Annotated in this window: 94 protein-coding genes and 1 riboswitch (1 of these 95 running past the window's edge); of the genes, 54 read left to right on the top strand and 40 right to left on the bottom strand. The window is 44.3% G+C overall.

The features are described from left to right. Positions 1–212: 212 nt before the first annotated feature. The 6 genes from ACESR9_RS06380 to pflB all read right to left on the bottom strand — a co-directional run bounded on the left by ACESR9_RS06380 (position 213) and on the right by pflB (position 7,135). The gene (locus ACESR9_RS06380; protein WP_373106114.1) at positions 213–1,475 is read right to left on the bottom strand and encodes a hydroxymethylglutaryl-CoA reductase, degradative; all 1,263 of its coding nucleotides are present in this window, start codon (positions 1,473–1,475) and stop codon (positions 213–215) included. Continuing rightward, entirely contained in the window at positions 1,475–2,647 is a 1,173-nt protein-coding gene (locus tag ACESR9_RS06385) for a hydroxymethylglutaryl-CoA synthase (protein WP_373106116.1), read from the bottom strand. The genes ACESR9_RS06380 and ACESR9_RS06385 overlap by 1 nt, the downstream gene beginning before the upstream one ends. 186 nt (positions 2,648–2,833) lie before the next feature. Continuing rightward, entirely contained in the window at positions 2,834–3,064 is a 231-nt protein-coding gene (locus ACESR9_RS06390) for a hypothetical protein (protein WP_373106118.1), read from the bottom strand. A 106-nt stretch (positions 3,065–3,170) separates the two neighbouring features. Then, complete coding sequence (locus ACESR9_RS06395; RefSeq protein ID WP_003005049.1) at positions 3,171–3,638, bottom strand: threonine/serine exporter family protein; 468 nt, start codon at positions 3,636–3,638, stop codon at positions 3,171–3,173. A gap of 4 nt (positions 3,639–3,642) precedes the next feature. Next, positions 3,643–4,401 carry a threonine/serine exporter family protein gene (locus ACESR9_RS06400; protein ID WP_373106120.1) on the bottom strand — a complete coding sequence of 253 codons (759 nt, stop codon included), beginning with the start codon at positions 4,399–4,401 and terminating at the stop codon, positions 3,643–3,645. Positions 4,402–4,819: 418 nt separating this feature from the next. After that, positions 4,820–7,135 carry a formate C-acetyltransferase gene (gene pflB / locus ACESR9_RS06405; RefSeq protein WP_003005386.1) on the bottom strand — a complete coding sequence of 772 codons (2,316 nt, stop codon included), beginning with the start codon at positions 7,133–7,135 and terminating at the stop codon, positions 4,820–4,822. A 260-nt stretch (positions 7,136–7,395) separates the two neighbouring features. On the opposite strand from pflB, the gene dinB reads away from it, so the two are divergent. Next, positions 7,396–8,502 carry a DNA polymerase IV gene (gene dinB / locus ACESR9_RS06410; protein WP_003005006.1) on the top strand — a complete coding sequence of 369 codons (1,107 nt, stop codon included), beginning with the start codon at positions 7,396–7,398 and terminating at the stop codon, positions 8,500–8,502. Between the two features lie 233 nt (positions 8,503–8,735). On the opposite strand, the gene recD2 is transcribed toward dinB, so the two are convergent. From recD2 to rnhC, 3 genes are all read right to left on the bottom strand, one after another. Beyond that, the gene (gene recD2 / locus ACESR9_RS06415; protein ID WP_373106170.1) at positions 8,736–11,168 is read right to left on the bottom strand and encodes an SF1B family DNA helicase RecD2; all 2,433 of its coding nucleotides are present in this window, start codon (positions 11,166–11,168) and stop codon (positions 8,736–8,738) included. Positions 11,169–11,235: 67 nt separating this feature from the next. Next, positions 11,236–11,886, bottom strand: coding sequence for a signal peptidase I (lepB, locus tag ACESR9_RS06420; RefSeq protein WP_003008799.1), 651 nt, complete (start codon positions 11,884–11,886; stop codon positions 11,236–11,238). 3 nt (positions 11,887–11,889) lie between these two features. Beyond that, positions 11,890–12,789, bottom strand: a complete 900-nt coding sequence (rnhC, locus tag ACESR9_RS06425; protein ID WP_373106123.1) for a ribonuclease HIII — start codon at positions 12,787–12,789, stop codon at positions 11,890–11,892. Between the two features lie 136 nt (positions 12,790–12,925). On the opposite strand from rnhC, the gene ACESR9_RS06430 reads away from it, so the two are divergent. The 5 genes from ACESR9_RS06430 to ACESR9_RS06450 all read left to right on the top strand — a co-directional run bounded on the left by ACESR9_RS06430 (position 12,926) and on the right by ACESR9_RS06450 (position 19,429). Continuing rightward, the gene (locus ACESR9_RS06430; RefSeq protein ID WP_003005477.1) at positions 12,926–13,216 is read left to right on the top strand and encodes a hypothetical protein; all 291 of its coding nucleotides are present in this window, start codon (positions 12,926–12,928) and stop codon (positions 13,214–13,216) included. Between the two features lie 10 nt (positions 13,217–13,226). Next, positions 13,227–13,781 (top strand): CvpA family protein, encoded by a 555-nt coding sequence (locus ACESR9_RS06435; protein WP_373106124.1) that lies wholly within the window; start codon positions 13,227–13,229, stop codon positions 13,779–13,781. A gap of 73 nt (positions 13,782–13,854) precedes the next feature. After that, a complete protein-coding gene (locus ACESR9_RS06440; RefSeq protein WP_373106126.1) occupies positions 13,855–16,194 on the top strand; it encodes an endonuclease MutS2 in 2,340 nt (779 codons plus the stop codon). A 159-nt stretch (positions 16,195–16,353) separates the two neighbouring features. Further along, a complete protein-coding gene (locus tag ACESR9_RS06445) occupies positions 16,354–17,772 on the top strand; it encodes a C69 family dipeptidase (protein WP_373106128.1) in 1,419 nt (472 codons plus the stop codon). A gap of 129 nt (positions 17,773–17,901) precedes the next feature. Beyond that, positions 17,902–17,996: riboswitch (glycine riboswitch) on the top strand. A gap of 101 nt (positions 17,997–18,097) precedes the next feature. After that, positions 18,098–19,429 carry an alanine/glycine:cation symporter family protein gene (locus ACESR9_RS06450; RefSeq protein ID WP_373106129.1) on the top strand — a complete coding sequence of 444 codons (1,332 nt, stop codon included), beginning with the start codon at positions 18,098–18,100 and terminating at the stop codon, positions 19,427–19,429. Between the two features lie 53 nt (positions 19,430–19,482). On the opposite strand, the gene sstT is transcribed toward ACESR9_RS06450, so the two are convergent. Beyond that, positions 19,483–20,700 carry a serine/threonine transporter SstT gene (gene sstT, locus ACESR9_RS06455; protein ID WP_223141596.1) on the bottom strand — a complete coding sequence of 406 codons (1,218 nt, stop codon included), beginning with the start codon at positions 20,698–20,700 and terminating at the stop codon, positions 19,483–19,485. Positions 20,701–20,837: 137 nt separating this feature from the next. Here sstT and ACESR9_RS06460 point away from each other — a divergent pair, with 137 nt between their 5' ends. Continuing rightward, positions 20,838–21,686, top strand: coding sequence for a mechanosensitive ion channel family protein (locus ACESR9_RS06460; protein WP_342977579.1), 849 nt, complete (start codon positions 20,838–20,840; stop codon positions 21,684–21,686). Positions 21,687–21,868: 182 nt separating this feature from the next. Here the strand turns inward: ACESR9_RS06460 and ACESR9_RS06465 are convergent, their stop codons facing one another. Both ACESR9_RS06465 and gdhA read right to left on the bottom strand, forming a co-directional pair. Then, a complete protein-coding gene (locus ACESR9_RS06465; RefSeq protein ID WP_373106130.1) occupies positions 21,869–22,186 on the bottom strand; it encodes a hypothetical protein in 318 nt (105 codons plus the stop codon). Positions 22,187–22,464: 278 nt separating this feature from the next. After that, positions 22,465–23,811 (bottom strand): NADP-specific glutamate dehydrogenase, encoded by a 1,347-nt coding sequence (gene gdhA, locus ACESR9_RS06470; RefSeq protein WP_003004977.1) that lies wholly within the window; start codon positions 23,809–23,811, stop codon positions 22,465–22,467. Between the two features lie 299 nt (positions 23,812–24,110). Between gdhA and ACESR9_RS06475 the strand changes: the two genes are divergently transcribed. The 15 genes from ACESR9_RS06475 (at position 24,111) to ACESR9_RS06545 (ending at position 40,954) form a co-directional block, all read left to right on the top strand. Beyond that, positions 24,111–25,046: a dihydroorotate oxidase gene (locus ACESR9_RS06475; RefSeq protein WP_049474144.1), complete on the top strand. Its 936-nt coding sequence runs from the start codon at positions 24,111–24,113 to the stop codon at positions 25,044–25,046. A 278-nt stretch (positions 25,047–25,324) separates the two neighbouring features. Further along, a complete protein-coding gene (locus tag ACESR9_RS06480) occupies positions 25,325–25,681 on the top strand; it encodes a helicase BlpT (RefSeq protein ID WP_070466577.1) in 357 nt (118 codons plus the stop codon). 274 nt (positions 25,682–25,955) lie between these two features. After that, complete coding sequence (gene msrB, locus ACESR9_RS06485; RefSeq protein WP_070466575.1) at positions 25,956–26,891, top strand: peptide-methionine (R)-S-oxide reductase MsrB; 936 nt, start codon at positions 25,956–25,958, stop codon at positions 26,889–26,891. A 431-nt stretch (positions 26,892–27,322) separates the two neighbouring features. After that, complete coding sequence (locus tag ACESR9_RS06490; protein ID WP_373106131.1) at positions 27,323–28,666, top strand: CapA family protein; 1,344 nt, start codon at positions 27,323–27,325, stop codon at positions 28,664–28,666. Positions 28,667–28,669: 3 nt separating this feature from the next. Then, positions 28,670–30,334, top strand: a complete 1,665-nt coding sequence (locus ACESR9_RS06495; RefSeq protein ID WP_373106132.1) for a MutS-related protein — start codon at positions 28,670–28,672, stop codon at positions 30,332–30,334. A gap of 23 nt (positions 30,335–30,357) precedes the next feature. Continuing rightward, on the top strand, positions 30,358–31,074 hold the full coding sequence (locus tag ACESR9_RS06500) for a DUF554 domain-containing protein (protein ID WP_373106133.1): 717 nt from the start codon (positions 30,358–30,360) through the stop codon (positions 31,072–31,074). Between the two features lie 185 nt (positions 31,075–31,259). Then, positions 31,260–31,838: an HD domain-containing protein gene (locus ACESR9_RS06505; protein WP_373106171.1), complete on the top strand. Its 579-nt coding sequence runs from the start codon at positions 31,260–31,262 to the stop codon at positions 31,836–31,838. Between the two features lie 136 nt (positions 31,839–31,974). Beyond that, positions 31,975–32,823, top strand: coding sequence for an HAD family hydrolase (locus tag ACESR9_RS06510; protein WP_373106134.1), 849 nt, complete (start codon positions 31,975–31,977; stop codon positions 32,821–32,823). Next, a complete protein-coding gene (locus ACESR9_RS06515) occupies positions 32,824–33,456 on the top strand; it encodes an SGNH/GDSL hydrolase family protein (RefSeq protein ID WP_373106135.1) in 633 nt (210 codons plus the stop codon). 147 nt (positions 33,457–33,603) lie between these two features. Further along, on the top strand, positions 33,604–33,999 hold the full coding sequence (locus ACESR9_RS06520) for a CopY/TcrY family copper transport repressor (RefSeq protein ID WP_373106136.1): 396 nt from the start codon (positions 33,604–33,606) through the stop codon (positions 33,997–33,999). Positions 34,000–34,017: 18 nt separating this feature from the next. Further along, positions 34,018–34,389 (top strand): cupredoxin domain-containing protein, encoded by a 372-nt coding sequence (locus tag ACESR9_RS06525; protein ID WP_373106137.1) that lies wholly within the window; start codon positions 34,018–34,020, stop codon positions 34,387–34,389. Positions 34,390–34,399: 10 nt separating this feature from the next. Then, on the top strand, positions 34,400–36,622 hold the full coding sequence (locus tag ACESR9_RS06530) for a heavy metal translocating P-type ATPase (protein WP_373106138.1): 2,223 nt from the start codon (positions 34,400–34,402) through the stop codon (positions 36,620–36,622). Positions 36,623–37,124: 502 nt separating this feature from the next. Beyond that, positions 37,125–38,900, top strand: coding sequence for a pyruvate oxidase (gene spxB / locus ACESR9_RS06535; protein ID WP_373106139.1), 1,776 nt, complete (start codon positions 37,125–37,127; stop codon positions 38,898–38,900). Positions 38,901–38,958: 58 nt separating this feature from the next. Beyond that, positions 38,959–39,306, top strand: a complete 348-nt coding sequence (locus tag ACESR9_RS06540; RefSeq protein ID WP_373106140.1) for a VOC family protein — start codon at positions 38,959–38,961, stop codon at positions 39,304–39,306. Positions 39,307–39,514: 208 nt separating this feature from the next. Next, positions 39,515–40,954 carry a 6-phospho-beta-glucosidase gene (locus ACESR9_RS06545; RefSeq protein ID WP_373106141.1) on the top strand — a complete coding sequence of 480 codons (1,440 nt, stop codon included), beginning with the start codon at positions 39,515–39,517 and terminating at the stop codon, positions 40,952–40,954. A gap of 126 nt (positions 40,955–41,080) precedes the next feature. Here ACESR9_RS06545 and ACESR9_RS06550 read toward each other — a convergent pair whose 3' ends face one another. Further along, the gene (locus ACESR9_RS06550) at positions 41,081–41,614 is read right to left on the bottom strand and encodes a hypothetical protein (RefSeq protein ID WP_373106142.1); all 534 of its coding nucleotides are present in this window, start codon (positions 41,612–41,614) and stop codon (positions 41,081–41,083) included. Positions 41,615–41,817: 203 nt separating this feature from the next. On the opposite strand from ACESR9_RS06550, the gene ACESR9_RS06555 reads away from it, so the two are divergent. Both ACESR9_RS06555 and ACESR9_RS06560 read left to right on the top strand, forming a co-directional pair. Beyond that, positions 41,818–42,507 (top strand): response regulator transcription factor, encoded by a 690-nt coding sequence (locus tag ACESR9_RS06555; RefSeq protein ID WP_373106143.1) that lies wholly within the window; start codon positions 41,818–41,820, stop codon positions 42,505–42,507. Further along, a complete protein-coding gene (locus tag ACESR9_RS06560; protein WP_373106144.1) occupies positions 42,507–43,388 on the top strand; it encodes a sensor histidine kinase in 882 nt (293 codons plus the stop codon). Before ACESR9_RS06555 ends, ACESR9_RS06560 begins: the two co-directional genes overlap by 1 nt. A 178-nt stretch (positions 43,389–43,566) precedes the next feature. Here the strand turns inward: ACESR9_RS06560 and ACESR9_RS06565 are convergent, their stop codons facing one another. From ACESR9_RS06565 to pabB, 4 genes are all read right to left on the bottom strand, one after another. Next, the gene (locus ACESR9_RS06565) at positions 43,567–44,319 is read right to left on the bottom strand and encodes an ABC transporter permease (protein WP_003008731.1); all 753 of its coding nucleotides are present in this window, start codon (positions 44,317–44,319) and stop codon (positions 43,567–43,569) included. Positions 44,320–44,373: 54 nt separating this feature from the next. Further along, positions 44,374–45,282, bottom strand: coding sequence for an ABC transporter ATP-binding protein (locus ACESR9_RS06570; protein ID WP_373106145.1), 909 nt, complete (start codon positions 45,280–45,282; stop codon positions 44,374–44,376). A 419-nt stretch (positions 45,283–45,701) separates the two neighbouring features. Then, on the bottom strand, positions 45,702–46,316 hold the full coding sequence (locus ACESR9_RS06575; RefSeq protein ID WP_373106146.1) for an alpha/beta fold hydrolase: 615 nt from the start codon (positions 46,314–46,316) through the stop codon (positions 45,702–45,704). Further along, on the bottom strand, positions 46,316–48,043 hold the full coding sequence (gene pabB, locus ACESR9_RS06580; protein ID WP_373106147.1) for an aminodeoxychorismate synthase component I: 1,728 nt from the start codon (positions 48,041–48,043) through the stop codon (positions 46,316–46,318). Before pabB ends, ACESR9_RS06575 begins: the two co-directional genes overlap by 1 nt. Before the next feature lie 118 nt (positions 48,044–48,161). Between pabB and ACESR9_RS06585 the strand changes: the two genes are divergently transcribed. From ACESR9_RS06585 to ACESR9_RS06610, 6 genes are all read left to right on the top strand, one after another. After that, positions 48,162–49,217: an acyltransferase family protein gene (locus tag ACESR9_RS06585; protein ID WP_373106148.1), complete on the top strand. Its 1,056-nt coding sequence runs from the start codon at positions 48,162–48,164 to the stop codon at positions 49,215–49,217. A gap of 302 nt (positions 49,218–49,519) precedes the next feature. Continuing rightward, entirely contained in the window at positions 49,520–54,352 is a 4,833-nt protein-coding gene (locus tag ACESR9_RS06590; RefSeq protein ID WP_373106149.1) for a Cna B-type domain-containing protein, read from the top strand. A 344-nt stretch (positions 54,353–54,696) separates the two neighbouring features. Then, positions 54,697–55,299 carry a hypothetical protein gene (locus tag ACESR9_RS06595; protein WP_021153833.1) on the top strand — a complete coding sequence of 201 codons (603 nt, stop codon included), beginning with the start codon at positions 54,697–54,699 and terminating at the stop codon, positions 55,297–55,299. After that, positions 55,299–56,090 (top strand): energy-coupling factor transporter transmembrane component T, encoded by a 792-nt coding sequence (locus ACESR9_RS06600; protein ID WP_175062049.1) that lies wholly within the window; start codon positions 55,299–55,301, stop codon positions 56,088–56,090. The genes ACESR9_RS06595 and ACESR9_RS06600 overlap by 1 nt, the downstream gene beginning before the upstream one ends. Then, positions 56,066–56,902, top strand: a complete 837-nt coding sequence (locus ACESR9_RS06605; RefSeq protein ID WP_201037305.1) for an ABC transporter ATP-binding protein — start codon at positions 56,066–56,068, stop codon at positions 56,900–56,902. The genes ACESR9_RS06600 and ACESR9_RS06605 overlap by 25 nt, the downstream gene beginning before the upstream one ends. Then, positions 56,889–57,689: an energy-coupling factor ABC transporter ATP-binding protein gene (locus tag ACESR9_RS06610; RefSeq protein WP_373106150.1), complete on the top strand. Its 801-nt coding sequence runs from the start codon at positions 56,889–56,891 to the stop codon at positions 57,687–57,689. The genes ACESR9_RS06605 and ACESR9_RS06610 overlap by 14 nt, the downstream gene beginning before the upstream one ends. 224 nt (positions 57,690–57,913) lie before the next feature. On the opposite strand, the gene ACESR9_RS06615 is transcribed toward ACESR9_RS06610, so the two are convergent. After that, positions 57,914–58,075 carry a hypothetical protein gene (locus ACESR9_RS06615; protein WP_173018768.1) on the bottom strand — a complete coding sequence of 54 codons (162 nt, stop codon included), beginning with the start codon at positions 58,073–58,075 and terminating at the stop codon, positions 57,914–57,916. A 224-nt stretch (positions 58,076–58,299) separates the two neighbouring features. Here ACESR9_RS06615 and ACESR9_RS06620 point away from each other — a divergent pair, with 224 nt between their 5' ends. Then, on the top strand, positions 58,300–59,238 hold the full coding sequence (locus ACESR9_RS06620) for an AEC family transporter (protein ID WP_049497945.1): 939 nt from the start codon (positions 58,300–58,302) through the stop codon (positions 59,236–59,238). A 48-nt stretch (positions 59,239–59,286) separates the two neighbouring features. Here the strand turns inward: ACESR9_RS06620 and ACESR9_RS06625 are convergent, their stop codons facing one another. Genes ACESR9_RS06625 through ACESR9_RS06635 form a run of 3 tightly spaced genes read right to left on the bottom strand, consistent with a single transcriptional unit; the run spans position 59,287 to position 60,679 of the window. Further along, positions 59,287–59,619 carry a hypothetical protein gene (locus ACESR9_RS06625; RefSeq protein ID WP_049497946.1) on the bottom strand — a complete coding sequence of 111 codons (333 nt, stop codon included), beginning with the start codon at positions 59,617–59,619 and terminating at the stop codon, positions 59,287–59,289. A gap of 34 nt (positions 59,620–59,653) precedes the next feature. Beyond that, positions 59,654–60,124, bottom strand: a complete 471-nt coding sequence (locus ACESR9_RS06630; protein WP_049497947.1) for an HXXEE domain-containing protein — start codon at positions 60,122–60,124, stop codon at positions 59,654–59,656. A 15-nt stretch (positions 60,125–60,139) separates the two neighbouring features. Then, positions 60,140–60,679 carry a TetR/AcrR family transcriptional regulator gene (locus ACESR9_RS06635; RefSeq protein ID WP_373106172.1) on the bottom strand — a complete coding sequence of 180 codons (540 nt, stop codon included), beginning with the start codon at positions 60,677–60,679 and terminating at the stop codon, positions 60,140–60,142. Between the two features lie 287 nt (positions 60,680–60,966). Between ACESR9_RS06635 and ACESR9_RS06640 the strand changes: the two genes are divergently transcribed. After that, positions 60,967–61,872 carry a cation diffusion facilitator family transporter gene (locus ACESR9_RS06640; RefSeq protein ID WP_070665585.1) on the top strand — a complete coding sequence of 302 codons (906 nt, stop codon included), beginning with the start codon at positions 60,967–60,969 and terminating at the stop codon, positions 61,870–61,872. A 78-nt stretch (positions 61,873–61,950) separates the two neighbouring features. After that, a complete protein-coding gene (locus tag ACESR9_RS06645; protein WP_373106151.1) occupies positions 61,951–62,988 on the top strand; it encodes a zinc-binding dehydrogenase in 1,038 nt (345 codons plus the stop codon). 54 nt (positions 62,989–63,042) lie between these two features. On the opposite strand, the gene ACESR9_RS06650 is transcribed toward ACESR9_RS06645, so the two are convergent. The 4 genes from ACESR9_RS06650 to ACESR9_RS06665 all read right to left on the bottom strand — a co-directional run bounded on the left by ACESR9_RS06650 (position 63,043) and on the right by ACESR9_RS06665 (position 68,964). Beyond that, a complete protein-coding gene (locus ACESR9_RS06650) occupies positions 63,043–65,757 on the bottom strand; it encodes a DEAD/DEAH box helicase family protein (RefSeq protein ID WP_070665579.1) in 2,715 nt (904 codons plus the stop codon). A 149-nt stretch (positions 65,758–65,906) separates the two neighbouring features. Beyond that, positions 65,907–67,325 carry a VWA domain-containing protein gene (locus tag ACESR9_RS06655; protein WP_269795748.1) on the bottom strand — a complete coding sequence of 473 codons (1,419 nt, stop codon included), beginning with the start codon at positions 67,323–67,325 and terminating at the stop codon, positions 65,907–65,909. A 301-nt stretch (positions 67,326–67,626) separates the two neighbouring features. Further along, a complete protein-coding gene (locus ACESR9_RS06660; protein WP_269795747.1) occupies positions 67,627–68,502 on the bottom strand; it encodes a LysR family transcriptional regulator in 876 nt (291 codons plus the stop codon). A gap of 111 nt (positions 68,503–68,613) precedes the next feature. Further along, positions 68,614–68,964: a helix-turn-helix domain-containing protein gene (locus tag ACESR9_RS06665; RefSeq protein ID WP_003008684.1), complete on the bottom strand. Its 351-nt coding sequence runs from the start codon at positions 68,962–68,964 to the stop codon at positions 68,614–68,616. Positions 68,965–69,355: 391 nt separating this feature from the next. On the opposite strand from ACESR9_RS06665, the gene ACESR9_RS06670 reads away from it, so the two are divergent. Both ACESR9_RS06670 and ACESR9_RS06675 read left to right on the top strand, forming a co-directional pair. Beyond that, positions 69,356–70,981: a malolactic enzyme gene (locus ACESR9_RS06670; RefSeq protein ID WP_049490433.1), complete on the top strand. Its 1,626-nt coding sequence runs from the start codon at positions 69,356–69,358 to the stop codon at positions 70,979–70,981. A gap of 83 nt (positions 70,982–71,064) precedes the next feature. After that, the gene (locus ACESR9_RS06675; RefSeq protein ID WP_023919058.1) at positions 71,065–72,012 is read left to right on the top strand and encodes an AEC family transporter; all 948 of its coding nucleotides are present in this window, start codon (positions 71,065–71,067) and stop codon (positions 72,010–72,012) included. Between the two features lie 90 nt (positions 72,013–72,102). Here the strand turns inward: ACESR9_RS06675 and ACESR9_RS06680 are convergent, their stop codons facing one another. Both ACESR9_RS06680 and ACESR9_RS06685 read right to left on the bottom strand, forming a co-directional pair. Next, positions 72,103–72,912 carry a Cof-type HAD-IIB family hydrolase gene (locus tag ACESR9_RS06680; protein WP_070586910.1) on the bottom strand — a complete coding sequence of 270 codons (810 nt, stop codon included), beginning with the start codon at positions 72,910–72,912 and terminating at the stop codon, positions 72,103–72,105. An 11-nt stretch (positions 72,913–72,923) separates the two neighbouring features. Then, positions 72,924–73,667, bottom strand: a complete 744-nt coding sequence (locus ACESR9_RS06685; protein ID WP_373106152.1) for a DeoR/GlpR family DNA-binding transcription regulator — start codon at positions 73,665–73,667, stop codon at positions 72,924–72,926. A 177-nt stretch (positions 73,668–73,844) separates the two neighbouring features. Between ACESR9_RS06685 and ACESR9_RS06690 the strand changes: the two genes are divergently transcribed. From ACESR9_RS06690 to ACESR9_RS06735, 10 genes are all read left to right on the top strand, one after another. After that, positions 73,845–74,414, top strand: coding sequence for a sugar O-acetyltransferase (locus ACESR9_RS06690; protein ID WP_024055061.1), 570 nt, complete (start codon positions 73,845–73,847; stop codon positions 74,412–74,414). Then, positions 74,411–75,175: a nucleoside phosphorylase gene (locus tag ACESR9_RS06695; RefSeq protein WP_373106153.1), complete on the top strand. Its 765-nt coding sequence runs from the start codon at positions 74,411–74,413 to the stop codon at positions 75,173–75,175. Before ACESR9_RS06690 ends, ACESR9_RS06695 begins: the two co-directional genes overlap by 4 nt. A 31-nt stretch (positions 75,176–75,206) precedes the next feature. Next, complete coding sequence (locus tag ACESR9_RS06700; RefSeq protein ID WP_373106154.1) at positions 75,207–76,589, top strand: TrkH family potassium uptake protein; 1,383 nt, start codon at positions 75,207–75,209, stop codon at positions 76,587–76,589. A 9-nt stretch (positions 76,590–76,598) separates the two neighbouring features. Next, complete coding sequence (locus ACESR9_RS06705; protein ID WP_003008667.1) at positions 76,599–77,264, top strand: potassium channel family protein; 666 nt, start codon at positions 76,599–76,601, stop codon at positions 77,262–77,264. 122 nt (positions 77,265–77,386) lie between these two features. Continuing rightward, entirely contained in the window at positions 77,387–78,145 is a 759-nt protein-coding gene (locus tag ACESR9_RS06710; protein ID WP_013904123.1) for a CPBP family intramembrane glutamic endopeptidase, read from the top strand. Between the two features lie 147 nt (positions 78,146–78,292). Beyond that, on the top strand, positions 78,293–80,524 hold the full coding sequence (locus tag ACESR9_RS06715) for a glycoside hydrolase family 31 protein (RefSeq protein ID WP_373106155.1): 2,232 nt from the start codon (positions 78,293–78,295) through the stop codon (positions 80,522–80,524). A 68-nt stretch (positions 80,525–80,592) separates the two neighbouring features. After that, positions 80,593–82,200: an alpha-glucosidase gene (locus tag ACESR9_RS06720; RefSeq protein WP_373106156.1), complete on the top strand. Its 1,608-nt coding sequence runs from the start codon at positions 80,593–80,595 to the stop codon at positions 82,198–82,200. A 453-nt stretch (positions 82,201–82,653) separates the two neighbouring features. Beyond that, entirely contained in the window at positions 82,654–84,903 is a 2,250-nt protein-coding gene (gene metE / locus ACESR9_RS06725) for a 5-methyltetrahydropteroyltriglutamate--homocysteine S-methyltransferase (protein WP_373106157.1), read from the top strand. A 113-nt stretch (positions 84,904–85,016) separates the two neighbouring features. Next, a complete protein-coding gene (gene metF, locus ACESR9_RS06730) occupies positions 85,017–85,892 on the top strand; it encodes a methylenetetrahydrofolate reductase [NAD(P)H] (RefSeq protein ID WP_049490369.1) in 876 nt (291 codons plus the stop codon). A 132-nt stretch (positions 85,893–86,024) separates the two neighbouring features. Further along, entirely contained in the window at positions 86,025–88,961 is a 2,937-nt protein-coding gene (locus tag ACESR9_RS06735) for an ATP-binding protein (protein WP_373106158.1), read from the top strand. A 143-nt stretch (positions 88,962–89,104) separates the two neighbouring features. Here the strand turns inward: ACESR9_RS06735 and hutG are convergent, their stop codons facing one another. From hutG to hutU, 8 genes are all read right to left on the bottom strand, one after another. Continuing rightward, a complete protein-coding gene (hutG, locus tag ACESR9_RS06740; protein WP_373106159.1) occupies positions 89,105–90,097 on the bottom strand; it encodes a formimidoylglutamase in 993 nt (330 codons plus the stop codon). Positions 90,098–90,179: 82 nt separating this feature from the next. Further along, complete coding sequence (gene hutH / locus ACESR9_RS06745; protein ID WP_070675281.1) at positions 90,180–91,721, bottom strand: histidine ammonia-lyase; 1,542 nt, start codon at positions 91,719–91,721, stop codon at positions 90,180–90,182. 217 nt (positions 91,722–91,938) lie between these two features. Then, on the bottom strand, positions 91,939–93,282 hold the full coding sequence (locus ACESR9_RS06750) for an APC family permease (RefSeq protein WP_373106160.1): 1,344 nt from the start codon (positions 93,280–93,282) through the stop codon (positions 91,939–91,941). Positions 93,283–93,303: 21 nt separating this feature from the next. After that, a complete protein-coding gene (locus tag ACESR9_RS06755; RefSeq protein ID WP_373106161.1) occupies positions 93,304–93,882 on the bottom strand; it encodes a HutD/Ves family protein in 579 nt (192 codons plus the stop codon). A 15-nt stretch (positions 93,883–93,897) separates the two neighbouring features. After that, a complete protein-coding gene (locus ACESR9_RS06760) occupies positions 93,898–95,571 on the bottom strand; it encodes a formate--tetrahydrofolate ligase (RefSeq protein WP_373106162.1) in 1,674 nt (557 codons plus the stop codon). 31 nt (positions 95,572–95,602) lie between these two features. Further along, positions 95,603–96,232: a cyclodeaminase/cyclohydrolase family protein gene (locus tag ACESR9_RS06765; protein WP_373106163.1), complete on the bottom strand. Its 630-nt coding sequence runs from the start codon at positions 96,230–96,232 to the stop codon at positions 95,603–95,605. 11 nt (positions 96,233–96,243) lie between these two features. After that, positions 96,244–97,143 carry a glutamate formimidoyltransferase gene (gene ftcD, locus ACESR9_RS06770; protein WP_049515960.1) on the bottom strand — a complete coding sequence of 300 codons (900 nt, stop codon included), beginning with the start codon at positions 97,141–97,143 and terminating at the stop codon, positions 96,244–96,246. An 82-nt stretch (positions 97,144–97,225) separates the two neighbouring features. After that, positions 97,226–99,256 (bottom strand): urocanate hydratase, encoded by a 2,031-nt coding sequence (gene hutU / locus ACESR9_RS06775; RefSeq protein ID WP_342977404.1) that lies wholly within the window; start codon positions 99,254–99,256, stop codon positions 97,226–97,228. Between the two features lie 199 nt (positions 99,257–99,455). Between hutU and hutI the strand changes: the two genes are divergently transcribed. The 3 genes from hutI (at position 99,456) to ACESR9_RS06790 (ending at position 105,882) form a co-directional block, all read left to right on the top strand. Then, positions 99,456–100,703 (top strand): imidazolonepropionase, encoded by a 1,248-nt coding sequence (gene hutI, locus ACESR9_RS06780; protein WP_371496183.1) that lies wholly within the window; start codon positions 99,456–99,458, stop codon positions 100,701–100,703. A 291-nt stretch (positions 100,704–100,994) separates the two neighbouring features. Then, entirely contained in the window at positions 100,995–103,379 is a 2,385-nt protein-coding gene (locus tag ACESR9_RS06785; protein WP_371496180.1) for a phosphoketolase family protein, read from the top strand. 388 nt (positions 103,380–103,767) lie between these two features. Next, on the top strand, positions 103,768–105,882 hold the full coding sequence (locus tag ACESR9_RS06790; protein ID WP_371495571.1) for a surface-anchored 5'-nucleotidase: 2,115 nt from the start codon (positions 103,768–103,770) through the stop codon (positions 105,880–105,882). A 65-nt stretch (positions 105,883–105,947) separates the two neighbouring features. Here ACESR9_RS06790 and ACESR9_RS06795 read toward each other — a convergent pair whose 3' ends face one another. The 3 genes from ACESR9_RS06795 to ACESR9_RS06805 are packed head-to-tail and all read right to left on the bottom strand — an operon-like array spanning position 105,948 to position 108,277. Continuing rightward, positions 105,948–106,355 (bottom strand): hypothetical protein, encoded by a 408-nt coding sequence (locus ACESR9_RS06795; RefSeq protein ID WP_371495576.1) that lies wholly within the window; start codon positions 106,353–106,355, stop codon positions 105,948–105,950. After that, positions 106,336–107,238 carry a phosphodiester glycosidase family protein gene (locus ACESR9_RS06800; protein WP_373106164.1) on the bottom strand — a complete coding sequence of 301 codons (903 nt, stop codon included), beginning with the start codon at positions 107,236–107,238 and terminating at the stop codon, positions 106,336–106,338. Before ACESR9_RS06800 ends, ACESR9_RS06795 begins: the two co-directional genes overlap by 20 nt. Next, on the bottom strand, positions 107,225–108,277 hold the full coding sequence (locus ACESR9_RS06805) for a GtrA family protein (protein WP_373106165.1): 1,053 nt from the start codon (positions 108,275–108,277) through the stop codon (positions 107,225–107,227). The genes ACESR9_RS06800 and ACESR9_RS06805 overlap by 14 nt, the downstream gene beginning before the upstream one ends. A 302-nt stretch (positions 108,278–108,579) precedes the next feature. Between ACESR9_RS06805 and rpsF the strand changes: the two genes are divergently transcribed. The 4 genes from rpsF to ACESR9_RS06825 all read left to right on the top strand — a co-directional run bounded on the left by rpsF (position 108,580) and on the right by ACESR9_RS06825 (position 110,348). After that, positions 108,580–108,870, top strand: coding sequence for a 30S ribosomal protein S6 (rpsF, locus tag ACESR9_RS06810; protein ID WP_003005040.1), 291 nt, complete (start codon positions 108,580–108,582; stop codon positions 108,868–108,870). A 20-nt stretch (positions 108,871–108,890) separates the two neighbouring features. Next, complete coding sequence (locus ACESR9_RS06815) at positions 108,891–109,388, top strand: single-stranded DNA-binding protein (protein ID WP_049515946.1); 498 nt, start codon at positions 108,891–108,893, stop codon at positions 109,386–109,388. A 41-nt stretch (positions 109,389–109,429) separates the two neighbouring features. Next, complete coding sequence (gene rpsR / locus ACESR9_RS06820; RefSeq protein ID WP_000068664.1) at positions 109,430–109,669, top strand: 30S ribosomal protein S18; 240 nt, start codon at positions 109,430–109,432, stop codon at positions 109,667–109,669. 157 nt (positions 109,670–109,826) lie between these two features. Then, complete coding sequence (locus ACESR9_RS06825) at positions 109,827–110,348, top strand: GNAT family N-acetyltransferase (protein ID WP_373106166.1); 522 nt, start codon at positions 109,827–109,829, stop codon at positions 110,346–110,348. Between the two features lie 35 nt (positions 110,349–110,383). Here ACESR9_RS06825 and ACESR9_RS06830 read toward each other — a convergent pair whose 3' ends face one another. Continuing rightward, entirely contained in the window at positions 110,384–111,061 is a 678-nt protein-coding gene (locus ACESR9_RS06830) for a DUF1129 domain-containing protein (protein WP_031576885.1), read from the bottom strand. A gap of 28 nt (positions 111,062–111,089) precedes the next feature. Next, positions 111,090–112,034, bottom strand: a complete 945-nt coding sequence (locus ACESR9_RS06835; protein WP_031576884.1) for a magnesium transporter CorA family protein — start codon at positions 112,032–112,034, stop codon at positions 111,090–111,092. 121 nt (positions 112,035–112,155) lie between these two features. Between ACESR9_RS06835 and uvrA the strand changes: the two genes are divergently transcribed. Together uvrA and ACESR9_RS06845 are read left to right on the top strand one after the other, a co-directional pair. Next, entirely contained in the window at positions 112,156–114,981 is a 2,826-nt protein-coding gene (uvrA, locus tag ACESR9_RS06840) for an excinuclease ABC subunit UvrA (protein ID WP_373106167.1), read from the top strand. Further along, positions 114,978–115,343, top strand: partial view of a M24 family metallopeptidase gene (locus ACESR9_RS06845; protein WP_342987019.1) — the 5' portion only. It continues 702 nt past the right edge of the window; 366 of the gene's 1,068 nt are visible here — the first part of the coding sequence; its start codon is at positions 114,978–114,980; its stop codon lies beyond the right edge, outside the window. Before uvrA ends, ACESR9_RS06845 begins: the two co-directional genes overlap by 4 nt.

Raw genomic sequence — 115,343 nt, forward strand, 5'->3', positions numbered from 1 at the left:
AGCCCACTCAACCACTGCGTCTTGCTCGACAATCCAAAAATAATTGAGAGGCTAGGACTTTTGTCCCAGCCTCTTTTAGAATGTAAATAAACTGTTTTTTTACATAAAACAAGCTAAGTGATGCAGAATAATTAAAACTGATACATACCAATAGGCTCATTCAAAAATGACTTTGTCTTCAATCTGAAAACGAAAACCTTGTCTCAGTTCTTTCATTTTCTCAATTCTTGTAAGAGTGTTTGTGCCTTTTCTAAGTTAAAGGGTTTATTTTCAAGGAGTTGGCTGACCAATCGTGGAACTTCCTCTTCCTTAGCTCCTGCTAGAAGGGCTAGGGAGCGTGCTTGGAGTTTCATATGTCCTGCTTGAATCCCTGTGGTGACAAGGGCTTTGAGGGCTGCGAAATTCTGCGCCAAACCGAGCGAAGCGATGATACCTGCTAATTCAATAGCAGAAGGTTCTCCTAGCAAACGGTGGCTGACTTGAACCGTTGGGTTGAGGCCGATAGAGCCCCCTTTTGTCGCAACCGGCATTGGCAGGGTGATCTCTCCATAGAGTTTTTTCTCTTTCGGCTGACTTGTCCAGTGGCTCAAGCCCTTGTATGAACCACTTTGTGCAGCATAGGCATGGGCTCCTGCTTCGATGGCCCGCCAGTCATTGCCTGTTGCAAGGACCAGGGCATCAATCCCGTTAAAAATTCCCTTGTTATGAGTGGCTGCACGGTAAGGATCCACTTGAGCCAGTTGGCTAGCTAGCTCCATCCGGTGGGCAATTTCAATAGCTTCCTCAGGATTTCGACTCAGTGCTTTAAAATCGATGGCACACCGTGCACTCACTAAAGAGCGAGTAGCCAAGTTAGATAAAATTGCCATCAAGGCCTGACCACCAGAGAGTTCCTGGATGCGATCGGTCAGAGCTTCCAGCATCGTGTTGAGCATATTGGCCCCCATGGCTTCTTTGGGATCGACAGCCAAGTAGACAATAAGAAAGTCCCCCTTGTTTTCGACCCAAAGATCCCTCGCTCCACCTCCACGATTAACGATAGAAGGATAGGCTTCATTAGCGAGCTGAAGAAGGGTTTCCTTGTCTTCGAGGATGCGCCTGCTAGCAACTTCTATGTCTTCAACATCCGTCAGAGCAATCTCACCGATCATTTGGCGCTGGTGCACCTGGGTGGTGAAGCCGCCCGAACGTTGGATGAGCTTGGCTGCAAAGCTGGCAGCCGCGACCACGGATGGCTCTTCTGTGACCATGGGAAGGACATAGTCACGACCATTGATCAGGAAATAAGGAGCAAGGCTAAAAGGCAAGTCAAAAGTCGACAAGACATTTTCTGTCAATTGATCTGCAATAGAAAGGGGAAGTCCCTTTTGTTCTTTTAAGATCTGTGCTTCATCCCAAGTTAAGAGGCCTTCCTTCAGTAAGGCCTCTATGCGTTCTGTGGGAGAAAGTTTTGCAAAACCTGGTAATCGTGCCATTATTTTTCTACTTTCTGGTAAGTGCGTTGGTGTTCCTTGATCTCTGTCAAAGCAAAAGTTTGATTCGTAGCAGGCTCAAACACTTGATTGCCATTAGGATCTAGATCTACTTCCTCATAAAAGAGTCGTTCGTAGTCAGCAACACTAAGAACTGTACGTTGGTCCAATTTTTCCATGCGTTTGTGATCTAAGAGTTGCTCAAAACCAGGAACAAGGTTAGCACTAAAGATCTCAGAAACCGCTCCACTTCCATAGCTAAAGAGGGCGATTCGGTCTCCAGCTTTGAGTTGGGGGTCATTTTCCAGTAGTGACAGCAATCCTAGGAAAAGAGATCCAGTGTAGATATTTCCCACGCGTTGGCTGTATAGAATCGATTGATCAAAGTTGTATTGTAATTGATCTTTTTTCTCTTCTGATAATGACTTATCCAAAATTTTTTTCAAGCCCTTGAGAGCTAATTTCGGATAAGGCAAGTGGAAGCAGACGGCCGCAAAGTCTGTTAAGGCAAGGCCAGTCCGTTTCTGGTATTCCGCCCAGGTTGTTTTCAGAGAATCTAGATATTGTTGCGTTGAATAAATCCCATTCACAAAGGGAGTTGTCGCGTAATTTGGACGCCAAAAATCCATGACATCGCGTGTTTGGGCAACATTATCATCGTTAAAAGATAGAATACGAGGATTTTGGCTGATTAGCATGGCAACCGCTCCAGCCCCCTGTGTTGGTTCACCAGGAGTCCCAATTCCGTATTTAGCAATGTCACTGGCAATGACCAAAACCTTACTCTGTGGGAATTTTTCAACATGGAGTTTAGCATAATCCAAAGCAGCAGTTGCAGCATAGCAGGCTTCTTTCATCTCAAAAGAGCGGGCGAAAGGCTGGATATCTAGTAAGCCATGGACAAACACAGCAGCAGCCTTACTCTGGTCAATTCCAGATTCTGTCGCAAGAATCACCATGTCGATCGCTTCTTTATCTTCGTCTGTTAAAATATCATCTGCTGCAGTAGCAGCCAATGTGACGATGTCTTCTGTGATCGGTGCCACGCTTTGTTCTTTTAAGAGAAGACCCTTGCTCAGTTTTTCGGGATCGGTATCACGAGCAGCGGCCAAATCTTCTAAACGCAAGACATAAGGGCTCGTCGCAAAACCAATCTTATCAATCCCAATTGTCATTCTTAACCTCTTTTTTATTTGATATCTACTAGTATATTTCGTTACTATTTTACCATATTTAAGGGTAAAACTCCTTTGAAAAAGCTAGATCAGCAAGGAAATCATTCTCGGGACCGATTTTGCAATGTTTCAAAGAAAAAATAGAGAAACTACAAAAAAAGCCATCCTTAGATGGCTTTTCAACTCTTATCCTTGCTTATCTTTCTTAGGGTTACTCATAACCCGTATGAAGAGTTCTTTGCATTTGTCTCTTAGAACTTTTTCGTAGAAGACGAGTATAGCGATGTACACAATTAGAAAGTTCAAGGTCAGATAGAACAAGTCAAATGAATTACGGGCATAGTAAGTCGCTGATTGATAGGAGGGGAAGGCTCCTAGGATCATCCAAGGAAGATACTTGATATACTTGTTTACCATCATACAGCACCTCGCATCCTTTAAAGGATTTGTTATTTCACTATTATTGTACTCCTTTTAAACAAAAACGCAAGCGATTACATAGATAAGTTTTGAAAAACCAATGCTAGTTAGCATTGGTCATTTTTCTTTTTTGATGGCGTTGGTAAGAATGGTAGAGTTTCAAGACAACAGAGCCACTAGCCATCCCGATGGAGATCACCAAGGCCAGAATAACCACCAGGGTCACGCTGGTCACTGCCTGACGATATTGGCCACTGACAAAGAAGGAAGTGGTCCGATAGGAAATATATCCAGGAACCAAGGGTGCGAGAATGGACAACATAAAGACCACGACAGGCGTCTTGAGAATGATACTTAAAATCTGACTGATACAGGAGCCGACAATGGCTGCGATAAAGGTTGCTACGATGACATTGGTAGGCCCTTTCAGGATATAGTAAAGTAGCCAGATGCCCATCCCTAAGATTCCTCCAGGAATCAGCATGGAGCGCTGCACATTGAGGACGATTAAAAAGGTGATGATGGCAATCAAACTGGCCACCGCTTGGATTAAAAATTCAGTTAGGTTCATCATTTTATTTCATAAGGACGAGGGCGACCGTTGTACCGGCACCAAGTGCAAGAGTAATGAGAAGAGTCTCAAAGAGTTTGCTCATCCCAGAGTTGAGGTGGTAATTCATCAGATCTCGGACGGCATTGGTCATGGCGATTCCAGGAACGAAGGGCATGACACAGCCTGCGATAATGAGATCGGTATTAGAAGGAAAACCACTATAGCGCGTCCAGATATGGGCCAAAAAACCAAAGACAAAGGCGGCTGCAAAGGCAGTGGCAAAAGGAATGCGAACGTATTTCTCAACGACAAGAGAAAAAGCAAAGGCAAAGACAGTCGCAATACCTGCTCCAATCGCATCATAGAAATTTCCTCCAAACATGATGGAGAAGAAAGGCGCACTGAGGGTTGCCGCAATGGTCAACTGGAGATTGGTATAAGGGACGCGCTTCATTTTCAACTCGCTCAGGGCCTGGTAGGCTTGCTCGAGGTTGATCTCTCCAGAGACGAGTTGACGAGAGATCTGATTGACATCACAGACCTTTTCAATATTGTAATTGGTCCGCAAGATCCGTTTCATGCGCGTGACATTGGCATTCTCAATTGAAAAGAAAATAGCGACTGGCATCGCTAAAACATTACAATCGACGATTCCCTGTGAATGGGCGATCCGGATCATGGTATCTTCGACCCGGTGAATCTCAGAACCGCTCTCTATCAGGAGGGTTCCAGCTAACATCAGGACGTCGATCACTTGGTTGATCTGTTTTGACTCTTCCATAATTTCCTTCTTACTAAATAATCTGTTTCTATTATAGCAAAAAAGGACGAGAGACAGAACTAAAATCTGACAATTCTAGTTTGTTTCTTATCCTTTCTGAATTCGTTTAGAATAGCTATTGTTTAGGCTTATCATTCGCTAACTCGGGTGGTGGTGCTGCACGGTGCTGTCCTGGACGAGAAGGGTTGCTAAAAAGATCAGTGCAATCAGGATAAAGAGCCAAATAATAGCGAAAATAAATGTTAAAAACATAGGATCACCCCTTCTATATTATTTACAGCTCTACTATAACACTTGGAGAAAGCGCTGTCAAACTCTATATAGTAGGCTCTTAAACTCTTTCAAAATTCAGAATACTCTTGCGATGGGGATGAAAAAACCAGCCGTTTCCGACTGGTTTTTAAGACCTATTTGAATCTTAGTTCAAGGCATCATCCATTGAAAGAACTTCGTGGAAGACACGTTGTGTCAATTCAGTTTTTTGTTCTGGAGTGAGGTATTTAGTGTTTACGCAGTATCCAGAGATACGAACGATAACGTCTTCACCTGACATAATCTTTTCGTAAACATCGTTCAAGTCCATAACGTTCAAGTTACAGTGTTGTCCACCGTTTTCGAAGTATCCATCAAGGATGGTTACCAAGTTATCAACTTGTTCGTCACGAGTTTTACCAAGAGCACGTGGTGATACTTGAGTAGTGAGTGAGATACCATCAGCTGCGTAACCAAAGTCAAGGCTAGCAAGTGAGTTCAAGTTTTGCAACCATCCACCTTTAGCTTTGTTAGATGGGTTAGCACCTGGTGAGAAGAATTCCAATTTAGACAAGTTCACAGAACCATCTTCGTTGAGGTATACCCCTTTGTGGACTGGTGAGTTACCAGTTTGTTTAGAGTAAGCAACGTTAGAAGTGATGGTAAGAAGTGAAACAGTTGCTTCAGCGTTCTTGTAAAGTTTGTGGCTGCGAAGACGAGTAGTGTAAGCTTCGATCAACCATTCTGCCAATTCGTTAGAACGTGGGTCATCTTCACCCCAACGTGGGTATTCACCGATTGTTTCGTAATCGTAGATGTAGCCATCTTCGTCACGGATTGGTTTAACAGTAGCGTATTTGATTGCTGACAAAGTATCAACAGTGTTAGCGAATCCACAGATACCGAATCCCATGTTAGCGCGTTGGTGAGTTGGCAAGAAGGCCATTTGAACAGCTTCGTAGTTGTACTTATCAGTCATGTAGTGGATGATGTTCAAAGCATCTACGTAAGTGTCTGTCAACCAGTCAAGAGATTTTTCGAAGTTTGCTTTAACAGATTCGAATTCAAGAACTTCGTCACGGATTGGATCGATGTCAAATACTTTATAGTCTTTATGAACATCGTCGTAACCACCGTTCAAACCAGTAAGAAGAGCTTTAAGAACGTTAACACGAGCACCGAAGTATTGGATGTTGTGGCGTTGTTCTTCGTTTTCTGGGTCAAGTGGAGATACACAACATGAGATACAGCTCATTTCACCGTATCCGTCTTTCGCCATTGTTGTTACACCTTCGTATTGGATAGAAGAGTGTTTATGGCTCATATGCATACAGTAGCGACGGAAGTTGTATGGCAATTTGTCAGTCCAAAGAACTGTCAAGTTTGGTTCTGGAGAGTTACCGATGTTGTCCAAAGTGTTCAAGAAACGGTAGTCCATCTTCGTAACACGGTGACGACCGTCGTTACCCATACCAGCCATTGATGTTGTGATGAAGGTTGGGTCACCTGAGTACAATTCGTCGTAAGCTTTTGTACGAGCAAATTTAACAGTACGCAATTTCATAACGAAATCATCAACGAATTCTTGGATTTCTGATTCAGTGTAAGTACCACGAGCTAAGTCACGTTCAGCGTAGATATCCAAAACGATTGGCACACGTCCAAGAGAAGTAGCAGCACCGTTGATCACACGGCAGACAGCCATGAAGGCGATGTTTGTCCATTGGATCGCTTCTTTTGTATCGAAGGCAGGACGACGTACGTCTACACCATAAAGGTCACCCAATTTAACAACTTCTTGAAGTGCTTGATATTGAAGGTTTACTTCTTCACGAAGACGGATTGATTCTTCATCGATTTCAGTAATAGAGTTCCAGTCGTTTGCTTTTTCAGCCATCAAGTAGTCAGCACCGTAAAGAGCCAAACGAGCATAAACCCCGATGATACGTCCACGAGAGTAAGCGTCTGGAAGACCAGTTACAGTGTGAGCGTGACGAGCACGACGGATGTTAGAAGTGTAAGCGCGGAAGATACCGTCGTTTACAGTTGTAACGTATTTTGTGAAGATTTCATGAACTGCAGGATCTGGTTCGTATCCATTTTCTTTCAAAGTAGTTTCCGCCATACGGATACCACCACGAGGCATGAAGTTCAATTTGAACAATTCATCATTTTGGATACCGAAGATGACTTCGTTTTCTTTGTCGATATATCCAGCTGCGATATCAGCGATAGATGTTGGACGGTTATCGTATGGGAAACGAGTTTCTTCGTAATGAGCTTTTGTTTCTTCAACAATCTTCTTGATGTGAAGAGAACGTTCAGTTGGACCAGCTAGGAAGCTTTCATCTCCATCATAAGGTGTGTAGTTAGCTTGAACGAAGCGAGAAACGCTTGCTTTTTCTTTCCAATCTTCACCTTTGAAGCCTTCCCAGGCTTTGTCAAAAATATCTTGTGCTTCAACGACTGTTTTAACAACCATTTTTATTTTCCTCTATTGTCTTTCTAGCAACTATATCTGTTGCACTTACAATAGTAGTATACCATACAGAAACCGGTTACACAAAGACAAATTGCGAAAAATAGCAGATTCTTTTATAATACAGTTTCAACTCTTCTGCTATACTGTACTACATTTTTGAAAATGAACACGAATTTCCATCAATTTTCATGTTTTTAGGAGGGGCCGATTTTTGCAATTCTAAAATTTTCTTCTTATAATAGAAAAAAGGAGGGTGAAAAATGCTGATATTTCCATTGGTGAATGATACGAGTCGCAAGATTATTCATATTGATATGGATGCATTTTTTGCTGCGGTCGAAGAAAGAGACAACCCTAGTTTAAAGGGGAAGCCTGTCGTAATTGGCCAGGACCCTCGTCAATCAGGAGGGAGAGGTGTGGTCTCGACCTGTAACTATGAAGCAAGGAAATATGGCATTCATTCGGCGATGAGTTCTAAAGAAGCACTAGATCTTTGTCCCCAAGCGATCTTTATCTCTGGAAATTATGAAAAATACCGAGAAGTGGGCGAGCAGGTTCGTGAGATTTTTAAGCGCTATACAGATCTGATCGAGCCTATGAGTATTGATGAAGCCTATCTAGATGTGACGGAAAATAAAATCCAGAGCAAATCAGCTGTCAAGATTGCTCGCTTGATTCAGCATGCAATCTGGGAAGAGCTGCATCTCACAGCTTCAGCAGGTGTCTCTTATAATAAGTTTTTGGCAAAGATGGCAAGTGACTACCAAAAACCCCGTGGCCTAACGGTGGTCTTGCCGGAGGATGCCGAGGATTTCCTGAGCCAGATGGACATTGCCAAATTTCACGGGGTAGGAAAGAAGACAGTGGAGCGACTGCATGAGATGGGTGTCTATACTGGCGCGGATCTTTTAGCTATCCCGGAGATGACCTTGATCGATCGATTTGGGCGCTTTGGCTATGATCTCTTTCGTAAGGCGCGAGGGATTCACAATAGCCCTGTCAAGAGCCATCGCATTCGCAAGTCGATCGGAAAAGAGCGGACCTACCGCAAGCTCCTTTATGCTGAAGATGATATTGTAGAAGAAATTGTAAATCTATCCAGTAAGGTGGCCCAATCGCTGGAAAAACACGGCAAGCAAGGAAAGACCTTGGTCTTAAAAGTGCGCTTTGGAGACTTCACCACCCTGACCAAGCGGGTCACACTAACAGAGCCAACACGAGATGCTGAGCGGATCAATCGTTCCGCTCGCCATATTTTTCAAGAAATCGAATCGACAAATACTGGAATCCGCCTCTTGGGTGTCACCATGACCAATTTCGTCGATCATACTGAGTTACCTTTGGTGGAAGAAAAAGAAAACGACTAGTTTGTTTACTAGTCGCCCTAAGATTGATGACAAAGTTATCTTAGAAACTTTCCTTAGGTGAGTACGGACGTCAGCGAACTTCTACGAAGTTCCATAACTTAGTTTTGAACCTAAAGTTTCAAAACTCCCGAGTGCTAGAAACCATAGTGTTTCTAGCACTTTTCTCACGGCGGAAAGTTTCAGCTGTATTTGAATGAGCCTTAAAAAAATATATTATTTTAATTTTTGGGGTATCAATTAGGTTGTTTGACATCAAAAAAGGCTGCAATCTCTTCTTCAGTCAGTCCGATCATAGGAGAGATGGTGTGGAGATTGTCTTCTGTCAGTCGATAGACAGTCGGTTCATCAGACTCAGCCTTCCTTTCAACAGTCCCTTTCGTGCTTCGTGCGGATTCGACTGTAGCAGAAGCGGTGGCAACGGATGAAGAAGAGGATTTGGTCGCCTCGCCTCCGTCCAGGTCCTTGAAGCGCTCCACCAAGTAGGTCTTGCGCGCAGTACCGGTATTTTTAGTAGCGTAATCAAAGGCGCTGTATTCTCCTAAGAGGATCAGTTTGCTCTTAGAGCGCGTGATGGCAGTATAGATCAAATTGCGCTGCAACATCCGGTGGCTTTGATTGGTAATGGGTAAAATCACTACCTGAAACTCGCTTCCTTGCGATTTGTGAATACTCATCGCATAGGCTAAGCGAATCTTGTACCATTCATTGCGCGGGTAGACGATTTCATTGCCATCAAATTGGATGGTCAATTCATCTTGCTTGGATTCCGTATATTTTCCCGGGAGAAGATCGGTAATGTAGCCAATATCTCCGTTAAAGACATTGCTTTCTGCATCATTGACCAGATGGATGACCTTGTCTCCATCGCGGTATTGGCAGTCTGGTGAGTCGAAGACGACCTGGTCTTTGACAGCTGGATTGAGAAGGTCTTGCATGAGTGTATTGATGTTGTCAATGCCGGCCTGGCCCTTGTACATAGGTGCCAAGACTTGGATGTCTCGTGCAGGGATCTGACTGCGAAGGGCAGCAGAAGTGATTTGTTCGATCATCTTAGGGATGTGTTCGCTTCCGGCTTCGAAATAAGAGCGGTCGGCTTTTCGTTCTGTGAAATCTTGAGGAAGCTTGCCCTGGCGAATATCTCCTGCTAGTGAGACAATGGTCGAGTCCTCACTCTGACGGAAAATATGTTCGAGTTTGGTCTGAGGGATGCTTGGGATCTGCAAGAGATCGGCTAAGACTTGACCAGGGCTGACAGAAGGTAATTGGTCTGCATCTCCCACAATTAAGAGTTTGGTATCCGTTGCGATGTTGCTAAGTAATTGATTAGCCAGCCAGGTATCGACCATAGAAAACTCGTCCACAATGATAAAGTCTGCGTCTAGATAGTCCTCTAAGTGGCTGGTGTCATCATCTCCTGTCATCCCCAAATGACGGTGGATAGTGGCACTCGGAAGTCCTGTCAGCTCATTCATGCGCCTAGCTGCTCGTCCCGTTGGGGCAGCCAAGAGGATCGGCAGGTCTTGTTTCTTACGAAGATCCAGCTGGTGGAGTTGGGCATAGACACTGATCATCCCATTGATAACAGTGGTCTTTCCTGTCCCAGGACCCCCTGTGAGGATAAAGACCTTGTTTTGGATAGCTTGGTGAATCGCCTCTTTTTGAATGGCATCGTAGCGAATCCCCAAATCTTTTTCAACCTCCTCAATCGCCTGGTTGATTTTCTCAGGGTCAAATGAAGTTGACTTTCCTTTTTCTAGGAGACGACCGATATGACTGCGAATCCCTTCCTCCGCAAAGAAGAGGCTGTTGTCAAAGATCTTGGTGTCCACGTTTTGGACCTTGTCTTCCTCGATGAGGCGTCCTAATTCTTGGGCGACAGTGGAAGGATCCAATTCTACTGGACGAGCGGATTCCAACAGGTCAATGGTATAGCGCAGGAGGTCCTTGGCTTCGATAAAGGTATTTCCAGTCTCAATAGAGTAGCTAAAAAGGCTATGGATCAGACCCGCGCGGAAACGCTCAGGGGCGTCACTTGCAATGCCCAATTCTTCGGCTAGTTGGTCCGCAATTTTAAAGCCCATGCCTTGGATATCTTCCACCAATCGGTAGGGCTGTTGCTCCACGATCTGGAGGGTTTCTTCTTTATAAAAGTCTTGGATCTGAAAGGCCAATTTATTGGGAATGCCATAGTTGGCTAGTTGGGCGAGAATGCGCTCCGTTCCGTAATTCTGACGGAGTTTTTCCACAAAAGCCAGGCGGTTTTTCTTGGAGAGACCTGTGATTTCTTCTAATTTTTCAGGGGCCTCCAAAATTTTGTCAATGGTATCGTCCCCATAGAGGTCCACGATTTTTTGGGCTGTTTTTAGACCAATTCCTTTGAAGTGATCGCTGGAAAAATATTTCACCAAGCCTTTGCTAGAGGGTTTGGCACGTTCATACCGACTGATTTTGAGTTGTTCTCCGTATTTAGGATGATGGACCAGCTCCCCCCAGAAGGTGTAGTCTTCGCCTTCCATGATATCTGCCATGGTTCCTGTCACAATAATCTCAAAATCATCAAAATCTTCGGCATCGGTATCGCTGATGTCGAGCAAGAGGATTCGAAAAAAACTGCTAGGATTTTCAAAAATAATGCGCTCAATAGTACCAGAAAAATAATATTCCATCATTTCTTTCCTTTTTATAAAGCGAGGCTGGGACATACTTGTCTCAGCCTCAGTCTGTTAATCTATACTAATAAGTTTTGAAAGGGTAGATAGGCCATAGTCTAAAGACGGCTTGCCCTTTGATTTGTTCTTTCTTGAAAGCTCCGACTTGACGGCTATCTTTTGAAACGATCCGGTCATCTCCAAGTAGGAGGTATTCATCGTCGAGCAACTTCAAGGTAAATTTAGGATTGCCATCCTTGTCTACTGTAAAAGCTTGGGCTGTATTGGCCAATTGGCGGAAGAGTTCTCCATTTTCTTCGAACCCTTTTCCAGTGTATGTTGATTGCAATTTATCTTTTTTGAAACGAGCGATGTAGTCTTTCAAATAGGGCTCATTGGTCTTTTTCCCATTGATGTAGAGGGTATCGTTGTCGTACTGAATGGTATCTCCAGGAAGACCGATGACCCGCTTGACAATGTCCTTGGTTTTGCCGTCGTCGTCTTTTTCATTGGCAACGACAATGTCGAAACGATCAATTGAGAGGTGGTTGACCACAAGGAGATACTCGCTATCTGCTAGGGTTGGATCCATCGAATGGCCGTCCACCTTGACCGGAGCCCAGAGGTAGATGCGAGAGGCGATAATGAGACCAACAATAATACTGAAGAGGCCCCATTCTTTAAGGAATCTCACCACTGGTGAGCTAGATGACTGTTTTGAACTTCTTTTTGACATAACTTATCTTTCTAGTAATTTCTTTGCTTTTTCTGTGTTTTTAAAATGGAGTTTGGCACAATAACCCAGAGCCTTCATCCCGTAGGTCTGAAGCAATTTAGCAGCGACTTGGTCTGACTTCGCTCCTGCTCCACTAGGGAGATTAAAGCCCAGTTCCTTGCCCAGATCTTCTAGATTTTGAAGGAAGAGATTGCGGGCGATGATGGAACTAACTGCAACCGCTAAATATTTGCTTTCTGCTTTTTCTTCCAACTCAATGGCTTGGGTGACCTGATTTTTTTCAGCTTTCACGTATTTTTGGTAGTTTTTAGCCGTCGTAAAGGCATCGATCACAATTCGTTCTGCTTGGATTCCTTTATTCAATAGAAGATAGATAGCCTGATTGTGCAGGGCCACTTTGACCGAAACAGCATTGTAGCCAGAAGCAATGACTTCATTGTACTTCTTTGGAGACAATAAGAGTGCTTGGTGCTGGATGTTTTCCTCAAGGAGAGGAGCCAATTGCTGAATTTTTCGATCATCCAAGGTCTTTGAATCCCCCACACCGAGCTTTTTGAGCCAGTCGTGCTGGTCAGGTGTGACAAAGGATGCAACAACGGTAAGTCCACCAAAATAAGAGCCGTTTCCGACCTCGTCGGTTCCGATCATGGCTAAATCTTGTCCTGCAGATGAAGTGGTAGAACCTTTAGGGTTCCCAGCATCTTGCCCGAAAAAGGTCAGGTAAGGAGTAAGGTCAGTGCCCTGAAGCAAGACTTTTCCAGACTTGTAGATCGAAACGGTCGCTCCCTCTAGTCGAAAGAAATAATCCATATGAGGATTCTTGCTTTGAGTGAGAGAACTGCGATAGGTATGGATAAAATCAAGGATTTGCTCCTGTGTTGGAGTGAGTGTCATACTTTCCATAACCACTATTGTACCACAAATTCAGGGAGAGAGGGAGCAAAAAGAAAGAAAGAATCCACTGGAAAATCCCTGTGAAGAGGGGCTTTGCTACTGACAAAGCTAGCCTTTTTTGGTATAATACCGTGAGGTGATTTTTATGGCGAGCTTAAATAGATATAAATTTACATTTGGAAACAAAGCGCTCACTTTAACAACCAACCATGATAATTTGTTTATGGAAGAAGTCGAACGTGTTGCGAAAGAAAAATACCAAGCAATTAAGGAACAAATGCCAGAGGCAGATGATGAAACCATCGCGATCTTATTGGCAGTAAACAGTTTGTCCATGCAGCTGAATCGCGAGATTGAGTTTGATGACAAAGAAAAAGAATTAGATGATTTTCGTCGCAAGGCTTTAGACGACTTAAAGGATAAATCATCCAAATAAGAGGAGATACATGTTAACTTTCTTAATCTTATTGATTTTGGCATGGAGCTTTTATATTGGCTATGCAAGAGGGATTATCCTCCAGTCCTATTACTTTCTAGTGACCTTAGTGGCCCTCTTGATTGCAGGTGGTAGCTACAAGGGACTGGCCAAGGTGTTGTCTCTATGGGTGCCTTTTTCGAGTCCCACCCAGCAATCGGTGAATTATTTTTATGCCAACCGCTACCTATTTCAATTAGATGACATCTTTTATGCAGGTTTGGCATATGTATTGATTTTTGCGATGATCTACCTGATTGGTCGTGTGATTGGGATCTTTATGCACTTGGTACCCCAGCCAGAAAAACTGGAGGATCGCAAGTATCAAATTGGAGCGGGTGTGATCGCCGTCGTGATAACACTCTTGGTCATCCAGATGGACTTGACTGTCCTCTCAACGGTTCCCATGGCTTCCATCCAAAATAGACTAAATGCAAGTGGATTGATCCGCTTTATCATCCTTCATACCCCGATTAGTTCCAGTCTGTTCCACAACTTGTGGGTGACTGCGATTATCGGAGCTTAAGGAGCAAAAATGAAGAAAGGAGTGAGACAAGTCCGATTCAAGGAAGGACGCTCACTTTTTTTGTAGGAGAAACATGAATAAAAAAATCTTAGATATTCTGGAGTTTGACAAGGTCAAGCAACTCTTTGAACCCTATCTACAGACAGAACAAGGGGAGATGGAGCTAGCAGCCCTTACTCCAACTGATAAAAAAGAAAGCATCGAAACGGCCTTTATGGAGCTAGAAGATATGGAGCAGATCCTCTTGGAAGAGCCTCGCTTTGCCGTATCGACCATTCAAGATGTCCGTTCAGTGGCCAAGCGTTTGGAGATGGAGGCATCCCTCAATATCGATGAATTACTAGCGCTAAAAGCTGTTCTTCGGGTGACACATGAGCTCAAGGATTTCTACGACAACTTGGAAAATGTCCGTCTGGAAAGGCTCAATCGCCTCTTTGACAACTTGGTGGATTTACCTCGCCTACAAGGTGGGCTTCAAGCTATCAACGAAGGAGGCTTTGTCGAGTCTTTTGCTAGCGAAAAATTGGCCAAAATCCGCCGTCGAATCCAGGAAAATGAACACCAAGTTAGAGAGATCCTACAAGACCTGCTGAAAAGCAAGGCCGATATGTTAGTGGATGCTGTGATTGCTAGTCGGAATGGCCGCAATGTTCTACCAGTAAAAAACACCTATCGCAACCGGATTGCAGGGGTGGTCCACGATATCTCAGCCAGCGGGAATACCGTTTATATCGAGCCCCGGTCAGTCGTCAATCTTAATGAAGAAATCGCCAACCATCGAGCCGATGAACGGTATGAAATCATTCAGATTCTGGAGGAATTGTCTGACACCCTGCGCCCTCACGCAGCAGAGATTGCAAATAACGCTTGGATTATCGGTCACTTAGACTTGATCAAGGCCAAGTATCGGTTTATGCGCGATTGTAAGGCAGTGGTACCAGAGGTTAGTAGCAATCGCTCTATTCAGTTCTTGCAACTACGTCATCCCTTGATTGAAAATGCCGTCGCGAATGACCTGCATTTTACCGAAGACTTGACAGAAATCGTGATTACCGGTCCCAATACAGGGGGGAAAACCATCATGCTAAAAACGCTGGGACTAGCGCAAATTATGGCCCAGTCTGGTCTTCCCATCCTAGCGGATCCAGGTAGTCGTGTGGGCATCTTCTCACAGGTCTTTGCAGATATTGGAGATGAACAATCGATCGAGCAGAGCTTGTCGACCTTCTCCAGTCATATGACCAATATCGTATCTATCTTGAATCAAGTGGATACCGCCTCCTTGATCCTTCTGGATGAGTTAGGAGCTGGAACCGATCCTCAAGAGGGGGCTGGCCTTGCTATTGCTATCCTAGAAGACCTGCGTTTACGCGGGATTAAGACCATGGCGACAACCCACTATCCAGAGCTCAAGGCCTACGGAATTGAGACTGCAGGAGTGCAAAATGCCAGTATGGAATTTGACACAGCGAGTCTGCGTCCGACCTATCGCTTCATGCAAGGAGTTCCTGGACGCTCCAATGCCTTTGAAATTGCCCGCCGTTTGGGCTTGTCTGAGACCATTATCCAGGATGCCATGAAGATGACCAATACGGATAACGATGTCAATCAGATTATTGAAAAATTGGAGGCGCAGACCTTAGAAAGTCGCAAGCGCTTAGATACCATTCAAGAGGTCGAACAAGAAAATCTCAAATTCAACCGTGCTCTTCGAAAACTCTATAACGAATTGACCCGAGAGAGAGAAACAGAGCTCAATAAGGCGAGAGAAGAGGCCAAGGAAATTGTGGACATGGCCCTCTCAGAGAGTGACCGTATCCTTCAAGGCCTTCACGCCAAATCCCAGTTGAAACCACATGAGATCATTGAAGCCAAGGCTCAGTTGAAAAAACTAGCTCCTGAGACCGTCGACCTTTCTAAAAACAAGGTCTTGAAAAAAGCCAAAAAGGCGCGTGCTCCTAAGGTAGGAGATGAAATCTTGGTTATCAGCTATGGGCAACGTGGAACCCTGGTCAAGCAACTCAAAGATGGTCGCTGGGAGGCGCAAGTCGGCTTGATCAAGATGACCTTGGAAGAAAAAGAATTCAACCTCATCAAGGCTGAAAAAGAAGCGGCTCAACCTAAGAAACGTCAGGTGAATGTCGTCAAACGATCGAATACGAGTGGGCCAAGAGCGCGTCTGGATCTCCGTGGAAAACGCTATGAAGAGGCCATGCAAGAGCTAGATGGCTTTATCGATCAAGCCCTGCTCAACAACATGGCCCAAGTCGATATCATCCACGGGATTGGAACGGGAGTTATCCGTGAAGGGGTGACCAAGTACCTCCGACGCAACAAACATGTCAAAAGTTTTGAATATGCCCCCCAAAATGCGGGTGGAAGTGGCGCAACCATTGTCACGTTTAAAGGCTAATCGAATCCTAGCTGTTTATCAGCTAGTTTTTTTAAAATTTTACATAATGAAAATATTTGAAAGTTGTTGAAAAGGATTCGCTTTTAAATCTGATTTTCAGTAGGTCCTCCTTTTTAAAAGTGCTATAATAGAGGCAATGAATGATTTGGGAGGATACGCATGCGTAAACGTGAAAGTGCAGATTCGTGTACAACGATTTTAGTCGGAAAAAATGCTAGCTATGATGGTTCGACCATTGTAGCACGAACAGAGGATTCTCAAAATGGCGTTTTTACGCCCAAGAAATTGATCGTGGTCAAACCGGAAGATCAACCGCGTCATTACAAGTCGGTTTTATCAACTTTTGAAATCGAATTACCAGATAATCCAGTTCGCTATACAGCGGTTCCAGATGCCATTCCTAAAGACGGGATCTGGGGAGAAGCTGGGATCAATGTCTATAATGTAGCCATGAGTGAGACAGAGACCATTACGACCAATAGCCGTGTGCTAGGGGCAGATCCTCTTGTAGAGAGTGGCATCGGTGAGGAAGATATGCTGACCTTGGTCTTGCCTTATGTCAAGACAGCCCGCGAAGGGGTCTTGCGTCTCGGAAAGATTTTGGAAGAGTACGGAACTTATGAGTCTAACGGGATTGCCATTTCAGATGTCCATGAAATCTGGTGGTTGGAAACCATCGGAGGTCACCACTGGATGGCGCGCCGTGTTCCAGATGATGCCTATGTGACCAACCCGAACCAACTGGGAAGTGATTATTTTGAATTTGGCAATTCAGATGAGTTTCTTTGTGATCCGGATCTTGAACGTTTTGTCACAGAGCACCATTTGATTTTGGATCAAGAAGGGAAAGGCTTTAATCCACGCTATGCCTTTGGTAGCCAAAAAGACAAGGACCGTCACTACAATACACCGCGGGCTTGGGCCATTCAGAGTTTCCTCAATCCTGAAATCGAGCAGGATCCACGGAGTTTTGAGATTCCTTGGTGTCAAAAACCTTATCGTAAGGTAACGATTGAAGATGTCAAATATGTCTTGAGCAACCACTACCAAGACACTATCTACGATCCTTATGGTCCTGAAGGAGATCACGTGAGTCAGCGGACCTTCCGGACGATCGGGATCAACCGGACCAGCCAGACAGCGATTCTGCAATTGCGTCCAAATAAACCACAAGAAACGACAGGCATCCAATGGATTTCTTATGGCTCCATGCCTTACAATACAGCTGTTCCTTTCTTTACCCAAGTGGATACAACACCAGACTACTTTGCCAATACGACGGCTAAGGTAACAACGGATTCCTTCTACTGGGCCAACCGGATTATTGCGGGACTGGCAGATCCTCACTATGCTCACCATGTTGGTGATTTGGACGATTACCAAGAAACGACAATGGCCTGGGGACATGCGCGCATCAATAAAGTCGATCGTGCACTTGCAGCAGGTGAAACCGTTGATTTTGAGGCGGAAAACCAAGCTATGAGTGATCAAATCCAGGAAGCGACAGATCAACTCTTGGACAAGATTTTGCTCGATGCTAGCAACCTCATGACCAATCACTTCTCCTTGAGTGATTAAAAAGCGTAAATTTTCAGGTGGTTTGCAAGATATTTTCAGAAACGATTGACAAACTTTTGAAAATCAATTAAAATAGAGAAAATTACATACGACCGAATGAAGTTTGCAGGAGCGCGAGTGACTGTGAATGGACGGAACTCTGGAGAGACCAGAAATGGCACCGAAGGGGCAAGGTAGAGGATATATCTACTCAAACTCTCAGGTAAAAGGACAGAGCGAAAGATAGGGGAAGCCCCTATTTTAAGCAGGACCAGAGTACATGTTTAACATGTGCTCTTTCTTTTTCTCTTTTCTGTCGAGCGGTCGATGAAAAAGGAGACAGAAAATGGATCATGTATTGCAGTTTTTTCAGCAGCTCGATAATCTAGTGTGGGGCGCCCCGCTGTTGGTGCTCTTGGTAGGAACAGGGATCTACCTGACCCTTCGTTTGGGTTTGCTTCAGATACGCTACCTTCCAAAAGCTTTTCGCTTGATTTTTACAGAAGATGAGGGACACGGGGATATCTCGAGTTTCGGAGCCCTTGCGACAGCTCTAGCGGCTACTGTAGGGACGGGGAATATTGTAGGGGTGGCTACAGCGATTCAGACAGGTGGCCCAGGTGCCCTCTTTTGGATGTGGATGGCAGCCTTCTTTGGAATGGCGACCAAGTATGCAGAAGGACTCTTAGCCATTCGTTATCGGACCAAGGATGACAACGGTCATATCTCAGGTGGTCCGATGTACTACATTCTTCACGGGATGGGAGAGAAGTGGCGACCACTGGCTATTTTCTTTGCGGTTGCAGGAGTGCTGGTGGCCCTCTTTGGGATCGGAACCATGACCCAGGTTAATTCCATTACGGGATCCCTTCAAGCCAGTTTTGGAACAGCTCCAGAAGTGGCTAGTGTAGTAATTGCGCTAGTGGTTTCAACCATCATCTTTGGAGGGATTCACTGGATTTCCAAAGTCTCTGAAAAAGTGGTTCCTTTTATGGCGGCTGCCTATATCTTTGCGACTGTCACGATCATTGCCTTGCATCTGGACCAATTGCTTCCAGCCTTGAAATCGGTCTTTTCGGGTGCTTTTACAGGGACTGTAGCCATGGGAGGTTTCGCAGGAGCAACGGTCAAAATGGCTATCCAAAAAGGGGTGGCGCGTGGAGTTTTCTCTAATGAATCTGGTCTCGGATCTGCCCCAATTGCAGCAGCCGCAGCGAAGACCAATGAGCCAGTCGAGCAGGGCTTGATCTCCATGACAGGAACCTTTATTGATACCATTATCATCTGTAGTTTGACAGGACTTTCGTTATTGGTTTCAGGTGAGTGGATGGCTAGGGGCAGCACGAGTACCCTGACTCAGGATACGTTTACAGGCGTCTTTGGCCCAGTCGGAGGCATCATTCTGACCCTATGCTTGGTGCTTTTTGCGACCACGACTATTCTTGGATGGTCTTATTACGGAGAGCGGTGTTTCGAATTCCTTTTTGGTGTCAAACATATCAACCTCTATCGGACCTTCTTTGTCTTTATGGTTGGACTGGGAGGCTTCCTTAAGCTGGACCTGGTCTGGGTGATCGCGGATATTGTGAATGGGCTGATGGCTTTGCCTAACCTAATTGCCCTTTTAGCTCTCTCCCCTGTCATCATCAAAGAAAGCAAACAATACTTTAAGAAATAAGAAAACCCAGATCGATGGATCTGGGTTTTCTTGTCTATGTGAGATAGGCTCATTTAATAGCGTTTTTCTTTTGGCCAGCTACTCATTTCGGCGATGGCGGTGAAGAGCACATCTGTCGAAGAGTTGAGGGCTGTTTCGCAAGAGTCTTGGATGACCCCGATGATAAAGCCGACGCTGACGACTTGCATGGCCAAATCATTGGTGATACCAAAGAGGCTACAAGCAACAGGGATGAGAAGGAGAGATCCTCCCGCAACTCCAGATGCTCCACAAGCAGAGATAGCCGCTACGACACTCAGGATGAGCGCCGTTCCAAAGTCAACTTGAATGTGCAAGGTATTGGCAGCAGCTAGCGTCAAAATATTGATCGTCACAGCTGCACCTGCCATGTTTACAGTTGAACCAAGTGGAATGGAGACAGAATAGGTGTCTGGATTCAGCCCCAATTCTTCACAGAGACGCATATTGACAGGAATATTGGCTGCAGAACTTCGAGTGAAGAAGGCTGTTACCCCACTGACACGGAGGCATTTAAAAACAAGGGGATAGGGGTTCTTGCGGATCATGAAAAAGACGATCAATGGATTGATGACCAGGGCTACAAATGCCATGGTACCAACCAAAACAAGTAAGAGAATCCCGTAGTTACTAAGGGCACTGAGTCCTTGGCCAGCGATGGTCGTGAAGACCAAGCCTAAGATCCCAAATGGAGCTAGGTTGATAATCCACTCAACAATTTTTGAAGTGATGTCTGCTAGAGTTTGGAGGAGGTCTTTACTATGTTCACTCGCCTCTCTCATGGCAATCCCAAAGACAGTTGCCCAAGAAAGGATCCCAATGTAGTTGGCTTGCTGCAAGGCGTTGACCGGGTTGTCGACGATCTTGAGCAAGAGGTTACTAATCACTTCGCCAATCCCGTTTGGAGAGGATCCTTCAGCGGCCTTTCCAGTCAGGGTAATGGTGATTGGGAAGATGTAATTGACCAAAACAGCGACGAAGGCAGCTGCAAAGGTTCCTAGGAGATAGAGGACGATGACCTTTTTCATATTGGTCTCTGTCCCTTTTTGGTGTTGGGAGAGAGCGTTTGCGACAAGCGCAAAGACCAGAAGGGGTGCGATCGCACGGAGCCCTCCAACAAAGAACTGACCTAAGAGTCCAATGCCAGATGCTTTCGGGAAGAGAAGGGCTAGGATGACACCAAGTACAATCCCGATTGCGATCCTTTTCATAAGGTTGGTTTTATTCCAAGTGGTAATCAGTCGATGAATCATGTCAGGCCTCCTTAAAAAATAATTAAGGAATATTATACGATAGTGAGGGGGGAAAAGCAATGAAATTTTTAAAAAATAGCCTTATTTCCGAATATTTGATATAATCATACTATTCTTTCTTAGAAAGGCCCGAATAAATGAGTCAAGCTTTCCAACGTTATTTCAGTAAAATAGACTGGACGAAGATTTTTGATGATCTGATATCAAAATGCATCTCTCTGATTTTTGTCTTTCTCTTATTTTTTATCGCGAAAAAGGTCATCCATAGCCTGGTCAAGCGGATATTAACCCCTTCCTTTAAGTATACGGTGCAGGATGAAGCCCGTAAAAATACGATTCTCCGTTTGGTTGAGAGCCTCTTAAACTATTGTTTGTATTTCATCTTGATCTACTGGATTTTGTCGATTCTGGGTCTTCCAGTCTCTAGTCTCTTGGCTGGTGCTGGGATTGCTGGGGTGGCTATTGGGATGGGAGCCCAGGGCTTTCTTTCCGATTTGGTCAATGGTTTCTTTATCCTTTTAGAACGCCAGCTGGATGTGGGAGACAATGTTCGTCTCACGAATGGGTCTATTAATATTGCCGGCATCGTCAGCAGTGTCGGGATTCGGACGACCCAGGTGCGGGACTTTGATGGGACTCTCCACTTTGTTCCGAATCGCAACATCACCGTCGTCAGCAATCTCTCACGTGGTGATATGCGCGTGCTGATCGATATTCCGCTAGATGCAAATACCGATCTCGACAAGATCTATCAGGTGATTGCTAAGGTCAATCAGTCTGAACAAGACAAACACCCAGAGGTGTTGACAGGTCCTACGATTTTAGGCCCACAGATCGAAAAAAATGGTCGTTATTCCTTCCGCATCGCGATGACTGCCCAAAATGGAACCCAGACGACTGTCTATCATACCTACTATAAACTCTACCATGATGCCTTGATGGAAGCAGGGATTAGCCTACCGACAGGAAAGAACGGGATCATGTAACACAAAAAGAGGCTGGGACAAAAGTCCTAGCCTCTCAATTATTTTTGTATTGTCGAGCAAGACGCAGTGGTTGAGTGGGCTCTACTGCGCTGATTTCATCAGCTTTTACAGCCCTACTCAACTGTGCGGAGGTGGGACGACGAAATCGAATTCTAACGAATTACCGATTTCTGTCCCACTCTCTATTTTAAGTAGCAGTATTTGAAATCCAGCTTTTTAATCTGGTCCCAATTTTTTCGAGCCTCTGGTGGCAAGACGATGAGTTGCTGGCGCAACATCGTCGTGATTTCGAGATTTAAGGATTCGATGGGGAGGGCAATGGCTACGGAACTTTTTGCCCTTTGGATCTTGTCCATGCAATATTCAATATGATGGCAAGCTGCACTGGTCTGTGATTGACGGCTAGCTGCGATTTCTTGTCGCATATTGGAGAGTAATTGGACCAATTCAGACTTAAGGAATTCGATCGTATCTGATTTTTCTTGAGCTAAAAGAAACATAAGCACACCTCCTTTTGCTATAGTTTAATACTAATTTATTAAAAATGCAAGGGGGTAAAGTAAAAAAAATAAAATTTTTTTAGAAAAAGATACAGAAAAAGAGAGGGCTCACATCTCCCCACTAGAGACAGTCGAGTCCCTTATCTAAAAAATGGCTTTTCTCCCTTGGTCGGGTTGACTTGACAGAGGTCTGTAGCTATAAAAAAACTCCTGAAACATACTGGTTTCAGGAGTTGAGAGGCTTTGACCCGAAGGTCTTAAAGAAAAATATCGATTGATTATACAAGACCTTGTGCAATCATCGCGTTTGCAACATTTTCAAAGGCAGCGATGTTGGCACCTGCAAGGTAATCTTTACCAAGTCCGTAAGTTTCTGCAGTTGTTTTAGCAGTGTTGAAGATGTTGGTCATGATGTCTTTCAAACGTCCGTCCACTTCTTCGCGTGTCCATGAAAGACGTTGGCTGTTTTGGCTCATTTCAAGAGCAGATACAGCAACCCCACCAGCATTGGCTGCTTTAGCAGGTCCGTAAAGAATACCATTTTCTTTGTATACGTTGATGGCATCGATGTTACTTGGCATGTTTGCTCCTTCAGAGACAACTTTCACACCTTGAGCGACTAAACGTTTTGCAGCATCGCCATCGATTTCATTTTGAGTTGCACATGGAAGAGCGATGTCATAGTTACCAGCATAAGTCCATACAGAACCTTCGTAGTAAGTAGCAGTTGGTTTTTCAGCAGCGTATTCAGTCAAACGTGCACGACGTTTTTCTTTGACGTCTGTAAGAAGGTCGAAGTCAATACCGTTTTCGTCGATCACGTAACCGTTTGAGTCAGATACAGAGATAACAGTTGCACCAAGTTCAGTTGCTTTTTGAAGAGCATATTGAGCAACGTTACCAGAACCTGAGATTACGACTTTCTTACCAGCAAAGCTGTCGCCGTTGGCCTTGAGCATTTCTTCAGTGTAGTAAACCAAACCGTAACCAGTTGCTTCTGGACGGATCAAGCTACCACCGAAACCAAGAGGTTTACCAGTCAAGACACCAGCATCAAATTGGCGAAGGCGTTTGTATTGACCGTAAAGGTATCCGATTTCACGTCCACCAACCCCGATATCACCAGCTGGGACATCAAGAGAAGGACCGATGTGTTTTTGCAATTCAGTCATGAAGCTTTGACAGAAACGCATCACTTCAGCGTCTGTTTTTCCTTTAGGATCGAAGTCAGATCCACCTTTACCACCACCGATAGGAAGACCAGTCAAGACGTTTTTGAAGATTTGTTCGAAACCGAGGAATTTCAAGATCCCTTGGTTAACAGTTGGGTGGAAACGAAGACCACCTTTGTAAGGACCTACAGCAGAGTTGAATTGAACACGGTAACCACGGTTTACTTGGATGTTTCCTTCACGGTCAACCCAAGGAACACGGAAAGAAATTACGCGTTCAGGTTCTGTAATACGAGCCAAGATGTTTTCTTCGATGTATTCAGGATGTTTTTCAAAAACAGGTTCCAAAGTGCTGAGGAACTCTTCAACAGCTTGAAGGAATTCAGCTTCATGGCCGTTACGAGCTTTTACAGTTTCGAAAGTGCTCTGGATATATTCTTTAGCAGTTGTCATGTTAATTCTCCTTTGTGAATGAAACGAAAACCAGCAAACCCGCTAGGGGAGTGGTTTTGAGACAGTTGACAAACAATGTCATGTTTTATTACATGGATCATTATAGCAGACTTTTTTTGGCTTGTAAAGAAAAAAGTTGAATTTTCTGAAAATTTTATCGCGACTAGGAAAGTCCGAATGTTTGGAAGAATTTTTAGCTTTGTTTGTCCGGAAGCTTCCAAGTGATGGTATAATGAAAGAAGAAAATAGAGAGCATCCCGAACGATTCTGTAGGTGGTGTTTCAAAAAAGGAGTACAAGATGGTATCGACAAAAACGCAAATTGCTGGTTTTGAATTTGACAACTGCTTGATGAATGCGGCAGGTGTAGCCTGTATGACCACTGAGGAATTAGAAGAAGTGAAGAACTCAGCTGCGGGGACCTTTGTGACCAAGACAGCGACCTTAGAATTCCGTGCTGGTAATCCAGAGCCACGCTACCAAGATGTGCCGCTTGGTTCGATCAATTCGATGGGGCTGCCTAACCAAGGGTTGGACTATTATTTGAATTACTTATTGGAGTTGCAAGAAACGGATCCTGACCGGACCTTCTTCTTATCTCTCGTCGGCATGTCTCCTGAAGAAACTCATACCATCTTGAAAAAGGTGCAAGACAGTGACTTTAAAGGCTTGACAGAGTTGAACCTATCTTGTCCCAATGTCCCTGGAAAACCTCAGATTGCCTATGATTTTGATACGACAGATCGGATCTTGTCCGAGGTCTTTGCCTATTTCACCAAACCTCTAGGGATCAAGTTGCCACCTTATTTTGATATCGTTCATTTTGATCAAGCAGCAGCGATCTTTAACAAATACCCGCTCAAGTTTGTCAACTGCGTCAACTCGATTGGAAATGGCCTCTACATTGAGGATGAATCCGTGGTGATTCGTCCTAAGAACGGCTTTGGTGGGATTGGCGGAGAATACATCAAACCAACGGCTCTCGCCAATGTCCATGCCTTTTACCAACGTCTGAATCCAGAAATTCAGATTGTGGGGACAGGAGGTGTCTTGACCGGTCGCGATGCCTTTGAACATATCCTTTGTGGGGCTAGTATGGTGCAAATCGGCACGACGCTTCATAAAGAAGGAGTAGGAGCATTTGAACGCATCACTGCGGAGCTCAAAGCCATCATGGAAGAAAAAGGATACCAAAGCCTGGAAGACTTCCGTGGGAAATTGCACTACATTGACTAATCTTTCGAAAAGAACTTCCTCAAGTGGAAACTTGGGGAAGTTTTTTATGAGAGTGGGACAGAAATCGGTAATTCGTTAGAATTCAATTTCGTCGTCCCACCTCCGCACAGTTGAGTAGGGCTGTAAAAGCTGATGAAATCAGCGTAGTAGAGCCCACTCAACCACTGCGTCTTGCTCGACAATCCAAAAATAATTGAGAGGCTAGGACTTTTGACCCAACCTCATTCTGTTCCTAGTTTTAGGAATTTTCCATTTTTATAGAGAGAAAAAGGTGTACAATGGAGGTGAAAAGGAAGGTGATTTCTATGGAAGAAAGGGATGTGATTCAAGAGGCAAGAACGACGATCACCCTTCTTCAAACAGCCTTTTCTAAGGGATTCACCCCCAGTTTAGATGCCCTTCGATTTCGAGAAAATCTAGATCAGATATTGAAAGGCTTACGAAAGGCTAGGCGGGTAGACAATCGTCTGTTGATTGAGTTGGAAAAGTTTTACCAGACCGCCAGTCTATTGATTGGTCTGGGTGGGCTAGCATTGAACGAAGAAGCCTTTCAAGCTTGGCGAGCTTATGATCACTGGCATTATGAGGTAGTGAAGCCTCAGTTACAGGTTTATGGACCGACTGTGGTTTTGTAGTTGAATCTAGCTTTGTGTTTGTCCACAGATATTCAGAGGAGGTGTTGGTCATGGTAGTTCTTCATGATTTTCTACATCAGTTAACCCTATCGTTTTGGAACTTCTATTACTCGCTCTTTTTCTTATTTGAAAAATAAGAAGGATTGAATCCCTTTTACATATAGTAGAAGGGATTTTTGATGCAGAATCCTTGAAAATCTGAGGCTCTTGGATTATGATGGAGCTAATAGTAAGAAGCGTTCCTTGTGGGGAATGCAGGAAGCGAGGAAAAAAGATGGCAGAGATTTATTTAGCAGGTGGCTGTTTTTGGGGCTTAGAGGAATATTTTTCACGTATCCCTGGTGTAGAACAGACGACGGTGGGCTATGCCAATGGCCAGGTAGAAACGACCAACTACCAACTGATCAAGGAAACGGATCACGCAGAGACTGTAGAAGTCATCTACGATCCAGATAAAATCACCCTACGGGCGATTCTGCTCTACTATTTCCGGGTGATCGATCCCTTGTCCATTAACAAACAGGGAAATGATCGCGGACGCCAATATCGAACCGGTGTCTATTATACAGACGAGGCAGATCGTGAAGTGATCGCCCAAGTGTTTGCGGAAGAAGAGAAGCAACTGGGCAGTAAAATAGCGGTTGAGTTGGAACCTTTGCGCCACTACATCCTAGCTGAGGACTACCACCAAGACTACCTCAAGAAGAATCCTGGAGGTTATTGCCATATTGATGTGACGGATGCTGAGCAGCCCTTGATTGATCCGGCAGCCTATCAGAAGCCAGATCAAGAAACCTTAAAGGCAAAATTGACAGCAGAGCAGTATCAAGTCACCCAAGAAAGTGCGACGGAACGTCCTTTCCACAATGCCTATGATCAGACCTTTGAAGAGGGGATCTATGTGGATATTACGACTGGGGAGCCACTCTTTTTTGCCAAGGATAAGTTTGTGTCTGGTTGTGGATGGCCAAGTTTCTCCCGTCCCATTGCCAAAGATGTTGTCCACTATTACCAGGACCATAGCCACGGGATGGAGCGGATCGAAGTTCGTTCCCGATCTGGCAATGCCCATCTCGGACATGTCTTTACCGATGGACCAAAAGACCAAGGTGGCCTACGCTATTGTATCAATTCGGCCTCTCTGCGCTTTATTCCAAAAGAGGAAATGGAGCAAGAAGGTTATGGGTATTTGTTAAAGGCTTTGAAATAAGAGGGTCTTTCTAGTAGATCGAAAAACGGAGTTAATGATGAAAAAAAGAAATTTGTGGCTAACAATTTTTGCGCTTTCGGCTATGGTGACTCTGATTGGGTTAGGATTTACTGCCTATAATCATTTTGTATTCCATCAACCTTTTATGAATCGGACGACAAAAGGGTTGTTTTCGGCCTTTTTCCTAAGTCTTGTCATGGTTGCAATCAGCTTGTCCAAATCAAACAATAAGAAGTGATGATCGATCATTTACATGAATCCATCAACTGTGCAGGAGCAGGACAAAGAAGCGTTTCTAAACAATAGCGCTTCTGTCCTGCTCTCTTTTTTCTCTTCTTAAAAATTGTGATACAATGAAGAGAAAGTATTTCAATGACAGCTCAATTTGTTGGCGGATCATTGGAGAAACTAGGTACGAAGAAGAGGTAGGAATGTTAGAGAAGTGGGAGAGTGTGAAAGGAACCATCAAAACGATGGGAAAAGAGCTATCGGCGGCCTTTGACTGGGCTTTTGATCGTCTCTTTTCAAGGATTCAGCTGACCAATGAACAGTTTGTCTATGTGCTCTTGTCTGTCGTTTTTATCGTGGCTAATGCCATCTTGTGGGTACAAAAGTTTCAAGGCTTTCCGATCACCGCAACGGAACGGCCAGAGGTTGTGTACAAGGCAAAAACACCGGCTGATCAGATTCCTCATACAGCGCGGATCATGGCTAATGGAGATCAGCTCTATCATGATCTGGTCTATATGAGTGCACAAAAAGAAGATGGGACCTATGATTTTCATGAAAATTATGAGTATGTCAAACCCTGGCTACAAAAGGCGGATCTGGCCTTGGGTGATTTTGAGGGAACCATTGACCCGAATTACTATTTGTCAGGTTATCCCCTCTTTAATGCGCCAAGCGAAGTCGTACCAGCCATCAAGGATGCTGGTTATGATGTCATGGATTTGGGACACAACCACATCCTGGATTCAGGCCTAGAAGGGGTCTATTCGACAGCCAAGGCCTTTGAAGATGCAGGCATCACCCCTGTCGGTGTTTACACGCATGAAAAGAGAGGCCAGGCCCCCTTAGTGATCAAGGAAGTGAATGGCATCAAGATTGCTATTCTAGCCTACGCTTACGGCTTTAATGGAATGGAAACGACCCTTACTCCAGAAGAGCAGGCGAATGTTTTGTCTGACCTAGACGAAGAACGGATGAAGGCAGAGATCCAAAAGGCGGAGCAAGAGGCTGATATCACCATTGTTATGCCCCAGATGGGAGTTGAGTACCAGTTAGAGCCGACAGAAGAGCAAAAAGAGCTCTATCATAAAATGATTTCTTGGGGCGCTGATATCGTTTTTGGCGGGCATCCCCATGTTGTAGAGCCTGCTGAAGTGGTCAATAAAGATGGTCAAAACAAGCTCATCATCTACTCAATGGGGAATTTCTTGTCCAATCAGCGTCTGGAAACCATGGGGGATGTGGAGACTGCCCAATGGACAGAGCGAGGGGTATTGATGGATGTGACCATCGAAAAGGTTGGTCGCAAGACACGGATTAAGACGGCTACTGCTCATCCAACCTGGGTCAGTCGGACTCCGAAGGGCACCTATTCTCCTGAAGGCTATGACTTGTACAAGTACCAGACCTATATCTTGGAAGATTTTATCCAGGGGGGCAAATACCGCGACAAGCTAGATGAGGAGACCAAGGAGAGAGTGGACACGGCTTACCGAGAAATGAAGGAACATGTTCACTTGGACTGGCCTCAGAATGGAAAGGAATAGAGCATGGAAGGAAATGTGAACTGGATTCCGCTTGGGATTCTAGGATTGATGGTGGTGATTTGGGCAACCAAATTTCTGACGGCCATCCGCCTCAAGCAAAAGCTGAAAAAAGCTTGGGATGGAGCGCCTTTCTTTCGCAAGAAAGACACGGAAGAAAGTTTGATTGACAGTCTGGCTTATCCAGCTAAGGGAAAGACGATCGATAGCCAAGTGGATGATCAGACCTGGCATGACTTGGCTTTGGACGCAGTCTTTGATCAGCTCAATTACACCCAATCGAGCCTTGGAGCAGAAGCTCTCTATCAAAAAATGCGCCTGCTGGAATTCCAGCCTCAGGATCAGCTTCATGACTTAGAAGCCTTCTTTGAAGAGCATCCCGATTTGCGGCTCAAGATCCAAGTCATTTTTAACCAACTGGGCAAGAAGAACCACAACATGGCGCGTAGCATTGTCGCAAATCCTGGCAAGCATTATGCAGGTTTGCCCCTCTATATAGCCTTGGCCTGTCTTCCAATCCTCTGTCTCTTTGCCATCCCCTTTGAGCCGGTTGGGGCCATTACCCTCTTGGTGATCAGTGTGGTCTTTAATATCGTTTTTTCAAGTTTGCGCAATTGGTCCAATAAAATCCGTCTGGACAATGTTAGTTATCTGGTCCGCATCTTTGCTTCGGCAGAACGCTTGAGCCATCTAGCCTTGCCACAACAAGAAGAACTCAAGCAGGCGGTCAAACCCTTTAAAAAAACGCGGATCCTTGCCAATGTCTTGCAGAGTCCAACGGGGACTTCTGAGATGGAAATTATTCTCCTCTACCTCAACGTCCTCTTTTTACTCCCGCAGATCGCTCAGGTTTATATTTACAATCAGGTGAAGGCTCATCAAAAAGAGGCCCAGAAGCTTCTGGATCTGCTAGGGGAGATGGAAGTCGCTATTAGTCTCTTGCGCCACAAACGGGACCTAGAAGTGGTCTGCCATCCAGTCTTTACGGAAACGGGCGGAATTGAAGGCGAGACGCTCTATCATCCCTTGCTGTCTAATCCGATTGCCAATGATGTGCATTTTCAAAAAAATATGGTCATCAGTGGGGACAATGCGTCTGGGAAATCAACCTATTTGAAGACCGTCGCCATCAATGCCATTCTGGCCCAAGGGCTGGGCTTTGTCTATGGAGAAACATTGGCCCTTCCTTACGGTCATGTCCTAACGGCTATGGATGTGAGCGATGATATTGAAGTTGGAGATAGCTACTTTATCACTGAGAGTAAAGCTATTTTGCGTATGATTCAGCATCTGAAAAAGCCTGGTTTTCACTACTTCTTTATTGACGAGCTCTTTAAGGGGACCAATACCATCGAGCGGATCGGATCAGGCCTTGGGATTGTCCGCTGGTTGGCTGCCCAAAACTGCCTCTACATGATTTCCAGCCATGATATTGAGCTGGTCGCAGCCTCTGGTGAGGTCAATGATAATTACCATTTTGACAGTCGCTATGTGGATGGCAAGATCGTCTTTGACTACCAGATCAAGCCAGGGTCAGCTGTGACTAAAAATGCGGTAAATACCCTAGAAAGCCTGCATTATCCAGAGGAGATTACGCAAACAGCCAAGGACTTGATTGACCAGTATGAAGAGACGGGGTACTGGTCTTTGAAAGAAATTGAAAAAGAATGAAAAATGAACGAAGGAGTTTGTAAATGATCGGTTTAGGGACCTTTTATAATGCCTTAGGAGTTGTATTTGGTGGGCTTTTAGGACTGCTCATCGGTCAACGTTTATCAGAAGATTTTCATGAGACCCTTCTGAAAGTGACAGGAGTTGCTGTTTTTGTCTTGGGTATTGCAGGGACCTTGGAAAAGATGCTGGTGGTGCATGGAAGTCATGTGGAGAGTCACGGCAGTATGATGTTGATTCTGAGTCTAGTAATCGGGACCGTTATCGGGGAACTCTTGAAGATTGAGGAGGGTTTTGAGCGACTGGGAACCTGGCTGAAGGAAAAGACGGGCAACCAAGGCGATTCCAGCTTTGTCGATGCCTTTATGACGACGGCCTTGACCATTTGTATCGGGGCTATGGCGGTAGTCGGAGCTGTCCAGGATGGCTTGACAGGTGACACCTCGACCTTGTTGGCTAAGGCTATTCTGGATATGGTCATCGTTTTGGTTTTGACTGTTTCGAAAGGAAAGGGTGCCATCTTTGCGGTGGTCCCACTCGTGATCTTTCAGGGGGCGATTACGCTGTTGTCCCATTTGATCGCACCGATCATGACCCCACAAGCGCTGTCTAATCTCTCACTGGTTGGCTCCAGCCTCATTCTCTGTGTTGGGATCAACCTCATCTGGGGCAAACGAATCAAGGTCGCCAATCTCCTTCCGGCAGTGCTGATTGCCATTATTTGGGCCTTTGTTGGGTGAAAAATAGAAGCTAACCGGTAAAGACTGGTTAGTTTTTTTGCTTGCCCTTGTAGTCTTGTTAGAAAAATGAAGGTGCTCCGAAAAAGGGGGGGGGCATTTTCTTTTGCAAATACGGGAATTCATTTATGGAAAACCTGATTTTTGGTATGATAGTCGTAATTTCGAATAGGGAGGTTGGTGTCGCCATGAGTGATTTGAATCAGACAGTTGAATTTATTAAAGAAATCGAGAAATTAAAGTCAGTAACAAGGTTTAATAGAACCCTTGATGGACGGTTTGAAAATAGTGCCGAGCATTCTTGGCAGGGTACGATAGCTGCGATGGTTCTGCAAGATTATTATCCTGAAAAATTGAATATGGAAAAGGTGATTTCTATGTTACTGATCCATGATTTAGGTGAGATTTATGCTGGAGATACTTGGGTATTTGATGATGAAAAAAAGCTTCATGCTCATGATAGAGAGCTAGCATCTATAGAAAAAACAATGAGTCTCCTTCCAGAAGCAACATATTTGAATATGAAAAAATCGTGGTTGGAGTTTGAAAAAGGGCAGAGTCCTGAGGCAAGATATGCAAGAGTGATTGACGCATTGGTACCACTGATCAATCACTTAGAAGTGTCAGAAGTCAATTATAATCCCGATCATATCCGTTCAGAGATGGTATTAGAAAAGAAAAAGTTCATAAAAAGTGAATCGGAAGAATTATGGAAACTGACAGAAGAGTTAATTCAGGAAAGTGTGGAAAAGGGCTTATATTCATAAGATCCCCTGGCCATCAGTAGGAACCTTCAACCCAAGAGGAAGCCACCTGTTTTCACGGGTGGTTTTGACTTGCTTGATCTGTGGTATAATGGAACCAGATAATTTACACCCTTTGAAAGGGAAAAGGTTAGATTGTATGATTAAGTTAATTGCAACAGATATGGATGGAACCTTATTAGATGAGCGAGGAGAGGTGGATCTTCCGCGCCTGGAAAGGCTATTGGACCACTTGGATCAAAAAGGGATTCGCTTTGTCATTGCGACGGGAAATGAAATCCATCGCATGCGCCATCTCTTGGGTCCTTTGGTCAAGCGGGTGACTCTAGTCGTAGCCAACGGAGCTCGGATTTTTGAGGATGACCAGATGATTCTAGGAAAATTCTGGGATCGAGAACTAGTAGAGGCGGTGCTTGCTTATTTTAAGGGGCGGGAAATTTCAGACCAGCTGGTTGTGTCAGCTGTCAATGGTGGCTTTGTCAAGGAAGGAATGGTCTTTACAGAAGTTGAGAAATTCATGCAGGCAGAAGTGATTGAAGCCTTGTACAAGCGGATGAAGTTTGTTCCGGAATTGACAGCAGATCTATTTGATCAGGTGCTTAAAATGAGCTTGGTGGTTGGCTTGGATCGTCTCGATCAAGTGAGCCAAGAAGTCCAGCGGGCTTTTGGAGATCAGCTCATGGCGGTTTCGAGCGGTTTTGGCAGCATGGATCTCTTACAAGCCGGCATTCACAAGGCTTGGGGATTGGCTCAATTAATGGAGATGTGGCAACTTAATGCTAGCCAGGTCATGGCCTTTGGGGATAGCGGAAACGACATCGAAATGCTTGAAATGGCTGCTCACTCCTATGCTGTGGCCAATGCAGAAGAAGCTGTCAAGGCTGTTGCCAAACACTTAGCACCGAGCCATCAGGAAGGTGGTGTCTACCAGGTGATCGAAGAGTATTTAGGATTGACCCCCTGGGAACAAGTGAAAGGAAAGAATTAGATGGCGGTACAACTGTTAGAAGACTGGCTCTTAAAGGAGCAGGAGAAAATCATAACAACCTATCGGGAACTCAATCAAGCCCCTCTGAAAGAGCCTGGTTTGATCTTTATCGGAGACTCCATCGTAGAGTATTTCCCCATTTATGAACTATTACAAAGTCCCAAACACATGGTCAATCGAGGAGTACGAGGCTATAAGACGGATCTCCTTCGTAAACATCTAGATGCTCATGTCTTTGGAACGGCGGTGGATCAGATCTTTCTCTTGATCGGGACCAATGATATCGGAAAAGAAATCCCTCAAAAGGAAACCTTAGACAATGTAGAAGCGGTCTTACAAGCGATCATGCGGGACTTTCCGCTGACCCACATCAACCTGATCTCGGTTCTACCGGTGAGTCAAGAAGAACGCTACAAGCAAAAGGTCTATGTGCGGACCAATGAAAAAATTCAAGCCCTCAATCAAGCCTATCGCGAATTGGCTCAGGCCTACCACCAGGTTAGCTATGTCGATGTGTATTCGTCTTTGTTGGATGAAGAGGGGCAGTTGGCGGAAGCCTATACGACAGATGGCCTCCATTTAAATGTAGCCGGTTACCGCATCCTAGCCCAAGCTCTGCAGGAGACGTTATAGAGATAAAAATAGGGAGTGAAAAAAGCCCAATCAGACAAATCTTCAAAGGAAGATTTGTTTTTTTAAAACTTTTTGTTGACAAATGTAAATCTTAGGTGTAAAATAGCATCATAAGATTTACAAATGTAGATTTAGAAAGGAGAAGCCATGCAAATTTCCAATGCGGAATGGCGCATCATGAAGATTATCTGGATGGAAGGCAAGCAGACCAGCAGGGATTTGATCGCCGTCTTGTCCGAGCGCTTTGACTGGTCGAAGTCGACCATCAAGACCCTCTTGACGCGCTTGGTGGAGAAAGGCTGTCTGACCAGAGAAAAATCTGGCAAAGCCTTTGTCTACTCGGCTTTGTTGAAGCAGGACCAGAGTTTAGACTTGGTGGTTGAGGAGGTGAAAGACAAGGTTTGCTCAAAAAGAATTGTCCAGGTGCTTGAAAACTTGATTCAGGCGAGTGACTTTACGCTGGCAGATCTTAATCAGCTGCAGCAGGTCCTGGAAGAAAAGAAAGCAGAGGCTGTTGAAACAGTCCCTTGCAATTGTATGTAATAGAAAGAAGGAAATTCCATGTTTGGATTGTTGATTAGTATTGTTTGTTTACTTATGGTTGCTTTTATTGCTTGGTGGTTCTTTGCAGAGCATGAAAAGGTAAGCGGCCACGCTCGTCAGAAATCAGGTTATCAAGAAATTGAAGTCGAAGTCATGGGGGGCTATTCGCCTGAAACCATTGTCCTGAAAAAGAATATTCCAGCCCGGATCATCTTTAATCGCAAGGATCCATCTTCATGTCTGGCTCAAGTGATCTTTCCAGATTTTGGCGTTCATGAAGATTTGCCTTTAGGTGAAAAACATGTCATTGAAATTACGCCAGAAAAAGCGGGCGAATATGGGTATTCATGTGGAATGAACATGATGCATGGTCAAATGATTGTGGAATAAAGGAGTAGGTATGGTAGAAAAACAAAAAGCAGTTGTGGAAAACGGAGTGCAAAAGATCCATATTACAGCAGAAAAGGGCTATAGTCCAAAGGAATTTCAACTTCAAAAAGGGATCCCTGCTGAAATCACCTTCCATCGGGTCAATCCTTCCGGCTGTTACAAGGAAATTTTATTTGAAGATCAGGGGATTTTAGAGCCTTTGGAAGTCGGTGTGGATAAGGTGATATCCTTTACCCCGACAGAAACAGGGGACTTCGAGTTCTCATGTGGAATGAAGATGCAAAAGGGTTCCTACACGGTTGTGGAAAAACGCCGTCGTGTCTTAAGTTTACGGGGTCGCTTTTGGATTACTAGTATCTTTACCCTTCCTTTATTGATCTTGATGATTGGGATGTGGGCAGGATTTGTCTCCCATCCAGTCAGTCGCTGGGGGACTTTTCTAGCGACAACGCCGATCATGTTGGTAGCAGGAGTACCTTTTATCAAGAGTGCCTGGGCCTCATTTAAGAAGCACCATTCCAATATGGATACCTTGGTAGCTCTTGGAACCCTGGTAGCCTATGTCTATAGTGTATTTGCCCTTTTTACTGGTCAGCCAGTATACTTTGAGGCTGCGGGTTTTATCATCTTCTTTATCCTCTTAGGGCAAATCTTTGAAGAACGGATGCGTAACAATGCCTCCGAGGCTGTGGAAAAGTTGTTGGATTTGCAGGCAAAAACGGCTCAAGTTCTCCGTGATGGGAACTATGTCGAGGTGGCGGCGGAAGATATCCAAATTGGTGACTTGATTCGGGTCCGTCCTGGGGAAAAGATCGCGGTTGATGGGACGATTGTAGAAGGAAGTACGACCATTGATGAGTCGATGGTGACAGGTGAAAGCTTGCCTGTGGAAAAATCAGTTGGTGATGCAGTGATCGGCTCCACTATCAACAGCAATGGGACCATTCTCTTTAAGGCTGAAAAAGTCGGTAGTGAGACCCTCTTATCTCAAATTGTGGACTTTGTCAAAATGGCCCAATCCAGTCGTGCTCCTATTCAAGATTTGACGGATAAGATTTCAGGTATCTTTGTTCCAGTGGTGACGATTTTGGCCATTGCGACTTTCTGGGTTTGGTCCGTGCTTCTGGGCGCGTCGCTTCAAGAGGCCATGCTCTATGCAGTCTCTGTCCTCATTATTGCCTGTCCTTGTGCCCTTGGTTTAGCAACCCCAACAGCCCTGATGGTCGGAACCGGCCGTAGTGCCAAGATGGGGGTTCTGATTAAAAATGGAACAGTTCTTCAAGAAGTGCAAAAGATTCAAACCGTTGTGTTTGATAAGACAGGGACTATTACTATTGGTCAACCACTTGTAACCGATGTTGTAGGAGATGAAGCGCGTGTCTTGACACTGGCTGCTAGTCTTGAAACTTTTTCAGAACATCCACTAGCCCAAGCGGTGTTATCCCAAGCAGAAGAAAAAGGTTTGGTGTTATCCCCTGTGGAAAACTTCCAAGCGATTGAAGGAAAAGGGGTCCAAGGTCAGATCGACCAGCAGTTGGTGACCTTGGGAAATGGTAAACTTCATGACGGGACAGCGATGGATCCGGAGCTTGAAAAACGGATGGTAGAGTTGCAAGAGCAGGCCAAAACAGTGATCAGTTTGTCTGTGGATGGGCAAGTGATTGGCTTGATTGCCATTCAAGATGCTCCGAAGGCCAGCTCAAAAGAAGCGATCAAAAAGCTCAAAGAACGGGGCTTGAAAACGGTCATGTTAACGGGGGATAATGAACGGGTGGCCCAAGCTATTGCTAAGCAAGTGGGAATTGACACCGTCATTGCTGATGTCCTTCCTCAAGAAAAAGCTAGCGCCATCCAAAAACTGCAAGAAACTAGCAAGGTCGCCTTTGTTGGAGATGGGATCAATGATGCTCCAGCTCTCTCGATCGCGGATGTGGGGATCGCTATGGGATCTGGAACGGATATTGCGATCGAGTCCGGTGGCATCGTGCTCACGCAAAATGATTTGCTTGGCGTTGTGCGCGCCTTTGACATGAGTCAAAAGACCTTCCGCAGGATTTTACTCAATCTCTTCTGGGCCTCTATCTACAATCTCCTTGGGCTTCCAATTGCTGCTGGAGTCTTTGTAGGACTGGGATTGACCCTCAATCCAGAACTAGCAGGTCTTGCCATGGCCCTTAGTTCTTTGTCTGTTTTGATTAGCTCTCTGCTTCTCAATGTTGCGAAAATTGATTAAATGAAACAAAAAGAGAGTGGGACAGAAATCGGTAATTCGTTAGAATTCGATTTCGTCGTCTCACCTCCGCACAGTTGAGTAGGGCTGTAAAAGCTAATGAAATTAGCGTAGTAGAGCCTACTCAACCACTGCGTCTTGCTCGACAATCCAAAAACAGTTAAGAGGCTAGGACTTTTGTCCCAGCCTCTTTTTGTTCGATTTCCTACAGCTACAAGCCTTAGAGGTGCATGCAAATTATAATAAAATATCCTATTCTACTATAGTTTGTGAAATTTTCTCAAAATCAGCATCTGTTATGTAATAGGGATTGAGCATCTCTGAGCAGATTCTTATACATGTGACTCTCTTTGTGATAAATTAATACTGTAATCGTTTTGTAAATCGTTTTCATGAGAAATGTCAGAAAAAACTCATTTTCAAAACGAAACCTGATCGCAAAGATGGAGTAGAAGCGCTATGCTACATTTTTAAAGGATCAAAATAGATTTAAAGGAGAGTTAGAATGACTCAAGGGAAAATTACTGCATCTGCAGCAATGCTCAACGTATTGAAAACATGGGGCGTAGACACGATCTACGGGATCCCATCAGGAACACTTAGCTCATTGATGGACGCTTTGGCTGAAGACAAGGATATCCGTTTCTTGCAAGTTCGCCACGAAGAAACAGGTGCTCTTGCAGCGGTTATGCAAGCTAAATTTGGCGGTTCTATCGGTGTTGCAGTTGGTTCAGGTGGACCTGGTGCGACTCACTTGATCAACGGTGTTTACGATGCAGCTATGGATAACACTCCATTCCTTGCTATCCTTGGATCACGTCCAGTTAACGAATTGAACATGGATGCCTTCCAAGAATTGAACCAAAACCCAATGTACAATGGTATCGCTGTTTACAACAAACGTGTAGCTTACGCAGAACAATTGCCAAAAGTCATTGACGAAGCTTGCCGTGCTGCCGTTTCTAAAAAAGGTCCAGCTGTCGTTGAAATTCCAGTAAACTTTGGTTTCCAAGAAATCGACGAAAACTCATACTACGGTTCAGGTTCATACGAGCGTTCATTCATCGCTCCTGCTTTGAACGAAGTTGAAATCGACAAAGCTGTTGAAATTTTGAACAACGCTGAACGCCCAGTGATCTACGCTGGTTTCGGTGGTGTTGGTGCTGGTGATGTGATCACTGAATTGTCTCGTAAGATTAAAGCACCAATCATTACAACTGGTAAAAACTTCGAGGCCTTCGAATGGAACTACGAAGGTTTGACAGGTTCTGCATACCGTGTTGGTTGGAAACCAGCCAACGAAGTGGTCTTTGAAGCAGACACTGTTCTTTTCCTTGGTTCAAACTTCCCATTTGCTGAAGTTTACGAAGCATTCAAGAACACTGAAAAATTCATCCAAGTGGATATTGACCCTTACAAACTTGGTAAACGTCACGCCCTTGACGCTTCAATCCTTGGTGACGCAGGTCAAGCAGCGAAAGCAATCCTTGACAAAGTGAACCCAGTTGAGTCTACTCCATGGTGGCGTGCAAACGTTAAGAACAACCAAAACTGGCGTGATTACATGAACAAACTCGAAGGTAAAACTGAGGGTGAATTGCAATTGTATCAAGTTTACAATGCAATCAACAAACATGCTGATAAAGACGCTATCTACTCAATCGACGTAGGTGACACTACTCAAACATCTACTCGTCACCTTCACATGACACCTAAGAACATGTGGCGTACATCTCCACTCTTTGCGACAATGGGGATCGCCCTTCCTGGTGGTATCGCTGCTAAGAAAGACAATCCAGATCGCCAAGTATGGAACATCATGGGTGACGGTGCATTCAACATGTGCTACCCAGACGTTATCACAAACGTTCAATACGACCTTCCAGTTATCAACGTTGTCTTCTCAAATGGTAAATATGCCTTCATCAAGGACAAATACGAAGACACAAACAAACACTTGTTTGGTTGTGACTTCCCTAATGCTGACTATGCGAAAATCGCTGAAGCTCAAGGAGCTATTGGATTTACAGTTGACCGTATCGAAGACATCGACGCAGTCGTTGCTGAAGCTGTTAAATTGAACAAAGAAGGTAAGACAGTTGTGATCGATGCCCGCATCACTCCACATCGTCCACTTCCAGTAGAAGTTCTTGAGTTGGATCCAAAACTTTACTCAGAAGAAGCAATCAAAGCCTTCAAGGAAAAATACGAAGCTGAAGAGCTTGTACCATTCCGCCTCTTCTTGGAAGAAGAAGGATTGCAATCACGCGCAATCAAATAATTCCTCTCATGGAAATTAAAAAGATTGGAGTAATCCGGTCTTTTTATGGAGATAGTAAATGAATTTAAATCAAATAGATATCATCGTTTCAAATGTTCCCCAAGTCTGTGCTGACTTGGAGCATATCTTGGATAAAAAGGCAGATTATGCTGATGATAGTTTTGCTCAGTTCACGATTGGCAGTCACTGTCTCATGTTATCCCAAAATCATTTGATTCCTTTGGAAAATTTTCAGTCAGGAATCATTCTACATATCGAGGTTGAGGATCTAAATCAGAATTACCAACGGTTGAAAGATCTTGGTATCCAGGTTTTAAACAGACCAGCTGTAACAGATTGGGGAACAGAAAGTCTGCTAGTTGAAGGCCCTGCCGGTCTAGTCATTGATTTTTATCGTATGAAATAGGATGCTTAGTCATTTGAAGTTAACCATAATGATTCTTAAAACAGAATATGAGAATATGAACTATTAAAAGATCGGAGTCATCCGGTCTTTTTGTGTTGCATGAAAGCGATAGTTGCCTTAGAATAGGTTCGGTTTTTCCTAGGATCTTGTAAGACTTTTGGGTTAGAGAGGGGTATAATAGAACTATCAAATCAAGTGAGGTAGAGAGATGACCGACAAACTTCAATTTCCAGATGGTTTCCTTTGGGGTGGAGCGACGGCTGCTAACCAGTGTGAGGGAGCTTATAATGAAGATGGCCGTGGCTTGGCCAATGTGGATGTGGTACCGATTGGGCCTGATCGTCATGCGATTATTACGGGTCAGAAAAAGATGTTCGACTTTGAAGAGGGCTATTTTTATCCGGCTAAAGAAGGGATTGATATGTACCATCGCTACAAGGAAGACATTGCTCTCTTTGGGGAAATGGGCTTTAAAACTTATCGCTTGTCCATTGCCTGGTCTCGGATTTTCCCGAAGGGGGATGAGCTTGAGCCAAATGAAGCAGGTCTCCAGTTCTATGAGGACCTCTTTAAGGAATGTCACAAGTATGGCATTGAACCCTTGGTGACCATTACCCACTTTGACTGTCCTATGCATTTGATCACGGAGTATGGTGGCTGGCGTAGTCGCAAGATGTTGGAATACTACGAACGCCTCTGCCGAACCCTCTTCACTCGCTACAAGGGTTTGGTAAACTACTGGCTGACCTTTAATGAAATCAATATGATCCTCCATGCACCTTTTATGGGAGCGGGTCTCTGCTTTGAAGAAGGAGAGAATGAGGAGCAAGTCAAATACCAGGCGGCTCACCATGAGTTGGTCGCTTCAGCCATTGCCACTAAGCTGGCCCATGAGATTGATCCGAACAACAAGGTTGGCTGTATGCTGGCAGCAGGGCCAAACTATCCCCATACCTGTGCTCCGCGAGATGTCTGGGCTGGTCTAGAAGAAGACCGTAAGAACTATTTCTTCATCGATGTGCAGGCGCGTGGGGAATACCCAAACTATGCTAAGAAAGAGTGGGAGCGTCAGGGAATCACGGTTGAGATGACCGAGCAGGACCTTCAATTATTGAAAGAGCATACAGTGGACTTTATTTCCTTCTCCTACTATGCCAGTCGGGTCGCTTCAGGTGATCCAGCTGAAAGGGAGAAAACAGCGGGCAATATCTTTGCCTCTCTGAAGAACCCCTACCTAGAAAGCTCGGAATGGGGTTGGCAGATTGACCCTCTTGGTCTCCGCATTACCCTCAATACCATCTGGGATCGGTATCAAAAGCCCATGTTTATCGTGGAAAATGGGCTTGGAGCAGTCGATATGCCTAATGAAACCGGGGAGATCGAGGATGATTACCGGATTGACTACCTGGCTGCCCATGTCAAGGCCATGCGAGACGCCATCAACGAAGACGGTGTCGTTCTATGGGGCTATACGACTTGGGGCTGTATTGATCTGGTCTCTGCCGGGACTGGAGAAATGAAGAAGAGCTACGGCTTTATCTATGTGGATCGGGACAATGAAGGGAAAGGAACCCTAGCCCGTTCGCGCAAGAAATCCTTCTATTGGTACAAAGAAGTCATTGCGACCAATGGAGCTTCTGTTAAATAAAAGTCTGCGCTAGAGCTAAACCATCTTCTGGATGACTCTCTGGTAGCAAACTAAAAAGCTTAGAATCCCAATCACAAACTGGGATCCTAAGCTTTTTGTATGTCGCTTAGCCGAGTCCTTACTGATTTACTGGTCGTAGTCTAAGACATTGTTTTCGATGACAAACTTAGATTCAGCGGAAATGTTGGCTTCTCCTAGTTGCAACTGCGAACTTCCGTCTGGTTTCATGATGTGCCACTGACCGTCCTTGTGGGCAAAGATAGCCTGAAATGTGACGTTATCACTCTTGTCTCGAATAGGTAGAACAAATGCTTGATCAGTATTCTCTAAGAGAATCTCTTCTTTTTTTTCAAAGTTATAGATATAAAATTGCCCAGTTCTTTGTCCCAAACCATGAAGTTCATCGACTTTTTGCCAATTCTCAAACTTATTCTGAACAAGGGATTCATTATAAATCTTGTTGAAGGTTTTGTTCCGTTTCTTCGTTTCTTCCTCGTCTAGTGTTTTCTGAAACTCTGCAACCTTTTTAGTCGTTTGGATGGTTTGTCTGCTTTGCTCCCTGATTTGCTGGCGGTGGATGACTCGCATCATTCTTGCAGCAACGCCCAGGATGACGAGGATGGATACAAGGCTGATTTTAGTTTTAGCATTATTTTTCATAAACTGGTCTCCCTATTGTGTCATTTGTCCTATTATACCTTTTGAAAGAAAGGATAGTCAAGCTCATCTTGTGATGACCTAACATGCAGATTTGCAGGGCTACTATAGGATTTTATCAGATTTTCATTGACGAAGCTCCCTTTATTTGATAGGCTAGAGAAATAGAAATGATTTGGAATTCAAAGGAAAAAGGAGTGAGGCAAGTGGCACGGATTTTATTAATTGAGGATAATAGTGATATCCAAGAAATTTTGTATAGTCTCTTAAGTGAAGACCATGAGGTCCTTCAGGCTTTTTCAGGTACAGAAGGGCTGCGGCTCTTCCAGCAAGAAAACATTGATTTGGTCCTTCTCGATATCATGCTTCCTGGGAAAAATGGCGATCAGGTCCTGGAGGAGATCCGTTTGCAGAGTCAAGTACCGGTCATCATGATGACCGCTCTTGGAGATAAACACCTCATTAGCCAGTATCTCCTTGCAGGTGCCAATGATTATATTGTCAAGCCCTTTAATCTGGATGAAGTGGCGGCTCGGGTGACGGTGCAGTTGCGTAATCACGTCTCTCAAGCACAGGAACCTCAAGCGTCGAAAAAGCTGACCTTTAAAAATCTGGTCCTGAATCCAGAAAGCTTTGAACTGGAGTCTGGAGCAAAAACGCTTCGCTTGGGCAAAAAAGAATTTCAAATTTTTGAGACCTTACTGGCGCATCCAAAGAAGATTTTTACTAAGGAAGAATTGTATGAAGCGGTCTGGGAAGAAGTCTATCTGCCTGGAGATAATACGCTCAATGCCCAGTTGAGCAACCTCCGAAAGAAAATTGCTCAGCTCGATCCTAATGAGGACTATATTGAAACCGTCTGGGGCTTGGGAGTTCGCTTGAAAGGAGACCAGTAATGTGGGGATTGCTTCTAGTTCTAGTTGTCCTTGTCCTTCTCTTGGGACTGGGCTATGTTCGCTTGCTTTCTGCCTTAAAAGATTTGCAGGAGCAAATTCAAAAGAAGCTCCAAAATGGGAGTGGGGTACGGTTAACCTCTCAGGTCTCAAAAAAAGAATTGGTCGCCTTGACCAAGCAGGTCAGTGATCTCTTTGACCAAATCGAGCGGACCAATCGGATTGCCTTTCAAGAGAAGAAAACCTTGGATATGGCCATCAGTAATATTGCTCACGATATTCGGACGCCTTTGACCATTGCGTCGGGCTATACCCAACAAATCATCAAAGGAGGGACGCAAGAAGAGGAAAAGCTGAAGAAAATTGCTTCCAATCTTCAAGTCGTCTCAAAACGCTTGGAGTCTCTCTTGGAATATAGACGCTTGATGGAGGGAGCCATCCAGCCTCGGCTTTCAGACGTCAATCTTAGTCAAGTCTTGACCCAGCAGTTGTTCCAGTATTACGATAGCTTGTCTGAGGCGGGGATTGCCTTAGAAGTGGAGATAGTGGAGCACCTTCATTATGCTACTGATCCAGAGCTTTGGGAGCGCCTCTTGCAAAATATGCTCAGCAATGTTCTCAAGCATGGAAAGGATCAGGCGCGGTTGATCCTGACTTCTGATGAGGAGAAGATTCGGGTCGAGCTGCGCAATATTGTGCAACAACCGATTCAGCATTTAGACCAACTGGCTAGTCGATTCTACTCAGAAAATCTATCGGATACAGAAGAGTCTTCTGGTTTGGGGCTCTACATCATTCAAAATTTTGTAGAGATCTTAGGGGGAGACTTGCAACTGGCGACAGAGGCAGACTGGTTTATCTTAACCATTACATTAAAAAAATAAGGCTGGGCAAAAACTGTCCAGCCTTCGATGTTTGATAGAAATAACAGTATGACGCAGTGGTTGAGTGGGCTCTACTACGCTGATTTCATCAGCTTTTACAGCCCTACTCAACTGTGCGGAGGTGGGACGACGAAATCGAATTCTAACGAATGACCGATTTCTGTCCCACTCTCTTTTCTTATAAATCTTTGTGTTTAAAAGTAGCGAGTCCTAGGAAGCCGAAAACAAGGATGAATCCAAGGGCGATCGAGAGGGTGTTGGTTGTTGCTGTGGTGCTCTGTACCAAGGAATATTGGAATTCCAAGTTTAGATAGTGGAGAATATCAATATCTTTAAAGAAGAGCGCAGGAAGGCTTAAGAGGATATTTCCAATGAAGTAGCCAACGAAGGCCAAGGTGATGGATTGGCTAGCGTAAAGAAGGAAGGAAATGATGCTGACCCAAGCCAAGGTGGAAAGGAACTGAATCAGCACGGTCAGTCCAAAATGAGCCAAGAAGTGCTCTGGCATGGTGCCAAGTCCATTGTAGAGAGTCGCGATCAAGAAGACGAGACCATAAGAAACAAGAAATTGAAAGAGAGCAATGGTCAGGACAACGGCGCTTTTGGCAAAGTAGTAGCTGGTACGCGAAACACCATAGGCCAGGCTATTCTTGTATAAGTTTTGCGTTAAGTCTGTTCCCAGGACCAAGGTGATGACAATAATGGTAAAGAGGATAGTCACACTGATGCTGGAAGAGTAGTTGGTCAAGGCTTTAAAGCCCGTCCAAACTTCGGTTGCTTGGGGTAATTTGGATTCCGTATTGACGCCGACGTGGCCGGTAGCTCCAAAGATGACTCCAGACAGGATGTTGAGAACGAGAATGGCTTCTGTAATCCAAAAACCTTTAGAGCGAAAAAGTCTGTAAAAATCTGCTTGAATGGTATGCAACATGATAAATCTCCTAAATGAAATATGTGGGATAAGTAATGCAAGACGGTGGGTTGACTAGTCTACCAAGTCCGTAAAGAATTTTTCCAGATCTTGGCGGGCATAGTAGATTTCGTCCACGTCAATATCGGCTTTAACCAAGGCTTTGACAATGACTTTAATATCGTGAGTCTGTCCGAAGATATGGATTTCTCCGTCCTTATCGATGACCTTGATGCGATGATGGAGCTGATCTTGGATCAGTTGACTGGCAAGGGCTAGCTGGCTAGTCTTGAGGATGATGTAATCTTCTCCTTGTTCTTCGAATTCAGCCTTGCTAATTTCTTTAATCAGGCGTCCTTGGTCGACAATACCAAAGCGATTGGCAACCAGATAAAGTTCAGAGAGGATGTGACTGGAAATGAGGATGGTCATGCCGAGTTCATCATTGAGGCGCTTGATCATTTGACGGAATTCCTTGATTCCGACAGGATCGAGACCATTGATGGGTTCGTCTAGAATGAGGAAGTCGGGCTTGGCAATCAGCGCAATCGCAATTCCCAACCGTTGTTTCATCCCGAGTGAAAAATCGCGGAATTTCTTCTTACCCGTATTATTCAGGCCAACATAGTTCAAAGTTTCTTTGATGACCTGGTCGGGATTTGGGATATGGCGAGCCTTGCAATAGTAGACTAAATTTTGGTAGGCGGTCATATGCTTGTGAGCCACAGGGCTTTCAATGACAGATCCAACCCGTTTCAGCGCTTGCGTCCACTGGGAGCGATTTGTAGAAGCAAAGAGGGAGACGCTTCCGTCAGTTTCTTGAATCAGCTGGGTGATGACCTTGATGAGGGTGGTTTTCCCTGCCCCGTTCTTACCGATCAGGCCGTAGACGTCACCTTTGCGAATGCTCAGATTCACATCATTTAAGGCGTATTGTTGACCAAATTTTTTACTCAAATGGGAAATTTCTAATACTTTTTCCATGGTTTTCTCCTTCGTCCAAATGACTAGTTGTTTTCTTTACACTCTTAGTATACAGCTTGCTTTTCAAATAACTATCAAGCAATTCTCAAATATTTCTAAAAAAAAACGACTAACTTTTAAAAAGTTAGCCGTGACTTTAAGAATAAGTTTTCTTAGAGGTTTTCCTTAGGTGAGTACGGACGTCAGCGAACTTCAAAGAAGTTCCATGACTTAGTTTTGAGTCTAAGGTCTCAAAACTCCCGAGTGCCTGAAACTATTGTGTTTCAGGCACTTTTCTCACGGCGGAAAGCCTCAAGAAATTCATGCATAACTTTAAAAATAAACATTTCTTTAAAGTTCTTGATTTTTTAAGTTATGTAACATGAAATAATACTTTATCTACATTAAGAGGAACTGTTTTTAAAGTTAGCCTCTTCATTTTAAAATTCAGTGACAAACTCCTTGATGGCTTGCGCGAGTTCATAGGGTTTCTCGGTATTGAGTAGATGACCTCCGTCTGCGATTTCTTGATAGCGGCCTTTTGGCAGGAGCTTGGCCAATTTTTTAGAAGAAGATTGATTGGCCCAATCTCTGCTACCACAAACAACCAAGCTAGGAAGAGGGCAAGCTTTAACGGTATCGGTTAAATTGAGCCCTTTTAATTCGGTCAAGATTTGAAGCATCTGTTGTTTATTGGCATCTTGTTTTTCAAAGACATGCTTGGGAAGCAGACGAAAAAGGAGAATCTGGAGCCGATAGAGGGGATTGGTGTTGAGTTTGTATTGAGTTCCCGCAAGGACCAATCCCTTGAGTTGTGGAAAGTCTTGTTCAGAGAGATCAAGTGCAAGGACACCACCTAGTGAGAGGCCTACCAGAATAAAGGGTTCACTCTCTTGCTGGAGGCGCTCCATCAGCCTTGCTTTGACCTCCTGATAGCTTTCGCTTGGATGAGAGAAAATATCAAAAGTTTTGGAGTGCAAGGGTGAAAGTGCAAATTGGACTCCTTGCCAAGAGAGGACATCTTGCCCTAGTCCATGTAAAAAAATTAGTTTCATCAGGAATCCTTTCTTTGAAAATCGAGTTCGTAGAGACCACGAAGAGCATTGCAGGCATAAATACGATCAGCGTCTGTTAAATCGTTCAGAGTTAAGAGTTTTTCTTCAACTTGCTGGGTCTCAAGAAGATGGCGCCGATAAATGCCATCGAGTAAGGGGAGGTGAGCTGGTGGGGTATAGCGTTGTCCCTCTATCTCCAGCACCAGATTGCCAATCGTCGTCTCCAGTAAGGTTCCATCTGGCAGATGGAAAATTTGCTCGTGATTTGACTGGCTGAGATGGTCTCTCTGACTCGTTTTGAAATAAGTAAATGGCGTCGCTAAATCAAGCTTCTGTTCTGTCAGTTGGGCCTGTAGATAGCTAGCTGGCAAGTCTGTCAGCTCCGTGATCACTAGGTGGAAGGTACCGTTTTTTTGCAAGGCAATCCGACAACGATAGTCAAGGTTGGACTCCAAATGAGCAAGCTCTTCTTGAAGTTCTTTCAGGAGTTTTTGCTCATCATAAGGATAGGCAAAGTAGCGACTAGCTTCCCTCAAGCGTGTTACATGTTGGTCTAGGAAAGTCAATTCTCCTTGGTGGATACGTCCGGTCGTCAGGAGATCAAATCGAGGCTCTTGCCGGTAAAGAACCGCCGATTTTTGCTTGGTTTCCTGGTATTCACCTTCCCATTTACTGTCCCAAGTGATGCCTCCTCCCACACCATAGATGGCTTGATTACCTTGCATTTGAAGGGTCCGGATGGCTACATTAAAAATCCGTTTCCCTTTTGGAAGAAGGATGCCGATCGTTCCACAGTAGACACCTCGAGGAGCCTTCTCTGTCTTGTGGATGATTTCCATAGTGGAGATCTTCGGTGCTCCTGTAATCGAGCCACAAGGAAAGAGAGCTCGGAAGGTTTGGATCAGGTCGATTTCAGCTCGTAAGCGACTTTCAATGGTCGAGGTCATCTGCCAAACAGTGGAGTATTGCTCGACTTGGCAGAGATGGGTCACCTGCTCACTTCCAATCTCCGAAATCCGGTTCATGTCATTGCGGAGGAGGTCGACGATCATCATGTTTTCTGCTCGATTTTTCGGGTCGGCTTCTAGCCAAGCAGCCTCTTGAAGATCCTCTTGGTTAGTGAGACCACGGTGCGTCGTTCCCTTCATAGGGCGCGTGGTCAGTAGCCGGTCGTCTTGCTCAAAAAAGAGCTCAGGACTGATGGAGAGGATGGAGACATCATCGTGCTGGATTAAGGCATTGTAATGGGCTTTCTGCTCAACCACCAAGCGGTTGTAGATGGCCAAAGGGTCAGACTTTAGCTCTTGAGAAAGCTGGACGGTGTAGTTGACCTGGTAGGTATCTCCCTGGCGGATATGGTGATGGATGGTCTCGATGGCTTCTTGATAAGCAGGCGCCTCTACCTCTTCCTTCCAATTGGCTGGAAGATCCACAGCTTCATAGTCCTCGGGAAAAGGAAGGGTTTCGACCTCCTCGTGGATCGTAAAATAGAGGAGATACTCTCCCATAAGAGGTGCTGGATGGACAGCAAACTTCTTCTCAAAAGCAGGAGCAGCCTCAAAGCTGACATAGCCAACCGCATAAAAACCTTGCTCCTGGTAGGTTTCGACTTCTCTAAGAAGATCCTCTACCTGGTCGTGGTCTCTGGTTTTTAATTCCTTTATGGGCTTGGTGAAAAGGTGGCGCAAACCAAGCTCTTTAAAATCAATGATGGTTTGTTTATGCATGCTTTGAGTATATCAAAAATAGAGGAAAAAAGGTAGATAAGGATGTAAGATTCCTTGCTTGGCCTTCCCTTTCATGCTAAAATAACCATAGAAACTGCTTTGGGCAAGGAGTAGGACCATGCAAAAGAATCCCCTCTATAACACCTCTAGTATCAGCTTTTTTCAATACCTCTTTGCGATTGCAGTGATATTGGTGCATAGTGGTCGCTTGACCTCTTATGAGCCACTGCATTTTGGTCTCAAGAGTATGCTTGGCCGGCTAGCGGTGCCATTTTTTATCGTCTGTGCCAGCTTTTTCCTCAAGCAATCCCTAGGGAATTCTCAGAAAATGAAGGCCTATCTGGTCAAAATTGTAAAAACCTATTTGTTTTGGAGTTTTGTTTACCTTCCTTATGCCTGGCTCTTTTTCTCTAGTCTCCATCTTCCTATCTATCTTTTTCCAGCAGGTGTTCTCATTGCACTGATCTATCTGGGGATGTGCTACCAACTCTGGTATATCCCAGCCTTTTTGCTGGGTTTGTTTTTGGTCAATCAATTGGTAAAACACCTAGGTATGGTTTGGACGGGGTTGATCACCTTTCTTCTTTACTGCTGGGGCTTGATCGAGACCTATTCGGCTTATCTGGACACCACAAGTCTTCTCAAAGGTTACCAGCTCTACAGCAATTTATTTTTTACAGCGCGAAATGGTCTCTTTTACACGCCCATTTTTATCTATATGGGTTATTATCTGTATGACCATTTTCATGCACAAACTTTTAGAATTCACCGTTGGCAAAAGCTAGCTCTTGCCTTTGGATTGCTCTGTCTAGAAGGGATCATTATTTTTCAACACGAAGGAATTGATAAGAACTTTTTCTTTCTTCTTCCCTTTGTGACCGTTTATTTTGTCAATGCTTGCCTGCGATCGTCTTTTCTAAAAACCTATGATCTACAGTATTTAAAACAGATGAGTATGGCCCTTTACTTTTCCCATCCGATCTTTATCGAGTTGGCACGCTATGGCTTTAGGACTCTCCCTCTTTCTTATCCCGATAGGGGCAAGCTGATTTTTATGGTGGCCTTGTTTGGAAGCCATCTCTTTGGAGTGGCCATGCTGTGGGTACGAGATAGAAGGGAAAAACAAAAGATTCCTTCAAATGGTGAAGAGTTAGATGAAATAACCAACCAATAGTAGGGTGTACAAACCTCAAACAGTTGTGTTTGAGGTTTTTTTGTATGGACAAATTAAGGGGGATAAGGATTGTTAGGCCTGTTCCACCTTATTTATATATGTTTTATTTGATTGCCCTTGGATAGAAGGACGGGGAAATCATTACCAGATAGTGACTTATAATATAGACATTAGTGCAAACAATGTCTATATTATTAAATATTTATTATTTATTTTGAAAAGCAATAGATATTCTAAAAAATAATTGATAAAATTAAAGGGAGGGCATTTTTGGAAGGCTAAGAAAAGTAAGGAGATAAAACATGAAAAAGCTTAGTTTATTATGGAAAAACTTTTTGAACAAAGGTTTTGCCATTTTAACGATTCTCATGATGCTAGGCCAGATTGGTCAAGGGGCTGTAACTGCCTATGCCAACCAGCTAGCAGTTGGAGATAACGGGGCCTTGGATGTTACCCTCTTGTATGGGGATAAACAAGACCATCCAGGTGGCATGTCCTATTTTACAGGGGATACCATGTCTGGCTATATCCAGATTACCCCTAAAAATTTGACAACCGACATTAACGATGTCGCGATTACTTTGAAAGTACCAGGCAAGTACCTCAGAGAAGTCAGCATTCCAGACTTTAATAGTGCCTCAGAGCATGATAAACCAACGGTAACAAAGGTTGGTGATGATTATCAAGTCACCCTTCACTTTAGCAATTACCAAAAATCAGAAGTGTTGACCTTGCCTTTTATCGGGAGGTTTACAATCGGGTATCCACCGACGAATTACTCGCTAGATATCACAGGAACATTGAACATCAATGGGCAAGAAACAGCGCTCAATGATATCATTTGGAAGCCTAAGTACAACGATTATCGTTTCACCAAATACATCAATCAAAACTTGAACGAAGCCATGTCTAAGGACTATGCGGAAGCTATGCCAGGTGTTGTCAAAGGTGCAGATGGAAAGAACTATATTGAAACACCATCTTCTGTCCCATTTGCCTTCCAATTGGACGGAATGCGTGGTCAATACGGTGGTCAATACCGTCAGTTAGAATCAGCAACGATCACTGATAAGTTACCAACCTATACAGATAAGAGTGGGAAGACTCGTACAGCTGTTCTCGATACAGCCAAGTCTGAAGGCTGGGTAGACAATGGAGATGGAACTGTTTCGAAGACGTTCAAGGCGGATGCAAACGACAATCCAGCAGCTTATCACCAAGAATTTATGACCAAAATCAAGGATACAAGTTACCTCTACTTGAAATTCCCTGATTTGGTCTTAGAAAAAGACCAAAGTCTCAAGGACGTTCTTAGTAAGGATTTGACCAATACTGGTAGCATCGTAGGAATTCCTGCCAACCGTGGAGAGGGCGAACCAGATATTACAGCGGAAGATTCCCTTATTTTCCGTTTGACTTCACGTGACCTTGAAGGAGCCGGAAGCTTTGCCAAACGGGCTGATGGGGATGTTTATGATTCAACAGACTACAAGGCTGCTAATTACAAGTGGATTCTAAAATTTCATAATAACACCCCTTCACCTCAGAAGAATTTTGTTTTTTACGATGAGACTGTGGACCCTCGCTTGAAGTTTACCAGGATCGATTATAGTCGCCTGATGGAAGGAAACTATGGGATTGGGAAACAAATCCATACCATTGTCAAACGAATCATCCTGACTATGGAAGATGGTAGTACGAAAGAAATTCAGTCAGAAGCAGATAAAGACGGGAACGGTCTAATTGATTTGACCAAGTATGGAACCGTTGTGGGCTGGCGGATGGAAATGAAGGATGATTTTGTCCTTCAATCTGGTCAGGGAATTACCCTCAATAGCTATACAAGCTTCAAGGATCCTGAAAAGACGCGTTACGATGAAACGGATGCGACCAAAAATGTCTACAAGAATACAGGCCGTGTGACTTATAAAACACAGTCAAACGTTGCCAAAGATCAGTCAGCAGATTGGAGCTTTAAGCTGATTCCTATGAAGGAAAGCTTTGAAATTGCAAAAACGACTGATTACAATGATGTTCGCTATACTGATGGACAAAATATTCGTTTTGGTTTGATGGCAACCAAAGTAGTTTTAGATCCTGATAAGAATTATGGAGACCTACGGATTATTGATCTTTATGATCCGAATACCCTTAAAGTCGATTTTAAAGATTTTGAGAGAAACCTTGCCTCTAGTGAAAAAGGTATGAAATTCCTTAAGAGCTACGAGGTTATTGAAAATTACCACAATTCAGGTCGAACCGCTATTGTGATGCATTTGGACCAAAAAGAGTTTATTAAAGCTTCTCTTATGGATCTTAATCGTGTGCGTTTACCGTTTATCGTGGCCGATTTAAAAGGAAAAGATGACGGTGGAACCTTCACCAATAAAGTATATGTGGCAGGAGACGGAATCCACGATCTTGAAAATGCCAACCCTGATCGAGTTACCGAAGACGTGTATGACCTAAACGGGAATGGATCAACAACGGATAAGATTCCTTATGCTCAATCAAACTATACAATTGTCGCAGCTGAAGGGATCTATGCCCGCAAATACATCGCTAAAAATGATGATCTATCCGATGCATCTACTGTTACTCGTACCTTCAAGCCTGGTGAAACCTTTAACTACAAGATCACCATTAAAAATAATACAGATAAGCCAGTCGAAGACGGAGTTGTTTACGATGCTCTACCAAAAGTACACGATGTCAATACCCTAGATGGTTCAAATCGTTTGACTGAATATACGGTTAGCCTCCGTGGACCTATAGCTGCTCCTGAAGGCTGGACAGTCTACTACACGACAGATCCTAGTGTCACAAGTGACACCATGGAGCAGGCTGCAGATAAGGATATCTGGACGACAGCTGTAGCAGATTACAGTCAAGTGACGGGTATCAAGTTTGTGGCGGATAAAGGAACGACGATCCCAGCCCGTAGTGAAGCAAACTTTGGTGTCCCAGTTGTTAACCCAACGGAGTTGACAAACGACGTCAAAGACTTGATGCAAAAACGTACCAAAGATAACGAAGACAACGGTGGACGTTCCGGTGTAGTCCAAGCCCATAACCAATTTGGATACAAGGCTAAAGGCCACGAAGGAAACCGTGAGTCCAATACCGTAACAGCACAAATCTTCTCAGCAGCTTTCCAAGTCAAGAAAGTCGATAAGGACAATCCGAAGAAAGTCCTTGAAGGTGCTACATTCACCTTAACAGATGCAAATGGAGCTGTTGTTGCGACGGCAACTTCTGATAAGAATGGAGAACTTTCCTTTAACACCTTAACAGAAGGAAACTATACGCTAAAAGAAACACAAGCACCTGCAAATTACAAGTTGGATGAAACAGATCATGCAGTGGTTGTGACCTATGATGCAGACAAGCAAATCTACCACGTCACGGTGGATGGAAAAGCTGTCGGCTCAAAAGCTCTTCCTCTAGAAATCGCGAATGAAGCAGATATCAAGTATATCGATCTTGAAGCTTCAAAAGTTTGGGATGACCAAGACAACCAAGAAGGGCTTCGCCCAGAAAGTGTCGAATTCCAACTCTATAAGAATGGAAAAGCGGAAGGAAAACCAGTCACGGTCTCAGCTGCAACAGACTGGAAAGCTCACTTTACGAACCTTCCAGATAAAGACAGCAATGGCAAGGTCAATACCTATACGGTCAAAGAAGTGAAAGTACCGACTCATTATACGGTTGATACAGAAGAAGCCAGCTTCACTGATGGAAAAGCAACCATCACCAATAAACGCACTCCTGAGACAACGACGGTTACCGTTAAGAAAGTCTGGGATGATGCCGATAACCAAGACGGTCTTCGTCCTACAACTATTAAGGTTCACCTCTTAGCCAATGGAAAAGAAGTGCAATCAATCGATCTTGCTGGTCAAGGAAATGAATGGACGCATACTTTCACCGACCTACCCGTCTATAAAGATGGTCAAAAAGTTGTCTACACAGTGACAGAAGACAAGGTGGATAATTACACCACTAAGATTGATGGAACAACGATCACCAATAGCTACAAACCTGGTAAGACAAGCCTCACCGTTACCAAAAACTGGGAAGATGCCAATAACCAAGATGGCCTCCGTCCAAAAACGATTAAGGTTCAATTGTATGCTGGGGATGAAAAAGTTGGTCAAGCTGTTGAATTGTCAGCAGATAACAAATGGACCCATACCTTCTCAAACCTAGACGAGAATAAAGCTGGCCAAGTTATCAACTATACCGTCAAAGAAATCGATGTCCCAGAAGGCTACACACAAGCCGTCGAAGCAACAAATCCAGGCCAAGTAGTCGTGACCAATACGCACGCTCCAGAAAAGACTAAGGTAGAAGTGAGCAAGAAATGGGAAGATGCTGATAACCAAGATGGTCTACGCCCAGCCAGCATACAAGTTCAATTGTACAAAGATGGCATTCCTACTGACCAAGTATTAGAGCTTTCAGCAGCGAATGACTGGAAAGGTGCATTTGAAAATCTTGATGCCAAGGCAACTGGAAAAGCGATTGCTTATACGGTTAAAGAAGTTGCTGTCCCAGATGGTTACAAGGTGACGGTAAATGATAAGGACAAGGCTAATGTTGTCTTGACCAACACGCATGAACCAGCTCTTACAGAGATGAAAGTCACTAAGAAGTGGGATGATGCCAATGACCAAGATGGTCTTCGTCCAAAATCCATTAAGGTTCAACTCTATGCTGGTGATGAAAAAGTAGGAGAGCCGGTTGAATTGTCAGCGGACAATCAATGGACTCATACCTTCAGCAAGTTGCCTGAAAAGAAAGCTGGCCAAGCTATCAGCTATCGTGTGGAAGAAGTAGATCTTCCAAAAGGCTATGAAGCAAGTAAGGTTGAGGATGAAAAAGGAAATGTGGTGATTACCAATAAACATGTTCCAAAAGAAAATCCGAAACAACCAACTCCGCCAAGTTCATCTGAACCAAAGAAACCGGGTCAATCTGAACCTAAAAAACCAAGCCAACCAGAGCCGAAGAAACCAGGCAAAATCTTAGGATTCTTACCAAATACGGGTACGACGATCTCTATCATTAGTCTTGTCTTAGCCTTTGTCTTGGCAAGTATCGCTGCTTATATTTTGAAGAAAAAGAAAAAATAAGCTAGCCTAAAATGAAGCAAACACCATTTCTGGTGTTTGTTTTTTGTTCTTCTGGCCTTAAATGATCGGATGATGGGGGGGATAACCATTTCAATTAGAGTTAGGGGAGTAGTTGAAATCCATTTTCCGAACATTTTCAAGAAAATTTTAGAAAATCCTTGACATTTTAGGGAAAGGGAGTATGATTAATTGTGAACTGTTGAACAAATATTTTCAAGGAGAGGATCCGATGTCGACTAAGGTGATTCTGCTAGAATGAAGGCAGTTCAACCATAAAAATCTATAGAGCGTTGCGTCCGAAAGTCTAAACAGACACGGCTCTTTAAAAACAAAAGGAGAAGATTATGAAAACAGAACCGATTCATCGTACCAGTATGTGGAAATTTAAGTTAAGTGCTGCCACCATGACTTTGATTCCCGCTGCCGTGGGGATTAACTATGTTGCTAAAGCCTTGGCGGAGGGGTTAAAGTTGCCCGTTTGGCTGGGGTCTTTGGGAACCTTTCTTGCCAGCATGTTGGCTGGGCCGGTTGCCGGTGCCATCAGTGGTTTCATCAACAACGTGATCTATGGGCTGACCTTATCGCCAATTTCAACCGTGTATGCGATTACCAGCATCGGAATTGGGATTGCTGTCGGAGTTTTGCACGCCAATGGGTGGTTCTCGTCAGCGCGACGAGTATTTGTTTCTGCTATTATTATTGCCATCGTTTCAGCTGTCATTTCAACGCCACTCAACGTCATCTTTTGGGGTGGTCAGACCGGTATCGCTTGGGGTGACTCATTGTTTGCGGTAATGGTCGCCAATCATGCACCAGTGTGGCTGGCCTCATTTACCGATGAGTTTGTCTTGGATATTTTGGATAAAGTCTGCGTGGCCTACCTGGCATTCTTCATCTATCGTCAGCTGCCGAAGCGGATGGTGCACTTCTTTAGCGGTGATAAATGATGACTGATCAAACATTGATTTCTGGAGCGCCACGGGTCAAGCTCAAGTGGTACCAGGTGATCGATCCGATTACTAAGCTCTTGTTCATCTTGGACATGACGTTGTTGAGCTTTGCCAGTATGAATTTATTGCTTCAGGCCGGATTAATTCTTGTCGCAACACTGCTATTGTTATTTTCCAAATTGAGTTCTACCATCTTTAAGGCGCTGGGATTCAGCCTGTTTCTGATTTGCACTATGCTGATCATCCAAGGGTTATTTTACAGTCGGAATCAAACTGTGCTGTTTTCTGTGCTTGGGGTGTCGTTCTACAAAGAAGGCCTGATTTACGCCACCACTCTGGGTTGTCGAGTATTGGTGATTATTTTGACCAGTGGCTTTTTTATGGTGACCACGAGTATTTCAGAAAACGCGGCCTATTTGGAACTGTCCGGATTGTCTTATAAAACCGTCTACGTTCTGATGTCGGTGTGTTATATTTTGCCGGAAATGATGCGCAATATGCGGAAAATCCAGCAGGCACAAAAAGTTCGCGGAACCAATCCGCAAAAAACGTTGATTCAGAAATTAAAGTCAGTCCTGCCGGTTCTAATTCCATTGGTGATTAAGACCTTGGATCAATCGATGGCGCGGTCGATTTCTCTCCAACTGAGAGGTTTTGATAATCTTAACCGGACTGTCAGAACCTCCCAGCGCGTGTATCGCCTGTCGCGGACGCTGCACATTGGTCTGACTGGATTGGCAATTTTATTGATTGGGTGGAAGATATGGACGAAGATAAACGGATTGTAATTGAAAATTTGACCACCCGTTATCCGGGTACTGAGCAACCACAACTGCGTCAGATTAACGCGGAGGTTCATACCGGCCAGGTGGTTGGGATTATCGGGAATAGCCACTCCGGCAAATCGACTTTGTGCCATGTGCTGGCAGGGGTCATTCCCAAAATGGTGTCTGCTGAGATTGAGGGCGACTGGCACATGTTTGGCCAGCGAGTGTCCGACAATTGGCCCGTTTATAATGCCATGAATGGAGTTGTACTGCAAAATCCAGCTGGCCAACTAAGCGGGTTGGCAGACACGGTTGCCGATGAAATCGCCTTTGACTTGATTAATCAGGGAATGGCTGAAGGACTGATTCAAAAACGGGTTGAAGAAGTTGCCACGCAAATGGGGCTGATTGAACAGCTGAATTTGCGTCCCGAGAGCCTTTCCGGTGGTCAGAGCCAGCGGTTGGCAATTGCCACGGCGATTGCGACTAACCCGGCTGTTTTGATTATGGATGATCCGACCAGTCAGATGGATCCCCTTGGCCGCCGACAATTTTTCCAATGGCTGGCCCAAGTCAAAGAGACGACTGTCTTCATTGTCACCAGTGAAATTGACGATTTGTGCGAAGTCGCCGACGTTGTGTGGGTGCTGCATGAGGGTCAAATGGTAGCCCAGGGCAGGCCGGGTGAGGTGTTTAATCATTTGGAAGCTGACTGGCAGATTCCAGCTCCGACAATCCAGCAACTTGCTCAAAAAATGGATTGGCACTTGGCTGATGGCCGGTATCCGGTGAATGACGCTGAACTGAAGGAGGTTTTTTATGCCCACAATTGAACTGAACCACCTGACGTTCGCTTATCCGGAACGGTCCTTTAGCTTGGATGTTGAAGACAAACACTTCGCCGATCCGATGGTGGCGATTGTCGGCCAAAATGGTGCCGGCAAATCAACGCTCTTCAAATTGTTGACGGGTTTGCTGACACCACAAACCGGTGTGATTAAGATCGATGGAGAAAATTTTAATGATCTTAAACCAGTCGAAAAGTTACTGAAGGTTGGGATTACTTTTCAGAATCCTGACGATCAGCTTTTCAACCCGACCGTTCAACGAGAGGTGGAGTGGAGTGTCGCGCAGGTCATGGATGACCGCGACACGATTACGAGGCGGGCTTTAGCGGCTCTAAAAAGAGTTGGCTTGGATGATAAAACAGCTGAAAGTCCATATGACCTGTCATTGTCGGAACGCAAGCTGTTAAGCGTTGCCACAGTTTTGGCAGTGGATCCGGCGATTTATTTATTTGATGAGCCGATGATGTCGCTTGATTGGGAAAGCCGGCGCAAGTTGACCGCAATTTTCCATCAGTTGGCTGATTCGGGCCACCAAGTTGTGACCATCACCCATGACATGGATTGGGTCGCCGCCGAGTTTGAGTCGGTGTATGTTATGGAACACGGGAAGTTTGGCTTCGCCGGCAGTCCACGGGAATTATTCAGCGATCACGAACTTGTCCAGCGAGTGGGATTACTACCACCGCGGATTATGGACATAGCGAAGTCGCTGGGTGATTCACAGACATATTTATCGGTTAATGATTATTGCCAGAAAAATCGAGATGTATAGAAAAAGTCACCTCTGCGGGTTTTCCAGGTTGAAGGATTAACTTCAGCTTCTGGCAAGAACTCACATGGGTGACTTTTGTGTTTAATAACGTTTCATGATCATCGGGTGCTTCCTCAGATCACTCGGTTTGGTTTTACTTTATTTCATGGTCATAATCATATACCATTTCTTTTGGATCTTTTGTTTGACTAATACAAAATAGGTCTTCATAGGTCTTCGCATTTTTAGCGCCCATTAGGATCATCAGTATAATTTTCTGAATTAGGAGACTGTCCCATCACTATTCGAACTTTGTCTCCCAACTTACGCTGTTCCCATTCATCCGTGAATCCTTTAAATCGCAATTCTGGAACTTTCTTTTTAACTGAATCATCTATTTTCGCCATAGTCCCCACCATTTTATTGGTTTTTCTTGATTTACTTTATCAACAGTCTCGTTGGTTGGTACCAATGGAGTAAGGCAGCTAAGAAGGGGTATTAGTGACAATTAATAAAATGCATGAGGTTGGGCATGTTGCCCCACCTCTTTTTATGATATACTAGAGTAGTTTTTGAGACTTGTAAAAAATGTTTTTTTTTAGTTCAAATTTAAAAAAGAAAAGGGGAGAACATGGACATCTTTTTGAGGAGCATATCAGGGATTCTCGTCATCCTGGGCATGATTTTAGTGGGCTTTATCATTGGTGAAAAAGGCTGGTTCGATGACAAGTCGCGTGGCCTACTCGCTAAATTGGTCACTCAAGTTGCTCTTCCCTGCTATATGCTCTACACCATTACGCAACGCTTCACAGCAGCAGATCTACTTAAAATGTTGCCAGCCTTGCGATTTCCTGCCCTGTCTATGGTTATTTTACTTGGCATCGCGACAGGGGTAGCAAGGATCTTTGCAGTAAGACAGGACCGTCGTGGCCTCTTTATTTCCATGTTTTTTAACTCCAATACCATCTTCGTGGGACTCCCCATTAACCAAGCCCTCTTTGGAGATGCCAGTATTCCCTATGTTTTGATCTATTACATGTGTAATACGACCTTTTTCTGGACTTTGGGAACTTATCTCATTCAGCGAGATGGTGAGGGAGAAGCTCAGTTTGATCTCAAAACCAGTCTGAAAAAAGTCTTTTCTCCGCCCCTTATGGGCTTTCTCTTGGGACTAGTCTTGGTGATGCTACAGATCAAGTTGCCAGCTTTTCTAGCCAGTGATTTACAGTACCTGGGCAATTTAACAACCCCCTTATCCATGATATTCATCGGTTTGTCAGTGTCTCATGTAGGTGTGAAGCAGTTGGTTCTGGGAAAAGAGCAACTATTGATTCTACTAGGTCGCTTTCTGGTTGCCCCTCTCTTGATGGCCTCCATCGTCTACTGGGTGCCTCTTCCAAGTTTGATGAAGCAGGTCTTTATCATCCAGTCCGCTATGCCTGTGATGACCAATGCGCCAGTTGTTGCCAGACTCTATGGAGCTGATAGTGACTATGCAGCCGTCATGGTGACAGAAACGACCCTTGCAACCATGGTGGTGATTCCTATTCTCATGCTGTTGATGGCATAATAAATAGAAACTACAAAAGCTCAAGTTTTTTGAAAACCTGAGCTTTTCTTATATGAGAGCTAATAAAATTGTAATCACCAGAGCGATGCCCATCCGAATCAGGTGGTGGACTGGGTGGAAGTTTCCTTTGTGTTTTCCATTCCAATAGGCTCCGTAGCAAATCAAACCACATCCGATCAGCCAAAGGGCTAGAGAGACAATCGGTAAAAAGAAGTAGAGGATGAGAGATAAGGTCGCAAGGCTACTTCCGATGAGGAGAAATGTATTTCCTAAAGTGTGATTTCCCTTTTTAAATTCTGAAAGGGAGGCCAATAAGTGAAGAAGAACAAAAGCAAGGGCAAAGAAGGCTGTAAAAAAGCCGAGAAGAATGGGGAAGAACATAGGGTTTCCTTTCTAAGATATGATTGCCTGAGTACTATTTTTTATGACTGATTTTATGAAGAATCATAAATGATACTACAAGATTTAAAATAATAACCAATAAGGTAAAAAGAGAGTAACCATAAAGTTTAATTGGAAATTCATTTTTGAGATTGCAAAGAGCAAACAAACTTGTTAAAATGCCCGTTAACAACCCAGGCACATATTTTCGAATAACGACTGTCTGAATCAGATGTCCGAACACATGGTAGATATAAGCGATTATGATGCTTGCGTAAATGCTATAGTTATTAAACTGGTAACTAAGATATAGCGACGTCATTAGGATGAGAAATTGTTCCAAGACAATAAAGTTGAAAGCAAAAGGAGTGTAATAAGTTAGGATTCGATTGTTTGGATACTGGATTGATATTTTTTTGACAAAGGATGGCATCCAAACGATTTCTTCGAGTTCGTGAAGCATGAAGAGTGATGGAAATAGAAAGTAAAATTGCACGCTGGTCATTGAAAATACTCCCTTCTAGTTCGAGCCCACTTTTAGAATCTCCAAATAAAATTGGATGACTTCTTGTTCGGTGTAGGACTTGCCTTTTTTCAACCACCAGCTGAGGGTTTCGATGAAATGGCTGACGACCAGGTGTTTGAGATAGGAGTGGGGAATGTTAGGGTACGATTGGATGAGTTCGTCGGCTACCATTGGGTAGACATCGTGTTCTAGTTCTTTTCGCAGTTGCCGGATGAAATAATCGTTTTTAGAGAGCAAGAGACTGGTCACATGATCTTGATTTTTCTTGAAATGCTGGAAGATATGGGCCAGATAGTCTTGTGGTGAGAGGTGTTCAGCACGCTCAAAGAGATGGTGAAAGAGTTTTTGACAGAGTTCATCTAGCAATAATTCCTTGCTCTCGTAATGGCTGTAAAAGGTCGAGCGCCCCACATCAGCAAGGTCTATAATTTCCTGAACGGTGATGGCCTCGTAGTCTTTTTGGTTGAGTAAGTGTAAGAAAGCTTGATAGATAGCTTTTCGAGTTTTGGTGATGCGACGATCCTGAGTATTCATATGGACAATTTGAACAAATTGTTCAGTAACGTACACCCTAAACAGTTTGCTCCTATCCTTTCTGTTGATAGTAGTGGATAATAGATAATGAAGGGAAGAGATAGTAGTCTCATCTCTCAGAAAATCTATAGAAATAAATGTTTGACGCAGTAGCTGATTGGTCTCTTTTTCGCTCTTTAACTCCACTCCAAAGAGTACCTAATCAGCCTTGCGGGGGTGGGAATACGAATAAATTTTTATAAAAATTTATTCTGTCCCACTCCCATTATAACAAAGGATTTAGGATTATGAAGACAAAACATGCGGTCTGGATCGCTTTTTTCTTGAATTTGAGTTATGCCATTGTTGAGTTTATTGCAGGAGGGATTTTTGGATCCAGTGCAGTCCTTGCGGATTCGGTCCATGACTTGGGGGATGCAATCGCTATTGGGATCTCCGCCTTTTTGGAGAGTATTTCCAATCGTGAAGAAGACAGCCACTATACCTTGGGCTACAAGCGCTTTAGCCTTTTAGGGGCCATGGTAACAGCTGTGATTCTCATGACAGGGTCCGTTCTGGTTATTTTGGAAAATATAACGAAATTGGTTCACCCACAACCTGTCAACGATGAGGGCATTCTCTGGCTTGGAATCATAGCCGTCAGCATCAATGTGCTAGCGAGTCTCGTCATTCGCAAAGGGCAAACCAAGAACGAATCCATTCTCAGCCTGCACTTTCTGGAAGATACCTTAGGTTGGGTGGCTGTCATCTTAATGGCCATTGTTCTCCGATTTACCGACTGGTATATCCTGGATCCGCTCTTATCTCTTGCCATTTCCATCTTTATTCTGTCAAAAGCCATTCCACGTTTTTGGAGCACGCTCAGGATTTTCCTGGATGCCGTGCCAGAAGGAGTAGATATCCAGCAAGTCAAGAGTGATTTGGAACAGTTGGACCATGTGGCTAGTATCAATCAGCTTAATCTCTGGACCATGGATGGGCTGGAAAAGAACGCCATTGTCCATGTTTGTCTAGAGCATGTCAACCACATGGAGGTTTGTAAAGAAGCGATTCGTACCTTGCTCAAAGATTGTGGCTTTCAAAACGTCACCATTGAGGTAGATGAAGACTTGGCAACCCACCGAGCTCACAAGAGAAATATCGAAGACCTGGAAACTGATCAAGGTCATGGGCATGATCATCACCACCATTAATGACGACTTGGTATGAGCAGAAGCTCGATAAAAAGTGTATACTATAGATAAGTAAGCAATAGAAAGTAGGTCGTCCCTATGAAGAAAACAGTCTATACAGAAGCTGGGCAAGTGGGCCTTGTAGAAGTGGAACGTCCACAGATCGAAGCGCCAGATGATGTCATTCTCCGTATCGTTCGCACCTGTGTCTGTGGATCCGATCTATGGAGCTACCGTAATCCAGATATTGAAGCGGGGCACCAAAATAGTGGCCACGAAGCCATTGGGATTGTCGAAGAAATCGGTGAGGCCATTACAACGGTCAAACCGGGAGATTTTGTCATCGCACCTTTCACCCATGGCTGTGGAGAGTGTGATGCCTGTCGTGCTGGCTACGATGGGACTTGTGACCGTCATATCGGCACCAACTGGTCTGATGGAGTGCAAGCGGAGTACATCCGTTTCCACTTTGCTAATTGGGCCCTTGTCAAGATTCCTGGGCAACCATCAGATTATACAGAAGCCATGCTCAAATCCTTCTTGACGTTAGCAGATGTCATGTCGACGGGCTATCATGCGGCGCGTGTAGCAGATGTGCAAAAAGGTGACAAAGTCGTGGTCATTGGGGACGGTGCCGTTGGTCAATGTGCAGTGATCGCAGCTAAGATGCGTGGTGCGTCTCAAATCGTCCTTATGAGTCGCCACGAAGACCGTCAACAGATGGCCTTGGAGTCAGGCGCGACAGCGGTTGTGGCTGAGCGTGGTGAAGAAGGGATTGCCAAGGTTCGTGAAATCCTCGGAGGAGGAGCAGATGCGGCCCTTGAATGTGTCGGTACCGCGGCAGCTGTCGATCAAGCCCTTGGGGTCCTTCACAATGGTGGACGTATGGGATTTGTCGGTGTGCCACACTACAATAACCGTGCCCTTGGTTCGACCTTCGCCCAAAATATCTCAGTGGCAGGTGGAGCAGCCTCAGTTACTACTTATGATAAACAAGTTTTGTTAAAAGCAGTTCTTGACGGTGATATTAATCCGGGTCGTGTCTTTACTTCAAGCTATAAACTGGAAGATATCGACCAAGCTTATAAGGACATGGATGAACGTAAGACTATTAAGGCTATGATTGTACTTGACTAACAAAAAATTCTAGTAGAGGATGTCTACTAGAATTTTTTTGTAGTGAAATCAGTTTTATTTCAAATCCGACATCACTTGTTTCTTGGTGAAGGTGCGCTCTTGTTTGTTAGCTAGAGCCTTGATGCGAGCATCTAGGAGAATGGCGCGACCTTCGACACTTCGGGTATAGACGAGGTCATACTTGCCTATACTCTTTCGGATTTGCGCGACAAAGGCTTGGGCATCCTCTTTCCGTTTGTCAAAGAGGCTTGGTACAGCGAAATATTCTGTTTGATCGGATACCTTTTCCTGTGCTTTCAAGATATAGCGCTGATTTTCAATCGGTGCGAAGAATTCGATTATGGTTTGCGAGAAGAGTTCCTTCTCCCGCATGGTTCCGCCCTTCAAATAAATCAGCGTGTTGATGGCATCCTTTCTGTCTCGTACGACTTGGATACGGGTCTCCTGGGTTTGAATATGCCCAGAGAGGAGCAAGGCTTGGTGAATAGCTTGTCCAAAGACCTCTAACCGTTTATAAGGGCTCTTATAGAGATAGTAGCGGAGCCAGGCAAGGAGAGCGAGAACAGCTAAAACGAATAGAAGAATTAGAGACGCTTTATTCCCTCCTCCTCTATGTGAATAGTAAAAAAGGTTGGCGAAAGCATCGGTCAAAGTGGCGGCCGTCAGCCAACGAGCCAGCTTTCTGGCATCGAAGAATAGGGCCAGAGGCAGGAAGTGTTTATCCACTTGGACCTCATTTGCAATCTCCATATTCTCCAGAATAGGCAGGGCTTTTTGCCAGCCGTCTCGGAGTTCTTGACGATGGGTGGAGCGCTCTAAGGTCTCTTCATTGAGTTTTTGTAACTGTTTTTTGGTATAGCGAATATTGTCAAAGGCTAGGCGTTCGATACCGGATTCGATGAAGGGCTCCTTGTAATGAAGGCCTAAAAATTGCTTCATCCGTCTTTCTAAGAGCTCCAAATCAGGACTGTATTCTTTCAACTGATCAGTGATGGCTTCGATCTCTTCCTTTTCAAGATCGGACTTTTCATACCATTTCTTTAGGGAAAGGTTGATAGAGACTAGATGCCAGATGTTACTGGTCTTGTCTGGATCCTCAGGCCACACTCGGATGGCACGACCCCGCATTTGGTTACTGAGCATAAAACTGCCGACAAAGCTCGCTAGGATCAGGGAATTGACGCAAGGAGCATCCCAGCCTTCCCCTAGAAGTGACTTGGTTCCAATGACGACTTGGATGAGCCCTTCTTGAAAGAGCTGGGTCACGGCTGTCACCAAATCATGCTGAGAACCAACCAAGCGAACCTTGAGAAAGTCATCAGGAGATAATTGGCCGACACTTTGGTAAGTCAGTCGATTCCCTCCTAGAAGCTCTTCTAGTCTTGACTTAGCGACCGTCGGAATGATGACGATGCTACCGGTCAAAACAGCGATGGCAGGAGGAGTTGCTTGCTCTAAGCTTTCCCTGCGAATGGATTCGAAATAAGAGAGAACTCCCAATTGAGTAAATTGGGCGTCCTTATCCCCGAGATGAACTTCAAAGTCTTGGCGGATATAGTCTGTTAGGACCAGTTGGCGCAGTTGATTTCCAAGCGCCTGGTATTCCGCCTTGAAAATCTCACGAACGGCATTGAGTTTTCCGAGGGATTGGTTGAGCAGAAGGTCTTGTTTTTTGTTGCGGACAAGTTTAACTTGTTTTCGATCGATCAAGCTGGCTGCTTTTAGTTCATGGAGGACTTGCTTCTCGTATTCCTCAGGTAGATTGTACCAGTGAGGCACTTGAAAGAGCAGACCTTGCAGGAGAATTTCAAGCCAGTCCAGGGTGAAAGTAGGTAGTTTCTTGGCTCCTAAAAGGTCCTGGAAACGTTTGGGAAAGGCGATTCCCTTGCTTCGAAGAAAGATCAAGGTAGCAGAGAGATACTTGGGCTCATTGAGTAGCTCATCATCACTGATCTGACCAGATAAGGCCTGGCAGGTTTGGAGGTATTGGCAAAAGAGAGGATCTGAAGTCAGTTGCTGCAAGAGAGCATTCTTTTGTTGGCTAAAAGCATCCAACTGCTCTTGCTCTTCCTTGGTTGGAAAGGCAAAGTAGACATAGTCTTGGTGAGGACAAAGGGTGTCTTCCTTGACCAATTCGGGAACCGTAATTTCCTCATCGATCTCACCACACATGCGGATATAGCGATCCCAAAGGGCAGGGTCTCCTTCATAGGGAGGGGTAGCGGTGAGGGAGATCATCTTTAAGTCAGGGAAGGCTTGACGAAAGGCTTCCAAACTCTTCCACCATTCATTGCGCAAGTGGTGACACTCATCTAAACAAAGGGTCCCGAGTGAGATGTCTTTGAAAGTAGTAAAGATATCAAAGCCTTTGAAATCAAATGTTTCAATCTCTGCCTGGTCATCGGTATCCTCAGCTTGCGATTGACCGACGACTTGGTTCATGGCACTGTGTAGAGCCTGATAGGTAGCCACTGTAATTAGCTTAGGATGTTTGAGGTCCTGAGAGATCAGTTGCTCTGCCTGGCTTTCATCTTTCAAGAATGCTTGGATAATCCGGTCCACCCATTGTTGACGAATGGTGACCGTAGGAGCTAAGATCAGGGTTGGCTGGCCGAAGCGTCTGATAAATTCGATTCCCAGGGTTGTTTTTCCAGAGCCAGGCGCTGCTACCAAATGCAGATGGCCATCCGCCATAAAAGCGTCACTCTTATCGAGAACGCGTTTTTGATAGCGTCTCCATTGGCCTGTAAAGGCTAGTTCTTGTAACATTGGTTTCCTCCCTTGTACTGTCCCCATTATATCATAGCGGAGGACAAGAATTTCTTGGTAGAAGTTGAAGATTTCCGCTTTCTAATGAAAATAGCAAAGGGGAAATTTTGAGTGATAAAAAGCCCAATCAACGGATTAGGCTTTTCATGTTAGTCTTTCTTTGTTTTACGAGAGAGGCCAAAGGCAGCACCCATGCTAAGAAGACCAAGACCTAGAGTCGTCAAAGCAATTGAGGTCTTGCTTCCTGTATTTGGAAGGCTTGCTTCTTTTTGAGGAAGAGCTGCTGGTGCGATATAAACTTCCGTTTTCACAGGCTCGTTTTTAGCCGGTGTGAATACGGTCGGTTTCGCAGGGGTTACAACAGCCGGTTTTTGAGGAGTAGGAGTCGGTGTTGCAGGCGTTTGGATGCTAGGTGTTTGTGGTTTTGCTTTCGCCACACGATGAGTTTTTGAGATCAACTCATACTTGTCTGTTTGTACCTTGAAGACACGACCTTTTTGGACGGTTTCAACGACTTTATTGGCAAATTGAACGTTCAACAAGTTAGCAAAGTTTTTGTCGATATCTAGGTAGAGACCATTTGTTCCATTGACCAATGGATCAAAGTCTTTTTTTTCACGTGTTTCACCAACCACTGTCAAAGAGATACCAGCATCTTGAAGGGCTTTCAGTGTCGCTTCTTTTGTTGGTGTATCCTTTGTAAGATCAATGTCCTCATCTGTAATCAAGAAAGCAAAGCGATGGTTGTTTGCCCCAGTCCCCCAGTTGTAGTCTCCTGAAGTAGCGATATGATGCAATGGAACAGTAGCATTTTCATAGTAGCCATCAGTTTTGATGGTTTTCAGGGCGGAAATGAAGCTTTCTGGATCACTTGTGAACTTCGATCCATTGAAATCATGGTATTTAACTTCACTAGCTCTTTCGTATTCAGCTAATCCTAAACGGGCTTGAATTTTCTTAGCAGATAGATTGCGAACAAAGGACTCGATATTCTTCATTGTATCATTGATATGTGAATCCATCGAAGTTGATTTATCGATGACAAAGACGATGTCTGATGTTCCTTGGACTTCTTTTTTGTTGACGACATCGGCTTCTTTTGTCACTTCGACTACAGTTGTTTTGTTGACTGTTTCAGTTGTTGTCTCAGTGTAGTCAGCTGTTTCTTTGGTTGATGTAGCTGTCTTGGTAGAAGAGACTGGTTTTGAAGTGCCAACAGGTGTGTCTTGATCGGCTAAGCTAGTCGTTTTGATGGTTGCTGTTGAGGTAGTGGTGGTGTCTGCACCGTCTGTTTTAGCAGATGGGCCAGTTTTTTTGACGTCCACAGCGATGACATCTCCAGTTTTTGCTTTATCAGCAGGAACAACTGGTGTATTGGCTTTGGCGTTGATTTCTTCTGTTGCAGCAGTGATAGGTGATTTTGTTGCTGTAGTAGCTGCAGGAGCAACTTGGGTTGTTGCAGGTGCAACGTCATCAGCAGAAGCAATAGTCGTTCCTGTGAAGACCGTTCCTAAAACAACGGAAGCTAAAGTTAAAGTTTGTTTACGTGAAATAGTATATTTTTTCAAAATACGTCCCCTTTTTAATAAACTTTTTTCTATCATACAGGTTTTTGAAAAACTTGTCAACGGTATAATAATCAAGGGTTTTGCCGACTTTTATATCCCTAATTATTGATAAAAAACCGAACAAGAAAAATATTCACAAAATAATTTAAATATACAAAGTACGCAAAATAAAATAGGATTCCCACAAATTTGCAGGAATCCTTATTTTATCGGCATTTCTACTATATTTTTTAGTCGTAAAAAATACTAGCTAGTCACTTTATTTATGTTTCTGCATTAGCACTAAGAACAAGGACTACGACTAGTTTAGTAATTTTTCAAAGAATTGGATGACCTCCGGTTTGAGATTACTTTCCTTCGGTTCAACTAGTGAAACGAAAAAACTAATCCGTTCATTTTCTGACATCGGAATCGCGATCAGTTCTTCTTCACCATCTGTTAGTACAAGATCTGCTAGTAAGCTAATTCCAACTTGTTTCCGAAGGAGTTGTTTTAGAAGATGAATATCATCCGTCTGAAAGAAGGGCGTAGCCTCATGGTGATAGCGCTCATTCAACTGTTCAAAGGCTTTTAAATGAACAAAGTGCTCATCTGGAATGATAAAATCTTCATCGATGACGTCTGAAAATTGTAATACTTTTTTGGAGGCTAGTGGATGGTTGTGATGAAGGATATAGAAGAGATCTCGTTTGGCCATTTCTCTTACCTGGAAGCGATGATCTTTAATCGGTTCTAAACTCCCTAAAAAACTAGCATCTAGTTCTCCTTTGGAAAGCATTTCTAAAAGTTCAACAGACCCTTCTTGGACAGGATGGATACTTTGAAGAGCTGCAACATTACTGATAAAGGCAGGTTGTTTTCGGACAAGATAGTCAATGATGATTGGTGGGAAACCAATCGTATTGAATTGAGAGAGACTCCGGAGGATCTCTTTTTTGGCCCCTTGAATCTCAGGTAAGACCTTTTGAATATGTCGTAGCAAGATTTCTCCTTGGGGCGTCAATTTGAAAGTACGGTGAGAAGGATCGTGCGCAATTAATGGGCAGTGAAATTCCTTTTCTAGTCGTTTAATCGCATAGGAAACGGATGGTTGACTGATCCCGTGTTTTTGGGCAACCCCAGTAAAGGATTGCTGTTGACTAAGATCAAGAAAATAATAAAAGTCCTTAAGATTCATTGGGCTCCCTCTTCTAAATAGACAGACATGGATAAGCAAAAATTATCCGTGATAGCTAATTTGACTATATGATTTTTTGTTTGTTACAATCTGAGGTGAGTCAGAGGACCATTAAAGGCTATCTAAAAGATCTTCAAAAATCGTTAGGATCTTCTCCCTTTTTCCAACTGGAAGTTGCTTAATTTTCATATTTACTCTCTTAAGTGAAAGATTGTCGTTAGGATCTGAAGATGATTCAAGTGAATTAAAATTGAAGAATTCTTCAGGCGTTAACTCAAGAGCAGAAATGACTTTTTCAAGACTGTGAATGGTCAGATTCACGTTTTGATTTTCCAATTGATTGATGTATTTTAATCCAAGATCTGCCCGTTCCGATAGCTCCTCTTGACTCATGTTTTGTTTTTTTCGCAAATATTTGACCTTTTGCGCTATATACCGTTGTAAATAATGTTTTGTTTTCATGTAACCAGAATACAAGTTTTAAATGACAAAAATAACACCTTAAACAAAACAAAGTATCTTATAACAAACATATTTTGGATTTATTATCTATGGCTTTTATAGGTATTGATCATCATAAGTAGAAAAAAGAATACCTGAAAACAGTGGATCTTTTGATGAGAATAACCTTCTAAAAGGTGGAAAGGAACAGGCTTTTTTAAGAGATGACTATGACGATCTAGGAAGTGATGGATAAGCCTATTATTTTGTTATCTTTTGAAATCGCATCATTTTCGGTTGTATCGCCTGAACTTTCATTGACTGATTTATTCATATTGTATCATATAGATAACAAAGTGTCATTTAAAGAAAAAGTGTTATAATAGAATAAACTAAATAAGGAGGTCACATGATGACTGCACATGATATTTTAAACAACCCTTTCCTCAATAAAGGAACTGCCTTTACTTTAGAGGAACGTAAGCAACTAGGTCTCATTGGCCTCCTGCCACCTTACGTCCAAACTATTGAAGAACAAGCAGCGCAAACTTATGCGCAAATGCAAACAAAGGTTAATGATTTGGAAAAACGTTTGTTCCTAATGGAAATTTTTAATACAAATCGTACTCTATTTTACTACCTATTTGCTCAACATTTGGAAGAGTTTAATCCAATTGTCTATGATCCAACTATTGCTGATACCATTGAAGGGTATAGCGATCTCTTTGTAGATCCACAATATGCCGCATATCTTGATATCAATCATCCTGAAAATATCGAAGCAACTTTGAAAAATGCAGCAGGGGACCGTGAAATTCGTCTTATTGTTGTGACAGATGCAGAAGGTATTCTCGGTATTGGTGACTGGGGTACAAATGGTGTTGATATTTCTGTTGGGAAATTGATGGTCTATACTGGAGCTGCAGGAATCGATCCTTCAACGGTGCTTCCTTTGGTCATTGATGCAGGTACCAACCGTGAAGAATTGCGTAACAATCCTAATTACTTAGGAAATCGTCACGAACGTGTGCGTGGAGATCGTTATTATGATTTTATCGATCAATTTGTTCAAACTGCAGAACGCCTCTTCCCTAAACTCTATCTGCACTGGGAAGATTTTGGTCGCTTAAATGCTGCTAACATCCTTGAAAAATACCGGAAGCAAATCCCAACCTTTAACGATGATATCCAAGGAACTGGTATTGTTACCCTAGGTGGGATCTTTGGGGCATTGGATATTACAGGTGAAAAATTAACGGATCAAGTTTATCTCTGCTATGGTGGTGGGACTGCTGGTGCAGGGATTGCTTCTCGTGTCCTTCGTGAAATGGTTAGTGAAGGTCTACCTGAAGAAGAAGCTTATAAACGCTTCTTTATGGTCGACAAACAAGGTCTCCTTTTTGATGATATGGATGACTTAACGCCGCAACAAAAACCATTTGCTAAGAAACGTTCTGATTTTGCCAATGCAGATCAGTTGACGGACCTTCTTGAAGTAGTGAAGACGGTTAAACCAACCATTCTTGTGGGAACTTCAACTCAGCCGAATACTTTCACAAAAGAAATTGTAGAAGCTATGTGTGAAAACACTGAACGTCCTATCATTTTCCCATTGTCAAACCCGACCAAACTAGCTGAGGCAAGTGCCAAAGATTTGATCGAATGGTCAGACGGAAAAGCATTTGTTGCAACAGGAATTCCAGCTGGTACAGTTTCCTATAAAGGTGTGGACTACGTGATTGGTCAAGCGAATAATGCCCTGATTTACCCAGGTCTTGGACTTGGTATGCTGGCTTCTGAAGCGAGTCTTTTGACGGATGAAATGATTGGAGCAGCCGCACATTCATTGAGTGGGATTGTCAATCCAGGCGAACCAGGAGCACCAGTCTTACCTCCATTCAAGTATGTAGCTGATGTTTCTATCAAAGTAGCAGAAGCAGTTGCTAAAAAAGCGCAAGAACAAGGTCTTGCGCGTGCTCAAGAAACAGATATGGCTAAAGCGGTACGTGATTTGAAATGGTATCCAGAATATAAATAAGTAAATTTAATGGAGGTGTACGAGTGCGACTGGATGCCTTGTACACCTTTTCTTGTATGTCCTGTTAGATAGAAAGGGAGACTATGGAAATCTTTTTAACGTCAATTCAGAGTATTGTACCCATTATCGTCATCATCATTCTTGGTTATTTCTTGCAAGTCCGAGGTTGGTTTCAAGAGAGTTTTGGAAATGACTTATCTAAACTGATTATGAACGTGGCCATGCCTGTTGCAATTTTTACCTCTGTTCTTAAATATTTAACTTTAGATAAATTGATTAGCTTGTCTGGCGGTTTGTTGTATACGTTTATCGCCTTCATTCTTGGTTACCTAGCGGCCTTTATCGCAGTGAAAGTTTTTAAAGTGCGCCCAGGTCGTCGAGGAACCATGATTAATACCTTTGTTAATGCTAATACCATATTTATTGGTTTGCCTTTAAATATCGCTCTGTTTGGAAATCAAGCCCTTCCTTACTTCTTGGTTTATTATATTACAAATACAGTATCTACTTGGACATTAGGTGTCTATCTGATGACTTCTGATAGTAAAGAAGGGGCTTCAAAACAGGCTCAAAAATTTAATTGGAAGAAGCTTTTCCCAGCTCCTTTATTAGGTTTTCTCGTAGCCCTCGTCTTTTTGGTGTTGCGTATTCCTGTTCCAAGTTTTGCAGAAAGCACCTTGACTTATATTGGTAGTTTAACAACGCCCTTATCTCTTGTCTATATCGGTATCGTCCTAGCTAAGGCAGGCCTTAAGACGATTCGCTTTGATAAAGATACCATTATCACACTGGTTGGTCGTTTTATTCTTGCACCTGTCATCATGCTCTTGGTTCTGAAGTTCTTCTCTCCAAATATGGTGGCACCAGAATTTAGAACCTTTATGATTCAATCAGCAACACCAGCTTTGGCAGTTCTTCCTATTCTTGCCAATCAAGGTAAAGGCGATGTTGAGTTTTCAACGAATGTGGTCACTCTCAGCACAGTCTTATTTGTGATTGTGGTTCCAATTCTGCAGACATTGTTGGGATAGCATTTATATGAAAATGATGTAGTTTTAGTGCTATACATTCGTCAAAAAGGACGTCGGATATTATACTCGACGTCCTTTTTAAACGGATGACTAGATCAACACATAGGTTTCAACCGCATGCCCAGCCCCGTTTTCATTGTTGGTCTTTGTCACGACTGCTGCTCCCTCTTTCACTTCTTGTGGAGCGTTGCCCATAGCGACACCGATGCCTGCTTTTTTGAGCATAGGAAGGTCATTGAAGTTGTCCCCCATGGTGAGGACTTCTTCTAAGCTCAAGTGGTAGTGATTAGCGAGCTCAACCAGAGCATCCTCTTTAGAGACGTGCTTAGCGGTAACTTCTAGGTAGTTGGCTTTGGAGAGATAAAAGGCGGTAGAAGGGAAGTCGTCGGCAGAAATAGCACGATAGAGGGCTTGGATCTCTTCTGGTTCTCCAATTAAGAGCAATTTGTGGAGGGGCTTTGTCGTATCCAGCAAAGGATCCAATAGGGGGAGAATATGAGGTTTTTCCCCTGTAATCCGGGCTTCCTCTTGGCTCCATTGGTCGAGATGATCGGTCATCCAGTCTTTTCCACTATAGAGGTTGATCGAAACTTGAGGGAAGTGTTGGTTGGCCCAATCAATAAATTGACGGGCTTCAATCTTGTCTAAGGGATGCTCAAACAGAACCTGCTCTCCTTTTTGGATTAAGGCTCCATTGTAGCAGGCCATAGGACAGTCCTCTATGCCGAGCTCTTTGGCAATAGGAGCCATCCCTTTTGGAGAGCGAGCAGAGGCCAGCACGAAAGGAATGGTTTCGCGCTTTAAATCCGGGATCAATGATGCCAACTCTGGATCGATCTGATGGTGATCATTTAAAATAGTGCCATCGATATCGCTAATGATGAGACGAATGTGAGACATAAACTTACCTCCTAGTAGAGAATAGTGGTTTCGTTGCCGACTTGTTTAAGGATGTCAGGGCTTGGTTTTTGGTCAGTGATCCAATAGTCAAATTGTTTGAGACGAGCAAGATAATAGTTTCCATTTTTCGTCCATTTAGAAGTTTCTGCCACAAGGATCTTGGTGCGAGATCGTTCAAAGACGAGGGATTTGACTGCAACGTCTTCAGCATCCTCAAAGGTGACTTCACCATTGGCTAAGCTACTCGCTCCAAAAAAAGCGAGATCAAAGCGAAGATTGTCCAGTATTTGTGCTTGATTCGCGTCATAGTAAAAGCGGTTTTTAGGGTAGAATTTTCCTCCTAAAAGATGAAAGTCAACCTGGGAATGGCTACTGAGCTGGATGGCATTGTCAAGGGAATGCGAATAGACTGTGACTTCCTTGTTAAGCAAGCCAGCAAGCAGGGTCATCGAGGTGGAAACGTCGAGAAAGATCACTTGTCCATCTTGGATCAATTGCAGGGCCTTTTGAGCCATGGTAGTCTTTTCCTTGTTAGCCTTTTGACTACGGTCTAGATAAGAAGGGCCAGGTTCTTTGTTTAAGGGAAGGAGCCCACCGTGGGTCCTGCGGACCAGCTGGCGTTGGCTAAGGAGAGCGAAGTCTCGACGGATGGTATCTTTTGAGACCTTGAAATAGTCGACCATTTCTTTAGCCGATAGCTGTTTTCGCTCTTCTAAGAGTTCTAATATTTTTTCGAGTCGTTGTTCCTGATACATGAGATCGCTCCTTGTTTCTGTTCTTGCCTATATTCTACATCATTTATTAAGTTAATGCAAGTGTTTTTAATTATCTTTAAGTATTTATGATCGTTTTTCTTGTAAAGCCTTATTCTGACGTTTGTTTTAAAGGGGAAATTCTGCTATAATATGTCAAAATAACGTGGAGGTTTCCTTATGGCCAGTGAATATGAAAAAATGATTGCGGGTGACTATTATAGACCTGCGGACCCTGAATTACGGGCTTTGGCAAAAGCCTCTCGGGAGAAACAAGAAGCTTTTAACCAAGAGGTGGATCCTAAAAAAGGGGCAGCTATCATCAAAGAGTGGTTTGGTTCAACCGGTGAAAACCTCTATCTTAATCGACAGGTTCTTGTAGATTATGGGGTCAATATCCATCTGGGAGAAAATTTCTATGCCAATTACAATTTGACCATGTTGGATATCTGTCCCATTACGATTGGAAAGAATGCCATGATTGGTCCCAATTGCCAATTTTTGACACCCTTGCACCCACTGGATCCAGACGAGCGCAATTCTGGTCTCGAGTACGGAGCTCCGATTACGATTGGGGACAATTTCTGGGCAGGAGGAGGGGTCACCATTCTCCCTGGTGTCACGCTGGGTGACAATGTGGTCGCTGGCGCAGGAGCAGTGGTCACAAAATCCTTTGGAGACAATGTGGTCCTTGCAGGAAATCCAGCCCGTGTCATCAAAGAAATACCCGTCAAAAAGGAGAAACGATGATCCATAAACATGAAATTCCTATTTTAGAGTTTGATGACAACCCGCAGGCAGTCATTATGCCGACCCATGAGGGACTTGATCTGCACCTACCTGAAAAATGTGTGTATGCTTTCCTGGAGGATGAGATTGAGCGCTTTGCCAAAGCTGTCGGAGCCAAACAAGTAGCTAGCTTTGTCTCAGCTACCAAGACCTATCCGGTCTATGTCATGGAGCACCAAGGAGAGGAAATCTGCTTGGCCCAAGCGCCAGTTGGATCTGCAGCTGCTGCCCAATTCATGGATTGGTTGATTGGCTATGGGGTGAAGAAGATTATATCGGCAGGTAGCTGTGGGGTCTTGGTGGACATAGAAGAAAATGCCTTCTTGATCCCTACCAAGGCCTTGCGAGATGAGGGAGCTAGTTACCATTATGTAGCGCCTTCCCGTTATATCGAAGTGGACAGTCGTGCACTGACCGCCATTGAAACAGTTCTAAAACAGCAGGCCATTCCTTATCAAGAGGTCATGACCTGGTCGACGGACGGTTTTTATAGAGAAACACCTGACAAGGTGGCCTATCGCATTGAAGAAGGGTGTCGTGTTGTGGAGATGGAGTGTGCCTCACTTGCAGCGGTCGCCCAGCTTCGTGATGCAGTTTGGGGCTTGCTCCTATTTACCGCAGATTCTCTTGCAGACCTGGAAAATTATGACCAGCGTGACTGGGGTGCTGAAGCTTTTGAGAAGGCCCTAGAATTGTGCCTAGAGATGGTTCATCACTTGTAGGTCTTTTCACTTTTTATGATACAATGAAGCTATGTTAGTCAAATTATTTTTTAAACAATGGCAGGCCAAAATTAAAAGCCTGTCTCCGGCAAGGCGAATCTTTCTCAGCTTTGCCTTGGTTATCCTGGTGGGCTCGCTCTTATTGAGTCTGCCTTTTGTCCAGCAAGCGAGCTCAAAAGCAGGCTATATCGACCACCTCTTTACAGCGGTCTCCATGGTCTGTGTGACGGGGCTCTTTACCCAGTCGGTGGCTTCGACCTATAATGGTTTGGGGCAATTGATCTGTATGCTCTTGATCCAGATCGGAGGCCTAGGGATCTTGACCTTTATCGGTCTCTTCTTTATGGAAGGTCGCCAAAAACTTAGTTACAAGGACCGGCAGACCATTCGGGACAGTTTTAGTTTTAGCAATAACCAGAGCTTGGCCCGTTTTGTCCGCTCCATCTTTATTACCACCTTTACCATCGAAGGGGTGGGGGCCTTGCTCCTCATGACCCGCTTTATCCCTCGCTTTGGCTGGGGGCATGGGATCTTTAACTCCATCTTTGTTGCGGTCTCGGCCTTTTGTAATGCGGGCTTTGATAATTTTGGAGGTGATAGTATGATGAGCTTCCAGACCGATTGGTTGGTCAATCTGACCTTGTCTGCTCTGATCATTACTGGGGGCTTGGGCTTCATGGTCTGGTTTGACCTAGCTACCAAGGCCCGTAACCAATCAGGACGACGGACTCTTCGCTTTCATACCAAGGTGGTTCTCTGGTTAACAGCTGCGATTCTCCTCTTTGGGACAGTAACCAGCCTCTTGACCGAGTTTAATAATCCGGCAACGATTGGGTCCCTGCCATTGGGAGAGAAGATCTTGGTCAGCTTTTTCCAAACGGTCAGTATGCGGACGGCTGGCTTTGCCTCACTGGATTATACAGCAGTCCGACCTGTGACACTCTTTGTCTATATCCTCCAGATGTTCCTAGGTGGGGCACCAGGTGGGACAGCAGGAGGGATGAAGATCACCACCTTCTTGGTGCTGATTCTCTTAGCGCGCAAAGAGTTGCTCGGCTTGCCACATACCAACCTGGGTAAGCGCACCATCGCTCCAGACTTGGTCCAACGCTCTTTGGGGACGGCAGTGATTTTCCAGTTGACTTTTCTCCTTGGACTCTTTGGTCTTTGTCTCGTGACTCCGGATGGTCAACGTTTTCTGTACTTGGTCTTTGAGGTGGTATCGGCTTTAGCGACAGTGGGCGTGACGGCTAATGTGACCTCGACCTTAAATGGAGCAGGGCTGGGCATCATCATGCTGCTCATGTTTATTGGGCGGATCGGCCCCTTGACCCTTATGGTCAGCTTGAACAATTACAAGGCCAAAAAGGCAGATGCCTTGCAATATGCCAAGGCAGACATCATTATCGGATAGGAGAGACTTATGGCAAATCGAACCATTGGAATTCTGGGATTAGGGATTTTTGGACAGAGTGTCTTAAAAACCCTGCAGGACCAGGATGTGGATATCATTGCAATTGACGATCATGAAGATGTGATCAACCAGTATGAATCTATGATTACAACTGGGATTGTTGGAGACATTACGGAAATGGACCTCTTGGATGCGGCAGATATTGGGAACTGTGACACAGTCGTCATTGCGACGGGAGAAAACTTGGAATCAAGTGTCCTGGCGGTCATGCACTGTAAGGCACTTGGCGTCGAGCACGTCATTGCCAAGGTCAAGAATGAAGTGACCAAGGAAGTCCTTGAGAAGATTGGAGCTGATTTGGTCATCCTACCAGAGGTAGAAGCGGGGATGTCCCTCGCTAAGATGATCCTCTTCCAACACGGGATTGAAGTCTTCCAGTTGGATGAAGCAGTGGTGGTGGCTGAGTTTACGGTTCCAGCTAGCTGGGTAGGAAAAAGCCTTCAGGACTTGGCTGTCAGAGAGGAGTACCATCTCAATATTATCGGCTATCGAGATGCGGAAGACCAACCGCTTCATATTCAGATTGGTCCCGACTTTATCTGGCCTGAAGGGGTGCGCGTGATGGCAGTGACAGACAACCAATATTTAGATAGAATCCAAGATTTGTTAGACTAATAGTGTAATGGAAACGGCCCAAAGGTCGTTTTTTTCTTCTCTAGGTTAACTCTTCTTTAAGCATTGATTGCTAAAGTAAGAGAAACAAAAATACTTCCATTGTGGGAATAGAAGGATGAAAGATGACATTTTTTAACAGAATACGACCCAAACAGCCCTTAAAAGAGCTCAAATGGTTTGATATTGGCATTGTGACGGTCATTCTCTTTGGGCAATTCATTGTCCGCTCGACCCAGCTGTTTTTAGCCAGTTTTCAGCCAGTCGCGCAGACTGCAGTAGCCACAAGCAGTAGCAATACTGCAAGTGAAGGGGCTGCTTATTCCAGCAATATGACCTTGCAGTTGATCTTGCTGACTCTAGCTCTTCTTTACTTGTTGCTCCGTCGCTTTGATTTTAAACAATTGCCAATCCGCTTCAAGTGGTCCACCTTGATCTGGGTGCCCCTGCTCTTTGCAGCGATGGGACTTTTTGGGGATGTAATCTCAACGGTTTCGGGTGAATACAATTACCTAAGTCCGAGTCTTTGGCCTTTTATCGATCCTATGCAGATCCTCCATAAGTTCATGGCTTTGAGTCCCATGGCGATTGCTTATGGCTTACTCAATGGATTTTATGAAGAATTTTTCTTTTTGGGCTTAATGACTTCGGTAAGTGAGAAGAACAAGTGGAAGGCGCTGGCCTTTTCAACCCTGATCCGCTTTTCCTTCCACACCTATCAAGGGCTTCTCTGGGCCTTTGTGATTGGCGTCATTTATGGACTCTTTTATTACTTCATGTACAAGAAAGTCGTCAAGAATCTCTTGCCATTTTTCCTCATGCATGCCTTGGCAGATATGTTTGGCTCGAGTCTCATGTATCTCTTGATCAATTGGGGGAGTTGATCTTATAAAATTTTAGGAAAGGCTCTGTCAAGTGTTGACAGGCCTTTTTTTGAGTGCTATAGTAAAATCGTAAGCGCTTACTTTGTGAGGCGAAGCAGATGAAAAGAGGGCGAGTCAGATGCCCTATAAAAAGAGGAGGAAAAATAAATGGCAGGACCAGTGATAAAGGGAGAAAACTATCGGATCTCCGTATTAACGGAATCCTTGGTGCGCTTGGAATACTCAGAGGATGGTGTTTTTGAAGATGGTCAGACGCAAGTTGTACAAAATCGAGATTTTGGACCTGTTGCCTGCGAGGTTATAGAGACAGAAGAGGTCCTCGATCTTCATACAGAGCATCTCCACCTCCATTTTGAAAAGGGACCTTTTGCCCCGGATCGGCTTTTTATCGAACTCAAGGGTCAGTATGCAGTCTATGGGAGCCGGTGGCATTATGGAGATCAGCCGGAGACCTTAAAGGGGACCAGTCGGACGCTTGACGAGGTCGATGGGGCTATGGAGTTGCAAGATGGGATCTTGAGCAAGGCCGGTTATGCTCTTTTAGACGATTCCGCTTCCTACTTGTATGATGACGAAAGCGGGTTTAGAGCACGGCCCTATCCAGAAGTGGATTTGTATTTCTTCGGTTATGGGCGCGATTATCTAGGTGCCTTGAAAGATTTTTACCATCTGACAGGACAGCCACCCCTCTTGCCACGTTATGCTCTGGGAAACTGGTGGAGCCGCTATTGGCCTTATACCAGTCAGGAGTATACAGATTTGATGGATCGTTTCAAAGCAGAAGGAGTGCCTCTTGCAGTCAGTGTGATCGATATGGACTGGCACAAGACGGCGATTCCTGCTCGCTTTGGAAGTGGTTGGACTGGCTATAGTTGGAACCGGGATTTGATTCCTGATCCAGCTACCTTCTTAAATGGCCTGCATGAGCGTGGTTTAAAGGTGACCTTAAATGTCCATCCGGCAGATGGAATTCGCGCTTTCGAAGATGCTTATCCCATGGTCGCAAAACGCTTGGGACTGGATGCTGAAAAAGAAGAAGCAGCTAGCTTTGACTTTTATAGTCCAGCCTTTCGCGAAGCTTATTTCGAAGATGTTCACCATCCTTTGGAAGATCAAGGAGTCGACTTTTGGTGGATTGATTGGCAACAGGGAAGTCATGGCAAGATGGATCCCCTTTGGTTGTTAAATCACTATCATTATCTAGACAATTGTCGAAAAGGCCAAGCTGGTCTCATTTTATCACGATATGGGGGTCCCGGCAGCCATCGGTATCCGATCGGTTTTTCAGGGGACACTATTGTAACTTGGGAATCCCTAGCCTTTCAACCCTATTTTACCAGCACAGCTTCCAATATCGGCTACACCTGGTGGAGTCATGATATCGGTGGCCATATGCGGGGCTACTATGATGAAGACTTGGCTCTTCGCTGGTTGCAGTTTGGGGTTTTTAGCCCGATTAATCGACTTCATAGTTCTTGTAATGCCTTTAACAGCAAGGAACCGTGGTTTTACTCGCCTGAGACCTGTCGCTTGATGAAGCAGTATTTGCGCCTGCGCCATGGCCTACTACCTTATCTCTACACCATGAATGTGGCGACACACGAAGAAGGGCTACCTTTGGTTCAACCCCTCTATTACCACTATCCAAATGAAGAAGAGGCTTATGAAGCGAAGAATCAATATTTCTTTGGTAGTGAACTCATGGTGGCACCAATTACCGAAGCGCTGGATCCTGTCTTTCATAGTGCTTCTGTGAGCGTTTGGTTCCCAGACGGCGTTTGGTACGATTTCTTCCATGATTGGAAGTATGAAGGAAGAGGCAAGCTTACGGTCTTTAGGTCCAGCCAGGATATTCCGGTCTTTGCACGTGCAGGAGCCATCATCCCTATGGATGCACAACCACAGACAGGAGTAGACCTTCCAGAAATGCTGGACTGGCATCTCTTCCCAGGTGACAATCGTTCCTTCGTACTCGTCGAAGGAGAAGGAGCTAGCAAGGTTGAAACCCGCCTAACAGTCGATTGGGATGAAAAAAAGATTAGGATGGATCTGTCAGGTGATCTAGCCTTGCTTCCTGAAAAGAGACAGCACCGTTTCTTGCTCCATACCTTTGAGACAGCCCCTATTTTAGTAGACAATCAAAGTCAGGAAATTGCGATGGGTGAGCTGCAATCGCGTCCGATTGCCAAAGAAGATCGGATGTTTGAGCTCTTAAAATCTGCCAACCTGGCCTACGATAGGAAAAATGAATTATTTGCGGCCTGTTCAAGAGCCAAGGATTGGAAACAGTTGATGAAGGTCATCACGCCTTTGGAGGAAGGCTTGCGCCAACGTCTCTTTGAAGTGATTTATTCCAGTGAAGAGAATGAAGACTTGTAAATTCTTGCAATTTCACCCCTATTTTTGTATGATGAAAATGATTTCACAATCATAAAGGAGAAGAAAAAATGGAACAAAAATGGTGGCATAATGCCGTAATTTACCAAGTTTATCCAAAAAGTTTCAAGGATAGTAATGGCGATGGCATAGGGGATCTCAAGGGGATCACGAGCAAGCTAGACTATCTGGAAAAGCTAGGGATTACAGCCATCTGGCTCTCACCAGTCTACAAGAGTCCCATGGATGATAACGGCTATGACATCTCGGATTACGAGGATATTGCCTCCATCTTTGGTACCATGGAAGATATGGAAGAATTGATCGCAGAAGGTCAGAAACGCAAGATCAAAATCATCATGGACTTGGTGGTCAACCATACCTCTGATGAGCATGCTTGGTTTATCGAGGCGCGTGAAAACCCAGACAGTCCAAAGCGAGATTTCTATATTTGGCGCGATGAGCCCAATGGCATTATTTCAGCTTTTAGTGGCTCTGCTTGGGAATTTGATGAAGCTTCAGGTCAATACTACCTGCATAACTTTAGTAAGAAGCAACCAGACCTTAACTGGGAAAATGAGGAGCTTCGTCATCAGATCTATGACATGATGAACTTCTGGATTGAAAAGGGAATTGGTGGCTTCCGTATGGATGTGATCGATATGATCGGTAAGATCCCAGATCAGGAAATCATCAGCAATGGTCCCATGCTCCATCCTTACTTGAAGGAAATGAATCAAGCGACCTTTGGCGATAAGGATCTGCTCACAGTGGGAGAAACTTGGGGAGCAACTCCAGAGATTGCCAAGCAATACTCTAATCCAAAAAATCAGGAATTGTCCATGGTTTTCCAATTTGAACACATCGGCCTTCAATACCAACCGGGTCAACCAAAGTGGCACTACGCTAAGGAATTGGATGTGCCTAAATTGAAGGAAATTTTCACCAAGTGGCAGACGGAATTAGGAGAAGAGGAAGGCTGGAATTCCCTCTTTTGGAACAACCACGATTTGCCACGGATTGTGTCAACTTGGGGGGATGATGGCGACTTCCGTGTTAAATCGGCCAAGGCTTTAGCGATTCTGCTTCACTTGATGAAGGGAACTCCTTATATCTATCAAGGGGAAGAAATCGGAATGACCAATTATCCATTTAAGAGCCTTGAGGACGTAGAAGATATCGAGTCGATCAACTATGCTCATGAAGCCTTAGAAAAAGGGGTTCCGCTCGAAGTGATCATGGATCAAATTCGCCATATTGGTCGGGACAATGCACGGACACCGATGCAGTGGAATGATGAAGCAGAAGCCGGCTTTACGACAGGCCGTCCATGGCTTGCGGTCAACCCAAACTACAAAGAGATCAATGTGGAGGCTGCCCTAGCAGATCCAGACTCTATTTTCTATACCTACCAAGCCCTCATTGCTTTGAGAAAAGAGTATCCTTGGCTTGTGACTGCTGATTATGAATTGGTGGACGCAGCAGACAAGGTTTTTGCCTACAAGCGGGTGGAAGGAGAGCAAGCCTATCTGGTAGTTGTCAATCTCTCCAGTCAAGAGCAAGACTTGCCGCTCGTCAATGGGGTTGAAGAGGTTCTCATTGCCAATACCAAGGTCGAACAAGTCCTCGAATCAGGCAAGTTGGCCCCTTGGGATGCCTTCTGTGTCAAATTAGCCTAATGAAGCAAATGAAAAAATAGAGGAAATTACTTCCTCGTAGAAGAGGCTGGGACAAAAGTCCTAGCCTCTCAATTATTTTTGGATTGTCGAGCAAGACGCAGTGGTTGAGTGGGCTCTACTACGCTGATTTCATCAGCTTTTACAGCCCTACTCAACTGTGCGGAGGTGGGACGACGAAATCAAATTCTAACGAATTACCGATTTCTGTCCCACTCTCTTTACTTTTTAGGGGCTGTTCTTCTAGCAAAATCCGCTCAAAAATGCTTCGGGAGACGCTTGGGCTATAGGAAATATTTATAAGGAGTCCTAGTTTTTGCTTTTAATTTCTGGTCTCAAGGCCCATTAAATCTGTGTTATAGTTTTTGACTATATCAAAATTCGTGTAAAAGCAATTATACAAGACGGCTATCTTCTGATATGATAGTGTCAATTAGAATTTTTGGAGGACACAACATGTCAACTACAATTATCGGTTTCCCACGTTTGGGTGAATTCCGTGAATTAAAATTTACAACTGAAAAATACTTTAGAAAAGAAATCTCAGCAGACGAGCTCTTGGCAGCTGCTAAAGACTTGCGTGCAAAACACTGGAACATCGTTAAAGAACAAGGCATCTCAGAGATTCCTTCAAATGACTTTTCACACTACGACAATTTCCTTGATGCAGCCTTCCTGTTCAACGTCGTGCCTGCATCTGTTCAAAACTTGGATTTGACAGACCTTGAACAATACTTCGCTTTGGCGCGTGGTTACCAAGGTGAAAAAGGGGATGTCCGTGCCCTTCCAATGAAAAAATGGTTCAACACCAACTACCATTACATCGTTCCTAAATTTGAAAAAACAACAGAAGTGAAATTGGCTGGTCACAAGATTTTTGATGAGTACCAAGAAGCCAAAGAATTGGGTCTTGATACTCGTCCAGTAGTGGTTGGACCATTCACTTTCCTTCAATTATCTGACTTTGAAGATGGTGTGAAAGCTGAAGACTTCGTAGACAGCTTGGTTGCTGCTTACCAAGAAGTCTTTGCCAAATTGGCTGAGCTTGGTGCGACTCGTATTCAACTCGATGAGCCAGCTCTTGTCAAAGATTTGTCAGCTGAAGAAAAAGCTCTCTTCTTGAACCTCTACAACAAACTCTTGGCTGACAAGAAAGGTCTTGAAGTCTTGATCCAAACTTACTTTGGTGATGTTCGTGATGTCTACAATGACCTTGTGAACTTGCCAGTAGATGGTATCGGTCTTGACTTTGTTGAAGGGAAGAAAACACTTGAATTGGTGAAAGGTGGCTTCCCAGCTGATAAGACCCTTTATGCTGGTATTGTGAATGGGAAAAACATCTGGCGCAACAACTATGAAAAGAGCTTAGAAATCTTGGATCAAGTTCCAGCTGAAAAGGTTGTCTTGACGACTTCTTGCTCCCTTCTTCATGTGCCATTTACAACTGCTAATGAAGAATTTGAACCAGCTATTTTGGACCACTTCGCCTTTGCGGTTGAAAAATTGGGTGAATTGCGTGATTTGGATGCCATCCGCAATGGTCAAGGTGCAGAAGCTCTTGCTGCCAACAAAGAACTCTTTGCAACCGAACGTGTCGGAGCAAATGCTGAACTTCATGCTCGTATCGCAGCGTTGACAGAAGCAGACTACACTCGTTTGCCAGCTTTCGCAGAACGCGAAGAAATCCAAAAAGAATCCTTCAAACTTCCAGCGCTTCCAACAACAACCATCGGTTCATTCCCTCAAACGAAAGAAGTTCGTGCTAAACGTTTGGCCTTCCGTAAGGGTGAATTGACTCAAGAAGAATACGATGCCTTCCTTGCTGAAACAATTGATGAATGGATCAAATGGCAAGAAGAAGTTGGATTTGATGTTCTTGTACACGGTGAATTTGAACGGAACGACATGGTTGAGTACTTCGGTCAAAACTTGTCTGGTTACCTCTTCTCTAAAAACGGTTGGGTACAATCATACGGTATGCGTGGGGTGAAACCACCAATCATCTGGGGAGATGTTACTCGTCTTAACCCAATCACTGTGAAATGGTCTAGCTACGCACAAAGCCGTACAGATAAACCTGTTAAAGGGATGTTGACTGGACCTGTTACCATTCTTAACTGGTCATTCCCACGTGAAGACATCTCTATCAAGGATTCTACTCTTCAAATCGCTCTTGCTATCAAGGATGAAGTTCTTGACCTTGAAGCTGCAGGCGTGAAAATCATCCAAATCGACGAAGCTGCTCTTCGTGAGAAATTGCCACTTCGTCGTAGCGACTGGTACGAAGATTACCTTGACTGGGCGATTCCAGCCTTCCGTTTGGTACACTCAACTGTAGCGCCAGATACACAAATCCACACGCACATGTGTTACTCAGAATTTACAGATATCATCCCAGCGATCGATAACTTGGATGCGGACGTCATCTCATTTGAAGCTAGCCGTTCAAACCTTGAAATCTTGGATGAGTTGAAAGCCAAAAACTTCCAAACAGAAGTTGGACCTGGGGTTTACGATATCCACTCACCACGTGTCCCACAAGACGGTGAAATTGATCACACTATCGAAGCGATCTTGGCCAAAGTACCAAGTGGCAAAGTTTGGATCAACCCTGACTGTGGTTTGAAGACTCGCGGAATTAAAGAAACAAAAGAAAGCTTGATCAAACTAGTTAATGCTGCTAAAGAAGCGCGTGAACACTTGTAAGAAAATGTTTCGAGGACCTTCTATCATCGTGTAGAGGGTTTTCGACTCATCCCTTATCCTAGAAACAGTGGCTCAGAGTTCTTGATCAACGAAACAAAAGAAAAGGATAGAATATGTCACAACACACACCGTCTCTGTCATTTGAAGTTTTTCCTCCAAATCCTGAAGTAGGCAATGCCAAACTCCTCCGGGCCTTGGCAAATATGCAGGAGCTAGCCCCTCACTTTATTAGTGTGACCGCTAGCAATAACAAATACAATATCAAAGAGACGACGGTTGCTTTAGCCAATCATATTCAGAATGAATTGTCTATTCCGACCATTGCCCACTTACCAGCTATCTATCTCAGTAAGGAAAAGGTAGCAGATACCCTTCATGAGTTAGATCAAGTAGGAGTTCACCGTATCTTGGCCCTTCGTGGAGATATTATTCCTGGTGTGGAACCTTTAAAAGACTTTCGTTATGCAACGGACTTGATTGAATTTATTAAAACAGAAGCTCCTCACTTTGATGTGATTGGTGCTTGTTACCCAGAAGGTCACCCAGATTCTCCAAATCAAATTTCAGATATTCAAAATCTGAAAAAGAAAGTGGATGCTGGATGTTCGAGCCTAGTGACTCAACTTTTCTTTGACAATGAGCGTTTCTATGATTTTCAAGATAAGTGTACTTTAGCTGGGATCAATGTTCCTATTCATGCAGGAGTGATGCCGATTCTTAACAGAAACCAGGCCCTTCGTCTCCTCAAAACTTGTGAAAATGTTCATATCCCACGGAAGTTTAAAGCCATTTTAGACAAGTATGAGCATGATCCAGAATCTCTTCGCGCAGCTGGCTTGGCTTATGCAGTCGATCAAATCGTTGATTTGGTTACTCAAGATGTGGCAGGTGTCCATCTTTACACCATGAACAATGAAGATGTCGCTTACCACGTCTACCAAGCAACAAAGGCCTTATTTGCTCATCAACCGAATTTTGAAGTGAATTAATCAACACTTTTAGTAGGAAGTGTAGAGATTGAGAAAGAATAGTTCTCAGTCTCTTTTTATTCGGGTCAATCACTTGCTAAAAACCAACTTTTTTTTTATAGTATTAATATGAAGTTTTTGGAGGCGCTTGCAATGAAAAAAGAGCTTAAGCTGAAATTATTTGGACCCCCTAAGGTTGTTTTTAATCAGAAAGATATTCGTTTTTCTTTTTCGAAGATGGAGGCCTTACTTTATTATTTAGCAGTTATGGGCCAGGTAAACCGTGATGAAATCGCCGGTATTCTTTGGGGAGCTAAGGAAAACCAAGTAGCCCGCAAAAACTTACGGAATACGGTTTACCAAGCCAATAAAATCTTTGAGGGAGATATCATTGTCTCTCCAAACCGGAGCAGTTTGGCTCTTAATCCTGATTTGAGTCTTTCTTTGGATGTCCAGTTCTTTGAAAGAGATCCACTAAGTGCCTTGGATCTATATCGGGGAGACTTTTTAGAGGGCTTCTATGTCAAAGATGATGAAGAATTTGATCAGTGGGCTTCTCGCAAACGGGATGCTTATAGGAAGCTCTACGTCGAAAGCTGCTATCAAAAAATTAAAAAGGTCGGTTTCGGAGATCCTAGTATAGAACTCTTGCTCCATCATTTGGTAGAGCTGGATGAATTTGAAGAGAAAAACTACCAGCTCTTGATGGAGTATTATAGTTTCCATCACCAGTTAGGAAAATTTTTCGAGACCTATTATAAACTTGTCGATTTATTGGATCGCGAGCTCAGTGTGCGTCCCAGTCGAGCGATTGAGGAACTTTATCACTCCGTTTTGGAAGCCAAACGAACTCATAAACTGACGAATCGCTTGAATATCCGTGAACTTTCCTTTTTTGGCCGGAAACAAGAACTCTCACAACTTGAGGAATACCTTTCCTTAGTCGAGACGGGTGAAGCAGTAGGTCCTTTTCTGGTGATGGGGCAATCTGGAACAGGTAAGAAACGTCTGTTACGACAGTTGGTCTTGATGTCCAATCGCAGTTTTAACTTTATCAAGGTTGAAGGAAAAGCTACTAGTCAACGCTACGAAGGAAGTATTTGGAATGATCTCAAACAAGCTCTAGAGAAACTGGGAGATGAGATGGGGATTCCATTTCTGGAAGGGGAGGATGACCTCATTTCAGTGTGGAATCAGCTTCAAGGCCTTAGCAAAGAAAAACCGCTCCTGATTCTTCTTGAAAATGCCCAGTGGATCGATGCAGTGTCTCTAGAAAAAGTGAAACAACTAGAAGAGCGAAGAAATCAGGAAAAATGGCAACTAATTTTTACAGCGGAAGAGCCTCTGCCAGCTTCCTTCGTCAACTTCTTGGGGGGCTTGAAGGTAGAGAAACGCTTGTCTCAACTAGAGTTGACCAATTTTGAACCAAGTGAAAGTCGTGCTCTCTTGAAAGGGGAACTGGGAGCAATAGAGCCGGCCGTGATAGAGCAGATGGTCGAATGGAGTGAGGGCAGTCCGTTCTTCCTGTCCAGCTATATCGAAGAGTGGAAAGAAAATGAAAATTTAGAGCCCTTGCCGGATATCATCCAAGCTTATCTTTCTCAGGAACTTGGAGATATGAGCAGTGAGGAAGAGGCCCTTCTTCACTACTTATCTTGTTTTCATAAGCCAATCTCCCTGTCTATCTTGGCAGAATTGACGGCTACAGAGCTTCCTGTTTTGACAGAATTAGTTGAACCATTATCTGAAAGAGGGATCGTCTCAATCGTAGAAGAAGGGGAGGATCTCTTGGTTCAATTTTGCAAGCAATTGGTAGCCATGTACTTTTACCATCTCCTCTCGCCAGCTAGACGGCGTCTCTTCCACCAACAAATTGCGCAAAAATTGGAAGAAACCTTAGAAGATTCGACGGACCTTCTCTTTTATAAGGAAATTGCCTACCAATACAAACAATCGCAAAATCCCTTGCGCTCCTTATCGTTTGAGTTGACCTACTTAGAAGAAATCCTTCAGCTGGAGCATGAACTGTTTCCGATTTATTCCAAGGCAGATGAGGGGCTCCTATCAGATGGTACAAATAGCCATTTGGACATTTTGGGAGAGCTATCCCGCCTACGCCAAGAATTAGATAACCTATTTTCAAGGCACCAAAGAGATAGAGAATACAAGTATTTGCAACTGCGTTACTTGTACCTAGAAGGTCGCTATTTTATTCGAAGTGGGGAGTATCAAAAGGGGATTCATGATATCCAAAAAGTCATCTCCTATGCGCGGGAACTCAAACAGTCAGACTTCCTCTTAGAGGGTTATCGGCAAATCATTTATTATTGCATTCAAACAGAAAATATTTCTGAGATGGCCTATTATACAGATTTGGCTCTGGAAGATGCTATCCAAGCTAACAATCATGAGATCATCGCGATCCAGTTGCGCTTGAAAGGCTTGTATCATCTGATGGTTGGGGATGAGGAGCAGGCGACCCGGCATCTGTATCGTTCTATTGATTGCTTTAGTTTGACCAATAGCATGCAGGTCAAGTATGCCATTCAAATTGCGGCTTCTTTGGCCTACCTCGCTGAAATTGAGCAAATTAGGGGCCATTTCCAAGTAGCCGTCACCCACTTAGAAGAGGTTCTACGTTTGGTGGGAGATCAAGCTGTTGATTCCGTCCGTGTTGTCTTTGATATTGATCTTGGAATCGCCTATTATTGGAAGGGAGATTTGATCCAAGCTCGCCGCTGTTTTGACAGAGCTCAGAAGATTTTGTCCAGTGTTCGCTTCCCTTGGAAGGAAGAATTGCTCGAATTTTACCAATCCTTAATTGCCTGTCAGCAAGGAGATCAAGAGAAGGTTGCGGCTTATCTGGCTCGAAAAGAAAGGACGATGAAACCATCTGCCAATTCTCGGGATAAGGGAATGGTTCATTATCTATTGGCTTTCTTATCTAATCAAAAGGAGAAGGGAGAAGAGCTCGATCCTGCCCTGAGGACCTTCTTGAAAGAAGATAAGAATTACTACAAGAAGGTGGCAGAGCAACACTTGAATCCTTACAGAGATCGTCAGTTTCTTAAGAAATTAAAAGACCTGTAGTGTCTCTTATCTAAATCATAAGTGAAGGATAAGAGGCCATGCCTCCTTTCAGGCAAAGATCATTGTGTCTGAAAACGAAGAAAAAGCATAGAAATACCCTAGCAATGAGTGTTTCTATGCTTTTTATGTGTGTAGAAATCTTCTTAGTTCAGTTTTTGTTGCGCCAATATTTGGGTCAAGTAAAAGATAAAGGTCGCAGCAAGGTTTGAAGTATGGTTGTCAATGTCATGAGGAGGAGAAACTTCCACGACATCAAATCCGATTAGTTTACCACTGGCAGCAATGTGTTGGAGAAGCATGAGGGCCAGTTTAGGATCGACACCAAGTGATTGGATGGCGCTAACACCAGGAGCAGAGCCGACCGCGAAGCAATCCATATCAATAGACAGATAGATCGCGGTTTGGTTTTCTAAAAATTGATCGATTCGATCCAGAATGGCTTGGTGGCTCATCTGGAAGAGGTCTTGCCCGGTTAAGAAATCAATGCTTGGTGTTTTAGCAACGTAATTAAAGAGGAAGAGGTTATTATTGTGCTCTTGGATCCCCAGGATGAGGTAAGGGAAGTCCTGCCCTTTTTCTTTAGCATGATCAGCCATTTGACGAAAACCTGTTCCAGAGTTAGGCCCGGTTTGGTCGTAAGGACGCAAATCAAAGTGGGCATCCAGATTGATCACAGCCAGTTGTTCATCTTTTTTCAAACTGGATTGAATCCCTAGATAGTGGCCGTAAGCAGTTCCGTGACCGCCTCCTAGGACAATAGGTTGGATCCCTAATTGGTACATGCGCCGGATCGCTTGTGAGAGACTTTCTTGGAGTTCTTCTAGTGAATGGTTGGGCCCGTCAATATTTCCCACATCATACACTGTTACATTGGTTCCCCAGTGCCATGGAAGTTTGGCGATTTGAGAACGGATGGCTGTAGGACCCTCGACCGCTCCCACGCGCCCGTTGTTGATATAGACTCCTTTGTCGCTCTTAAAGCCGATGATCCCAAAGGTCATCCCCTCAAATGGAGTGAGGGTCTCATCGTTTAGGTCTAAAAATTTGGTGACCATTCCCCATTTGGCAGTGTAGGGATTGTCCTCGATGCTACCTTGGTAGTAGCTATAGGTCATTGGATAGTAGTTTGTGAGCAAGCCTGTCGCCTCCCTTATTTTTCTGAAAGCATGCAGAGGCTGAGAAGATCGCCAGCCTCTGTTTTGCTTTATCCTTACTGTATCAGTATTGAATGCTTAAGTCAACTGCTTTTTCGATGGTTGCTAAGAATTCTTCGCTTTCGACAACAGCAGATGCTTTATTGAGTTCTTCAAAGATTTCGATATCTTTGTCAAATTCAATGAAGTTCAGTTTTTGGCGAATCAGCTCATAAGCTGGTTTTGTACCTTTACCAAGTTCATGATTTTCTGGCTTGAGATCCAAGGCTTGGCAAGCTGCCATGATTTCAGTAGCAACGATGCGACGGGAGTTCTTAAGAATTTCTGCTGCTTTACGAGCGGCAGTAGTTCCCATGCTGACGAAATCTTCTTGGTTTTCACAAGAAGGAATAGAATCGACGCTAGCTGGGTGAGCCAAAATTTTATTTTCAGATGCAAGGGATGCACAAGCATACTGGGTAATCATGAAGCCTGAGTTGAGTCCAGGGTGTTTGACCAAGAAGGATGGTAATTTACTGAGTTGGCTATTGACCAAGCGTTCCACCCGACGTTCAGATACGTTCCCAATTTCAGAAAGGGCAATGCCTAAGAAGTCAAATGGTTGCGCCATTGGTTCACCGTGGAAGTTACCTCCTGAGATGACGTGTCCTTCTTTGGTAATGATTGGGTTATCTGTGACAGAGTTGATTTCGATTTCAACTTTTTCTTTTACGTAAGCAATAGAATCCTTGCTGGCTCCATGAATTTGAGGGATACAGCGGAGTGTATAAGGATCTTGGACCCGTTGTTGAGTCGCAACGGTTGTGTTCTTGCTTCCTTCCAGGAGGTTACGGATATTGCGAGCAGTTGCCAGTTGTCCACTTTGAGGACGGATGGTATGAAGATCTTCTTCGAATGGACTGGTAATTCCATTGTGGACTTCCATTGAGAGAGCACCGGCAATGTCAGATAGTTTGAGCAATTGGATACCATCATATGTCGCAAGAGCTCCGATACCGGTTAGAACGGTCGTACCGTTGATCAAGGCAAGTCCTTCTTTGGCAGCCAATTGGATCTTTTCAATTCCAGCACGATCTAAGGCTTCTTGACCACTGAGAAGTTCTCCTTTGTAGTAGGCGCGTCCAAGGCCTAGCATTGGTAAAACCATATGAGAAAGAGGAGCAAGGTCTCCAGAAGCTCCGAGAGAGCCTTTTTCAGGAATATAAGGAGTCACCCCTTTATTGAGCAATTCCAACAGTTTTTCAACAGTTGACAGACGAATGCCAGAATAGCCTTTCAAGAGCGAATTGATACGGATCAGCATGATGGCACGAACGGCATCTTCAGGAAGTGGATCACCGAAACCAGATGAGTGTGTTCGGATCAAGTTTTCTTGCAGTTGAACAGTATCTTCTGGAGAGATGCTGACATTACAGAGGGAACCAAAGCCAGTGGTCACACCATAGACAACTCGTTTTTCACGGACGATATCATCGACAATTTTACGGGATGCGACGACAGCTTCTTTTGCTTGTTCGTCAAGCTCACATTGGGCACCATGGCGAGCTACAGCGATGACGTCTTCGAGTGTTAAGCTATTGCCGTCTAAATGAATCAATTGAGTCATATAAAACCTCCGATTATGAATAATTGTTCTGGGGAAGTAGATGTGTATACTTCAGTTTGAATACCAAACATGAGCCCATTGTCTATTGATCTTAAGAAGTTTGAGAAGAGTCTTAGAGAAAAGGGCTCAGGTTTGCCATTCGTGGAGTCTTAGATGGGTTAGGGAGCAAAACTGAGCTTCGCTCCCGTCTACGTTCCCATCTACTGTGTAAAGAAAATTAGTGAGGAAGGGTTTTCGATTTATGTAGTTTATCGCCGTGGAAAACAAAGTAAAGTCCACTTGCAATCACGAGACCGATGGCCCCCCAGACAAAGTTCATTAGGTTGTCCCCTGCGATCATCAAAATACTGATCACAACAGCTAGAACAGGGATAACAGGACCAAATGGCACTCGGAAGGTAACCTTTTTGTCTGGGTACATTTTTCTGAGTTTGATGGCTGCCAATGCAGTTGGAATGTATTGGAAGAAACGGAAGACAACACTAAAGGTTGCTAACGATTCGAAAGAGCCAGATAACAAGAGTAAGAAAGCGAAGATACCAGAAATGATAATGGCAATGACAGGAGCATTCTTAGAGTTTGTTTTTCCAAGACCCTCTGGCAAGAGTTTTTCAGTTGCTAATGCGGCACCAAAACGAGGGACCATGATGGATTCACCAATGTTTAGACCGGCAATTGAAATGAGGGCTCCGTAAGAAACGAGTGGGGCTCCGATAGGGCCAATCATTTCGACAAATGCGTCTTGTACTGGTGCACCGGTTTGCATAATGCGACCACCCAGCATGGCGATTGTTCCAGCGATGATCAACATGTAGAGAACAGATACAATACTGATAGAACCTAGAATAGCGCGAGGAACGTTCTTTTCAGGGTTGCGCATTTCCCCTGCTACGATAGACATGGTTTCAAATCCGATGAAACCGTAGAAGATGTAGACGGCTGTACTAGAAATAGAACTGAAGAGACTTGTTCCACTTTCCAATTGAAGGAAAGGTGTGAAGTTGCCCTTGCTTACCCCGCCAGAGATGAAGAAGATGGCAAAGAGCGAGAAGAGGACAATTGGAATTAATTTTGCAACAGTAGCTGTCAGAGTGAACATCTTAGAGGTTTTCAGACCGGCGACGTTCATCAGACTCAAGAGAATCAGCATACCGATACTGATCGGAAGGTTGTAGCCTTCAAATGCTGGGAAGGTAATGATGAAGATCTTAGCAAAGCCGGCTAACATGGCAGCCCAGGCGATAACAGTAACGGCCCAACCGAGAATCCCGACGTTAAAGCCAACGAAGTCTCCAAAAGCGGCTTTTGAGTACTGCATGGCTCCACCGTTTTTATCGAAGTAGCCAGCCGTTTCAGCCAGACAGGCTGATAGTAGCATGACGAGAATGGCTACTCCGAACATGACAGCTAGGGAGGCTGGTCCGAGGCCAGAATATATTTTTTGAGGGAGGAGGAAGATACCAGATCCGATGACGGCGTTGATACCGTATAGAGTGGCACCACTAAAGCTGAATTTCGCTTTTTCTTGTTCCTCAATCGACTGTTTATGTGCTCCGTTCATAATGTTTCTCCTTTGTGAACATTATTGTAGTCCAGTCCAGATAGCAATCGGTTGCTCCCCAGACTGATGGGGTAAAAACGTGATTGTCATCTCTTGAAGGGGAGATGGTTGTTCGATCACCAGGAGCTCGTGAGTTTGGAGGATTTGAGAATGATTCGTTCCCCATTTTAGTGTTAGCGGACAGAGAGCATAGATCAATTGATAGCGACTCTGACTTTTGACACTCTCTTTTGGGGATATAGCACTCATATGCCCCTGATAAGAAGGTTTGTAGATCAAATTAAAGTCTTGACAAGTCCCTTGGCTAGATACTGGATCTCCCCCATCAAAGAAGTAGCTTTGAAAGGGGTTCAAAACCACTTCTTTCTGTTGATGGGTGAGCCGAATGGAGGCATTCAAGGGCATCAAGATTCGGTGGTAGCCAGTGAGATCGGTAAAGTTACTTTTTTCAACCTCTACCGTTGCGGTGGAGAGGCGGAAGTCAAATGTCCGATCTGGATAACTTCCTCCCTCTGGGGAGAGGAAAAGTTGGGTGGTTTGGCCACCGGACCAAGTAGAAATTTGATAATCTGCGGGGGTAAGATGAAGGAGAGTCACCATAGGACGCCTTCTTTCTTAAAAGAGACCAGTGATATTGCCGTGGGCATCGATATCAATCTTTTCGCTGGCAGGAACTTTAGGTAGGCCAGGCATGGTCATAATGGTACCAGTGAGAGCTACGATGAAGCCAGCTCCAGCAGCCACCTTAAGGTTACTGATTTTAACTGTGAAATCTTTTGGTGCTCCCATTTTCTTCGCATCGTCTGAGAAGGAATATTGGGTTTTGGCCATACAGATTGGGTAGTTCGAGAAGCCAAGAGCTTCTAATTCTTTGAGTTCGCGTTTGGCTGCTGGTGTTAAGCTGATGCCTTTACCACCATAGACTTTTGTAACAATCTTGGTTAATTTTGTTTCGATGCTGTCTTCTTGGTCATAGACATAAGAGAAGTGGTTTTCTTCTTGAGCCAGTTGAATGACTTTTTCAGCTAGATCGCGTCCACCAGCACCACCATGTGCCCAGACATCCGAAATGACAACATCTACATTGCGTTTCTTACAAGATTCATAGACAGCTTCTAGCTCTGCCTCTGTATCCAGTGGGAATTTGTTAATGGCAACGACCACAGGTAGGCCATAGACTTCTTGGATGTTGGCCAAGTGTTTGTCTAGGTTTGGTAGACCATCGATAACGGCTTGGACATTTTCAGTAGCCAAGTCCGCTTTGGCAACTCCACCATGCATCTTGAGGGCTCGGATGGTTGCGACGAGGACTACGGCAGAAGGTTTGAGTCCAGCCATGCGGCACTTGATGTCAATGAATTTTTCAGCGCCTAAGTCTGCTCCAAAACCAGCTTCTGTCACAACATAGTCTGCATATTTGAGAGCTAGTTTAGTAGCCAGCACACTGTTACAGCCATGAGCAATATTGGCAAAAGGTCCGCCGTGGATGATAGCAGGAGTATGTTCTAAGGTTTGTACCAAGTTGGGATGGATGGCATCTTTGAGGACGGCTGCCATAGCACCTCCAGCCTTGAGGTCTTTAGCTGTGACTGGTTGTCCTTGGTAGTTGTACCCAATAATGATGCGATCGAGGCGTTCTTTGAGGTCAAGGATATTTTCTGAGAGACAGAGAATAGCCATGATTTCAGAAGCCACTGTGATGTCAAAGCCATCTTCACGAGGAACCCCGTTTGTTTTTCCTTGAAGGCCATCGACAATATGGCGGAGTTGACGGTCGTTCATGTCGACCACCCGTTTCCAGGTAATCCGACGAGAATCGATGCCCAACTCATTTCCATGGTGAATGTGGTTGTCAATCAAAGCTGCAAGCAGGTTATTGGCAATCCCAATGGCATGGAAGTCTCCGGTAAAGTGAAGGTTGATATCTTCCATTGGAACCACTTGGGCGTACCCACCACCGGCAGCTCCACCCTTGATCCCAAAGACAGGGCCAAGAGAAGGTTCGCGCAGGGCAATGACGGCTTTTTCACCAATAGCTGAGAGGGCATCGACTAATCCAACAGAGGTGGTTGTCTTTCCTTCTCCAGCAGGTGTCGGAGAGATGGCTGTCACGAGGATCAGCTTTCCATCTTCCTTATCTTTCAATTGTTCCAATTGGTTGCTATCAATTTTAGCCTTGTATTTTCCGTAGAGCGAAATGTCGTCTTCGGTCAATCCAAGTTCAGCAGCGATATCGGCAATGGGCTTCATTTGGACAGAATTGGCAATTTCAATATCCGATAAAACCATAGAATCCCTTCTTTCTTTTTGTTTGTTAGGTTTATGATAGACTTTCTAAAATGGTTTGGTAAATGTTGTCTGCAAGATCAGAGCCTGTTTGGAGGAGTTTAAGTCCCTTGCTGTGGTATTCTTGGACAAAGTCTTGGTCCTTGATTCCTGAAATGTTGATCAGGACGTTGAGCCAAGCCCCTTGAAGGCCAGCTTTAAGGTTGAGAGCAGCCACCCCTAGGTCACTCGCCGCATTGGTGTTGGATTTGCCGACAGCTTTTTTGGTGGTTTCAAGCGCCTCAACGATGAGCTCCATCATAGAGAAAGGAGATTCAGTTGCCTGTTTCAAGGCTTGTTGCATGGCTTCACGACGAGCGGCTTTCTCTTCTTCCGTTTCTTTTGGAAGATCAAAGACAGCTGATACAACGTTGAAAGCTTCTGTATCTTTGTCGATGGCTTCTAGTAACTGGTCTTGGAGGTGAGCGCTTTTTTCGTGAACCCCTTTGATGTGGTCTTCAAATTCAGCGTATTTTTTCTTTCCAATGGTCAGTTCACAGACCATTTTTGTAAGGGAAATCCCATTCGCAGCGGATAGGGCAGCAGCAGAACCACCACCTGGAGCTGGAGCATCTGAACCAAGGACCTTGGCAAACTCTGTAATACTTAAGTCAACTAGTTTCATAGATCCCCTTTCTAACCCAACAAGTGATTTTCCAAGACTTGTTTGCTGTAGTCAAAGTCTTCTAATTGCAAGTAGTATTCAGCTGAGTCGATCAAAGCCTTAGCTGGAGCAAGTCCGATGAGTTCTGTTCCGATGATTCGAACCCCGTAGCGTTGTGCTTCGAAACGAACGGTTTCAACGACACGATACAATGGGAATTGTTCCAAGTTGACCATGTTGATAGAGACTTGGGCGATGTTACGATCTTCTAGCATGACACCGATCGCTTTACAGTATTTGTATCCACCGCTTGATCCACGAATGATTTTAGAAATTTTATTGGCAATATCTAGGTCGTCTGTGTCAAGGTTAATATTGAAAGCAACGAGTGGCATACGGACACCAACGGCTGTAACTCCTGCAGTTGGGTGAATCTTGCGTTCACCGTAGTCTGGCTTCCAGTCTTCTTCCAACAATTTTTCTGGCATTCCTTCAAATTGTCCTTTGCGCACTTTAGCCAAGTTTTTCCGTTCTGGACGAGTTGCGGCATCTTCGTAAAGGAAGATTGGAATACCTAATTCGCGATTGATGCGTTCGGCCACTTTGTTAGCGATTTCAACGCATTCAGCTGTAGTGATATCTTTGACCGGAACGAATGGACAAACGTCTGTTGCCCCCATACGAGGGTGTTCGCCTTCGTGCTTGGTCATATCGATATTTTCAGATGCATATTTCACCAATTGGAAAGCTACTTCTTGAATGCTTTCTTCATCCCCAACGAGTGTAAAGACGCTGCGGTTGTGGCTAGCATCAGACGAGTAGTCTAATAATGTGACACCTGGGATGCTTTTTGCTGTGGCTACCAATCCGTCGATCACAGCCTGATTGCGTCCTTCAGAAAAGTTCGGAATACACTCAACAATTTTTGCCATATAATTACCTCTTTTTATAGGAGAAGTGGGGAGGAGAAGTCTTTGTATTTTCCTCCCCTTTCTCAGTTTTTATTTTTTGATATTAAAACAATTTTTGAACAGCTTCTTTGACCAAATCTTCGTCTGCAAGATAAGGAATAGTGATGTGGTCTGTTCCTGCATGGAGACGGTTGTATTCGATCGCTGTTTCAATAGCATGATCGTTCCGTGCCCAGTTCCGACGAGCAACCCCGCCCATGGTATCCCATGAAATAGCAGATTTGATAATTTCGTCGATTCGGTGACTACCGTCTAGAACGAGACCGAATCCTCCGTTGATAGCTTTACCGATACCAGTACCACCACCATTGTGGAGAGCGACAAGACTCATACCGCGGGCAGCGTTACCGGCGTAACATTGAACCGCCATATCACAAGTAACGTTTGATCCATCTTTGATGTTTGATGTTTCACGGAATGGAGCATCTGTACCAGATACGTCGTGGTGGTCACGTCCGATCATGACTGGTCCAATCTTACCTTGGCGAATGAGTTCATTGAATTTCAAAGCAATGTTGACACGGCCCATACAATCTTGGTAGAGGATACGAGCTTGGGTACCCACCACCAATTGGTTCTTTTCAGCATCGCGAATCCAGTTGTAGTTATCGCGGTCTTGGTAGCGACGAGTTGGATCAATTGCTTCCATCGCTGCGTGGTCAGTTGCAATCAAGTCTTCGTGTTTACCGCTGAGGCAGACCCAACGGAATGGACCATAACCATAGTCAAAGAGCATAGGTCCCATGATATCTTCTACATAAGATGGCCAAATGAAGCCGTCTTTGTCATCCAAACCATTCTTAGAAATTTCCTTGATCCCTGAGTCGTAAACAGATTTCATGAAGGCATTACCATAGTCGAAGAAGTAGGTGCCTTTAGCCGTCAAATCTTTAATCACTGCGAAGTGACGAGCCAAGGTTTCATCGACCAAACGATGGAAGGTTTCTTTGTCTTCTGCCAACAAACGTGTCCGTTCTTCAAAGCTGATACCAACTGGGCAATAGCCACCATCATAGACGTTGTGGCAAGAGGTTTGGTCAGACAAGAGATGAACGTGAACTTGGTGTTCATTGACATATTCAAGCAAGTCTACGATATTACCATGGTAGGCAATCGAAGTTGATTCACCAGCTTCCAGTGCTGCTTGAGCTAATTTTACAGCTTCTTCCGCACTGTCGGTCACTTGACTAATCCAGCCTTGAGAGTGGCGCGTTTCGATCCGAGAGCGGTCGACTTCAGCGACAATGGCAACCGCTTTTGCAATTTCAGCTGCTTTCCCTTGAGCGCCACTCATCCCACCGAGACCAGATGAAATAAAGAGTTTACCAGTTAAGTCGCCATCATCAGCCACACCGAGTTTAAGACGACCAGCATTGAGAAGGGTGTTAAAGGTACCGTGAACGATCCCTTGAGGTCCGATGTACATCCAGCCACCAGCCGTCATTTGACCGTAGTTGGTAACGCCCATTTCTTCAGCGATTTCCCAGTCGTGCATATTGTCATACTCACCAATCAAGAGACCGTTAGTAATGACGACGCGAGGAGCTTCTGGTTTCGATTTAAAGAGGCCAAGAGGGTGACCAGATTCAACGACCAAGGTTTGGTCTTCTGTCATCACTTCCAAGTATTTCTTGATCAAGTTGTATTGCATCCAGTTGGCACAGACAGATCCTGTTTCTCCATAAGTAACCAATTCATAAGGATAAAGGGCAATCTCAAAGCTCAAGTTGTTGTCAATCATGACTTGCATAGCCTTAGCAGCAGTGCATTTTCCTTTGTACTCATCAATTGGTTTTCCATAGATGCGATCTTTTGGACGGAAGCGATAGCCATAGATCCGACCGCGAGTTTTCAGTTCTTCTAGGAATTCTGGGATCAACTCTTGGTGGAATTTTTTAGGAATGTAACGCAAAGCATTTTTAAGGGCAATTTCGGTCTGAGCCTGCGTTAAGCGGAAGCCTCTATCCGGTGCACGACGGATGCCTTCTTGAAAAGTCGCCTTTTCAGGTAGGACATCAAAGTCAAGTTTGACAGACATAGCAGCTGCAATTTCTTTCTCGTCTATAAATGACATAGCAGAACCCTCCTTATAGTTGGACTGTGAATTTGTATTTTCTTTATTGTATCCAAGAAACGTCAATAAAGAGTCAAAAAAAAATATAATTTTTAATAAAGCAAAAAAAAATGAGAGGAAAACTTTTTGACTTTTTTTTGACGCTTTTTCTGTAGAATTGTAAAATGAATAACGATGGAAATAGAAAGGAATGTTTCATATGTCAGCTGATATCCTATTAACCCACTTTTACCAATTGTTTTGTCCAAATGATCTGGGTCATCCTCTCTATGGGAAGGAGATGACAGAGGCAAAAATTCTTTCAGATGCTTATATCGCCATTAAAGATGGAAAGATTCTTTCAGTTGGGACAGGGCAACCAGCCCCAGAACTGATCGATGACCATACAGAAGTAAAATCCTGTGAAGGAAAAGTTGCGACCCCTGGCCTGATTGATTGCCACACCCACTTAGTCTATGGAGGCAGTCGGGAGCATGAATTTGCTAAAAAATTAGCAGGTGTTTCTTACTTAGACATCCTCGCCCAAGGCGGAGGGATTCTAAGCACCGTTCGGGCGACACGGGAAGCTTCTTTTGACACCCTCTATGACAAGTCCAAACGACTGTTGGACTACATGTTGCGCCATGGGGTGACAACCGTTGAAGCGAAAAGCGGTTACGGTTTGGATTGGGAAACTGAAAAACGCCAGTTGGATGTTGTCGCTGCACTGGATCGGGATCATCAAATAGACTTGGTATCTACCTTTATGGCAGCCCATGCGATCCCGACAGAGTACAAGGGCCGTTCCCAAGAATATTTAGATCTTATTGTGGAACAAATGCTTCCGAAAGTGAAAGAAGGACAGTTAGCTGAGTTCTGTGATATCTTCTGTGAAAAAGGGGTCTTTACAGCAGATGAATCTCGCTATCTTCTTTCGAAAGCTAAGGAAATGGGCTTCAAGTTACGGATCCATGCGGATGAAATTGAGTCTATTGGAGGTGTTGACGTAGCGGCTGAATTGCAATCCACCAGCGCAGAACACCTGATGGTGATTACCGATGAAGGCATTCAAAAACTAGCTGCAGCAAAAGTTATCGGCAATCTCTTGCCTGCTACAACCTTCAGCCTCATGGAAGATACCTATGCACCGGCTCGTAAGATGTTGGACGCTGGCATGGCCATTACCCTAACAACGGACAGCAACCCAGGGTCTTGTCCAACAGCCAATCTTCAGTTTGCCATGCATCTGGGTTGCTTCATGATGCGCCTAACTCCAGTAGAAATTCTCAATGCGGTGACCATCAATGCAGCCTATTCAGTTGATCGTGCTAAAACAATCGGCTCTTTCGATGTTGGCAAACAGGCTGACATTACCATCTTTGATGCACCAAATCTAGATTATCTCTTCTATTTCTTTGCGACAAATCTCGTGACAGATGTCTACAAGAAAGGTCAAAAAGTCATTTAACCGACTCCATTTCATTTGGGACTTTGCTGGTTTGTAAAAATCAGCGAAGTCTTTTTTTAAAACGTATCCCTGTAGGGAATAGGACCACTTTAGTGGGAAATTAAAATTTGACGTTCAAAGAATATTTTTCTTACTTTCTGATGTACAAAAAGGGAAATTCTTGATAAAATAGAGGTAATATTGAATATTTTCTTCAATATCATCTGTTTGACGTGAAAACAGATTGTTTAAACTATTGATCAAACGAACAGGTTGTTCAACAGACCTGTCTAGAAATTGTGAGGAGACAAGATGACTGTCGATTATAACAGCAAAGCTTACTTGGATAAAGTAGACGCTTGGTGGCGTGCAGCCAACTACATTTCAGCTGCTCAAATGTACTTGAAAGATAACCCATTGTTGAAGCGCGAAGTCGTTGAAAATGACTTGAAAGCTCACCCAATCGGACACTGGGGAACTGTACCAGGGCAAAACTTTATCTATGCTCACTTGAACCGTGCCATCAACAAATACGACTTGGATATGTTCTATATTGAAGGACCTGGTCACGGTGGACAAGTAATGGTATCGAACTCATACTTAGATGGTTCTTATACTGAATTAAATCCAAACATCCCACAAAATGAAGAAGGTTTCAAACACTTGTGTAAGATCTTCTCATTCCCAGGAGGAATCGCTTCTCACGCGGCGCCTGAAACACCAGGATCTATCCACGAAGGTGGAGAACTTGGTTATGCCCTTTCTCACGCTGCAGGTGCTGTATTGGATAATCCAGATGTGATTGCTGCTACAGTTATCGGTGACGGTGAAGGAGAAACAGGTCCATTGATGGCAGGATGGTTGTCAAATACCTTCTTGAACCCAGTCAACGATGGGGCTATCCTTCCAATCTTCTACCTCAATGGTGGGAAGATCCACAACCCAACCATCTTCGAGCGCAAAACAGACGAAGAATTGGCCCTCTTCTTTGAAGGTCTTGGTTGGAAACCAATCTTTGCGAATGTTACTGCAATTTCAGAAGACCACGAAGCTGCACACGCTTTGTTTGCTGAAAAATTGGACGAAGCAATTGAAGAAATCAAGAAAGTCCAAGCAGAAGCTCGTAAAGGTTCTGCTGAAGAAGCAACTCAACCAGTATACCCTGTCTTGATTGCTCGTATTCCTAAAGGTTGGACTGGTCCAAAAGCATGGGAAGGAACACCAATCGAAGGTGGATTCCGTGCGCACCAAGTGCCAATCCCAGTAGATGCTCACCACATGGAGCATGTTGATGCCCTTCTTTCATGGTTGGAATCTTACCGTCCAGCTGAATTGTTCGACGAAACTGGTAAACTAGTTCCTGAAATTGCGGAAATTGCACCAAAAGGTGACCGTCGCATGGCGATGAACCCAATCACAAATGCTGGTGTGATCAAACCAATGAACACAGCTGATTGGAAGAAACATGCCCTTCAATTCAACACACCAGGTGAAATCATGGCTCAAGACATGATCGAATTTGGTAAGTATGCGGCAGACTTGGTAGATGCGAACCCAGATAACTTCCGTATCTTTGGTCCAGACGAAACCAAATCAAACCGTCTTCAAGAAGTCTTCACTCGTACAAGCCGTCAATGGTTAGGACGTATGAAACCAGACTACGATGAAGCCTTGAGCCCTGCTGGTCGTGTCATTGACTCTCAATTGTCAGAGCACCAAGCAGAAGGTATGCTTGAAGGATATGTCTTGACAGGTCGTCATGGATTCTTCGCTTCTTACGAATCCTTCCTTCGTGTTGTAGATTCTATGATCACTCAACACTTCAAATGGTTGCGTAAGTCTAAGACCCATACAACATGGCGTAAAAACTACCCAGCCTTGAACTTGATTGCAACTTCAACTGTCTTCCAACAAGACCACAATGGTTACACTCACCAAGATCCAGGTATCTTGACTCACTTGGCTGAGAAAACTCCTGAATACATCCGTGAGTACTTGCCAGCAGATACCAATAGCTTGCTTGCAGTGATGGATGAAGCCTTCAAGGGAGAAGATGTGATCAACTTGATTGTTTCTTCTAAACACCCACGTCCTCAATTCTATTCAGCAGCTGAAGCAGAAGAATTGGTTCGTGAAGGATACAAGGTGATCGATTGGGCATCAACTGTTTCAGCAGATGAAGAGCCAGATCTTGTTATTGCCGCTGCAGGTACAGAGCCAAACTTAGAAGCTCTTGCAGCCATCACAATCTTGCACAAGGCCTTCCCAGAATTGAAGATCCGCTTTGTTAACGTTATCGATATCTTGAAATTGCGTCACCCATCCGTTGATGCGCGTGGACTTTCAGATGAAGAGTTCGACAAAGTCTTCACAACTGATAAACCAGTCATCTTTGCCTTCCATGGTTACGAAGGCATGATTCGTGATATCTTCTTCAACCGTCACAACCATAACCTTCGTGTACATGGTTACCGTGAAAACGGAGATATCACCACACCATTTGATATGCGTGTGATGTCTGAGTTGGATCGCTTCCACTTGGCACAAGATGCAGCTAATGCAGCTCTTGGACCAGAAGCAGCTGAATTCGCAGCTCAAATGGACGAAACAATCGCCTTCCACCATGACTACATCCGTGAAAACGGAGACGACATTCCAGAAGTTCAAAACTGGAAATGGGAAAACGTGAATAAATAAGAAAAGAGAGTGGGACAGAAATCGGTAATTCGTTAGAATTCGATTTCGTCGTCCCACCTCCGCACAGTTGAGTAGGGCTGTAAAAGCTGATGAAATCAGCGTAGTAGAGCCCACTCAACCACTGCGTCTTTCTCGACAATCCAAAAATAATTGAGAGGCTAGGACTTTTGTCCCAGCCTCTTTTGTGAGGAACAGCAAGTAACAAAAGGAAGAGACTGAAAATAGATGTTCGGAAATCAAGCGTTTTCCAATAAAATTGTAAGAGTTTACAGGAAAATATTGAAGTAAAACCGAAAAAATAGTAAAATGGAAGAGCTGATTTCAGCAATCAACTGTTCTGCGTTCTCTTTTTTGGAGAAGTGTCCTACATTAGAAAATGGAGTATTCTATGAAGAAAAAAATTATCTTGAAAAGCAGTATCCTAGCGGTCGCTGCGGGTCTTAGTGTTTTTGCGATCAATAGCGTTTTTGCAGACGAATTGCCCGTGCAGTTCATGGGCATCAATGACTTCCACGGTGCCTTGGAACAAACAGGGACAGCTCGTTTAGAAGGCGAAACTGTGAAAAATGCAGGAACAGCCCCACTTTTGGCAACCTACTTGAACGATTCACAAAAAGACTTTGAAACGGAGAATGCCGGAACGCCAAATGCCAGCATCCGTGTGCAAGCGGGAGATATGGTCGGAGCTAGTCCAGCCAATTCTGCCCTCCTTCAAGATGAACCAACTGTAAAAGTCTTCAATGAAATGAACTTTGAATACGGAACTCTTGGTAATCACGAGTTTGACGAAGGACTTGGTGAATTCAACCGGATCATGAAGGGGGAAGCCCCAACACCTGGTCAATTCAACAAGATCGTCGATGAGTATCCTCATGAGGCTTCTAAACAAGAAGTCGTAATTGCCAACTTGGTTGACAAAGATACCAACAAAATCCCATTTGACTGGAAACCTTATACCATCAAAGAAATCCCAGTCAATGACAAGACAGTTAAGGTCGGATTTATCGGGGTTGTTACGACAGAATTCCCAAATCTTGTCTTGCGCAAAAATCATGAACAATACCGGGTTTTGGATGAAGCAGAATCGATTGCTAAATATGCGCGTGAATTAAATGACCAAGGTGTGCATGCGATTGCTGTCTTGGCTCACGTTGCTGCCACTAGTAAGAATGGTGTAGCAGAAGGTCCGGCTGCAGACATGATCAAAAAATTAAACCAAATCTATCCTGAAAACTCAGTGGATATCGTCTTTGCAGGCCACAACCACCAATATACAAACGGGATGGTTGGAAATACCTTGATCGTTCAAGGTACGTCTCAAGGGAAAGCCTACTCGGATGTCCGTGGAGTCCTAGATACAGATACAGCTGACTTTGTTAAAGCTCCAACTGCTAAAATTATTGCAGTAGATCCATCTAAAGGCAAATCAAAAGATGCCAAGGTTCAAGCGATCATCGATGATGCCAATGCGACGGTTAAAAAAGTAACAGAAGCAAAAATCGGTACAGCAGAGAAGGCTGAAAATATTACCCGTGAATTGAATGCACAAAAAGAAAGTGCTGTTGGAGATTTGGTCACAGCAGCGCAACTAGATATTGCCAAAAAATCAGGTTATCCAGATGTTGACTTTGCCTTCACCAACAATGGAGGAATCCGTGCAGACCTCGTGGTGAAACCAGACGGAACAGTAACTTGGGGTGCAGCTCAAGCGGTGCAACCATTTGGAAATATCCTCCAAGTAGTAGAAATCACTGGGGATCAAATCTACAAAGCTTTGGACCAACAGTATGATGAGAAAGAACTCTACTTCTTGCAAATGGCAGGGATCAAGTACACCTATACGAAACCAGCCGATGCAACAGAAGAAAATCCTTATAAGGTCGTGAAAGCTTACAAGGCAGATGGAACTGAAATTGATCGTAACAAGACCTACAAGGCGATTATCAACGACTTCTTGTATGGTGGCGGAGATGGTTTCTCAGTCTTCCGTGATACAAAATTGATCGGTGCGATTAATCCGGATACTGAAGTCTTTATCCAATACATCGAAGATGTGAATAAGGCAGGGAAAAAGTTGTCTGCTTCAATCTTGGGCAACAAGACCTTTGTGGAAAAAGTGGAAGAAGAAACACCGACTCCAGAACCACAACCAACACCTCAACCAACTCCAGAACCACAACCACAGCCAGCGCCAGTTGATCCAGTAAGTCCTGTAAATCCAGTTCATCCTGTAGCTCCAGTAACTCCGGCTACCCCAACTCCTCAACCTGAAAGCCCAGTAACTCCAGCTCAACCAGCTGCAAGCGAAACAAAAGAAGTGGCAACAAACAAACCAGTCGCTGTCACTTATCATACGGGTGGTCAAGCTGAAGTAGTTGCTACACCAGCAACTGGTCTTCCAAAAACAGGTCAAGAAGAATTGGCTTCGACCGTCCTTAGCCTCTTTGGCATGACCTCACTAGCTTTAGCAGGATTTGTAGCCAGCAAAAAACGTGAAGGCTAAGTCGTTCATCCGTTAACTTACTCCAAAAAAACGTCCGTTCTATAAAGAAACGGACGTTTTTGATCTTAGGCTGTTTTCTCTACCCAGACACTGCGGACAAAGAAGAGGCTGATCAGAGCTAGTGCTAGAAAGGCAACTCCAAGGTAATAATAGGGTTGATCCATTGTAGTAGATCGACCAGAGAGGTTGACAATCCCTCGGTAGAGGGCCCCGGCTGTGAGCGTAGCCACTCCTGAATTCCAAAGATTGAGGCTCAGGCGAGAGAAGCCTTTCACCATCAACTGTAGAAGCACTAGTAAGGCGCCACCGATCAAAGGAATCAAGAGGAGGTAGTGCATGAAGGCAGAGGTTTCGCCAAAACTAAAGTGTTCGTAGATGCGACTTCCGACAAAGAAGAAAGCCGAGATAAGAATGTACCATAGGATGGTCTTTTTCAACCGTTGTTTAATAGGATTAGTAACCGATGTAGACAATGTCACTCACCGCCCTTTCTGAGATAGTACCATTTGTTGTTGGTTTATTAATAACTTGGCCATTGAAGTAAAGGGTAGAAGATCCACCCCCGTCCAGGTTGTAGGCTGTTTTAACGCCATAAGACTTCATCACTTCTGCTAATTGGTAGAGAGACAGGCCTTGGCTTTCTGAAGTCCGTCCGTCTGACACGACGATAATGTAGTGGTTTTCATCGATGATCCCAATCGCTGTCCGTGGATTTGACACCATAGATTGCCCGACCTCTGAGTTGGTGTCTACCGTAATCTCACCATTTTCAACCAAGGAAGGACCGAAGGCAAGGAGATTGACGACCCCATCTTTGACCAATTGATCCGCAGAGATCTCATCTTCATAGATAATTTTGAAGGATCCATCCTTATAAATCGCCAGGTCCCCATTGCTTGAATCTTCCCGAACGGTATCGCGGTAGACCACTCCATTTCGGATGACGTATCCTGTACTGTTAGCCCCGTAATAGTCACCGTTCACTGCTAGAATAGCACTGTTGTTGGCGGCTGTGACGGAGGTCTTAGCCGTTACATTTGTCCCGTAGGTGTTTTGTGCAAAGGCTGTTTTGAGATAATCTGCCGAGCTGACTGTGATATCTGCGATGTAAACCTGGGTATTTTCAACTGTTTTTTCTGTTAAAGTCACCTGGATATTGTCATCTGAATAGCTAGTATCGGTCGTTGTAGCTGAAGCAGCTGCTTTTTTGGCTGCCTTAGTGTCCGTAATCGTAGCTTTTACGGTTTGGATGGCATCGGATAAGACAAAGGTCTTGAGCATCGAGTAGCTAAAACTGCTGGTCAAAAGAAGGCCAAAGCAGGCAGCATAGGTATAGGATTTTTTAAAGAATTTCATGGTGGGGAGCTGTCCTTTCTTTGAAGATTACTTTTTTCTGGATCACCCATGAGACCAGAAAGAGGAGGAAGCCAACGACAATTTTACTGATCAGGAGATTGAGCCCGAAAGCAGTATAGAAGAGTCGAATCAAGAGCGTATCGAGAATAAAGAGGCCGAGGGCTAGACCAAAGTAGCCACTTCCTGTTTTAGCGACGCTGTCTTTATTCTTAAAGACCAGATGCTTGTTAGTCGAGTAGTTAAAAATGGAACTCGTCACACGAGCGATCCCGTTCGCTAGGAGAATGCGAAGACTAATGGGCACGGCCATCATCACGAAAAGGAAGAAAGCGTAGACCAGATAGTCAACGATAAAACTACTCAGAGAGGAGAGGGCAAACTTAAACATGTCCTTGTAGATCATGAGGCCATCTCGAATAGGGCGGAAGTGGGAACCTTCATTGTCATTGATGTAGACCGTCTCAATCGGAACTTCTAGGATGGGGAAGGACTTGCTTGCTGCAAGGAGAACATTCATCTCATATTCATAACGCTGTCCGTCAACCTCAAGCATGAAAGGCAAGAGATTCGTAGTAAAAGCCCGTAAACCTGTTTGGGTATCGCTGATTGCTACTCCGGTTTGTTGTTTGAAGAGGAAACGGGTCAATTTGTTTCCAAAAGCAGAACGCAAAGGAACTTGGCCAGAAAAGGCGCGTGCTCCTAAAATAAGTGCTCCAGGATGCTCTTGAGATTGGTTAACAACTCTGAAAATATCCCAAATTTTGTGCTGACCGTCTGCATCAGCTGTAACAATGCTTCCATAGGTACCTCTTTCTAGGATGTATGCATAAGCAGTCTTGAGAGATTGCCCTTTTCCTTGGTTGTGTTCGTGGGTCAGGACTGTCGCAAGACCGTCCAATTTGTCAAAAATCACTTTCTTGTCGGCGTCACTTCCATCGTCGACGACGATGATGTGGAGATCACTCTTAGCGTGAACCAGGCGAACCAATTTGACAAGATTCAGATCCGGTTGATAGGCGGGGATGATAAGATAATTCATAATCGTTCCTCGTTTCTTGAGATTTGTTGTAGCTAGTATAAAGACTCAAGCTTAAAGCTAACTGATATCAGTTTTCTTTAAGGAAAAGGGACAGGAAAGGAGTATCTTTTCTTCTATAATTGCCATTTTTAAGGGGAAGTTTTCCTTTAATATCTTAGGTTATGTAAAAAATGATGTTTCAAATTCTAAAGATAATCCTTGCCTTTGTTCGTAAAGTCTGGTATAATAGTTTCTTGTGAGTAAACCTCACTTACCCCTTGCAAAGACTTGGGGTCATTAGTCCAAAAGGAGGAACATTATCAATGGCTAAATACGAAATTCTTTATATTATTCGTCCAAACATTGAAGAAGAAGCTAAAAACGCTTTGGTAGCACGTTTCGATTCTATCTTGACTGACAACGGTGCAACTGTTGTTGAATCAAAAGATTGGGAAAAACGTCGTCTTGCATACGAAATCCAAGATTTCCGTGAAGGACTTTACCATATCGTAAACGTTGAAGCGAACGACGCTGTAGCTCTTAACGAGTTCGACCGTCTTTCAAAAATCAACGGTGACATTCTTCGTCACATGATCGTAAAAGTTGACGCGTAAGAAATCATCAGAGGTGACTTATGATTAACAATGTTGTACTTGTCGGTCGTATGACCCGTGATGCTGAACTTCGTTACACTCCAAGCAATCAAGCAGTTGCTACTTTCAGCCTAGCTGTCAACCGCAACTTCAAGAGTCAGAATGGAGAGCGCGAAGCCGATTTCATCAACTGTGTGATCTGGCGTCAGCAAGCAGAAAACTTAGCCAACTGGGCTAAGAAAGGTGCTTTGATTGGGATTACCGGTCGCATTCAAACACGTAATTACGAAAACCAGCAAGGTCAACGTGTTTATGTCACTGAAGTCGTAGCAGACAGCTTCCAATTATTGGAAAGCCGTGCAGCACGCGAAGGGCATGCAGCTGGTGGCTATTCATCAGGCAACGGTGGTTTTGCTGGAAATGCAGCCCCAAGCTTTGGTGGATCTGAACCAAGCAATGCAGCGCCAAACTTTGGTCGTGAAGAAAATCCATTTGGAGCGAATCCAATGGACATCTCAGACGACGATCTTCCATTCTAAGAATGGGTTTAACGAATTAAAACTATAAAGGAGAATTAAACATGGCTCAACAACGTCGTGGCGGATTCAAACGCCGTAAAAAAGTTGATTACATCGCAGCAAACAAAATTGAATATGTTGATTACAAAGATACTGAGCTTCTTAGCCGTTTCGTTTCAGAACGTGGGAAAATCCTTCCTCGTCGTGTAACTGGAACTTCAGCGAAGAACCAACGTAAAGTAACAACAGCTATCAAACGCGCTCGCGTAATGGCTTTGATGCCTTTCGTAAACGAAGATTAAAAAAAAGACCCGGGTGGGTCTTTTTTTCAGGTCCAGTGGACCTCTTTTTCATGAGCTTGGAAATATAAGAGCGAGTTGAGGTCCGGTGGACCTCTTTGACCTTTCCCTAGCTCTAATCGTGTTATAATGTGGGAAGAAATGTATTAAGGAGGGAACTATGAAGGAAGGTGTAATCATCAGGAGGATGATAAAGGCAGATATTGAGCATATCTCTCAAGCCTTTATTCACCAAGGGTGGCCGGGTAGAGAGGATATCTTGACTAGCTATTTTCAGGAGCAGGAGAATAGAGAGAGGGACGTATTAGTAGCTGAGTCGGATGGATTTGTGGCAGGCTATATCACTATATTGCCTGCTGCCAAGAACGGCCCTTTCGTGGGAGTCTATCCTGAACTAACTGATTTTAATGTTTTTGAGCCATTTAGAAGTCGAGGAATTGGGAATCAACTCTTAGAAGAGGCGGAAAAAAGAGTCCGGCTACTATCAGAGATTGTTACTTTAGGGGTTGGTTTACACTCGGGTTATGGCCCAGCTCAAAGACTGTATGTTAAACGAGGCTATATCCCAGATGGATCTGGAATTTGGTTTAGGGATCGCCCCTTGGCCCCTTACAGTTCTTGTGAAAACAATGATGATTTAGTCCTCTATTTTTCAAAAAGGTTGAACAAGGAAATACAGTAAAACGAAAAACGGATGAAAACTTCATCCGTTTCTTTTTAGCGTCGAGTTGCAGGTGCTGTGCTCGAACTTTTAATATTAAAGCGTTTCTTGAGGTAGAAGCGAAGGACAAGCGCTAGAGCTCCTAAAACGATGGCAAAAACATCTGGAATAGTTGGGTTGAGGACTTGTGGAAGTAATGATGTAAAGGACAAGACGATGACCCAAAGGAACATGACTCCGACAAGAATCGGCATGGATTTCCAAAGAGAGGGACGCTCACTGCGATCTTTTGTGCCATCCATATACTGATAGAAGAAGTAGTACATGAGATACAAGAGCAGAGCTCCTGTCAAACTTCCAAGGATCAAGGTGATCAACCCATAGCCAGTACGACGCGGTGCGACCAAGTTCATAAAGGCGCTAATCGCAGCAAAGACACCAAAGATAAAGAGGAAGGAATCCAAAATCATAAGAGAGGGAGCATCGTTTAATTTCGGATGCTCTTTTTCATAGCGTTCTTTCTCGCTGAAAGAATTCGCCCAAACAGTTGGAGCTCCAAAAAGAGTCCGTGCCGGAATCCCTTTTCCTTGGTTTTCATGGATAGCTGGAAGGATTTCTTGGATGAGGCTTTCTGCTTCTTCCTCTGATTTCCCGTTTTCAAGCAATTGGTGTTTGGCAATACGGATAAATTCTTGGTTTTTCTTGCTGAGTTGATTCAAATCAAATTGAGACATAAATACTCCTTAGTGTTATTAGTAGGTGTTAGAACCATTTTTTATGGATGAGGTAGACGACGAGAGAACCGGTCAGGGCAAAAGCGATGAAAATGATGAGCCAGAAGGCGTTTGGTTCTCCATTGAGCGGTAATTCATTGTCTTTGAAGTTCATCCCGTAGGCCGAGAAAATCATGGTTGGGATGGACATGACGATGGTCACCATGGCCAAGGTTTTCATGATGTTGTTCTGGTTGTTGGAGATGATCGATGCGAAAGTATCGGTCATGGAGTGGAGGATGTTTCCATAAATATCCGCCATCTCAATGGCCTGCTGGGTTTCGATCAAGGTATCTTCCAGCAGATCTTCGTCTTCTAAGTATTTCTTGATGTTACTAGTGGCGCTGGTCAATTTCTTGATCACGCGCTCATTGGTTTTCAGAGAGGCCTTAAAGTAGACGATGGTTTTTTCTAACTCCATCAACTCAATCAGCTCTTCATTACGCGTTGATTTGTGCAATTGGCTTTCAATCTGTTCACTCTTTCGATCCAGGGTACGAAGCGCAGACAAGTAGAGTTCGGCGTTACGATAGAGGATCTGAAAGATAAAGCGCGACCGCATAAAAGTATAGAAATTCCGCAAGCGTCGGTTGATAAAGATATCAAGAAGTGGCAATTTCTCCAAGCAGGTCGTGATGATAGCCTCTTCTGTCAGGATAATTCCTAGCGGAATGGTCACGTAGTAGGTCTGATTGTTCCGCTCTTCCTTGATGGGGACGTCGACGATGATCAAGGTATACTCATCTTCAATGGTCATACGAGACATTTCTTCCGCATCGAGTGGTGCCCGTAAGTCGGCAATATCGATGTTAAAAGCAGAGGCGATTTCCATCGATTCACTTTGGGAAGGATTGACAAGGTTGATCCAGCTACCAGGTTCCAGTGTCTCTATTTCTTTAAATTCAGTCGTTGTCGATAAAAAGACCTGTTTCATGGTGCCTCCCCTTGTTTTTTTACACCTTAACATTATATCAGAAAAAGGACGGTTTTGGATAAAAGAATACTAAAAAATTTGTTATAATGGAGGTTAACAAAAAGGTGATTAGAGTAAGAACATGCAAGATAAAATTGTCATTCATGGGGCACGTGCCCATAATTTAAAAAATATAGACGTGGAAATTCCACGGGACAAATTAGTCGTGGTGACGGGTTTGTCTGGATCTGGAAAGTCCAGTCTGGCCTTTGATACCCTCTATGCAGAAGGTCAGCGCCGCTACGTGGAGAGCTTATCGGCCTATGCCCGGCAATTCTTGGGAAATATGGAAAAACCAGATGTCGACTCTATTGACGGCTTGAGTCCAGCCATTTCCATCGACCAAAAAACGACCAGTAAAAACCCACGTTCTACAGTGGGGACGGCAACAGAGATCAATGACTACCTGCGCCTGCTCTATGCGCGTGTAGGGACGCCTTATTGTATCAATGGACATGGCGCTATTACCGCTTCTTCGGTTGAGCAAATTGTCGATCAAGTTTTGGAATTACCAGAGCGCCAACGCCTGCAAATTCTAGCTCCCATTATCCGCAAGAAAAAAGGCCAGCACAAGAATATCATTGAAAAAGTTCAAAAAGACGGCTATGTTCGGGTCCGAGTTGACGGTGAGATCTATGATGTGACAGAGGTCCCAGAACTGTCTAAAAGCAAACAGCACACGATTGAAGTGGTGGTAGACCGGATCGTGATCAAAGAGGGCATCCGCTCGCGTCTCTTTGATTCGATTGAGGCAGCTCTTCGGATAGCGGACGGTTATGTGGTGATTGATACCATGGATGGAAAGGAACTGCTCTTTTCGGAGCATTATGCTTGTCCAGTCTGTGGCTTTACCGTTCCTGAATTAGAGCCCCGTCTCTTTTCTTTCAATGCGCCTTTCGGCTCCTGTCCAGACTGTGATGGGTTAGGCATTAAGCTGGAGGTGGACTTAGATTTGGTGGTGCCAGATGATCGCTTAACCCTTCGTGAAGGAGCTCTTGCTCCTTGGAATCCGATCTCTTCCAACTACTATCCTCAGATGCTGGAGCAGGCCATGATCCAGTTTGGCATTGATATGGATCAGCCTTTCTCAGATCTTTCTCAAGAAGAAAAGGACTTGGTTCTCTATGGTTCAAACGGGAAAGAATTCCACTTCCACTATGAAAATGAGTTTGGTGGGGTTCGAGATATCGACATTCCCTTTGAAGGAGTCGTAACCAACATTCACCGTCGTTTCCGTGAGACCAATAGTGACTTCACCCGCAACCAAATGCGCTCTTATATGAACGAATTGACCTGTGCGACCTGCCATGGCTACCGTCTCAATGACCAGGCTCTTTCTGTTCGTGTCGGTGGGGAGAAAGGGATGCATATCGGAGAAGTGTCAGATCTATCGATTGCGGACCACTTAAAAGCTGTGGATCAGTTGGTCTTAACAGACAATGAAGCCACGATTGCAAGACCGATCCTAAAAGAGATCAAAGATCGCTTAACCTTCTTAAACAATGTGGGGCTTAATTACTTGACCCTGTCACGATCGGCTGGGACCTTATCGGGTGGAGAAAGCCAGCGCATTCGCTTGGCAACCCAGATCGGTTCCAACCTCTCTGGTGTCCTTTATATCTTGGATGAGCCGTCTATTGGCCTCCATCAAAGGGACAATGACCGCCTGATTGCCAGTCTCAAGAAGATGCGCGATTTAGGCAACACTTTGATCGTCGTCGAACATGATGAAGATACCATGAGAGAGGCAGACTACCTGATCGACGTCGGCCCAGGTGCCGGTGTCTTTGGGGGAGAGATCGTTGCAGCAGGAACTCCAAAGCAGGTGGCTCGCAACAGCAAATCCATCACTGGTCAGTACTTGTCCGGCAAACGCAAGATTCCGGTTCCAGCAGAGCGCCGTTCAGGAAATGGTCGTTCTATTGAAATTACTGGAGCAAGTGAGAACAACTTACAAGACATCACAGCGCGCTTTCCTCTGGGTAAATTTATCGCAGTCACTGGAGTTTCCGGTTCTGGAAAATCGACCTTGATCAATGGCATCTTGAAAAAAGCCATCGCTCAAAAGCTCAACCGCAATTCGGAAAAACCAGGGAAATACAAGACGATTCAGGGGATTGAGCATATCGATCGCTTGATCGACATTGATCAAAGCCCGATTGGTCGGACTCCTCGTTCCAATCCAGCGACCTATACAGGCGTCTTCGATGACATTCGCGATCTCTTTGCTCAGACCAATGAAGCCAAAATTCGGGGCTATAAAAAAGGCCGCTTTAGTTTCAATGTCAAGGGCGGGCGTTGTGAAGCCTGCTCAGGAGATGGGATCATCAAGATTGAAATGCACTTCTTGCCGGATGTCTTTGTTCCTTGTGAAGTCTGCCATGGACGTCGTTACAATAGTGAGACATTAGAAGTCCACTACAAGGAAAAAAATATTGCAGAAGTGCTGGATATGACGGTCAATAAGGCGGTTGAATTCTTCAAGCACATTCCAAAAATTGAACGCAAACTCAAGACCATCCAAGATGTGGGCTTGGGCTATGTAACACTGGGGCAACCAGCGACCACCCTTTCAGGTGGGGAAGCGCAACGGATGAAGTTGGCTTCTGAATTGCACAAGCGCTCTACAGGAAAATCCTTCTATATCTTGGATGAACCAACGACCGGACTCCATACCGAAGACATTTCTCGCTTGATCAAAGTCTTAGAGCGATTTGTGGATGATGGCAATACGGTCCTTGTGATTGAGCACAATTTGGATGTCATTAAGACAGCAGATCATATCATCGATTTAGGACCAGAGGGCGGTGTCGGTGGCGGAACCATTATTGCGACCGGAACACCAGAAGAAGTAGCATCAAATCCTGCTAGCTACACAGGACAATATTTGAAAGGAAAATTACAATGAATCAACGGATCAGCAACTTAAGAAACAAAATGAAAGCCCAAAACCTCAAAGCGGTATTGATTAACAATTTGAAAAATGTTTATTATTTGACCAATTTCTGGGGTTCAAACGGGACTGCTTTGGTGACAGAAGAACGCGTGGTCCTCTTTACGGATTCGCGCTACACCATCCATGCTCATGCGACTTGTTTCCCCTTTGTAGAGATTGTGGAAACTCGCGATGAGTTGACTGCAGCTGCAGAGATCGTTAAGGATCTTGGAATCAAAGAACTTGGTTTTGAGGACGAAGTGACGGTGGCCTACCATGCCCGCATGGCTTCTGTTTTTAGTGGCATCAGCCTTCAATCCCTAGCGAACTTTGTG

The organism is Streptococcus parasanguinis (assembly GCF_964238605.1).
Classification (GTDB): domain Bacteria; phylum Bacillota; class Bacilli; order Lactobacillales; family Streptococcaceae; genus Streptococcus; species Streptococcus parasanguinis_AJ.

Bases quoted from the DNA above. Each gene is read 5' to 3' on its own strand.
- ACESR9_RS06380 (WP_373106114.1), bottom strand. From the start codon at position 1,475: ATGGCACGATTACCAGGTTTTGCAAAACTTTCTCCCACAGAACGCATA.
- ACESR9_RS06385 (WP_373106116.1), bottom strand. From the start codon at position 2,647: ATGACAATTGGGATTGATAAGATTGGTTTTGCGACGAGCCCTTATGTC.
- ACESR9_RS06390 (WP_373106118.1), bottom strand. From the start codon at position 3,064: ATGGTAAACAAGTATATCAAGTATCTTCCTTGGATGATCCTAGGAGCC.
- ACESR9_RS06395 (WP_003005049.1), bottom strand. From the start codon at position 3,638: ATGAACCTAACTGAATTTTTAATCCAAGCGGTGGCCAGTTTGATTGCC.
- ACESR9_RS06400 (WP_373106120.1), bottom strand. From the start codon at position 4,401: ATGGAAGAGTCAAAACAGATCAACCAAGTGATCGACGTCCTGATGTTA.
- pflB (WP_003005386.1), bottom strand. From the start codon at position 7,135: ATGGTTGTTAAAACAGTCGTTGAAGCACAAGATATTTTTGACAAAGCC.
- dinB (WP_003005006.1), top strand. From the start codon at position 7,396: ATGCTGATATTTCCATTGGTGAATGATACGAGTCGCAAGATTATTCAT.
- recD2 (WP_373106170.1), bottom strand. From the start codon at position 11,168: ATGGAATATTATTTTTCTGGTACTATTGAGCGCATTATTTTTGAAAAT.
- lepB (WP_003008799.1), bottom strand. From the start codon at position 11,886: ATGTCAAAAAGAAGTTCAAAACAGTCATCTAGCTCACCAGTGGTGAGA.
- rnhC (WP_373106123.1), bottom strand. From the start codon at position 12,789: ATGGAAAGTATGACACTCACTCCAACACAGGAGCAAATCCTTGATTTT.
- ACESR9_RS06430 (WP_003005477.1), top strand. From the start codon at position 12,926: ATGGCGAGCTTAAATAGATATAAATTTACATTTGGAAACAAAGCGCTC.
- ACESR9_RS06435 (WP_373106124.1), top strand. From the start codon at position 13,227: ATGTTAACTTTCTTAATCTTATTGATTTTGGCATGGAGCTTTTATATT.
- ACESR9_RS06440 (WP_373106126.1), top strand. From the start codon at position 13,855: ATGAATAAAAAAATCTTAGATATTCTGGAGTTTGACAAGGTCAAGCAA.
- ACESR9_RS06445 (WP_373106128.1), top strand. From the start codon at position 16,354: ATGCGTAAACGTGAAAGTGCAGATTCGTGTACAACGATTTTAGTCGGA.
- ACESR9_RS06450 (WP_373106129.1), top strand. From the start codon at position 18,098: ATGGATCATGTATTGCAGTTTTTTCAGCAGCTCGATAATCTAGTGTGG.
- sstT (WP_223141596.1), bottom strand. From the start codon at position 20,700: ATGATTCATCGACTGATTACCACTTGGAATAAAACCAACCTTATGAAA.
- ACESR9_RS06460 (WP_342977579.1), top strand. From the start codon at position 20,838: ATGAGTCAAGCTTTCCAACGTTATTTCAGTAAAATAGACTGGACGAAG.
- ACESR9_RS06465 (WP_373106130.1), bottom strand. From the start codon at position 22,186: ATGTTTCTTTTAGCTCAAGAAAAATCAGATACGATCGAATTCCTTAAG.
- gdhA (WP_003004977.1), bottom strand. From the start codon at position 23,811: ATGACAACTGCTAAAGAATATATCCAGAGCACTTTCGAAACTGTAAAA.
- ACESR9_RS06475 (WP_049474144.1), top strand. From the start codon at position 24,111: ATGGTATCGACAAAAACGCAAATTGCTGGTTTTGAATTTGACAACTGC.
- ACESR9_RS06480 (WP_070466577.1), top strand. From the start codon at position 25,325: ATGGAGGTGAAAAGGAAGGTGATTTCTATGGAAGAAAGGGATGTGATT.
- msrB (WP_070466575.1), top strand. From the start codon at position 25,956: ATGGCAGAGATTTATTTAGCAGGTGGCTGTTTTTGGGGCTTAGAGGAA.
- ACESR9_RS06490 (WP_373106131.1), top strand. From the start codon at position 27,323: ATGTTAGAGAAGTGGGAGAGTGTGAAAGGAACCATCAAAACGATGGGA.
- ACESR9_RS06495 (WP_373106132.1), top strand. From the start codon at position 28,670: ATGGAAGGAAATGTGAACTGGATTCCGCTTGGGATTCTAGGATTGATG.
- ACESR9_RS06500 (WP_373106133.1), top strand. From the start codon at position 30,358: ATGATCGGTTTAGGGACCTTTTATAATGCCTTAGGAGTTGTATTTGGT.
- ACESR9_RS06505 (WP_373106171.1), top strand. From the start codon at position 31,260: ATGAGTGATTTGAATCAGACAGTTGAATTTATTAAAGAAATCGAGAAA.
- ACESR9_RS06510 (WP_373106134.1), top strand. From the start codon at position 31,975: ATGATTAAGTTAATTGCAACAGATATGGATGGAACCTTATTAGATGAG.
- ACESR9_RS06515 (WP_373106135.1), top strand. From the start codon at position 32,824: ATGGCGGTACAACTGTTAGAAGACTGGCTCTTAAAGGAGCAGGAGAAA.
- ACESR9_RS06520 (WP_373106136.1), top strand. From the start codon at position 33,604: ATGCAAATTTCCAATGCGGAATGGCGCATCATGAAGATTATCTGGATG.
- ACESR9_RS06525 (WP_373106137.1), top strand. From the start codon at position 34,018: ATGTTTGGATTGTTGATTAGTATTGTTTGTTTACTTATGGTTGCTTTT.
- ACESR9_RS06530 (WP_373106138.1), top strand. From the start codon at position 34,400: ATGGTAGAAAAACAAAAAGCAGTTGTGGAAAACGGAGTGCAAAAGATC.
- spxB (WP_373106139.1), top strand. From the start codon at position 37,125: ATGACTCAAGGGAAAATTACTGCATCTGCAGCAATGCTCAACGTATTG.
- ACESR9_RS06540 (WP_373106140.1), top strand. From the start codon at position 38,959: ATGAATTTAAATCAAATAGATATCATCGTTTCAAATGTTCCCCAAGTC.
- ACESR9_RS06545 (WP_373106141.1), top strand. From the start codon at position 39,515: ATGACCGACAAACTTCAATTTCCAGATGGTTTCCTTTGGGGTGGAGCG.
- ACESR9_RS06550 (WP_373106142.1), bottom strand. From the start codon at position 41,614: ATGAAAAATAATGCTAAAACTAAAATCAGCCTTGTATCCATCCTCGTC.
- ACESR9_RS06560 (WP_373106144.1), top strand. From the start codon at position 42,507: ATGTGGGGATTGCTTCTAGTTCTAGTTGTCCTTGTCCTTCTCTTGGGA.
- ACESR9_RS06565 (WP_003008731.1), bottom strand. From the start codon at position 44,319: ATGTTGCATACCATTCAAGCAGATTTTTACAGACTTTTTCGCTCTAAA.
- ACESR9_RS06570 (WP_373106145.1), bottom strand. From the start codon at position 45,282: ATGGAAAAAGTATTAGAAATTTCCCATTTGAGTAAAAAATTTGGTCAA.
- ACESR9_RS06575 (WP_373106146.1), bottom strand. From the start codon at position 46,316: ATGAAACTAATTTTTTTACATGGACTAGGGCAAGATGTCCTCTCTTGG.
- pabB (WP_373106147.1), bottom strand. From the start codon at position 48,043: ATGCATAAACAAACCATCATTGATTTTAAAGAGCTTGGTTTGCGCCAC.
- ACESR9_RS06585 (WP_373106148.1), top strand. From the start codon at position 48,162: ATGCAAAAGAATCCCCTCTATAACACCTCTAGTATCAGCTTTTTTCAA.
- ACESR9_RS06590 (WP_373106149.1), top strand. From the start codon at position 49,520: ATGAAAAAGCTTAGTTTATTATGGAAAAACTTTTTGAACAAAGGTTTT.
- ACESR9_RS06595 (WP_021153833.1), top strand. From the start codon at position 54,697: ATGAAAACAGAACCGATTCATCGTACCAGTATGTGGAAATTTAAGTTA.
- ACESR9_RS06600 (WP_175062049.1), top strand. From the start codon at position 55,299: ATGACTGATCAAACATTGATTTCTGGAGCGCCACGGGTCAAGCTCAAG.
- ACESR9_RS06605 (WP_201037305.1), top strand. From the start codon at position 56,066: ATGGACGAAGATAAACGGATTGTAATTGAAAATTTGACCACCCGTTAT.
- ACESR9_RS06610 (WP_373106150.1), top strand. From the start codon at position 56,889: ATGCCCACAATTGAACTGAACCACCTGACGTTCGCTTATCCGGAACGG.
- ACESR9_RS06615 (WP_173018768.1), bottom strand. From the start codon at position 58,075: ATGGCGAAAATAGATGATTCAGTTAAAAAGAAAGTTCCAGAATTGCGA.
- ACESR9_RS06620 (WP_049497945.1), top strand. From the start codon at position 58,300: ATGGACATCTTTTTGAGGAGCATATCAGGGATTCTCGTCATCCTGGGC.
- ACESR9_RS06625 (WP_049497946.1), bottom strand. From the start codon at position 59,619: ATGTTCTTCCCCATTCTTCTCGGCTTTTTTACAGCCTTCTTTGCCCTT.
- ACESR9_RS06630 (WP_049497947.1), bottom strand. From the start codon at position 60,124: ATGACCAGCGTGCAATTTTACTTTCTATTTCCATCACTCTTCATGCTT.
- ACESR9_RS06635 (WP_373106172.1), bottom strand. From the start codon at position 60,679: ATGAATACTCAGGATCGTCGCATCACCAAAACTCGAAAAGCTATCTAT.
- ACESR9_RS06640 (WP_070665585.1), top strand. From the start codon at position 60,967: ATGAAGACAAAACATGCGGTCTGGATCGCTTTTTTCTTGAATTTGAGT.
- ACESR9_RS06645 (WP_373106151.1), top strand. From the start codon at position 61,951: ATGAAGAAAACAGTCTATACAGAAGCTGGGCAAGTGGGCCTTGTAGAA.
- ACESR9_RS06650 (WP_070665579.1), bottom strand. From the start codon at position 65,757: ATGTTACAAGAACTAGCCTTTACAGGCCAATGGAGACGCTATCAAAAA.
- ACESR9_RS06660 (WP_269795747.1), bottom strand. From the start codon at position 68,502: ATGAATCTTAAGGACTTTTATTATTTTCTTGATCTTAGTCAACAGCAA.
- ACESR9_RS06665 (WP_003008684.1), bottom strand. From the start codon at position 68,964: ATGAAAACAAAACATTATTTACAACGGTATATAGCGCAAAAGGTCAAA.
- ACESR9_RS06670 (WP_049490433.1), top strand. From the start codon at position 69,356: ATGACTGCACATGATATTTTAAACAACCCTTTCCTCAATAAAGGAACT.
- ACESR9_RS06675 (WP_023919058.1), top strand. From the start codon at position 71,065: ATGGAAATCTTTTTAACGTCAATTCAGAGTATTGTACCCATTATCGTC.
- ACESR9_RS06680 (WP_070586910.1), bottom strand. From the start codon at position 72,912: ATGTCTCACATTCGTCTCATCATTAGCGATATCGATGGCACTATTTTA.
- ACESR9_RS06685 (WP_373106152.1), bottom strand. From the start codon at position 73,667: ATGTATCAGGAACAACGACTCGAAAAAATATTAGAACTCTTAGAAGAG.
- ACESR9_RS06690 (WP_024055061.1), top strand. From the start codon at position 73,845: ATGGCCAGTGAATATGAAAAAATGATTGCGGGTGACTATTATAGACCT.
- ACESR9_RS06695 (WP_373106153.1), top strand. From the start codon at position 74,411: ATGATCCATAAACATGAAATTCCTATTTTAGAGTTTGATGACAACCCG.
- ACESR9_RS06700 (WP_373106154.1), top strand. From the start codon at position 75,207: ATGTTAGTCAAATTATTTTTTAAACAATGGCAGGCCAAAATTAAAAGC.
- ACESR9_RS06705 (WP_003008667.1), top strand. From the start codon at position 76,599: ATGGCAAATCGAACCATTGGAATTCTGGGATTAGGGATTTTTGGACAG.
- ACESR9_RS06710 (WP_013904123.1), top strand. From the start codon at position 77,387: ATGACATTTTTTAACAGAATACGACCCAAACAGCCCTTAAAAGAGCTC.
- ACESR9_RS06715 (WP_373106155.1), top strand. From the start codon at position 78,293: ATGGCAGGACCAGTGATAAAGGGAGAAAACTATCGGATCTCCGTATTA.
- ACESR9_RS06720 (WP_373106156.1), top strand. From the start codon at position 80,593: ATGGAACAAAAATGGTGGCATAATGCCGTAATTTACCAAGTTTATCCA.
- metE (WP_373106157.1), top strand. From the start codon at position 82,654: ATGTCAACTACAATTATCGGTTTCCCACGTTTGGGTGAATTCCGTGAA.
- metF (WP_049490369.1), top strand. From the start codon at position 85,017: ATGTCACAACACACACCGTCTCTGTCATTTGAAGTTTTTCCTCCAAAT.
- ACESR9_RS06735 (WP_373106158.1), top strand. From the start codon at position 86,025: ATGAAAAAAGAGCTTAAGCTGAAATTATTTGGACCCCCTAAGGTTGTT.
- hutH (WP_070675281.1), bottom strand. From the start codon at position 91,721: ATGACTCAATTGATTCATTTAGACGGCAATAGCTTAACACTCGAAGAC.
- ACESR9_RS06750 (WP_373106160.1), bottom strand. From the start codon at position 93,282: ATGAACGGAGCACATAAACAGTCGATTGAGGAACAAGAAAAAGCGAAA.
- ACESR9_RS06755 (WP_373106161.1), bottom strand. From the start codon at position 93,882: ATGGTGACTCTCCTTCATCTTACCCCCGCAGATTATCAAATTTCTACT.
- ACESR9_RS06760 (WP_373106162.1), bottom strand. From the start codon at position 95,571: ATGGTTTTATCGGATATTGAAATTGCCAATTCTGTCCAAATGAAGCCC.
- ACESR9_RS06765 (WP_373106163.1), bottom strand. From the start codon at position 96,232: ATGAAACTAGTTGACTTAAGTATTACAGAGTTTGCCAAGGTCCTTGGT.
- ftcD (WP_049515960.1), bottom strand. From the start codon at position 97,143: ATGGCAAAAATTGTTGAGTGTATTCCGAACTTTTCTGAAGGACGCAAT.
- hutU (WP_342977404.1), bottom strand. From the start codon at position 99,256: ATGTCATTTATAGACGAGAAAGAAATTGCAGCTGCTATGTCTGTCAAA.
- hutI (WP_371496183.1), top strand. From the start codon at position 99,456: ATGTCAGCTGATATCCTATTAACCCACTTTTACCAATTGTTTTGTCCA.
- ACESR9_RS06785 (WP_371496180.1), top strand. From the start codon at position 100,995: ATGACTGTCGATTATAACAGCAAAGCTTACTTGGATAAAGTAGACGCT.
- ACESR9_RS06790 (WP_371495571.1), top strand. From the start codon at position 103,768: ATGAAGAAAAAAATTATCTTGAAAAGCAGTATCCTAGCGGTCGCTGCG.
- ACESR9_RS06800 (WP_373106164.1), bottom strand. From the start codon at position 107,238: ATGAAATTCTTTAAAAAATCCTATACCTATGCTGCCTGCTTTGGCCTT.
- ACESR9_RS06805 (WP_373106165.1), bottom strand. From the start codon at position 108,277: ATGAATTATCTTATCATCCCCGCCTATCAACCGGATCTGAATCTTGTC.
- rpsF (WP_003005040.1), top strand. From the start codon at position 108,580: ATGGCTAAATACGAAATTCTTTATATTATTCGTCCAAACATTGAAGAA.
- ACESR9_RS06815 (WP_049515946.1), top strand. From the start codon at position 108,891: ATGATTAACAATGTTGTACTTGTCGGTCGTATGACCCGTGATGCTGAA.
- rpsR (WP_000068664.1), top strand. From the start codon at position 109,430: ATGGCTCAACAACGTCGTGGCGGATTCAAACGCCGTAAAAAAGTTGAT.
- ACESR9_RS06825 (WP_373106166.1), top strand. From the start codon at position 109,827: ATGAAGGAAGGTGTAATCATCAGGAGGATGATAAAGGCAGATATTGAG.
- ACESR9_RS06830 (WP_031576885.1), bottom strand. From the start codon at position 111,061: ATGTCTCAATTTGATTTGAATCAACTCAGCAAGAAAAACCAAGAATTT.
- ACESR9_RS06835 (WP_031576884.1), bottom strand. From the start codon at position 112,034: ATGAAACAGGTCTTTTTATCGACAACGACTGAATTTAAAGAAATAGAG.
- uvrA (WP_373106167.1), top strand. From the start codon at position 112,156: ATGCAAGATAAAATTGTCATTCATGGGGCACGTGCCCATAATTTAAAA.